At 46.8% G+C, this 115,343-nt stretch carries 95 protein-coding genes and 1 other RNA gene (1 of these 96 running past the window's edge); 29 read left to right on the forward strand and 67 right to left on the reverse strand.

Annotated elements, in window-relative coordinates; genetic code table 11:
* Positions 1-681 precede the first annotated feature (681 nt).
* Positions 682-1,230 (forward strand): hypothetical protein, encoded by a 549-nt coding sequence (locus ORJ00_RS09455; protein WP_306139666.1) that lies wholly within the window; start codon positions 682-684, stop codon positions 1,228-1,230.
* 107 nt (positions 1,231-1,337) lie between these two features.
* On the opposite strand, the gene ORJ00_RS09460 is transcribed toward ORJ00_RS09455, so the two are convergent.
* The gene (locus ORJ00_RS09460) at positions 1,338-1,769 is read right to left on the reverse strand and encodes a VOC family protein (RefSeq protein ID WP_306139667.1); all 432 of its coding nucleotides are present in this window, start codon (positions 1,767-1,769) and stop codon (positions 1,338-1,340) included.
* A 208-nt stretch (positions 1,770-1,977) separates the two neighbouring features.
* Between ORJ00_RS09460 and soxR the strand changes: the two genes are divergently transcribed.
* Positions 1,978-2,442 (forward strand): redox-sensitive transcriptional activator SoxR, encoded by a 465-nt coding sequence (gene soxR / locus ORJ00_RS09465; protein ID WP_305976551.1) that lies wholly within the window; start codon positions 1,978-1,980, stop codon positions 2,440-2,442.
* A gap of 12 nt (positions 2,443-2,454) precedes the next feature.
* Here soxR and ORJ00_RS09470 read toward each other — a convergent pair whose 3' ends face one another.
* The gene (locus ORJ00_RS09470) at positions 2,455-3,426 is read right to left on the reverse strand and encodes a GGDEF domain-containing protein (protein ID WP_306125851.1); all 972 of its coding nucleotides are present in this window, start codon (positions 3,424-3,426) and stop codon (positions 2,455-2,457) included.
* 306 nt (positions 3,427-3,732) lie between these two features.
* Between ORJ00_RS09470 and ORJ00_RS09475 the strand changes: the two genes are divergently transcribed.
* Both ORJ00_RS09475 and ORJ00_RS09480 read left to right on the forward strand, forming a co-directional pair.
* Positions 3,733-4,797, forward strand: a complete 1,065-nt coding sequence (locus ORJ00_RS09475; protein WP_305976553.1) for a flavin reductase family protein — start codon at positions 3,733-3,735, stop codon at positions 4,795-4,797.
* 11 nt (positions 4,798-4,808) lie between these two features.
* Positions 4,809-5,894, forward strand: a complete 1,086-nt coding sequence (locus ORJ00_RS09480) for a fatty acid desaturase family protein (protein WP_306125852.1) — start codon at positions 4,809-4,811, stop codon at positions 5,892-5,894.
* A gap of 144 nt (positions 5,895-6,038) precedes the next feature.
* Here ORJ00_RS09480 and ORJ00_RS09485 read toward each other — a convergent pair whose 3' ends face one another.
* Positions 6,039-6,464, reverse strand: a complete 426-nt coding sequence (locus ORJ00_RS09485; RefSeq protein ID WP_306139668.1) for a CBS domain-containing protein — start codon at positions 6,462-6,464, stop codon at positions 6,039-6,041.
* A 159-nt stretch (positions 6,465-6,623) separates the two neighbouring features.
* Between ORJ00_RS09485 and ORJ00_RS09490 the strand changes: the two genes are divergently transcribed.
* A complete protein-coding gene (locus tag ORJ00_RS09490) occupies positions 6,624-8,354 on the forward strand; it encodes a DUF885 domain-containing protein (RefSeq protein ID WP_306139669.1) in 1,731 nt (576 codons plus the stop codon).
* A gap of 72 nt (positions 8,355-8,426) precedes the next feature.
* Here the strand turns inward: ORJ00_RS09490 and ORJ00_RS09495 are convergent, their stop codons facing one another.
* The 5 genes from ORJ00_RS09495 to ORJ00_RS09515 all read right to left on the reverse strand — a co-directional run bounded on the left by ORJ00_RS09495 (position 8,427) and on the right by ORJ00_RS09515 (position 14,354).
* Positions 8,427-9,890 carry an FAD-binding oxidoreductase gene (locus tag ORJ00_RS09495; RefSeq protein WP_305976557.1) on the reverse strand — a complete coding sequence of 488 codons (1,464 nt, stop codon included), beginning with the start codon at positions 9,888-9,890 and terminating at the stop codon, positions 8,427-8,429.
* Between the two features lie 96 nt (positions 9,891-9,986).
* On the reverse strand, positions 9,987-11,237 hold the full coding sequence (locus tag ORJ00_RS09500) for a DUF2254 domain-containing protein (protein WP_306137324.1): 1,251 nt from the start codon (positions 11,235-11,237) through the stop codon (positions 9,987-9,989).
* Between the two features lie 64 nt (positions 11,238-11,301).
* The gene (mnmH, locus tag ORJ00_RS09505; RefSeq protein ID WP_305976559.1) at positions 11,302-12,408 is read right to left on the reverse strand and encodes a tRNA 2-selenouridine(34) synthase MnmH; all 1,107 of its coding nucleotides are present in this window, start codon (positions 12,406-12,408) and stop codon (positions 11,302-11,304) included.
* Between the two features lie 9 nt (positions 12,409-12,417).
* Positions 12,418-13,458, reverse strand: coding sequence for a selenide, water dikinase SelD (gene selD / locus ORJ00_RS09510; RefSeq protein WP_027671653.1), 1,041 nt, complete (start codon positions 13,456-13,458; stop codon positions 12,418-12,420).
* A 167-nt stretch (positions 13,459-13,625) separates the two neighbouring features.
* Positions 13,626-14,354 (reverse strand): SIMPL domain-containing protein, encoded by a 729-nt coding sequence (locus ORJ00_RS09515; RefSeq protein ID WP_306139670.1) that lies wholly within the window; start codon positions 14,352-14,354, stop codon positions 13,626-13,628.
* A gap of 150 nt (positions 14,355-14,504) precedes the next feature.
* On the opposite strand from ORJ00_RS09515, the gene ORJ00_RS09520 reads away from it, so the two are divergent.
* The 5 genes from ORJ00_RS09520 to ORJ00_RS09540 all read left to right on the forward strand — a co-directional run bounded on the left by ORJ00_RS09520 (position 14,505) and on the right by ORJ00_RS09540 (position 19,732).
* The gene (locus ORJ00_RS09520; RefSeq protein ID WP_306139672.1) at positions 14,505-16,340 is read left to right on the forward strand and encodes a M1 family metallopeptidase; all 1,836 of its coding nucleotides are present in this window, start codon (positions 14,505-14,507) and stop codon (positions 16,338-16,340) included.
* Between the two features lie 86 nt (positions 16,341-16,426).
* On the forward strand, positions 16,427-16,771 hold the full coding sequence (locus ORJ00_RS09525; protein WP_027671656.1) for a thiol-disulfide oxidoreductase DCC family protein: 345 nt from the start codon (positions 16,427-16,429) through the stop codon (positions 16,769-16,771).
* A gap of 2 nt (positions 16,772-16,773) precedes the next feature.
* Complete coding sequence (locus ORJ00_RS09530) at positions 16,774-17,103, forward strand: hypothetical protein (protein WP_027671657.1); 330 nt, start codon at positions 16,774-16,776, stop codon at positions 17,101-17,103.
* Positions 17,103-17,540, forward strand: coding sequence for a DUF3429 domain-containing protein (locus tag ORJ00_RS09535; protein WP_306139673.1), 438 nt, complete (start codon positions 17,103-17,105; stop codon positions 17,538-17,540). Before ORJ00_RS09530 ends, ORJ00_RS09535 begins: the two co-directional genes overlap by 1 nt.
* 89 nt (positions 17,541-17,629) lie before the next feature.
* Positions 17,630-19,732 (forward strand): TonB-dependent receptor plug domain-containing protein, encoded by a 2,103-nt coding sequence (locus tag ORJ00_RS09540; RefSeq protein ID WP_306139674.1) that lies wholly within the window; start codon positions 17,630-17,632, stop codon positions 19,730-19,732.
* A gap of 241 nt (positions 19,733-19,973) precedes the next feature.
* On the opposite strand, the gene ORJ00_RS09545 is transcribed toward ORJ00_RS09540, so the two are convergent.
* Complete coding sequence (locus ORJ00_RS09545; protein WP_306139675.1) at positions 19,974-21,026, reverse strand: aldo/keto reductase; 1,053 nt, start codon at positions 21,024-21,026, stop codon at positions 19,974-19,976.
* Positions 21,027-21,040: 14 nt separating this feature from the next.
* A complete protein-coding gene (locus ORJ00_RS09550) occupies positions 21,041-23,293 on the reverse strand; it encodes a PAS domain S-box protein (protein WP_306139676.1) in 2,253 nt (750 codons plus the stop codon).
* Positions 23,294-23,560: 267 nt separating this feature from the next.
* On the opposite strand from ORJ00_RS09550, the gene ORJ00_RS09555 reads away from it, so the two are divergent.
* Positions 23,561-23,968 (forward strand): hypothetical protein, encoded by a 408-nt coding sequence (locus tag ORJ00_RS09555; protein ID WP_306139677.1) that lies wholly within the window; start codon positions 23,561-23,563, stop codon positions 23,966-23,968.
* 210 nt (positions 23,969-24,178) lie between these two features.
* Here the strand turns inward: ORJ00_RS09555 and ORJ00_RS09560 are convergent, their stop codons facing one another.
* Complete coding sequence (locus ORJ00_RS09560; RefSeq protein WP_306125865.1) at positions 24,179-24,715, reverse strand: OmpA family protein; 537 nt, start codon at positions 24,713-24,715, stop codon at positions 24,179-24,181.
* Between the two features lie 183 nt (positions 24,716-24,898).
* On the opposite strand from ORJ00_RS09560, the gene rnk reads away from it, so the two are divergent.
* From rnk to ORJ00_RS09590, 6 genes are all read left to right on the forward strand, one after another.
* Positions 24,899-25,303, forward strand: coding sequence for a nucleoside diphosphate kinase regulator (gene rnk / locus ORJ00_RS09565; RefSeq protein WP_306139678.1), 405 nt, complete (start codon positions 24,899-24,901; stop codon positions 25,301-25,303).
* 154 nt (positions 25,304-25,457) lie between these two features.
* A complete protein-coding gene (locus tag ORJ00_RS09570; RefSeq protein WP_306125867.1) occupies positions 25,458-25,844 on the forward strand; it encodes a glutathione S-transferase N-terminal domain-containing protein in 387 nt (128 codons plus the stop codon).
* A 96-nt stretch (positions 25,845-25,940) separates the two neighbouring features.
* The gene (locus ORJ00_RS09575; RefSeq protein WP_037054800.1) at positions 25,941-26,693 is read left to right on the forward strand and encodes a class I SAM-dependent DNA methyltransferase; all 753 of its coding nucleotides are present in this window, start codon (positions 25,941-25,943) and stop codon (positions 26,691-26,693) included.
* A gap of 234 nt (positions 26,694-26,927) precedes the next feature.
* Positions 26,928-29,012 carry a collagen-like protein gene (locus ORJ00_RS09580; protein WP_306139680.1) on the forward strand — a complete coding sequence of 695 codons (2,085 nt, stop codon included), beginning with the start codon at positions 26,928-26,930 and terminating at the stop codon, positions 29,010-29,012.
* 176 nt (positions 29,013-29,188) lie between these two features.
* Positions 29,189-29,410: a helix-turn-helix domain-containing protein gene (locus ORJ00_RS09585; RefSeq protein ID WP_027671666.1), complete on the forward strand. Its 222-nt coding sequence runs from the start codon at positions 29,189-29,191 to the stop codon at positions 29,408-29,410.
* Positions 29,411-29,432: 22 nt separating this feature from the next.
* The gene (locus tag ORJ00_RS09590) at positions 29,433-30,047 is read left to right on the forward strand and encodes a hypothetical protein (protein WP_306139681.1); all 615 of its coding nucleotides are present in this window, start codon (positions 29,433-29,435) and stop codon (positions 30,045-30,047) included.
* Between the two features lie 99 nt (positions 30,048-30,146).
* Here the strand turns inward: ORJ00_RS09590 and ORJ00_RS09595 are convergent, their stop codons facing one another.
* A complete protein-coding gene (locus ORJ00_RS09595) occupies positions 30,147-30,704 on the reverse strand; it encodes a GNAT family N-acetyltransferase (RefSeq protein ID WP_306139682.1) in 558 nt (185 codons plus the stop codon).
* Between the two features lie 53 nt (positions 30,705-30,757).
* Here ORJ00_RS09595 and ORJ00_RS09600 point away from each other — a divergent pair, with 53 nt between their 5' ends.
* On the forward strand, positions 30,758-31,390 hold the full coding sequence (locus ORJ00_RS09600; protein WP_306125871.1) for a lysoplasmalogenase: 633 nt from the start codon (positions 30,758-30,760) through the stop codon (positions 31,388-31,390).
* 54 nt (positions 31,391-31,444) lie between these two features.
* Here ORJ00_RS09600 and ORJ00_RS09605 read toward each other — a convergent pair whose 3' ends face one another.
* The 4 genes from ORJ00_RS09605 to ORJ00_RS09620 all read right to left on the reverse strand — a co-directional run bounded on the left by ORJ00_RS09605 (position 31,445) and on the right by ORJ00_RS09620 (position 37,280).
* The gene (locus ORJ00_RS09605) at positions 31,445-32,182 is read right to left on the reverse strand and encodes a PEP-CTERM sorting domain-containing protein (protein WP_306139685.1); all 738 of its coding nucleotides are present in this window, start codon (positions 32,180-32,182) and stop codon (positions 31,445-31,447) included.
* A 172-nt stretch (positions 32,183-32,354) separates the two neighbouring features.
* The gene (locus ORJ00_RS09610; RefSeq protein ID WP_306139686.1) at positions 32,355-34,757 is read right to left on the reverse strand and encodes a zinc-dependent metalloprotease; all 2,403 of its coding nucleotides are present in this window, start codon (positions 34,755-34,757) and stop codon (positions 32,355-32,357) included.
* Between the two features lie 14 nt (positions 34,758-34,771).
* Positions 34,772-36,655 (reverse strand): cation:proton antiporter domain-containing protein, encoded by a 1,884-nt coding sequence (locus tag ORJ00_RS09615; protein ID WP_306139687.1) that lies wholly within the window; start codon positions 36,653-36,655, stop codon positions 34,772-34,774.
* A gap of 67 nt (positions 36,656-36,722) precedes the next feature.
* Complete coding sequence (locus tag ORJ00_RS09620; protein ID WP_306139688.1) at positions 36,723-37,280, reverse strand: cytochrome b; 558 nt, start codon at positions 37,278-37,280, stop codon at positions 36,723-36,725.
* A 421-nt stretch (positions 37,281-37,701) separates the two neighbouring features.
* Here ORJ00_RS09620 and katG point away from each other — a divergent pair, with 421 nt between their 5' ends.
* Positions 37,702-39,966: a catalase/peroxidase HPI gene (gene katG, locus ORJ00_RS09625; RefSeq protein ID WP_306139689.1), complete on the forward strand. Its 2,265-nt coding sequence runs from the start codon at positions 37,702-37,704 to the stop codon at positions 39,964-39,966.
* An 87-nt stretch (positions 39,967-40,053) separates the two neighbouring features.
* Here the strand turns inward: katG and ORJ00_RS09630 are convergent, their stop codons facing one another.
* The 3 genes from ORJ00_RS09630 to ORJ00_RS09640 all read right to left on the reverse strand — a co-directional run bounded on the left by ORJ00_RS09630 (position 40,054) and on the right by ORJ00_RS09640 (position 42,917).
* Positions 40,054-41,328, reverse strand: a complete 1,275-nt coding sequence (locus tag ORJ00_RS09630) for a DEAD/DEAH box helicase (RefSeq protein ID WP_027671674.1) — start codon at positions 41,326-41,328, stop codon at positions 40,054-40,056.
* Positions 41,329-41,524: 196 nt separating this feature from the next.
* Entirely contained in the window at positions 41,525-41,839 is a 315-nt protein-coding gene (locus ORJ00_RS09635) for a DUF6172 family protein (protein ID WP_027671675.1), read from the reverse strand.
* A 178-nt stretch (positions 41,840-42,017) separates the two neighbouring features.
* Entirely contained in the window at positions 42,018-42,917 is a 900-nt protein-coding gene (locus ORJ00_RS09640) for a MipA/OmpV family protein (protein WP_306137214.1), read from the reverse strand.
* A 232-nt stretch (positions 42,918-43,149) separates the two neighbouring features.
* Here ORJ00_RS09640 and ORJ00_RS09645 point away from each other — a divergent pair, with 232 nt between their 5' ends.
* Entirely contained in the window at positions 43,150-43,629 is a 480-nt protein-coding gene (locus ORJ00_RS09645) for a CreA family protein (RefSeq protein WP_305977292.1), read from the forward strand.
* 11 nt (positions 43,630-43,640) lie between these two features.
* On the opposite strand, the gene ORJ00_RS09650 is transcribed toward ORJ00_RS09645, so the two are convergent.
* Together ORJ00_RS09650 and ORJ00_RS09655 are read right to left on the reverse strand one after the other, a co-directional pair.
* Positions 43,641-44,219: a DUF6151 family protein gene (locus tag ORJ00_RS09650; protein ID WP_205623228.1), complete on the reverse strand. Its 579-nt coding sequence runs from the start codon at positions 44,217-44,219 to the stop codon at positions 43,641-43,643.
* Positions 44,220-44,525: 306 nt separating this feature from the next.
* Positions 44,526-45,047 carry a M23 family metallopeptidase gene (locus tag ORJ00_RS09655; protein WP_306139690.1) on the reverse strand — a complete coding sequence of 174 codons (522 nt, stop codon included), beginning with the start codon at positions 45,045-45,047 and terminating at the stop codon, positions 44,526-44,528.
* Between the two features lie 227 nt (positions 45,048-45,274).
* Here ORJ00_RS09655 and ORJ00_RS09660 point away from each other — a divergent pair, with 227 nt between their 5' ends.
* Positions 45,275-45,796 (forward strand): hypothetical protein, encoded by a 522-nt coding sequence (locus tag ORJ00_RS09660; protein WP_306139691.1) that lies wholly within the window; start codon positions 45,275-45,277, stop codon positions 45,794-45,796.
* The gene (locus ORJ00_RS09665) at positions 45,793-46,332 is read left to right on the forward strand and encodes a hypothetical protein (protein WP_306139692.1); all 540 of its coding nucleotides are present in this window, start codon (positions 45,793-45,795) and stop codon (positions 46,330-46,332) included. Before ORJ00_RS09660 ends, ORJ00_RS09665 begins: the two co-directional genes overlap by 4 nt.
* Positions 46,333-46,518: 186 nt before the next feature.
* On the opposite strand, the gene ORJ00_RS09670 is transcribed toward ORJ00_RS09665, so the two are convergent.
* The 8 genes from ORJ00_RS09670 to ORJ00_RS09705 all read right to left on the reverse strand — a co-directional run bounded on the left by ORJ00_RS09670 (position 46,519) and on the right by ORJ00_RS09705 (position 55,936).
* Positions 46,519-47,058, reverse strand: coding sequence for a GNAT family N-acetyltransferase (locus tag ORJ00_RS09670; protein ID WP_306139693.1), 540 nt, complete (start codon positions 47,056-47,058; stop codon positions 46,519-46,521).
* Between the two features lie 29 nt (positions 47,059-47,087).
* Positions 47,088-47,894, reverse strand: coding sequence for a PhzF family phenazine biosynthesis protein (locus ORJ00_RS09675; RefSeq protein WP_306139694.1), 807 nt, complete (start codon positions 47,892-47,894; stop codon positions 47,088-47,090).
* Positions 47,895-48,234: 340 nt separating this feature from the next.
* On the reverse strand, positions 48,235-51,126 hold the full coding sequence (gene gcvP, locus ORJ00_RS09680; protein WP_306139695.1) for an aminomethyl-transferring glycine dehydrogenase: 2,892 nt from the start codon (positions 51,124-51,126) through the stop codon (positions 48,235-48,237).
* 99 nt (positions 51,127-51,225) lie between these two features.
* Positions 51,226-51,612, reverse strand: a complete 387-nt coding sequence (gene gcvH / locus ORJ00_RS09685) for a glycine cleavage system protein GcvH (protein ID WP_027672370.1) — start codon at positions 51,610-51,612, stop codon at positions 51,226-51,228.
* Positions 51,613-51,653: 41 nt separating this feature from the next.
* Positions 51,654-52,733, reverse strand: coding sequence for a glycine cleavage system aminomethyltransferase GcvT (gene gcvT / locus ORJ00_RS09690; RefSeq protein ID WP_306139696.1), 1,080 nt, complete (start codon positions 52,731-52,733; stop codon positions 51,654-51,656).
* A 200-nt stretch (positions 52,734-52,933) separates the two neighbouring features.
* The gene (locus ORJ00_RS09695) at positions 52,934-54,157 is read right to left on the reverse strand and encodes an FAD-dependent monooxygenase (protein ID WP_306139697.1); all 1,224 of its coding nucleotides are present in this window, start codon (positions 54,155-54,157) and stop codon (positions 52,934-52,936) included.
* 1 nt (position 54,158) lies between these two features.
* On the reverse strand, positions 54,159-55,337 hold the full coding sequence (gene ubiH / locus ORJ00_RS09700; RefSeq protein WP_306139698.1) for a 2-octaprenyl-6-methoxyphenyl hydroxylase: 1,179 nt from the start codon (positions 55,335-55,337) through the stop codon (positions 54,159-54,161).
* Between the two features lie 17 nt (positions 55,338-55,354).
* On the reverse strand, positions 55,355-55,936 hold the full coding sequence (locus ORJ00_RS09705; protein ID WP_306139699.1) for a UPF0149 family protein: 582 nt from the start codon (positions 55,934-55,936) through the stop codon (positions 55,355-55,357).
* Between the two features lie 196 nt (positions 55,937-56,132).
* Between ORJ00_RS09705 and ssrS the strand changes: the two genes are divergently transcribed.
* The 4 genes from ssrS to serA all read left to right on the forward strand — a co-directional run bounded on the left by ssrS (position 56,133) and on the right by serA (position 59,069).
* A non-coding RNA gene (ssrS, locus tag ORJ00_RS09710) (6S RNA) lies at positions 56,133-56,317 on the forward strand.
* Positions 56,318-56,378: 61 nt separating this feature from the next.
* Positions 56,379-56,972 (forward strand): 5-formyltetrahydrofolate cyclo-ligase, encoded by a 594-nt coding sequence (locus tag ORJ00_RS09715; protein ID WP_306139700.1) that lies wholly within the window; start codon positions 56,379-56,381, stop codon positions 56,970-56,972.
* A 124-nt stretch (positions 56,973-57,096) separates the two neighbouring features.
* Positions 57,097-57,753: a ribose-5-phosphate isomerase RpiA gene (gene rpiA, locus ORJ00_RS09720; RefSeq protein WP_306139701.1), complete on the forward strand. Its 657-nt coding sequence runs from the start codon at positions 57,097-57,099 to the stop codon at positions 57,751-57,753.
* A gap of 89 nt (positions 57,754-57,842) precedes the next feature.
* Entirely contained in the window at positions 57,843-59,069 is a 1,227-nt protein-coding gene (gene serA, locus ORJ00_RS09725; protein WP_027672377.1) for a phosphoglycerate dehydrogenase, read from the forward strand.
* Positions 59,070-59,226: 157 nt separating this feature from the next.
* Here serA and ORJ00_RS09730 read toward each other — a convergent pair whose 3' ends face one another.
* The 3 genes from ORJ00_RS09730 to ORJ00_RS09740 all read right to left on the reverse strand — a co-directional run bounded on the left by ORJ00_RS09730 (position 59,227) and on the right by ORJ00_RS09740 (position 60,538).
* Positions 59,227-59,616 (reverse strand): DUF2750 domain-containing protein, encoded by a 390-nt coding sequence (locus ORJ00_RS09730; protein ID WP_027672810.1) that lies wholly within the window; start codon positions 59,614-59,616, stop codon positions 59,227-59,229.
* A 67-nt stretch (positions 59,617-59,683) separates the two neighbouring features.
* Positions 59,684-60,115 (reverse strand): YqaA family protein, encoded by a 432-nt coding sequence (locus ORJ00_RS09735; RefSeq protein WP_205623278.1) that lies wholly within the window; start codon positions 60,113-60,115, stop codon positions 59,684-59,686.
* 3 nt (positions 60,116-60,118) lie between these two features.
* Complete coding sequence (locus ORJ00_RS09740; protein WP_306137354.1) at positions 60,119-60,538, reverse strand: MAPEG family protein; 420 nt, start codon at positions 60,536-60,538, stop codon at positions 60,119-60,121.
* A gap of 140 nt (positions 60,539-60,678) precedes the next feature.
* Between ORJ00_RS09740 and ORJ00_RS09745 the strand changes: the two genes are divergently transcribed.
* The 3 genes from ORJ00_RS09745 to ORJ00_RS09755 all read left to right on the forward strand — a co-directional run bounded on the left by ORJ00_RS09745 (position 60,679) and on the right by ORJ00_RS09755 (position 63,887).
* On the forward strand, positions 60,679-61,272 hold the full coding sequence (locus ORJ00_RS09745) for a thymidine kinase (RefSeq protein ID WP_306139703.1): 594 nt from the start codon (positions 60,679-60,681) through the stop codon (positions 61,270-61,272).
* A 3-nt stretch (positions 61,273-61,275) separates the two neighbouring features.
* Positions 61,276-62,289, forward strand: a complete 1,014-nt coding sequence (locus ORJ00_RS09750; RefSeq protein WP_306139704.1) for an MJ1255/VC2487 family glycosyltransferase — start codon at positions 61,276-61,278, stop codon at positions 62,287-62,289.
* Positions 62,290-62,372: 83 nt separating this feature from the next.
* Positions 62,373-63,887 (forward strand): diguanylate cyclase domain-containing protein, encoded by a 1,515-nt coding sequence (locus tag ORJ00_RS09755; RefSeq protein WP_306139705.1) that lies wholly within the window; start codon positions 62,373-62,375, stop codon positions 63,885-63,887.
* 100 nt (positions 63,888-63,987) lie between these two features.
* Here ORJ00_RS09755 and ORJ00_RS09760 read toward each other — a convergent pair whose 3' ends face one another.
* The 35 genes from ORJ00_RS09760 to ORJ00_RS09925 form a co-directional block, all read right to left on the reverse strand.
* Positions 63,988-64,992, reverse strand: a complete 1,005-nt coding sequence (locus ORJ00_RS09760) for a hypothetical protein (protein ID WP_306137477.1) — start codon at positions 64,990-64,992, stop codon at positions 63,988-63,990.
* On the reverse strand, positions 64,989-67,070 hold the full coding sequence (locus ORJ00_RS09765) for a YjbH domain-containing protein (RefSeq protein ID WP_306139706.1): 2,082 nt from the start codon (positions 67,068-67,070) through the stop codon (positions 64,989-64,991). Before ORJ00_RS09765 ends, ORJ00_RS09760 begins: the two co-directional genes overlap by 4 nt.
* A gap of 18 nt (positions 67,071-67,088) precedes the next feature.
* Positions 67,089-67,826: a capsule biosynthesis GfcC family protein gene (locus ORJ00_RS09770; RefSeq protein ID WP_306139708.1), complete on the reverse strand. Its 738-nt coding sequence runs from the start codon at positions 67,824-67,826 to the stop codon at positions 67,089-67,091.
* Positions 67,823-68,488 (reverse strand): YjbF family lipoprotein, encoded by a 666-nt coding sequence (locus ORJ00_RS09775; RefSeq protein WP_306139709.1) that lies wholly within the window; start codon positions 68,486-68,488, stop codon positions 67,823-67,825. The genes ORJ00_RS09770 and ORJ00_RS09775 overlap by 4 nt, the downstream gene beginning before the upstream one ends.
* A 57-nt stretch (positions 68,489-68,545) precedes the next feature.
* Positions 68,546-68,947, reverse strand: coding sequence for a hypothetical protein (locus tag ORJ00_RS09780; RefSeq protein ID WP_306139710.1), 402 nt, complete (start codon positions 68,945-68,947; stop codon positions 68,546-68,548).
* A 107-nt stretch (positions 68,948-69,054) separates the two neighbouring features.
* Entirely contained in the window at positions 69,055-71,004 is a 1,950-nt protein-coding gene (locus ORJ00_RS09785; protein WP_037055674.1) for a polysaccharide biosynthesis protein, read from the reverse strand.
* Between the two features lie 94 nt (positions 71,005-71,098).
* The gene (gene galU / locus ORJ00_RS09790; protein ID WP_306139711.1) at positions 71,099-72,004 is read right to left on the reverse strand and encodes a UTP--glucose-1-phosphate uridylyltransferase GalU; all 906 of its coding nucleotides are present in this window, start codon (positions 72,002-72,004) and stop codon (positions 71,099-71,101) included.
* The gene (locus tag ORJ00_RS09795) at positions 71,991-73,340 is read right to left on the reverse strand and encodes a UDP-glucose dehydrogenase family protein (RefSeq protein ID WP_306139712.1); all 1,350 of its coding nucleotides are present in this window, start codon (positions 73,338-73,340) and stop codon (positions 71,991-71,993) included. The genes galU and ORJ00_RS09795 overlap by 14 nt, the downstream gene beginning before the upstream one ends.
* 299 nt (positions 73,341-73,639) lie before the next feature.
* A complete protein-coding gene (locus ORJ00_RS09800) occupies positions 73,640-74,191 on the reverse strand; it encodes a sugar transferase (RefSeq protein WP_306139853.1) in 552 nt (183 codons plus the stop codon).
* A 58-nt stretch (positions 74,192-74,249) separates the two neighbouring features.
* Positions 74,250-75,275 carry a capsular polysaccharide export protein, LipB/KpsS family gene (locus ORJ00_RS09805; protein WP_306139713.1) on the reverse strand — a complete coding sequence of 342 codons (1,026 nt, stop codon included), beginning with the start codon at positions 75,273-75,275 and terminating at the stop codon, positions 74,250-74,252.
* Positions 75,268-76,224 (reverse strand): glycosyltransferase family protein, encoded by a 957-nt coding sequence (locus ORJ00_RS09810; protein WP_306139714.1) that lies wholly within the window; start codon positions 76,222-76,224, stop codon positions 75,268-75,270. Before ORJ00_RS09810 ends, ORJ00_RS09805 begins: the two co-directional genes overlap by 8 nt.
* The gene (locus ORJ00_RS09815; protein ID WP_306139715.1) at positions 76,212-78,323 is read right to left on the reverse strand and encodes a glycosyltransferase family 2 protein; all 2,112 of its coding nucleotides are present in this window, start codon (positions 78,321-78,323) and stop codon (positions 76,212-76,214) included. Before ORJ00_RS09815 ends, ORJ00_RS09810 begins: the two co-directional genes overlap by 13 nt.
* Before the next feature lie 163 nt (positions 78,324-78,486).
* A complete protein-coding gene (locus ORJ00_RS09820) occupies positions 78,487-79,593 on the reverse strand; it encodes a DegT/DnrJ/EryC1/StrS family aminotransferase (protein ID WP_306139716.1) in 1,107 nt (368 codons plus the stop codon).
* A 2-nt stretch (positions 79,594-79,595) separates the two neighbouring features.
* Positions 79,596-80,891: an alginate O-acetyltransferase AlgX-related protein gene (locus tag ORJ00_RS09825; protein WP_306139717.1), complete on the reverse strand. Its 1,296-nt coding sequence runs from the start codon at positions 80,889-80,891 to the stop codon at positions 79,596-79,598.
* Positions 80,892-80,927: 36 nt separating this feature from the next.
* Positions 80,928-81,728 (reverse strand): SGNH/GDSL hydrolase family protein, encoded by an 801-nt coding sequence (locus ORJ00_RS09830; protein WP_306139718.1) that lies wholly within the window; start codon positions 81,726-81,728, stop codon positions 80,928-80,930.
* Positions 81,725-84,562: a glycosyltransferase gene (locus tag ORJ00_RS09835; RefSeq protein WP_306139719.1), complete on the reverse strand. Its 2,838-nt coding sequence runs from the start codon at positions 84,560-84,562 to the stop codon at positions 81,725-81,727. Before ORJ00_RS09835 ends, ORJ00_RS09830 begins: the two co-directional genes overlap by 4 nt.
* A gap of 34 nt (positions 84,563-84,596) precedes the next feature.
* The gene (locus ORJ00_RS09840; RefSeq protein ID WP_306139720.1) at positions 84,597-85,175 is read right to left on the reverse strand and encodes an LbetaH domain-containing protein; all 579 of its coding nucleotides are present in this window, start codon (positions 85,173-85,175) and stop codon (positions 84,597-84,599) included.
* Positions 85,168-86,802 (reverse strand): heparinase II/III domain-containing protein, encoded by a 1,635-nt coding sequence (locus ORJ00_RS09845; RefSeq protein ID WP_306139722.1) that lies wholly within the window; start codon positions 86,800-86,802, stop codon positions 85,168-85,170. Before ORJ00_RS09845 ends, ORJ00_RS09840 begins: the two co-directional genes overlap by 8 nt.
* 3 nt (positions 86,803-86,805) lie before the next feature.
* The gene (locus ORJ00_RS09850; protein ID WP_306139724.1) at positions 86,806-88,773 is read right to left on the reverse strand and encodes a glycosyltransferase; all 1,968 of its coding nucleotides are present in this window, start codon (positions 88,771-88,773) and stop codon (positions 86,806-86,808) included.
* Between the two features lie 9 nt (positions 88,774-88,782).
* Positions 88,783-91,050 carry a CgeB family protein gene (locus ORJ00_RS09855; RefSeq protein ID WP_306139725.1) on the reverse strand — a complete coding sequence of 756 codons (2,268 nt, stop codon included), beginning with the start codon at positions 91,048-91,050 and terminating at the stop codon, positions 88,783-88,785.
* Entirely contained in the window at positions 91,043-96,097 is a 5,055-nt protein-coding gene (locus ORJ00_RS09860; RefSeq protein ID WP_306139726.1) for a glycosyltransferase, read from the reverse strand. The genes ORJ00_RS09855 and ORJ00_RS09860 overlap by 8 nt, the downstream gene beginning before the upstream one ends.
* Positions 96,098-96,109: 12 nt before the next feature.
* Positions 96,110-97,372, reverse strand: coding sequence for a UDP-N-acetyl-D-mannosamine dehydrogenase (wecC, locus tag ORJ00_RS09865; protein WP_306139727.1), 1,263 nt, complete (start codon positions 97,370-97,372; stop codon positions 96,110-96,112).
* Positions 97,373-97,399: 27 nt separating this feature from the next.
* Entirely contained in the window at positions 97,400-100,654 is a 3,255-nt protein-coding gene (locus tag ORJ00_RS09870; protein ID WP_306139728.1) for a glycosyltransferase, read from the reverse strand.
* A gap of 134 nt (positions 100,655-100,788) precedes the next feature.
* Positions 100,789-102,324: a heparinase II/III domain-containing protein gene (locus ORJ00_RS09875; RefSeq protein ID WP_306139730.1), complete on the reverse strand. Its 1,536-nt coding sequence runs from the start codon at positions 102,322-102,324 to the stop codon at positions 100,789-100,791.
* Positions 102,325-102,349: 25 nt separating this feature from the next.
* Positions 102,350-102,706 (reverse strand): MBL fold metallo-hydrolase RNA specificity domain-containing protein, encoded by a 357-nt coding sequence (locus tag ORJ00_RS09880; protein WP_306139732.1) that lies wholly within the window; start codon positions 102,704-102,706, stop codon positions 102,350-102,352.
* Positions 102,610-102,906: a hypothetical protein gene (locus ORJ00_RS19005; protein ID WP_370304641.1), complete on the reverse strand. Its 297-nt coding sequence runs from the start codon at positions 102,904-102,906 to the stop codon at positions 102,610-102,612. Before ORJ00_RS19005 ends, ORJ00_RS09880 begins: the two co-directional genes overlap by 97 nt.
* A gap of 310 nt (positions 102,907-103,216) precedes the next feature.
* The gene (locus ORJ00_RS09885) at positions 103,217-106,906 is read right to left on the reverse strand and encodes an InlB B-repeat-containing protein (RefSeq protein WP_306139734.1); all 3,690 of its coding nucleotides are present in this window, start codon (positions 106,904-106,906) and stop codon (positions 103,217-103,219) included.
* A 157-nt stretch (positions 106,907-107,063) separates the two neighbouring features.
* Positions 107,064-108,338 carry an NDP-hexose 2,3-dehydratase family protein gene (locus ORJ00_RS09890; protein WP_306136572.1) on the reverse strand — a complete coding sequence of 425 codons (1,275 nt, stop codon included), beginning with the start codon at positions 108,336-108,338 and terminating at the stop codon, positions 107,064-107,066.
* 4 nt (positions 108,339-108,342) lie between these two features.
* Entirely contained in the window at positions 108,343-109,248 is a 906-nt protein-coding gene (locus ORJ00_RS09895) for a glycosyltransferase 61 family protein (RefSeq protein WP_306139736.1), read from the reverse strand.
* A 44-nt stretch (positions 109,249-109,292) separates the two neighbouring features.
* Positions 109,293-110,336 carry a hypothetical protein gene (locus ORJ00_RS09900; protein ID WP_306138102.1) on the reverse strand — a complete coding sequence of 348 codons (1,044 nt, stop codon included), beginning with the start codon at positions 110,334-110,336 and terminating at the stop codon, positions 109,293-109,295.
* Positions 110,333-110,812 (reverse strand): hypothetical protein, encoded by a 480-nt coding sequence (locus ORJ00_RS09905; RefSeq protein ID WP_306138103.1) that lies wholly within the window; start codon positions 110,810-110,812, stop codon positions 110,333-110,335. The genes ORJ00_RS09900 and ORJ00_RS09905 overlap by 4 nt, the downstream gene beginning before the upstream one ends.
* Positions 110,813-111,035: 223 nt before the next feature.
* Complete coding sequence (locus tag ORJ00_RS09910; RefSeq protein ID WP_306139854.1) at positions 111,036-112,202, reverse strand: nucleotide sugar dehydrogenase; 1,167 nt, start codon at positions 112,200-112,202, stop codon at positions 111,036-111,038.
* Between the two features lie 15 nt (positions 112,203-112,217).
* Positions 112,218-113,645 carry a phosphomannomutase gene (locus ORJ00_RS09915; RefSeq protein WP_306139738.1) on the reverse strand — a complete coding sequence of 476 codons (1,428 nt, stop codon included), beginning with the start codon at positions 113,643-113,645 and terminating at the stop codon, positions 112,218-112,220.
* Between the two features lies 1 nt (position 113,646).
* Positions 113,647-115,050: a mannose-1-phosphate guanylyltransferase/mannose-6-phosphate isomerase gene (locus ORJ00_RS09920; protein ID WP_306139740.1), complete on the reverse strand. Its 1,404-nt coding sequence runs from the start codon at positions 115,048-115,050 to the stop codon at positions 113,647-113,649.
* Positions 115,047-115,343: the 3' portion of a GDP-mannose mannosyl hydrolase gene (locus ORJ00_RS09925; RefSeq protein WP_306139742.1), read on the reverse strand. The gene runs 165 nt beyond the window's last position; only the last 297 of its 462 coding nucleotides appear in the window; its start codon lies beyond the right edge, outside the window — the gene reads right to left on this strand; the stop codon is at positions 115,047-115,049. The genes ORJ00_RS09920 and ORJ00_RS09925 overlap by 4 nt, the downstream gene beginning before the upstream one ends.

Genomic DNA, 115,343 nt, shown 5'->3' on the forward strand with positions numbered 1-115,343 from the left:
GAAAGACACAGCCATATTACTAGTAAAAAAAGTGCATAAATAGACTTCATTACGATTCCTTGTTAAATATGTCTAACAGCTTATTCAAAGGACCAAAACCCGCGAGTTGCGTGTTTCAGATCCTGCAAATTCCAAAATTTAATCCAGTCTATTCTGCTATCAAAATGTAAATCAAGCATTTTTAAATTGTAGCAATTTATGTTGCTGCAGAATACGGGTTTAAAACCCGCAAGTTGCAGATAAAAAACTCAACACCAACAACTGTATATTAATACATAGAAAATTTGGGTTATTTTTGCTTTGTTGCACCATGGTTAGAGTTGGGTTTATTTAGCGGTTAGTTGTAGAAATGCCCTATTAATAACGCTGGGTTCTTCTGTGGGTGGACGTTAAATTGCACGCCGTTTGCACGTATGCTGTGGTAGTAGTGCAAAAGTCATTTATGTGAAAACAAAAACACGCGGCATGCCGCCGACTAAGTTAGGCCTGTGATCTTTTGCTTTTACTGCCACAATTGCTGCCTTGCCGCTTTTTTTAACGCCTTTACTACTCGCTTATTATCAACAACCATAATTTGTAAAAATTTGTATTTTTTGTGAATTATTTTGTTTGCCAATAGCCTTACATTCAAATATGTATGTAAAATAGCGGCATTTACTTTACCAACACGAGGTCATTGATATGAGAAAACATACCGCCATATTTCTAGTTAGCATTATGGCAGCCAGTCTTACCGCCTGCATAACCTATAAAGCGCCGCGCTACCAAAGCTCTGCAGAGACATTATTGCACTTGCAGCAATTAGAAGCGGCACCTGTTGCCCTTAAAGGCATTAGCCGCCCCGCTGGCATTAAAGATCACGAACAATGCCAAACGCAAGGCCAGGTAAAAGCGTCTGGCGGTTATGCTAACTATGTTGATGCCGCTCTACGTTCTGAACTGGCAAACGCCAACTTATTGGCCGACAGCGCCCCCGTTGAAATAACCGGTTATTTACAAACAGTAAAGTTTAACTCCTGGAAAAACAGTTGGTATTTAACACTGGAGCTGATGTCATCGAATGGCCATAAGTTCACCACTCAAACTACCTATCGTGGCGAAGACAGAGGGTATGAAGAAGAAACCAGTTGTCTCCTTGTTGCACAGTCTATGCCCTCAGCTGTTAAGCAGTTGCTGCAAGATGCGCTAACCAGTAAGGATTTTGCTGCCTTGCTTCAGACCGCGCCCTAAACATTGACGGCAGCTCACTAAGCGTGAAGCTGCCCTCTACTTGCCTGCACTAACAAGACATAAACCGGTTCTGCTTAACAGAAAAGCAAGTATGTTAATTACACCGCCTACCGCTGCAATGCTTCACGGTTAAGGTTTCGCTCGGCCGGGATATCACTTAGGTATTCGACAAACTCCACTTCAAAACCGGCGGGGTCAACAAAGTAGATATTTTTGCGAAACGGCTCTTCTGCGCCGGGTTTGGCTATGGCGAAACCGGCATCTTCCAGGCGCTTGATAACCGCCTCAAGGTTATTGGTGACATAAGCAAAATGCGCGAAGCCTACGCTATGCCCTGCCAGCTCGCGGTTGTTACCCTCGCCGTGATCACTTAGTGCAATGTAATGATAATCGTCACCAAAATGCAGCCATTTACGCGGCTTGCCATGCCATTCGCCGTGGCCTTGATCGCGAATATGCCAGTGTGGAAATGCCGCGCGGTAAAATGTCAGCATGGCGTCGATGTCACTTACTACTAAATTAACGTGTTCTAAATACATAGTTCCCTCCCTAAGATTTTATTTGCTGCGTACAGTGTGGCTAACCAGCTGAAAATAGCGACGTAAAAAGCCGTTTTCATACTGCCGTGTTTCATCAGTTTGTGTTGTCATTGCCGCGCTCCTTGTTGTAAGTTAGGCGCAGGTTAAAACCTCAACCAAAGTTGAGGTAAAGTGCTTTTTGCAAACATTTTTAAAAAAGGAGTTCGGCATGACAGAGGCAACCTGGAGTGTTGGCCGCGTGGCAAAGCGCTGCGGCATAAATGTCAGTACGCTGCACTTTTATGAAAACAAAGGCCTGATTAAAAGCTGGCGTAACGACGGTAATCAGCGCCGCTATAAACCCGACGTGCTAAGGCGAATTTCGGTGATTAAAGCAGCGCAAAAAATGGGCATTAGCTTAGAAGAGGTAAAACAGGCGTTTGCATCGTTGCCGGATAACCGCACGCCCACAGTTGAAGACTGGCAGCTGATGTCACAAAACTGGCAACAGTTATTGGATAGCCGCATTGCTTACATGCTTAAACTGCGCGAGTACCTCACCGGCTGCATTGGTTGTGGTTGCCTTAGCATGACAAAATGCCCGCTGTATAACCCGGATGACACCCTCGCCAGCCAAGGCAGCGGGCCCGTGCTGTTAGACCAGGCAGAGCAAAAGGGGTTAGCAGGCCTATAAAGCAGGCTGCATTTAACTTAAAGCTTTATACACTGCAATACGAAGCGGTGTTGTTTTAGCAACATACATCGCGCTGTCGGCGTATTTTAGTAACAGGTCTGCACTCTCGGTATGCTGTGGCGATATGGCAATACCAATGCTAATGCGAATATTCAGCTTTAACTCGTTTAGGCTGAAGTCCTCTGCAATATGGTCAACTAACTTCGCCGCCAGCTGAATAACATCACTTTCGAGCTTTATTTCACGCAACAAACAGACAAACTCATCACCACCCCAGCGACTAACAATATCTTCATTACGCACAAAAGCCGTTAAACGCTTCGCAACCGTAATAAGCACTTTATCACCAGTATCGTGGCCATAAGTGTCGTTAATATGTTTAAATTTATCGACGTCAATAAATAGTACCGCAAGCGACCAGTTGTGGCGCTGCGCCTGTAACAATGCATGAGAAAGAGCCTGATCAAACGACATGCGATTAGGTAAGCCGGTAAGCGCATCGGTAAGTGCGCTGTGACGTGAGGCTTTTTCAGTTTGCTGAGACAAGCGTAAATTGTCGCGCACCGTTGCCAAGTCGCTTTTCATCTCACTAAGCTCTACTTCAACACCAATGCGTGCGGCTATTTCTTTTGACAGCTTAATATTAACCTGTTTCAAATCCTCAGCCGCTTTAGCAACGATATCTTCCGCTTCCTCGTTTTGCTGCATGGCCTTTTTAATTACCACAACAGTGGCTTTTTTTTGTTTTAGCGTGTCGTTAACTGAACCAAGATCTTTAGCCGCCGTGTTAATATTTTTCTTAATCGCTGCATTTTTTTTCAGTACCCCCTGTACACCTTTAAGAGACACAGTCTTGCTGGCGGATTTGGCGCCGGGTACTTTAGGTTCTGTCGTCATTGGTACCTCATACACAGCAAGACGACAAGCCTTTGCTGCCATCAAGGGACGAGCCGCAACTTTGTTTTCAGCTGCAACAGTAGACATTATTTCAATATAACGGTCATGGTGTTTCGCGTCGGTACGCTAGACAACACAGCAACCATGAAAATCACCTGCAGCCATAAACAAACACATAATATATACACGTGTTCACTTTAAATGCTAAACAACTACGAAAATTGAATAATAAAAAACCATATTTTTCATGAAGTTGAAATCACCTACTTTGAATATAAAAACAATAAACTGGTCATTCCAGACATTTTAGTGTACAACTGTGCGCTGAAATTAACGTAAGCGAGTGCGTATTCTTTGAAACCGTTGTTAAAGCGCCTGTGGCGTGCCTTTTGTATGATGCTGGGCAATCAGCCTGCGCTGAGTCGCTATCTGCTGCCGATAATTCAGCAGTTTTCGCCAGGATTTCTACCGGGGCATTTTCGCGCCCGTGTAAGCGGTAAATACTGGGCCACTGCAGACATGCTGCAGTTAACCTTTAGGGTATCAAAGCGCTGGCAGGGCTTTATGCCGGGTCAGCACATTTTACTTACGCTGCGCCACAATGGTCGTTATATCAGCCGGCCTTTTAGCATTTGCTCTACACTTGCCGACTGGCAAAGCACCCGCAGCATAGCGCTATGCTGTAAAGTAACCAGCGGCGCTGAATTTACACCGCTGTTAAACCAGCTACAAAACGAAACTGTGGTGAATATCAGCGCCGCGCAGGGCGATTTTCACTGGCAGCAACCTGCGCTACCGGCGTTGTTTATAGCTGCGGGCTCTGGCATTACACCTATCGCGTCAATGCTGCTTAGTCAGCGCCACTGGTTGGCGCCGGTAAGCCTGTATTACCGCTACCGTGGCAGTGAAAACGCTGCACTGCTTGTGCAGTTAAAACAACTGGCTTCGCGGCAACCCCTGTTTACCCTAACCCTGTCTGACAGCCGCGTTGAACCTGCTGCTGACATGACAAATGCACTACTGCCACAGGCAAAAGATAAACAGATTTATCTTTGCGGCCCAGCAGGCTTTATGCAGCAGATACAACAGCGTCTAACCGAGGCGGGCGTAGCCCTGTGTACTATTCACAAAGAGCAATTTGGCCCGGCGCTACCCGCTATCCCCTGCGAAACAATAACCGGTGATGCTGACGAGTCGGCGCGGCAAACCACGTTTATCCGCGCAGGTTCACCGCATCAGGTCGCTGCGAGCACACAGCACAGCCTACTGCACGCCGCCGAGCAACATGGCCTAACACCAAGCTTTGGTTGTCGTATGGGGGTGTGTTTTCAATGCGTATGCGACAAGGTTTCCGGCCAGGTGCGCGATATTCGTACCGGCGCATTAAGCGGAAATGGCGCAGAACAAATTCAGCTGTGCATAAGCCAGCCGGTAACCGAACTTGTGATTAAGCTGTAACAGGATTTGAGATGAAACTAACGATTGAGCAATTTAGCGCTCTTGAACACGAGCTGGACACAGTAAAACAGCAGGTTAAAGCGCAACTGGGCGAGCAAGATGCGCGCTACATTCGCCGCGTACTGCTGGTGCAACGGTTAAGCGCAATAAGCGGGCGTATTCTGCTGGTACTGGGCTTTATTACCCCCTGGCTTTGGTTGGTGGGCGTGCTGCTGTTGGCACTGGGAAAAATTCTCGACAATATGGAGATTGGCCATAACGTATTGCATGGCCAATATGACTGGATGAACGATCCGGTACTGCATTCTAAACGCTATGAGTGGGATATTGCCTGCGACGCGGGTTCCTGGCAGCGCACACATAATTTTGAGCACCACACCTACACCAACATTATTGGCAAAGACCGCGACTTTGGTTACGGCTTGCTAAGGTTAAGCAATGACTTTCGCTGGCGCGTGCGTAACCTGTGGCAAGGCGCTACGTATTTATTGCTGAGTATGTTGTTTCAATGGGGCGTGTCGTACCATGAACTGGCTGCACAAAGGGTATTTGCTGGAAAGAAAAAAGCCGACCGGCATTCTCAGGTAAGCGACAGTGCCTTGAAAAAAGCCTTTTTCAGCAAAGGTGCACGCCAGTTAATAAAAGACTATCTGTTCTTCCCGCTAATTGCCGGGCCTATGTGGCTTTGGGTGCTAAGCGGTAATTTGTTGGCTAACCTCATTCGCAACCTGTGGACGTCAACGGTGATTTTCTGCGGCCACTTTACTAAAGACGTGCATGTTTTTACTGCTGCCCAGTGCGAAAACGAAAGCCGCGGCCAATGGTATTATCGCCAAATGCTGGGCTCGTCTAACTTTACCGGCCCTACCTGGTTGCACATTTTAACCGGCCATTTAAGCTGTCAGATAGAACACCACTTGTTTCCCGATATTCCGGCACGGCACTACCCCGCTATGGCAAAACAGGTGCAGGCGATAGCAGCAAAATATGCTATTCCGTACAACACGGGTAGCTTTGTACGCCAGTACAGCACAGTATTTGGTCGCATTATGCGCTATTCGCTGCCAGGCGGCGGGAAAGCAGTAAAGGCATTGTAGTTCGGTGTAATGGAAACCCGTTTGCCCACGCTAACACGCCGTAAACTCATCCATGGGGGCTCGTGTACGCCCGTCAAGGGCTTCAACGGTTAGCTTAGAGCAAATTGGTTTCCTTACAAGAGTCTGGCTAACCCCAACTAGCAGCTACTGTGCGGTACGCTTATCGGTGCGGTCCAGCGCGCGGATAATATCGCGCCAGCTTAAAATACCCTGCGGCCGGTTCTGGTTATCAACCACCACAATACAAGATACCCCTTCGGTGTTAAACAAATGCACGGCGTCCTTCACGTTAGCCTGCCCTTGCAAGGTTACCGGTTTGCGCCGCATTACCTGATGCGCTTTTTTATTAAGTGAGGCCAGATCGCGCGTTGTTTCTGCCGCGGTGCCCAGATAAGGACTTAACGCTTTAAATAAATCCCGATCTGACAATACGCCCAACAACACGCTGTCTTCCACCACCAGTAAATGATGAAATTTCACATGATCAAAAATCTGTTTTACCACGGCAAGGCTGTCATCCGGTGACACACTGACGGGGTTAAGGCTCATTAATTGTGCGACATTAGTCATCGTGGTACACCGTTAAAATTACTGCAAGGCTGTGCTAAAACTATAACCTGTTTACACCAATTCACCAGCAGTATCAGCCACCTAGCAAAACCACAATAGCCTGATAATACCGGCTATGGTATAACACCAAGCTACTAATCGTGTTGTCGGGCCTTTAATATGCAACCACATTTGTTTATCTCCGCCGCAGTGCTGTTTACTGTCGCCACAGGCGTTAATGCCACCGATGCCAAGCAACAGTTGGAACAACTGCTTAGCCAACACTGGGCAGAAGCCAACAAAGAACAAATTTTCTTTCGTAAAGACCCCGACACGTTTCGGATGAATGGCACATTGCCTGATGTGTCTCAGGCAGGCCGCGAGCGCCGGGCCAAGGTTAACCAAGGTTTTCTGAAGCAATTGGCCAACATTGAACAACGTGAGCTCAGCGCAGTTGATCAAATAACGCTAAGGTTATTTAAATACGAACGTGAAACCGAAGCACAAAGCTATAAGCAATTTGACCACCTGTTTCCCATGCAAGCTTACGCCGGCTATCACAGTTATTTTGCCGGTGCGCCAGACAATATGTCGTTTTTAACCACATCCGACTATGACAATTACTTAGTCAGCCTGGCGGATTTCCCGCGCTACAACCAGCAGCACATTGATAACCTTAAGCAAGCCATCAACAAAGGCTACACGCATTACTGTGCCAGCTTTGCCAACTACGACAAAACCATTAGCAAACATATTGTCAGTGATGTAAGTGACAGTGTGTTTTACGCGCCGTTGGCAAACCAACCAGCACAGTTTAGCACTGGGCAGCAACGCCATTATCAGCAAGCGGGTAGCAAACTGATTATGGATACAGTGATCCCGGAATATAACAAGCTGTATCAGTTCTTTACCGAACAATATATGCCGGCGTGTCGCAAAGACGTGGGTATAACCGCACTGGAAGATGGCAAAGCCTACTATCAGTATTTAATTAACTTTTATACCACCACGAATATGACACCCGAGCAGATCCATCAGCTTGGGGTTAGTGAAGTTAAACGTATTCGCGTTGAGATGAATAACATTATTAAGCAGGTAGGCTTTAACGGCGACTTTAATGCCTTCGTCAAATTTTTGCGCACTGACGAGCGGTTTTATGCCGAGTCCCCGTTACAACTTATCGAAAAAGCCAGCTACATTACACGTAAAATGGCGGGCCAGTTACCTAAGTGGTTTAACACCCTACCGCGAGGAACCTTCGATATAAAAGCCAGCCCAAACGGGGGTGCCTATTATGTAGCCTCTGACGGCAGCGGTACTACCGCAGGCACATACTTTGTGGGCGCTAACGATGTGCGCAGCGAACCGCTGTATAACTTAGAAGCATTAACCTTTCACGAAGCAGAGCCTGGTCATCATTTTCAAAGTGCGCTGGCGCAAGAAATGGACATGCCGGAATTTCGTAAAACCCTGTATCACAGTGCCTATGGTGAAGGCTGGGGGTTATATGCCGAAAGCCTGGGTAAGGAAATGGGATTTTATCAGGATCCGTACAGCGATTTTGGCCGCTTAACCTATGAAACCTGGCGCGCTTGCCGCTTAGTGGTGGATACCGGCATGCACGCCATGGGTTGGAGCCGCCAACAAGCCATTGACTATTTAGCCGACAATACGGCGCTTAGCATGGCAGAGGTAGAAGCCCAGATTGACCGCTACATTACCTGGCCCGCACAAGCCCTGTCTTATAAAATTGGTGAGATTAAAATTCGCCAGTTGCGCCAGCAAGCCGAGCAGCAACTAGGCGATAAATTTGATATCCGCGCCTTTCACGATCACCTGTTAGCCTCTGGCAGCCTGCCGCTGGATTTACTGGAAGAGCTAACAGTAGAGTGGATTGCCACGCAACAATAAGCTATAGGGCATCCGCTTTAAAGCGGATGCCCTCTCTACTACTTACACTTTAATTTAACAGCGCACTGTGTGTTAAAGCGTACCTGCACTGTTGTTTTGGTTTGGCTGATATTTCTGCCAAAACTGGCTGCTGAACCTATTTAGCGGGTCGTATCGCTGCTTTAATCGGAAGAATTCAGGCGCGCGCGGATAGGCCTTAGCAAATTGCTCTGGTGTTGCACTTAACTGGTAAGGAAGATAATAGCTACCGCCATGCTGCAAAACAGCATCGATAAGCTGTTGACTCCACAGATCGGTATGTTGTTGCGCCAGCTTATCAGTACCTTGTCGGTAATACACGACAAAAGCAAACACTTCCTCGGGTGCCCAAGCCAAAATTGACCCGGCATCTGGTAACGCATGCCGAATTGAAACATTAAGGATATTGGCGTCACTGCGTTGCAGTATATTAGCCAGATCAGTAGCAAAATCTGTTACCGCAGTCACGGGTACAAAATACTCACGTAAACCATAAGTATGTTTTTCTCTGGAATAAGGCTCAAGCTCCATTACATCATAGCTGGCTTCGTAATTACGCCAATGCACTGCGTTACGACTATATAAAATAGGATCCAGCCAATGCTGGCGTATCCATTTAGCAAATGCAAAATCAGCAACAAAGTCGGTTAATGCGGGTTGCCACCAGTAAGCTGTACCGGGCTTATGTAAACGGCTCTCAACAGTTGGCATCATGGTCGTTGTTACCCAGGATACGGCGGTTAAGTCTTGATACGAAGGCGGATACAACACCGCATTATGAAATACAATCTGAGGGTTGTTACGTACTTGCTGGTTAAAATACTGACGATAATCAGTTAAGCGCATCTCTGTAGTAACCCGCTGCACCCGACTGTTGTCGGTTAGTTGCAGTGTCGCTTCCAGAATAATACCAACGCCACCATACCCGCCAATAGCGGCATAATACAGCTCACTATTTTGTTCAGGTGTTGCCGTTAAAACGTCACCATTGGCAAGCAGCACACGGATTGCTAAGACAGAGTTAATTATTGGTCCTTCGCCTACATAGCGGCCATGCGCATTAACACTAAGCGAGCCTCCCACGGTAAAATCAGCATAACTTTGCATAATTTTTACGGACAAATTGTAGCTATCTATGTAGGCCTGCAAATCACGCCAGCGTATGCCTGCTTGTACAGTAATTTGCTTACTCTGTTGGTCAAAAGACAACACTTTATTATAACTACGCATATCAATATGCAGACTATTAGCCGCAGCGGTTTGTCCACCCTGACTAAAACGCCCCCCACCAATAGACACGTTGCCTTGCGAAGAAACCAGCTGCTGAATAAGACCAGACTCTGTTTCAGCATTGAATACTCTGGCCACCACCACCGGATTTAACTGTGTAACATCGTTGACAACAAGTTGCGCAGGCTCGGTCTCGATACGCGAGAAATACGGTGCCAGATAACCTAACACCACCACGCCAAAAAGTATGACAGTGGTTAAAACAACATAGCCCAGCTTGCGTAGCATCAATTTGCATCCTGCGAGTTAAATTGGCGCCAAGATAATTAACTTTACATTAAATAACAAGATGCTAACGCCCAAATTGAAGCCAAATATTTAACGTTATAAATCCCGTAATTGCTGATGCAGGTGTTTAAGCTGCTTCACGTCCTCTGGATATTTCATGGCAAGTTCCGCTCTGGCAAGTGCTGCAGTAGAATGATGCAAGGCATGGCTGTGAAAGTCACCGCCCAATTTGGCTAACATAATGAAGCTTTTCTGCAAACGAATTTGCACTTCCATTATCGTGGCACCGTCACGGGCAATAGGGGCAAAAAAGTCATCAAATAAATCACCGCAATCCAAACCTATCTGCCAAACATAAGGGTATTCAATATCGGCTGCGGTGATGTCGGGTTTGCGCCAGTTACTCAGTACTCGCATACCACGACCAATAATTTCAATGGCGGTGCCAGGGTCATTAATGGCTGGCGATAACGCTTTTGACGCTATTTCTGATAGCACAATTAAACCAAAACGAGGGTCTTGGTCAAAAGTACGGTAATCTTTAATTGTTAGTGCCGTTAACAAGCAATCCGCACTGTTTTTGGCTTTGCCTTGCACCCACATAACCGGCCGGTTGGGTTCAGTAAATACGCCAGCGCGCACCACCACATAAACTTGACAATCATGTTGTTGCGCCCACTTATTAATGGCTTTGATATCAACATGTTGAATATAACCAATGGTCGTTGCCATGACAGGTTGCGCGGTCGGTGGCAGCCCGGATAAATCCGCTAACGGTTTAGCACCGTGCCAAGGTTTGGCGACATAACTCATTAAGGCCGCATAAGTTTTGTTTTCAACCTTATTTGCTGTTTCGCCTACCCGGCCAAGCCCGGATAAATGGCTTATCCATACCAGCATGGTAAAAACAATGAGCGCCACCACTAATACGGTGGTGAGGAACAACACCACGGCACCGCGTTGCGAATACAGCTGAGTATTAAGCAGAATAATGCTAACAATGCTAAATAAAAACGAGCCAACAAAAGTTGCCAATGCATTTTGCGTGGTGGCATCTTCCATCAGTAACCGGGTCGCGCGTGGCGACACGCTGTTGGTTGAGGCGCTAAAGGCGGCAATCATTACGCTTAACGAAAACGTCGTTACCGTAAGCATACTGGTAGCCAAAATGGTGAGAATTTTCTCTGCAGCCCCGGCGCCAATCATATCAGCCAGATCTGAGGGGATCTGATCCTGTATCGCAAAGGCCACTAATGCTGACAACAACGCCAAAACGGCAAAGGCTACAGTACGTACCCATAACTTGCGGCTAAGTTGCAACAGTTGCCAGCCCCATTTAGATACCATTACTTTATTCCCTGCCAGTGCCTTAACTATTTAGATAATTCAGTCTACGGCAGCGCACCTCACATTACAAACGGCTATCAAAGCCATGTTGACGCCACCAACTGAGCAATGTAGTAGCATCGCCGCGCAGTAAGATGGGTAAGTTACGTTTTTGTAGTTGGTAGTGATACATCGGATCGTAGTATTCACTTAGTAAGCGCTGTATCCATATTCGATGCAGGCTAATGTCTGCAGTCGTGCGTTGCAGCTCAAGTGCTTGGTTTAATAACTGTTGCAGTTCACTAAATAACACACCGCCTAAACGTTTGCTTATCCGCGCTAAACCCTGCTGAAGCATATCGGCAAACACTGTAAAGCCCTGCTCCGCATCGTGCTGTAGCGCTTCGGCAAACAAGTTTACAATGTAGTCTTGCAGAATAACCTCTACCCGCACCGCCAACGGCTCTTCTAACAATAATATTGGGCTACGTTGCATGCTTTGATAAAGCGGATGCGGAATATTGCGCTGCCCAATCAGCAGACTCTCATCTTCTAACAGTAAATAGGCTGGCCGGGGATGTTGTAACTGCAAGATAGCGCTGGCCAGGTCATGTTCAAAACAAATTTGCGTTGGCTGCGGTGACAACTTGCGACCAAATGCCGAACCGCGATGGTTAGCCAACCCTTCTAAATCAATGGCTTGCAGCTGATTTAGCAAGCGGGTTTTACCGCTACCCGTGGGGCCCGCCAGCAGCAAAATAGGCTGGGTGGAAGCATGTTCAATAACGTTAATAGCCGCGCGACGTAACGCTTTAAAGCCGCCTTTTACCTTGGGGTACATCACACCCACATCGGCGAGCCATTGCTGGGCAATTTGCGAACGTAAACCACCGCGGGCACAGTACAGCATTCCATTAGGGTGTGTATCAGAAAACACCTGCCAACTGGCAATTCTTGCCTGTTTAATGTCGCCGCATACCAGTTGATGCCCTAAAGCAATAGCCGCTTGCTGGCCTTGCTGCTTATAGCACGTCCCCACCGCTGTGCGCTCGGCATCATTCATTAACGGCAGGTTTTGACTGTGACTAAAGGCGCCTTTTGCAAACTCCACCGGGGCGCGAACATCAAGCAGCGGCAAACGTTGGCGCAGTATGGCGTCGTAGTTATCGGATAATGGCAAAGACACTGACATAGTGACTAGTTAACGCACACGGATTAAATGGCCTGGTAACGCGGGGAATAGCTCGCCAATTGGATTCAGCGTTAAATCGTGCTCGACGGCCAAATGAATAAATGCCGCTTCAGCTTCGGGACTGACCGCAACCAGCAAGCCGCCGCTGGTTTGCGGATCGCATAACAGGGCTTGTTGTTCTGGGGTTAATGCTGAAATTTTACCGCCATAACTGGCAAAGTTGCGCTTGCTGCCACCGGGAATGCAACCCAGTGCGATATAATCGCCAACACTAGGCAATACCGGCACCGTATGAGTGTCCAGTACGGCGCTTAGGCCACTGCCCTCGCACATTTCGACTAAATGGCCAAGTAAACCAAAACCGGTGACATCGGTCATCGCTGATATCCCCTCGAGCTTAGCGATGTCGGCACCAATCTGGTTTAACTGCACCATGCTATCGCGTGCCAGCATATTGTGTTCAGGTTTTAACTTTTTTTGCTTTAGAGCTGTAGTTAAAATGCCCACACCCAGGGGTTTGGTTAAATACAGTCTATCACCTGCTTTAGCGGTATCGTTGCGGGTTAAATGTTGCTTGGCAACCCGCCCGGTGACCGCCAGGCCAAAAATGGGTTCTGGCGCATCGATACTATGGCCACCCGCCAGCATAATGTTAGCGTCTTTACAGGTTTGACGCGCCCCTTCAAGCACTTGCTGTGCTAGCTCAGCCGGCAATTTATTCACCGGCCAACCCAGAATAGCAATCGCCATAATCGGCGTGCCACCCATGGCATAAATATCGCTAATCGCATTCGTCGCGGCAATGCGACCAAAATCGAACGCATCATCAACAATAGGCATAAAGAAGTCGGTTGTGCTTAATACGGCGGTACCGTCTCCCCAATCGTAGGCGGCTGCGTCATCTTTACTGCTATTACCAACCAGCAAATTAGCATCTGAGAAGCTAATATTGCTTTGTAGAATTTTATCTAATACTTGCGGTGAAATTTTACAGCCACAACCGGCGCCGTGGCTGTATTCTGTTAACTTAATGCTGGAGAAGTCAGGCATAATAAGGCTTTGCTAATGCACAATAGCGTTAACATAACCAAAGCCATACCTAAGCACAAGGGCCGGGGTTAAATACCAAGTGTGTAATTAACCCCCTTGCGCGCTAGCGACTAACACTCGGCGCTCAGAACCTTATAGCCGTTTTCACCGCTTTATTTACAATATGCCTAAGGCGTAATTTTATAAATAACATTAACGGTTTTGTGTAACGTAATATGCCGCGGTAGCACCAAACTTGGCCCAGCGTCTGCCATTTCAACGCTTTTACGCAACATGCCGTAACTTACGGCACCGCCGCCGAAACCAAAATCGCCAGCCAGCTGGCCAAAGCCGGTACCTTCTGTGATAGCAAATACGGTCGATAATTTTACCCCCTGCGCATCCGCCAAGTGATTTGCCCGTTGCCTTGCATCGGCTCCGGCCTGCTCACTCAGTTTACGTTCAACTTGCTCCCGTTGGCTGCTATCAAAGCTGCCCTGGATCGAGAACACTTGCGGCTGCTTAAACAGGTAATCCATGATAGCAACATAATGGGTTAACTGGTTTAACGTTACGCTGATGGGCTGGCTGGCCTCATAACCTGTAATCGTTCTATCCTGATAATCTTTATACATGGCCTCTTTGTTAATTTGTGCCGCATCAACATCGGTGTCTGTAACGCCGTGTTTGGCAAGAAATTGCATCAAATCATGCCCTTGTTTATACACCGCATCGGTGGCGGCATCTGCTTTTGCTGCCGTTTGACGAATCACAAACTGGATTTTTGCCTTATCCGGCGCAACCTCTAACCGGGCTTCACCGGTGACATTTATAAAAGGAAAATCAGGTAACGGGCTGGCACTAACATTGGCGGTAAAGCCTAACGTAGCAGCAGCGATGATCAATGCACGTTTCATAAATACCTCTTCAAACTAGCTGGGATGATGGAAACCTTAGTACCGTATTACAGCAAAAGTAACGCCATTAAGTTGTCATTATTTGTAGCCTTGTGTTTGCGACAACTTTGCCTTTACACTGCGGCATCTGTTCGTTTTAAGGAAAAACGCATGTCTTTAAAATTATTGTCTCTTGCCTTTGGCTTACTTAGCAGCTCTGTGATGGCAACCACCGATACCTATACTTATGCCAACTACGACGACGTAGTCGTAAAACACCTGCATCTGGATTTAGCCGTTAACTTTGAGCAAAAAGCCCTTAGTGGCTTTGCCGATCTGCAATTAACGTGGTTGAATAACAACACTAATACCATTGACTTAGACACACGCGATTTAGTCATTGACCGCATTTATGCTAAACGCGCCGATGGCAGCTGGCAAAAAGTACCGTTTAATTTGGCAAAACGCGATGAGGTTTTGGGCAGTAAACTCAGTGTTACGCCCTCGTTTCGTGCAGAAACCTTGCGTATTTACTACAGCTCTACCGATAAAGCCTCTGGCCTGCAATGGTTAACGCCAACGCAAACCGCCGGCAAACAGCTGCCATTTATGTTTAGCCAGAATCAGGCTATTCATGCCCGTAGCTGGATCCCTATTCAGGATACGCCCGCCGTGCGTATGACCTACGACGCCCGTATTACCACACCCGACAATATTTTAGCCGTAATGAGTGCTAACAATGAGCCGGAAACCGCGCGTGACGGCGATTACCACTTTTCGATGCCGCAAGCTATTCCACCCTACCTTATTGCGATTGCCGCCGGCGATCTGCATTTTAAAGCCATGAGTGATCAAACCGGCGTCTACTCTGAGCCTTATATTCTGGATGCGGCCACCAAAGAGTTCGCCAGCACCCAACAAATGATAGATGCCAATGAACCCATTTACGGCGATTACCGTTGGGGCCGCTATGACTTGCTCATTTTGCCACCTAGCTTCCCATTTGGTGGCATGGAAAACCCGCGCTTGTCGTTTATCACCCCAACGGTTGTCGCAGGTGACAGCAGCCTGGTTAATCTTATAGCGCACGAACTGGCACACTCATGGTCTGGTAATCTGGTCACTAATGCCAGTTGGCGCGATCTGTGGTTAAACGAAGGTTTTACCTCCTATGTTGAAAACCGCATTATGGAACAAGTGTTTGGCACAGACCGCGCCGTAATGGAGCAAGCGCTGTCGGTACAGGATTTAAAAGCTGAACTGGCAGAACTGCCTGCCGACGACAGCATATTGCATATCGATTTAAAAGGCCGCGATCCGGATGATGCTTTTAGCGGCGTACCTTACGTTAAAGGACAACTGTTCTTAATGTTTTTAGAGCAGAAATTTGGTCGTGAACGGTTTGACAGCTTTGTTAAAAACTACTTTGATCAGTTTGCTTTCCAAAGCATCACCACCGATACCTTTATCAAATACCTGCAACAACATTTATTGCAAAAATACCCTGGTATTGTAAGCGACGCCGAAGTACAGCAATGGATATTCGAGCCAGGCTTACCCGCCTCCACACCGGCGCCGGTATCTGGCGCCTTTGATAACGTCTCCGCGCACATCACTAGCTGGCTAAACAACAGTAGCAGTTTGGCACAACTGCCTACCAAAGCGTGGACATTGCATGAGTGGTTATATTTTATCAATAACCTGCCGTTAGATATGCCATTAGAGCGTATGTCACAACTGGATGCTGCCTTTGATTTAACCCATTCAACCAATGCCGAAATTGCGCATGCCTGGTATCTGTTAGCTCTGCGTACGGGGTATCAGGAAATCACCCCGGCATTGGAGCAATATTTAATCAATATCGGTCGTCGTAAGCTTATTGTGCCGTTATATAAGCAACTGGCAGAGACTGCCCAAGGTATGGCTTTTGCCCGTGCCGTGTACGCCAAAGCGCGGCCTGGGTATCACCCTCTGGCGCAGGGTACGGTAGATGAGCTGTTAAAGTAGTTTAATCAAGCCCTTATTTATAGCGCACTGATCTAAAGCCCACAGACCGCGTATTTGCTGGAAGTGGGCTTTTTTATGGGTAAACAATGCAAAAACTGTTTTATGACGGCAGCTGTGCGCTATGCCAGCGTGAAATAAACTGGTTGGGGCCAAAATTGACACCCCATCTTGAGCTGGTGGATATTAGCACTGAGAGCTTCAGCGGCTTTGCCGGCGTTAGCAAAGCCGCCATGATGCAGCAAATTCATTTGTGGCAGCATGATCATTTTTTAATTGGCATTGACGCGACACTGCACTATTGGCAGCTGGCTGGCCATAGCTGGATGGTAAAGCTGCTACGCTTACCACCTTGTTATTGGCTGGTAAAAAAAGCCTATGCTTACTGGGCAACAAAACGCAGTAATTGCGCAAACGGCGATTGCACACTGTAACCATGCGACGGCGAACCTTAACCAAACAAAGCGCTGCAACCGATGCGCAAATCTTACGCCTGCATAGTGCCATGGCCGATAAGTTACTGGCAGAGCCCCAGCGACTGGGGCAAATATTAAACACGCTTGAACAACGTTATCAGGCCGGTTTACTGCGACATAGTGGCTACATTCACTGGTTTAGTATTTTGGATTGTATTGATCAGCCGGAGTTGTTTAAAGCAGCACTGCTGGATAGCGGCGAACGGATGAATAAACTGCGCCGGCGCACAGTGCTGGTTGGCATTTTAACCGAAGATGAGCGTCAGGCTATTTTAATGGAGAACGTATAATGTCACGCCTATCCGTATTGGGTTATGCCGGTTTAATTCCTTTTATTACCCTGCCGCTATTGTACCTGTACCCTTTTTACTTGAGTGCAGACCAGACACTTGAGCTCTATAGCTTTTACAGCGCACTGATATTAGGTTTTATGGCCGGTGTATTGTGGCCGGTGCTACACAGCAACGCTGTAAAACCGTTAAAAAACCAACGCTTGGCACTGGTAGCAGTAACCTTTCCGGTACTTAGTATCTTTACACTGCTACTTGCCAGCGAATACTTTTTGCCGGCCCAGGCTTGCTTGTATGTGTTATTGCGTTTGGCAGAATACCGCAGTGGAATAAACCGGCAATACCAAACCCAATACCGCGCCCTGCGTAACCATCTGACAGTAGTGGTTTGTATCAGTCATCTGCTGCTGTATTACCTGCTAACAGCAGCAGGCTAACCCGACATGCTGCGACAATATGTCACACCCGCATAACAGCTTGAATTTATTACACTAGCAGCCGCACATTTTATGTTAAGGACTGCTATATGTTTTACGAGCCCCACGCCATACAAAGCCACCAATGCCCTGCATGGCGCTACTCTGCCATTAGTCTGTTACTGTTAATTTCTTGCAGTGCGCTGGCTCAAGCTAGCAATACTGAACTGGAAGTGATTGAAATTAAAGGTATAAACTGGCAAACCAACCAGAGCAATAGTGAGCAGTTATTGCGCACCAAAGGCGTTGATTTCTCTGCCGCAGGTGGAGTTTCAGCCTTGCCGCTGTTAAACGGCATGATGGGCAACCGCATTAAAGTATTAATTGACGGCAGCGATATCGGCGCGGCCTGCGCCAACGAGATGAACCCGCCGCTATCGTATATTTCTGCCAATCAGATAAATGCTGTCACAGTGGTAGCCGGTATTTCCCCGGTGAGTATGGCTGGCGATAATATCGCCGGAGTTATTAGCGTCAGCAGCATTAACCCTACTTTTACAGACAGTGCCAGCCTGTCTCACCAACAAAGTTACCTTGGCAGCCGTTATCAGAGTAATGGCGACGCAGTTAATATTACTGGCGGCACGGAGTTTTCCAGCAAACAATTCAGCCTGAAATATGACGGTGCCTATAGCGATGCCAACAGTTATCGCGACGGCAACGACGATAAGGTGCCAGACACCTTGTACCGCGCGCAAAACCATCAGTTGGTTGGCGCCTGGCAGGATGGCAAAGAGCAGCTGGCGGTAAAACTTAGCCATCAGTACATTCCGTTTCAAGGCTTTGCCAATCAGTATATGGACATGACAGAAAACCAGAGCTTTGGTGCTACGCTGCAATACAAGCGTCCTCTGGCTGATGGAGACTTACTGGCGCGGGTAAACTGGCAAGGCATTAAGCACGAAATGGGCTTTTTTACCGCAGAAAAGCCCGGCACCATGCCGATGCTGACCGACAGTGACGATTACAGTTATCAGTTGCACTGGCAAACTATGCTATCAAGCGCAAGTTCGCTAAAAGTCGGCCACGAGTTTTATCAGTTCCGTTTAAACGATATCTGGCCGGCAGTACCAGGCTCGATGATGATGGGCCCGAACGATTACATTAATATTAATGATGGTAAACGCCAACGACTGGCGGTTTTTGCCGAACTTAACCAGCAATTGACGGCAAAATTACTACTTAACTATGGCGCGCGACTGGAGCAGGTTAGCACCAATACAGGTACCGTGCAGGCCTACAGCAATATGATGATGGGCATGATGGCCGCCGATGCAGTAGCCGCGCAGGCCTTTAACCAGCAAGACCGCAAGCAGCGCGATACGCTGGCAGATCTGACTTTTTTGGCTGGTTATCAGTTGGATGATGTGCAGCAACTGCAGTTTGGGCTGGCACAAAAAAACCGTGCGCCTAACCTGTATGAACGTTACAGCTGGGGTCAGGGCCAAATGGCCATCAGCATGATTGGCTGGTTTGGTGACGGCAACGGCTATATCGGCGATATTAACCTGAAGCCCGAAACAGCCCGCACAATAAGTGTCGCTTATCTGTACAGCAGTGACAATGCGATACTGCAACTGCGGCCATTTTACACCAAGGTAGCGGATTTTATCGACGTGAACATCGCCGGTAGCTTTAATACCGGCGACAACCTGCGCCACCGGCTGCAGTTTGTTAATTTAGATGCCACCTTGTATGGTATTGAAGCCAGCGGCCAATGGGCTTTGGGCGGTAATACTTACTTTGGTCAATGGCAATTGCAGGCAGATGCCAGGCTAAACCGCGGTAAGCGCGACAGCTCCGATGAGCCACTTTATCAGCAGCGACCACTTAATAGCACGCTTAGCCTGCAGCATCAGCTGGGTAAGATGCAAACAAAGCTAACATGGCAATGGCAGGATGGCAAAAACCGGCTAGATAGCCGCCGGCTGGAAAACCCCACAGCCAGTTACGCCTTATTGGATTTTAACAGCCAGTGGCAACATAAGCAGCTAACCCTAAGTTTTGGTATCAGCAACCTGCTGGATAAAGACTATGAGCTACCTCTGGGCGGCGTAAATATCGCTGAATACCGCCAGGACAACAGCAACGGCTTCAGCCAGCTAAAAGGCGCGGGCCGTTCGGTAAGTGCTGGTATCCGTTATAGTTTTTAGGAAAATAAGAGCGCGTAACTATTACTACACCTAGGCGGCACCTTCAGCCGTGCGCGGTATTCTGTCGGGAAGTTGGGGCTATCCAGTAAGCGGCTACCATCAGGCAGTTGCAGCGAAGCGGCACCGCCTACTACCAGCAAGCGCCCCACTTTGCCCACAGTTGCCGCGTTAAATACTGAGTTAAAAAATGGACATAACAAACGCCAGCACAATACGCCTTCTCCGCTTGGCAAACGCGGTATTAAAACGGCGCCGGATACTGGCGTAAAAACAGTGCCATGTCAGCCATTTGCTCAGGTGTTAACGCTACAGAAAATGCGGCAATATTCTGCTGCAGCTGCGCCATGCTGGTGGCGCCAATAATGGTAGATGTCACACCATCAACCTGATTAACCCAACTTAGTGCTAACGCTGCCGGGCTAAGGTTATGGCTATTTGCTAACTCAACAAAAGCGGCTATCGCTTTATTCGATTCAGGAGTGTCACGAAATAAACCGTTACGTTGCAACATACTCCAGCGCGAGCCTTGCGGCCTGGCGCCACCTAAGTACTTACCACTGAGTGCGCCACCGGCTAAAGGCGACCATGGCAAATAGGCGATGTCTTCATGGACACATTGCTCAATAAGATAAGGCCAATCTTTAGTGTGTAACGGGCCAAACTCATTTTGAATCGACACCATTTTAGGCAAATTATACTGTTGGCTGAGTTTAAGATACTGGCTAATCCCCCAGGGTGTTTCATTAGACAAACCAAAGTAGCGAATTTTGCCCGCATCAACACAGTGTTGTAGTGTCTGCAATATGGCCAGCATATCATCAGTTTGCTGCTGGGCATTAATGTCTGAAAATCCAATCTGTCCGACGCCGTGTTTGCCAAAATGTGGCGACACCCGGTTTGGCCAATGCAGTTGATAAAGGTCGATGTAGTCGGTTTGTAATCGCGTTAAAGAATCGTCAATGGCACTGACAATACTTTGCGGACTAATACCTGTTCCCTCGCGGATATAGGGCAAGCCGCTACCGGCTATTTTTGTTGCTAATACCAAGTTTTGGCGCAGTGCCGGATGACGATGTAACCAGTTACCAATTATACGCTCGGTTGCGCCATAAGACTCGGCCGTTGGGGGGACCGAATATAACTCTGCGGTATCAAAAAAATTAACACCTTGCTCAAGTGCATAAGCAAGTTGAGCGTCGGCGTCAGCCTGCGTATTTTGAGTGCCCCAAGTCATAGTCCCTAAACACACGCGAGATACTTTTACACCGCTGTGACCCAAATTGGAGTATTGCATTAATGTTCCTTTTACTACGTATTGCTTTTCAAAAGCGAAAATGTGAGATAAAAACAGGCACCTTGGCCGGGCGTTGAGTCAAAATATATACGGCCATGCATTGCCTCTACCAACTGCTTACTTAATGCTAAACCTAACCCTGTCCCGCCTTCAATCCGCGAATCACTGGCATCGGCTTGAGAGAACTTTTGAAATATTCGATGCTTGAAATCCTCAGCAATACCGGGGCCGTTATCTTGTACGCTAATACGTATAGCGTCATCAACAACCTCAGCGTTGACAATAACCCTTCCATTCGCTGGTGAAAACTTAATGGCATTTGATAATAAATTTGCCATAACCTGTAAAAAGCGAAACCGGTCTAACTTAGCATCCAGCGCGGCGTCAATTGCTGCAGCAGCATTTTCAATAATAACCTGTTTTTCAAGCGCATAAGTTTGATTTTCAGCAATAGCTTGCGCTAACAATGCGGTTACAGAGTGCGGTTGCAACTTAATACGCATTTTACCGGCCGCCAGTTTTTCGATATCCAGTAAATCATTAATTAAAAACGTTAATCGCTGGCTATTGTCGCTAGCTAATTTTAATAAGTGTTGATGCGGCGCTGACAGCGGGCCCAAACGTTCAGACAACACTAAACCCAAGGCGCCTGAGATAGCGGTTAGTGGCGTGCGCAGTTCATGGCTTACGGTAGAGACAAACTCGGTTTTCATCAACTCAAGCCGATGACGCTCGGTAATGTCTTGGGCGGTGGCATACAGTTTACCCGTGTCCGGATCGGGTGTGGTAAACCATTCCAGCGTGACATAGTGGCCATCATGATGCTTTAACCGGTTAACAAAACCAAGTGACTTATCGCCATCATACAGCCGCTTAATTTCTTCGGCGGTCTCATCAATATCTTGCGGATGAATAAGCTCAGCATAAGGCGTTAACAGAAGATCTTTTTCAGAATATCCCAGTATTACCGTGAACGCATGATTTACCCGTTCAAAATAGCCTTGCAAACTGATAATACACATTAGGTTTTGGGATAAATCAAAAAACTGTTTTAACTCAAAACTAATATGTTCTTGCAAGGTAATATCACGCGCCATGCCAAGGTAACCCGTTAATTGCTTTTGGGCGTTATACATTGGGGTTACCACCAACTGCACCCATAATTCAGTGCCATGTTTGCAGCGGTATATCCAGCGCCGGCTCTCTTTGCCATCACGCCTTGGCAAATAAGCAAAAACATCAATGCCAGTAATAGGAACTTGAAATTCTTCTCTTAGCTCTTTTGCCCGCAGCGTTACTTCATCGCTATCATGAAATTGCATCGGTGTGTGTTTACCTACTAACTCGTCGGCTTTATACCCGAGCATTAATTCGGCGCCACGGTTAAATAACGTAATAACACCTTCGAGGTCAGTAGCAATAATGGCAATTTCCGAGGCGGCATCCATAACATTGTACAAAGTACTACTTAGGCTCTGCAGTGAATCATAGGCCGTTTTTACTTGAGTAATATCCTGAAATAACCCATAAACCCGAATACACTCACCATCATGAAACTCTGGAATACCTATCGTCCTAACCCAACGCAGCTCATCTCTAGCAGTAACAATTTCAAACTCCTCATCAAATGTTACAGCCTCGTTGACAGCAGCAGAAAACACCTTAGCGATCCGCTCCCGACTCTCGCCCTCCTGATAAAACTCAATAGCTCTTGCCATGTCGCAATTAAAATCATCCTCAACCTGATGTATACGCCGGGTTACGGTATCCCAACGTGGTGACGTTGGCGGCATGGTCACCTCCCAGGTGCCGATATTGGCAATATCACCAGTACGAATTAACAAATCGTAAGTGTGCTTGTGCTGCTGCTCAGCAAATTTAGCTTGCTTATCTGTCGTGATGTCGCAATGCGTACCAAACATCAGGATCGGCTTACCTTCAACATCCCGTTGCACTACTCGCCCACGCATGCGTACCCAAACCCAGTGGCCTTGTTTGTGCTGCATTCGGGCTTCAACATCGTAAAATGGCGTGACTGCGTTAAAATGCTCGTCTAATGCTTTTTCTGCTTTAGCCAAATCGGCAGGATGTAAAAGATTGCGCCAAATAGTTAAACTAAAGGGCATTAATTCTTGCAGTTGATAGCCAACCATTTCAGCCCAATGATTGTTAAACACCGTATCACCGCTGGGAATATGCCACTCCCAGGTAGCAATATTATTAGCGGCAATAAGTTCATTTAACTTTTCTTTATCTGACAACGACATAGCGTTAATTTGCCCTTTAAAGCTGGGAAAGCGGCAGCACGATACTGTTTTGTAGCACAATAGCGAGTTAAATACATCTGCATAAAACAATGATAAATCAGACTTAGTCAATTAGCCAAAGTTAGGCGAGGCTAGTCTCTTAGGAACATTTGCACGTTGCTGAAACCCACAACGCAACAACGCGCTGTAATAGGCCGCAATGTCGCTATTGTGTTGGCTGCTAAACCTCACGCATAATAGCCGTTTAATTGTAAAACAGAGCCTTGTATGATTCGACATTTACCCGCTGCCATAGTGTTAGCTATAAGCTTGACTGCCTGTTCAGACACGCCAAGTGAAAGTAAACTCGAGCAGTTACTGCAGCAGCAATTTGATTCACAGTATGATGCTTTAATTAACATTGAACACCTAAAAAAAATAAACGGCTGGCAAGAAAGTGAATATCAATATGTTGCTGAAGTGTCTTATACCATCAAATTTCAGACCTCGTTTAAAGCCTATATGGATGAACAAACCGCTAAACCAGGCAACCCACTTGAAAAAATGGCTAAAGGCATCTCTGCAGGTATGTTAAAGCTGCAATATGGTGATTTTAAAGCTGGCGATGAATATCAAGTTAAGCAACAGACATTATCATTGCGTAACGCTGAAAATGGTTGGCTACTGCAGCAATAACTATATTCCAGCTATTAGATCGCACTAATCAGGCAACGTGCTCTCAAAGGCCACTTTGCTCGCTGCAGCTAATAACGATCGTGAGCCGGATATTGTTGGGCCAGCGTTTCAGCTTGCGACAGTATCTGTGCGGCAAGATCAGTATTGTTAAACCGCTACAGCAGCACGGAGCGCAATAGCGGCGACTACACATACATTTATTAATCTTTACTACGATTCAAATACCACGGTAAGTTCAACCCGACGATTTGCGGCTCTGCCCTGAGCCGTTTTATTGTCAGCAATAGGCTCTGCCGGGCCGCGTCCTTCAGCACTGACGCGATCAGTTGCTATACCTTGCTGCACAAGAAAAGACCTAACCTGATCTGCACGTTGTTGTGACAACATATTGTTATGAGCTAATTTGCCAGAACTGTCGGTATACCCAAGCACAACCACACGACTGAAAGCCACATTGTTAAGTGCGTTAGCCACCTGAATAAGCTGTTGCTGTGCCTCTGTACTTAAACTTGCGCCGTCATGAGAAAACATGGTGTTTCCACCAAACGCCACTTTCACACTATTATTGGGTACATCAAATGTCTTTAAGCCCTCTACCGGGTATAGTCTGGCAGCAAACACGGTACTGGCTGGCGGACTGTCATTCGTTGCAGCTTGAGCGCTGTCTTGGGTTTGGTTTGCTGTGTTAACACAGCCTGTTGTAATTAGTGCCGCTATAACTGCAGCGGTAAGCAATGACGTACGCAAGGTTGCACTCCGGGTTAATCAATGAGAATAAATGTTAAAAATTAGACTCAATTTTAACTTAACCATGTACATTAATAAATATTAATATTTACATATGGCAGACAATATCTTCTTACAAACATAATCATCTTTTTATAGCAGACAAAAGACGAGTAAACGCTGATGCAGCGCGGGTTGATGTACATGAATACCCCTGAAATAGGGCCCACTACAACCGATATCGACAGATTAGAACAACTCCTTGATACACTTAGCTCCAGCGTTACCGGTGTAGATACATTGCGTCAGGAGCTGGCGCGTGCCAGCATCGTTTCGCCTCAACATTTGCCCGTTGATGTGGTCAGCATGAACTCTACAGTACGTTTTACCTTTGGTGATGGAAAAAGCAGTTGCTTGACGCTGGTTTACCCTAAAGATGCCGATCGAAGTGGCGAAAAAATTTCAGTGTTAGCGCCCGTTGGTAGTGCTTTGCTGGGACTTCGTACCGGTGATAGCATTAACTGGCCACTTCCAAGCAGCATCATGTCTACTATCAAGGTAAATGAAATTATTTATCAACCTGAACGCGAAGGAGCCTACCATCGATAATATATTGACACGGTGCAGTTGCCCGCGGTCATCTCAATACAGATGACCGCGGCTGTAGGCCAATAGTAAGCAAAATGATACAATAGCCGAGCTGTTGTATTGTTTTACATCAGATACTGTTTAACCATTCTTCCATTAACTTACAGAGTTGTATATGCGTTTATTTTTTCGTTTAGTTCGTCTTATCTTAACCCCTTTTATGCTGTTGGCGGAAAAATTGACCACCCCAAAAGCATTAGAGCGCAGCCCGGCAGAACAATACAAAGTAGACCTTGCCTGTCAACAACTGGCTCTGTATCAATTTAAGGCTTGCCCATTTTGCATTAAAGTTCGCAAAGAAATGGCGCGGCTTGGTCTTAATATTGTTAAATATGATGCGCAGCATAACCGGCATCACCGCAAAGAACTGGAAAGCGGCGGCGGAAAAACGAAAGTTCCCTGTCTTCGTATCGAAACCAGTAATAATGAGGTTCAGTGGCTGTATGAGTCTGCAGACATTATTGCTTATTTACAGCAGCGTTTTGCGGCTACAACCGACTAAACATAAGTACAAAACGGCTGTTATATTGGCACTTCGCAAACGCAGTAAACTACTATAAAATGCGCCACCGAAATTCAGCCCGAGCGGCACTACCTTATGTTGTCCTCTACTGCGTTATACACCGACTTGTCTGGCTACTATGATTTAATGTGCTGTGATATTAATTATCAAGCACAAAGCAATATGGTACAGCGGTTACATCAGTTGTTTGGCAATGGCGGTAATGCTCATCTGGATTTAGCCTGCGGTACCGGGCCACACATACGCCATTTTATCGACTATGGTTACCGCAGCAGTGGGCTGGATATTCATCAGCCTATGCTGGATATTGCCCAGCAACGCTGCCCTGAAGCCAGCTTTACACTGCAAAATATGTGTGGCTTTGAACTAACACAGCAGGTTGATTTAATTACCTGCTTTTTATATTCAATTCATTACAGCCAATCTATTGCCTTGCTAAAACAATGCATTGTAAGCGCCTACACAGCGTTAAATGCAGGTGGTGTATTTTGCTTTAATGCCGTAGATAAAGACAAAATTTGTAACCACAGCATTGTGCGCCACAATACAACCTTGGGTGACAACCATTTTGAATTTGCGTCGGCCTGGTATTACAGTGGCACAGGTGAGCAGCAGACACTAAAGTTAAACATTACCAAAACCACAGCGAATATTACGCAACACTGGCAAGACCAACATAGCATGGTTGCCCTGCACTTTTCCGCACTTACGGCATTGCTCGCTCCCTACTTTGATGTGCAGATACTGGCGCACGATTACGACAAAATACAACCATGGGACAACAGTGCAGGTAATGCGTTGTTTGTTTGTGTAAAACGCGACAATTAAGCAGCGCAGATCTGCGCTGACTGTTATTTTACGTTTTCTGCAACACGGCTACTGCAAGTTTTAGTTGTGGGGCTCTCCTGTCTGATAACTTTTTGCTGATTTTTTTCATTTACTGCATCCAATTACATAACTCAGTCGTTTCTGTGGCTGGGGTGAGCATTTTTTACGCGTGCCGGGGTTAGTGCTGTCGGCCTGTTGTTCACCAAACGCTATTGATAATGTAAGGAAAACAGAATGAATACAGTAAAACCGACACGCTATATTAGCGGCACACTCTCTTTGAGCGCATTAACATTAGCCATGGTAATGGCCCTTTCTGGTTGTAATGGTGATGATGGAATGGACGGAGCAGCTGGTCAGGCTGGCAGCAACGGTGAAGCCGGCCCCCCAGGCCAAAATGGCACTCCGGGTTTTAGCGCCGCTAATTTTTTAGTCTCTAACAATGGCTCAAGCAACAGCGGTACTGTCGATGTAGTCGATCAAAACGCTACTGCCTTAAAACGTCTACAGGGACTGAATAATGAAGGGATCGCTCTGGACCCCCTGGGTAATATGCTGCAAGCCGGTGACAGCACTAATGGCAGCCTGAAAACTTTTTGCCATATTGCCCAGCGCCCAGATGGCGCCGCATTTGATAGCAATGTCGATCGTGAAATAACCGGTACTGCCACGGGGATGGTGAATCCTAAAGGGATCGCCGTATCGAAAAAATTGGGTTTAGTGTTTATTGCTGACCAAAACGCCATGCAGGTAACTGTTTATGGGGCCGCAGCTGCCGGTAATACTGCGCCATTAGCCACCACTACCACCGAATCTATGCCGTGGGATCTGTTTTATGATGACATGAACGACCGCCTGTATGTTGCCCTGACCAATGGCATATTGTCAGTTTACGACAATTATGTCAGCAGTGATTATGCCGCTATGCCAACACGCAGCATTACCCCGGTTAATGCTGAAGGTATGCAGGTATCGGTTAATTTGCACGGCATTGCCTATGACAGGCTGTCAGACAAGCTGGTGCTATCAGACGTCGGCAGTGCTAGCGATGCCAGTGACGGCAGTTTATTTGTACTGAATAATATTTCTGTTGCCGATGGCGAAGTGATACCTTCCCGCGTCATTACTGGCCCAGCGACCCAGTTAGGTAATCCGGTCGATATCCTACTATCAGGCACTGAGCTGCGCGTGGCAGAAAAAGCCAATGATGCCATCTTGGTATTTGCCAATATTTTTTCCGGCCAAAGCGGCGATATTGCACCAGATTTAATCACCTCTGCGCTTAAACCAGAATCACTGGTACAACTGACAACACCCAAACAAGATGCCGATATCTCTGATAGCACTAGTCCTGTGGTATTACTGGGCGTCGCCGTATCCAGTAACCCCGCAGCTGCGGGCCCCACCACTGGTCAAATTAGCCGGGTAAATGCCGCACTCACCAGTGAATTGAGCCAGTATAATGCCATGCAGAATATCGAAAGTGTGACGTTTGATATCGCAGGCGACAGCTATACCAGCTTTGACACCGCAGATAGCGGCGGTATTGTGATATCAAACCGCGTTGCCACACGACGCAATGGCGAGCAATATACTGCGGCACAGGATCGTATTATCAGCGGCAGTAATACTGGTTTAATTTCGCCAAAAGGTTTGGATGTTGACTCTGCCACCGGCCTTATCTTTGTTGCAGAAAATAACGCTACCAGCCCTGGCGTACTAATTTACTCGGCTTGCGCCAGCGGCAACGCCGCGCCACTGCTGAGCTTGAATACCGCTCCCGCCAGGCCGTGGGATGTCGATTACGACCCAGCAACGGACAAAGCCTTTGTTGCACTGACAAACGGCACAGTCGCAGTATTTAATGAAGTCAGAAGCAAATGGTTAGCCGGTGTCACTAATATCAGTGCCGCCAACAGTATTATTACGCCGGCCATAAACGGCACCGCTGTGGCAGCACCCACTAACCTGCATGGTATTGATTATGACTTCGCCAGTGATGTATTAATGTTATCTGATGTTGGCAGCGCCGCAGATGCGAGCGACGGTAAAGTGTATGTGTTGAACAATGCCGGCTCTGCCAATGGTTTAACAGAAATAGCCGTGAATATCGTGGGCAATAACACCGCGCTGGGCAACCCTGTAGATATTATGTATAGCGGCCAGCACCTGTATGTTGCCGAGAAGTCTAATAACCTTGTACTACGCTTTGACAACATCCTAAGCAGCGGCGGCGGTAATATAGCGGCTGATGCCAGCTATGTATTTACAGCGCCAGAATCGGTCGCCATTGTACCGGTTTACTTGAACACACCTTAACCAACCATCCCGGTTATGCATGCCACTGGAACACCTGTTCCAGTGGCAATTTAAACTCAGCGACAACAATTACATCATTACCCCCTAACCACACCAAAATATAAAACATAAAATATTTTATGTTTATCATAAATATTTTATTGATGTACGCAAAAAAATCAGCTACAGTTTGCGCTATGAATATACAAATTAATCTCGATATAGAACTGGCTAAAAAGAAGATGTCACTTACTGAGTTGTCACAGCAAGTTGGTGTGTCCATGACCAATCTTTCGCTGTTAAAAACCGGCAAAGTAAAGGCAATCCGCTTTAGTACGCTAGCCGCCATTTGTCAGGCGCTGAACTGTCAGCCTGGTGATATTTTGCAATATGTAGACAATGACTCCGGCACCGACTAAAGCCGGCATATAGGAGGTTTTTATGTTTAAAAATGATTATGCTGCCCCGGGTATTGCGGCGCTGATACTGGCAGTAGCCTTTCCAATATATTGGCTTTATGCCTTTCATATTGGTTCAGAGAATTTTGTTGAGGTTTATCGCGCAGATATGCTTAGCTTAAGTTTGTCTGACTTAGCGTTTGTATTTGTTGGCGCCTTAGAGGTTTACATTTACGTCAGTTTACGGCGAAGCTTTGCTGAGCGCTTAAGCTCTGCCACCCCAGCTGTTTTATTACTATTAATGGCAGTGCTGGTAATTATTTTTCATGCGACAGTGTTGGTTGATGTTGCACTTGCAGTTACCGCAACAACGCTGTCAGAACAAACTATCAACACTATTGGTGAGTTTACCGTGGTGGTTGCCCTGGGGGTGTTATTTGCCTACGCATTAGTGGGCCTCGTACTAAGCGTAGTGCTACTACTTAACCGAACTGGCGCGCCAAGTATACTAAAGTACTTCGCAGTAATTCTGCTTGCAGGCTGTTTACTGCAACTAAGCATTATTTTCAGCCCGGCAAACATCTTTATTTTTCCTGTTGCTTTGCTACTACTGGCTTATTATTTTCTTGCAGCACCAAAAATGTTAGAGGTGGTATAAATAAAAGGCTAATAGTTCAACTGTTATAATCCGAGTAATGCACTACCACCGCAGTAAACTGCTATGCTCGTTGCGCTGATACAACTTATTAATTAAATGTCAGCATGACGAGCTAATTTCTTTTCTGTATAACACAGCATCAACTTCCCCCAGCGCATCCTTATGCCTATAACGCTTTATAAAGTGCATGCCTAGTTTACGCATTACACCAATGGAGCCGGCATTCTCAACCATTGCCGTAGCCGACAGATAACGCACCTTTGGATTTGCTTTTACTACCGCATTCGCCACCGCTGCCGCGGCTTCACTGGCATATCCCTGGCCCCAAAAGGGCTTTTTAAAACGCCAGCCAATTTCAACGTCATTGTTACTTGGCGTTTCGGTGTCAAACCCCATGGGCCGGATCAATACCCACCCCATATAGGCATTATCGTCAGTCCGGAGTACCTGCCAAATCCCATAACCCAGCTCCGGCTTACGGTACAGCGCCATGCGAGGTAACATAACGTCGATAATCTGCTGCATTGACGTACGCTTACCGCCATTGAGATAACGCATCACATCTTCATCTTGATCAACCTCAAACATAAGGTCAGCATCTTGATCACTTAGCAAGGAAAACGATAGCCTTGCACTAGGTTGTACCCGTATTACCATATTGTATATCCATCTTACTGTGTTAGGCTAAGCCTCTGTTTTACAGCTGAATTATGACTATGCCTTTTGCTATTTCTATATGTTACAGCCTGTTAGCGCTGGCGTACATATTGCTTTCTTATCAGGGCGAATTTGCTTTGAACTTTGCAGTAAAAATTTTGCCGTTGCTATTACTGTTGGCTTGGATAATACATTCGTCAGCCAAGTTACCTCGTGGGCTTATTCTTGCCCTGCTCTGTTGTATGACAGGAGATGTGCTACTGGCTTGGAACGCACAAACGCTGTTTGTTTATGGCTTAGCCGCGTTCTTGTTCGGGCATATAGGCTACTTATTGCTGCTACGCCCTTTTGTCCGCTTTAATGCTTTATTATTAATCCCCTATACACTGTTTGCCACAGTTGCGCTAAGCCTGATGTGGCCAGCCCTGGGGGAAATGGCAATACCGGTGTTAGTTTATATCGGAATTCTGGTAGCGATGTCGTTTGCTACCTGGTGCAGCCGAGACAGCAATAACTGGCTTATTATCGGCGGGCTGGTTTTTATCAGCTCAGATGCATTGCTAGGCCTGAACAAGTTCTATCAGCCAATACCCGAGGCAGATAGCCTGATAATGCTGACATACTATTTGGCGCAATACGCGCTTATACGAGGGTTTATGCGTAGACAGGAAAACAAAACTTACTAGCTGAATCCATAACATAAGCCCCAGTCAAGCTGGGGCTTATAAGCATGAATAATGTTATATTGCAGTAGTCTGACGACGTTTACGCGCAGCGCCTACAAACAGCAAGCCCGCACCTAAAATTGCAATAGTAGCAGGTTCAGGAACCGACGCTGGGGTATTGTAAGTTAGGTTGTCGTAACGCACATTGTAAGAAGTGCCTGCGTTCTTCGCATTAAGTATCACTTCACCAAAGTAGGAATGACCGCCGTTTGATGTAGTAAAAACATTATTACCGTTTACCAGATAGCTAATTACGCCACCACTGATACTAAACGCCAAATTGTTAAAACTATCTAGCGCTGCGCCACGAAAACCAATATCGACCCAACCGTTGTCACCGTCCCAGGCTTGTAAGCTACCCACACCGTTAGTAACAAAATACTCTAAAATTGGATAATAGCTAATGGCATCTGATGCGTCATACGCCACACCCCAAATGCCTCCGTAACGACCATCAGCAGTCCAATTGGTGCCATCTATAAACATATCGATGCCAAGATAGTCAGACATGCCCGTGTTCAGCTTCATGCCTTGGGTAGAAAAAAATGGGTCAGCATCACACTTGGTGACTTCAGCACCGTCAATGCCTAACACCAACTCATTGTTAGAGATAGCAAAATTTGCCGGCGCGCAGCGATCGGTTTGCCAGGCAGATAAATCATCACCGTTATTAAACTCGTGAGTAACTACCCCAGCACTAACATGCATTGATGCCGCACATGCAACCAGATAAAAAAATGTTTTCAGCTTCATAAACGTCCCTTTTCGGTTGTTATTCAACATAAATTTTGCAAAATACGCGCCATTTATTTATTTGTTAAATTACAGAGAGTTATCTCGTCCCTAAATTACATCCGTAAAAAATACTGACGCTGAAACATATTAAATTACCTATATATAACATACATTTAAAATATTTATTGCGCTATATAGGCGAACCTGGCGGTAAGGCCTTTGGCACAAATACCGGCTGCCATAAACCGCTTTCCAAGTAGCGTTGCCACTGGGCCAGCAACTGTTGATAGTTGGCGTCTTTGTGTTTCGCCAAGCCCTTCGCCAGTTCTGTTAACTTGTGTTGCAGTAGCGCTTTTGCTTCAGGCGCCAGCTCTACAGAAGTAAGGCTTTGCATCAACTGATAAAACGCTACATGAGCTACCCGTTGTTGAATTAACGCGGCTGAACCGTTTTGCCACTTTTGTTTTAGGGTTGCAGCCAACACCGCATCCAGCACAGTACCCAGCTGCTGTTGGCCACTTAGCCGATTGAGCCGCTGCGGATGCAATATCAGTTGCAACGTATGGTTAGCCGACGCTTCAGCTGCAGATAGTGGATCAAATGCCAGACCATAACGGCCCTGAAAACTCTCGCGGCCATTGCTGTCGCCAAAAGCTTTCGGTGGAATTAGCGCCAGGAGCGACGATGGCAATGTCAGATAATCAGGGCTTAATGTGTCAAGCAATGCCTGCAGCGCTTGTTGCTGCTTGGTGTTGTCTACCCAGCGAAAGCCCTTTGGTGAGGTGTAATCCCCTTTTAGCTCGTACTCATAATAGGCGCCACCGAGCAACTTACTGACCGCTTCAACCTGATAACGATGCAGTAAATAAATTGGCACTAATGCCTCTTGTAAGCTCGATAACGGCTGACCACTATCAATGTTGTTCAAACCAAAACGGTTTAATGCCGTCTGGCGCACCTCTGCAAGACGCTGCAACTCAGCTACGGCATCGCTGCCATTGTCCCATAAGTGACCAATGGCACTTACGCCTCCTTGCGGCCGCGCATCTTGATCGGCCATATATTGCAGGCCTTGCTGTCTCGCACTTTGCACCAATTCTTGCCGTTGCGCCGCTGAATTATCGCCATAACCATAGGCAATAGCGTAATTATCCCATTCGCCAAGTCCTTCACGATAAGCATTATCCAGTGCTGGTTTACCATCATGTAAATCAATTTGCGGGTGTGGGTAATCCATCACGGTAGAGCGGCCGTTGGCACTGCCGGCAAAATTATGAATAAGGCCCAGGGTATGACCGACTTCATGAGCGGATAATTGCCTGATACGTGCCAGTGCCATGGCTTTTTGCGACGTTGTATCAGTATTATCCTTGCTATAAGGTGCGGTTAAACCGGTGGCAATCAAAAAATCTTGCCGCACACGCAGCGAGCCCAGCGTAACGTGGCCTTTGATAATTTCACCGGTGCGCGGATCAGTTACACCAGCACCATAAGACCAGCCGCGGGTAGCGCGATGCACCCATTGGATCACGTTGTAACGCACATCCATCGGGTCGGCATCAGCAGGTAACAACTTCACCTGAAAGGCATCTTTATAGCCAAGCTGTTCAAATGCGGTATTCCACCACGTAGCGCCATCCAATAGCGCAGTACGAACCGGCTCTGGCACAGCAGGATCCAGATAATACACTATGGGTTTAACTGCCTCGCTAAGCGCGGCGGTTGGGTCTTTTTTCTCCAGTCTGTGTCGGGGCAACAAGCGCTTTACGATAGGCGCATCAAAGGCGCTGGCATAATCCATATATTCCACCGGCCAAAAACCGGAATACGGATGGAAGTCCCGGCTTTGGTAGCCCGGATCTGGTAAAGCAATAAGCGAATGATGCAAATGCACGCTAATAGCCTCCGCCGCTGGCGTAACCTGCTTAACGAAAGCCCCCGCTTTATCGCCGCTAAAAGTCACTAACGCTTCAAGTTCTGTATTTTTAACAAAGGCCTTACTACGCGGTAAATAAACACCACTGCGTTTACTGTCAACCTTATAGTTGCCTTGCTTTTGTGCCGCCAAACTGGCACTTATCTGATGTATATCACTTAGTAAAAATTCGGTGTAATCCACCAATACGGCAGAGTCATTACTGGCCACCACCGGCAAACCCGCTATAACAGAACTGGCAAAGGCTTCCTCTACACTTAAGCGCTCGGCAAGGCTGTCAGACTCAGCTCGATAATAGGTGTTTAGCTGCTTTAGCATCACCTTATTGCCAAAACGCTCAAACTGCACCAAGCGGGTATCGCCTAACTGACCGCGGTCCAGGCCAATATCATTTGATCCAATCCCTCGTGGCAAAGAGCTTTGAAAAATAAAAGGTTGTGCCAGTTTATCAACCAACAGATACACTTTATCGCTGGAGGCATCGTAGTAAAAATCAAAGTAACCGCGTTGATGCACCATATTTTGGCTAAATTCTGCGATGGTCACGGCCTGTTTTACCGCAGTGTCACCGCCTTGGGGTGTTGCTGATACCACACCCGTTGTAGCAATAAATATCGGGGCCAGTAATAGCGCACCGAGCAGACTAATAACCTTCATCTATTCTCCCGTTGTTATTGTTTGTTGCAAATATCCTGCATGGCTTTTGCAACCAAGGGTTCTTGTTGCTCTAACACCTGCATAATTTTGCGGGTGTAAGCGTCATTTTCCTCAAACGGTACCCCGACTTCGTAGGCATCTGCAACCGCAAGCATAAATTCGCGGTCATGCTGATTAAACACCTGAATCATTTTATCTGCGTTTTCCCGGCTAACGCCCAGCGCTTCAAAAGCAGAACGGCCAATGCGCAAGGTACTGTCATAGGTTTCACGTATAATGTCGCGACAACCGTATGAATAAAGATCGTACACATGGTGTCGGTCTATGGCTCTGGCAATTACATGCACATGCGGGTAATTTTGCAGCACATAGCGTACTAATTTGGTAATTTGTTCAGCATCATCCAGCGCGACAACCAGCAAATTCGCGTCTTTAATGCCGGCGGCGCTTAGTAAGTCTGGCCGGGTTGCATCACCAAAAAAATAGCGTAAACCTACCCGCTCCAATGCGGCCAGTCGCTTATAGCTGTAATCAACTACCGTTGCGTTGTAGCCTGCCATTTTTAATATGCGATCGACCAAGCCACCAACCCGGCCAGAGCCGGCAATAATAATCTTACTATGCGTTGGAAACGTCTCTTCACGACTTGGAGCTTCGATAACAAAACGCGGTGCAATCACGCGTTGATAACAAATAAACAGTAGCGGCGAAACCAGCATAGATAAGGTAACAACTAATAAGAGTTGATCGGCCAAGCTTTGCGGTAATACATTGTTAGCCACCGTAAACGAGAGCAGCACAAAACCAAATTCTCCGGCTTGAGCCAGGCCCATCGCCATTAGCCATTTTTCGGCGCCTTGAATCTTAAATAGTTTGCCAAGTAGCAGTAATACCAGCATCTTAATGACGATAAGTGCCAGAGTGAGCAGTATAATTGTGCCCAGTTCAGTGCCAAGCAGCGTAAAGTTCACACTGGCTCCCACTGTGATGAAAAACAACCCCAAAAGCAGTCCTTTAAACGGGTCGATATTACTCTCAAGTTCATGCTTATAGGGTGAGTTAGCCAGAACGACACCAGCCAAAAATGTACCCAACGCAGGAGACAACCCCACCAACGACATCATCAACGCAATACCGATAACAAATAGCAGCGCCGTTGCCGTAAATAACTCTCTTAACCGGGCTTGTGCAACAAACTTAAACAGCGGAGTCGTTAAATAATTACCACCAAAGATAACAGCAGCAATAGTGGCTATAGTGAGCAAAGCCGCTTGCCAGCCGGGTAAATTATCTACCAGACTAAGAGAGTGGGAAGCGCTTTGGGCATCAGTACTTTGGACATCAGCACTATGTGCCGCCATTACCGCTGCGGTATCAGCAAACTCTGGCATGGCCAGCAACGGGATCAATGCCAGCATAGGAATAACCGCAATATCCTGTGTTAACAACACCGAAAACGACGCCTGACCGCCGTCTGATTTTAATAATCCCCTTTCTGACAATGTTTGAAGCACAATAGCGGTAGAGGACATTGATAATATCAATCCCACTGCCAGTGCCATTTGCCATGACATGCCCAAAACCATCGCAACGCCCATAATGGCCAGTGTCGTTATAACAACTTGCCCACCGCCTAGCCCGATAAGTCGGCTGCGCATAGACCAGAGCTTTTTAGGCTCCAGCTCTAGGCCAACGATAAACAACATCATCACCACACCAAATTCAGCAAAATGCTGAATGGACACCACGTCTACCTGCAATGACGTGAGCAACGGACCAAGGGCAATGCCAGCAAGTAGATAGCCTAACACCGAACCTAACGACAGTTTTGTCGCCAGCGGAACAGCAATAACTCCTGCCAATAAAAAAATGAACGCAAGCAACAAAAAATCGGTCATCAACATATCTCCGTCGAACAGGCAGGACCAAACCAGAACAGATGCGGTTAGCGTTACAAACTCTAGTTTAATGGCGACGCTTACCGGGCAGCATTCGGCTTAGTGTGGTATCGCGTAAAATATAGTGATGAAACAACGCAGCAACGGCATGAACACCAATTAAAACATAACCTACTGTGCCTGCGGTTTCATGAATGTCTTTTATCACTTTAGCTAAGTCTTTATTCTCGCTTGCCAACGCAGGCAGCTCCAGGCCAAAAAACGGTATTGGCTTGCCACTTAGGCTTAAAATCAACCATCCTGCTAATGGCATCCCTACAATCAGGCCATATAACGCAATATGCGCTACCTTAGCCAACATCGCCTGCCACTTTACAAGTGGTGGCGTTATAGCCGGCGTCGCCCCACTGGTAAAACGCACGAACAAACGCAATAGCACCAGAAGCAGCACGGATAACCCCAGCATAAAATGCCACATTTTTAATGCCTCGCGCGGGTCGCTCCCCTTAGGATACAACTCTCTAAGCTCAATGCAGGCGTACACGGCGATAATTAGCACCAACATTAGCCAATGCAAACCTATGGAGACCGCGTTATAACGACCGGATGTATTTTGCCAGTTCATTTTACCCTCGATATTTTGTCAAAACAGAAAACCGCCCACGTATCTCGGATAGTAACACCAAACAAGCAAAATAATGCTGCGGTAAAGCCGTTTGTTCTTTTTGTTAAAAGAGTAAGGTAAACGCCAATGCCCGTGCATTTGAAACGACATATCTCACTATCCTACAGCCAGTAACGCTTATCCATCTATTTTAACGGTTAGGACAATCGCTTTAATTCGTATAAAACCATTAAGCAACTACTATACTATTTTCACTGATGTTTTCCTGAGCAGACAAGGTGTTACTGCCTCTGCCTGGATAAAAATCCTGTTGCTCAATTGTACTAACTAAAGGGTACTACTTAGGTGTTGAGCGACATATTTGATGACTATCAGGACGTTACTATGTAACGACATTACGTTAACTTATAGGACGCAAATAATGAAACAACGTATATTCAATAAAACGATGTTGGCAGCCATGATGAGCTTAGTGCTGGCCTCCGGCACAGCCTTAGCCGACACACCGTCAAAAGCTGAAATGACCAAGCCTGCTGGAGCCTCAGGGAACGGTATGGCCAAGCTGGGCGCAGTAAGAACCAATCAATTCTGGTGGCCGGATCAACTTAACTTAGCGCAGCTGCGCGATCATGACACCCGCTCAAACCCCTATGGCGCTGAATTCAACTATGCCAAAGCATTTAATAGCCTTGACCTGGCCAAAGTAAAACTGGACATCAATGCCCTGCTAACAGAGTCACAAGATTGGTGGCCAGCTGACTTTGGCAATTATGGCCCTTTCTTTATCCGCATGACGTGGCATAGCGCCGGCACGTATCGCACATTAGATGGCCGTGGCGGCGCAGGCGGCGGCCAGCAGCGTTTTGAGCCACTAAACAGCTGGCCAGATAACGGCAACCTGGACAAAGCCCGCCGTTTGTTGTGGCCGGTAAAACAAAAGTATGGTGAAGCGCTGTCCTGGTCAGACTTAATGGTGCTAGCCGGTAATGTCGCACTGGAGAATATGGGGTTTAAAACCTATGGTTTTGCCGGTGGTCGTGCCGATGACTGGGAACCTGATTTAGTCTATTGGGGGCCTGAAATTGAAATGCTTGCCAGTGACCGCGAAGAAAAAGACGGCAAGTTGCAACGCCCACTTGGTGCAACACACATGGGGCTGATCTACGTTAACCCCGAAGGGCCAAAAGGCGTGCCAGACCCTATTGGCTCAGCGAAAAATATCCGGGTAGCTTTTAGCCGCATGGCAATGAACGATGAAGAAACCCTGGCATTAATTGCCGGTGGCCACACCTTTGGTAAAATGCATGGCGCCCGAAAACCAGCAGACTGCATGGGGCCAGAGCCCGCCGCTGCAGGTATTGAAGAGCAAGGGTTAGGCTGGAAAAACAAGTGTGGTAAAGGCCATTCTGAAGACACCACCACCAGCGGTTTAGAAGGTGCCTGGACCCAAGCTCCAACACAATGGACGTCACTGTATTTAAGCAACCTACTTAATTTTGAATGGAAGCAAACCCGCAGCCCGGCGGGCGCTATTCAGTGGATCCCAACAGATGAATCGTTGCATAAAGTGGTCCCCGATGCCCATATAAAAGGTAAATTCAACCCACCGGTAATGACCACAGCCGACTTAGCGCTGAAATTTGACCCGGAATACCGCAAAATTGCCGAACGCTTCTTAGCCGACCCGGAAGAGTATCGTTTAGCCTTTGCCAAAGCCTGGTATAAATTAACTCACCGCGATATGGGACCACCACGTAATTTCCTGGGTAACGAAGTGCCAAAAGACATTCTGATTTGGCAAGATCCTATAGATCAGAAAACACAATCAACTATCAACGCTAACGATGTGAAATCGCTTAAAGCAAAAGTGTTGAAATCAGGGTTAACAGTATCTGAGTTAGTCCGCGTTGCCTGGGGTTCTGCTGCAAGCTATCGCGGCACCGACATGCGCGGAGGGGCAAACGGCGCACGCATTGCCTTAGCGCCACAGAAAGATTGGGCAGTAAATAATCCGGCAGAAACAGCAAAAGTATTACAGGCATTAACCGCCATTCAACGTGATTTCAATAAAGCCAAACGTACTGTTTCACTGGCTGATTTAATTGTACTCGGTGGCGCAGCCGCAATAGAACAAGCGGCTAAAGACGCCGGTTACAACATCACAGTGCCGTTTACGCCAGGGCGTGGTGATGCCACGCAGGATATGACAGATGAAAATGCTTTTAGCTTACTTGAGTTAACTGCAGATGGTTTTAGAAATTACTTTGACAGCAGCGCCAGCTATAAATCACCTACAGAAATGTTGGTTGATAAAGCCGATCAACTGAACTTAACCGTACCTGAGATGACCGTACTGGTGGGCGGCTTACGGGCACTGGATGCAAACTATCAGGGTGCTAAACACGGCGTATTCACGGCAAAGCCGGGAACGTTAAACAACGACTTTTTTGTTAACTTGCTGGATATGTCGACGGTATGGAAAAAATCTGCCACTGACGGTATTTACGATGGTTTTGACCGTAAAACCGGCGACAAAAAATGGACAGCAACCTCTGTTGATTTGATCTTCGGTTCAAACTCAGAGCTGCGTGCCGTTGCCGAGGTTTATGCCTTTGATACGTCGAAGAAAAAGTTTGTTGACGACTTTGTCGCCGCATGGACCAAGGTAATGAACCTGGACCGTTAAGCCTTTAAAAACTAAAAGCGCTGCACGTTAACGGGTGCAGCGCTCTATTTTTGGTTATCTTCAGCTCCGTTAACGGCGCGTTGCTAACTATTTACTGCTACGTGGTTTCGCTTTAACTTTGGGCTTAGTTTTAGCCGTATTTGACAGCTCGATCTGGGTTTCTGTTGATTTATTAGAACGCCCTGACAAAACTTTACGCGCATTATTTTTTAGCAATGACTCACGGTTACTCACTTCAAAACCCGGCTTAATAACGCGTTTCACGTCGCTTCCCATCAGCCTTTGAATGCGCTGTAAGGTTTGCTCTTCTTCACGACTAACAAATGAAATAGCATTACCTGACGCCCCTGCCCGCCCGGTACGACCGATACGGTGTACGTAGTCTTCCGGTAAATACGGCAGGTTAAAGTTAACAACATAATCCAGGCCTTGAATATCCAAACCCCGGGCTGCCACTTCGGTGGCTATCAAAACTTGTAATTTAGCCGATTTAAAATCAGCGATAGCACGACGTCTGGCGCCCTGGCTTTTATCACCATGGCATACTGCAGCATCAATTTTACGCTGTTGCAGGCCAGCTAACAGACGGTCTGCCTGCTCTTTAGTACTGGTAAATACCAACACCTGAAACCAGTTATTTTCCGCTAATAACTGCTCAAACAATTCGATTTTGCGTCCTTCTTCGACCGGATAAACCACATGGTTAACGGTATCGGCAGCACTATTAACTTTCGCTACGCGAATTTGCTGGTGGTTTTTCAGAATTTTATGCGACAACTCATTTACTGCCGGCGACGTGGTAGCAGAAAATAACAAGGTTTGCCGTGTCTGCCCAGTCTGTTGCAGTAAGTTCAGCACATCGGTGATAAAGCCCATATCTAACATACGGTCTGCTTCATCTAATACCACAAATTCTACGTCACTTAATATCACGTTACCCAGCGCCATGTGCTCTAACAAACGGCCCGGGGTGCTGATCACAATATCAACGCCTGCATTAAGTTTATTCGCCTGGCCACCCATTTTAACGCCACCATAAAGTGCCGTAACACTGATAGGCGAAAACTGAGCATAAGCGGCAATCGTGTTGGCAAGTTGCTCTGCTAATTCGCGGGTTGGCGTTAAGATCAACGCCCTTGGGCGTTGTGCAACAGTGGCTTTGGGCTTATCCAACATGCGCTGTAATATAGGAATAGCAAAAGCGGCCGTTTTACCAGTACCGGTTTGCGCGGTTACTTGTAAATCTTTGCCACGACGCGCTGGCACAATGGCCTGCGCTTGAACGGGTGTCATTGCACTGTAGCCACACGCAACCAAAGCACGTTGCAGGTCTGGCGCTAAATCTAAAGATGAAAATTGCATAAGAGATCCTCTGTAGAATTGCTACAGTCAAAAATGAGCGCAGAATATACAGTATTTTAGCGGTATAAGAGAGGATTGTTTGTTATTCAGTGCATTTATCGCCGTTTTAGCTGGCAACACTGTAGGATGCTAACAACATGGCAAGGAGTTACCCATGAAACGATGTCCTTGCCTGCTGCGAAAACGCTATTGACGCTTAGCCTTCGTCAACCTCGTCATCGGCTTCCTGACGCGGCGCATGGTTGCATGCTCTGGCAAGAATTTCGATATAAAACGCGGGCAGTTCTTGTGCTACCGCAGCATCAATATGTTTATTGATCTCAGAGGTAAATATTTGTTCTGCAACGTCTTCTGTGGCACCAAAGCGACAATCAAACGTCCAGTAATCCTTATCATCAGGTAGCTGCTTGCGACGCTCCCGGTTAAGGTACTTTTTAATATCATACTTAATGGCGTCTACCAAACGAGCCGGTTTAAGCTTGGGATCAGTTAACGCGATTGTCTTTTTCATCAAAATTCCTACCAATATACACTGAAGAGTAAAAGCTAAACGCGCTTTTAAAGGCGTATTCTACATGGATGACGCAAAGATAACTGCCACTATCTGCTATTTTCTTGCAAAAGCTAAACGCTGAACCATTCCCGACAGCTGAAATGCAGTTATTACGTTTAATCATGTGGCCAGCTGCCTACCAGGTCGCCTTGGCTTCGCTTTGATGCAAACGCCAGATAAAACCAACACCGATACTATAAGTTATGTCTTTCTCAAATAACGGGCTATTACGGTTAGCCGCGCCGTAATGTGACTTGATGCTGCCCCCGGCAAAACCTCTAATGTTTTTATGTAGCGAAAATGCAATTCCGGCTGCAAGCTCTGCCCCCAAAAAACCACCAGATGCATCAAACGCCGCTCTGGTGTTAGATACAAACTGATCATCTACCTGATAAAAATAATCTTGCAGCTTTTCTGTGGCAAATATCAAACTAAAAGAGGCACGAAACCCGGCATCTTCGAATAACGCGCCCCGCTGTTGGTAAGACAGTGCTGGCTGAAATACATAACCACGATGATCAATACGGCCAAAATCAGTCGAAAAAACCGACCTTGCCTGCAAGTGTGCAGTTAACCTGGCATTGCCACCGTTGTCGAAAGAAAAGTCTTTAATTCGATAAATCAGTTGCGGGCCAATTTCAAATAAGAAATCCAGCTCTGGCATGCCTTCTCTGGCGGTATTGTCGTCGCTGTCAGCAGAGAAAGCGCCGCCGACTGAAATATCAATTTCAATATCACTGCCTTCAACAACAACCGCGCGAGCATTACCATCGCCAATACGAAATACATCGCCGCGATACACAACATAAGGTGCTGCAAGGGCAATAACATTGTGCTCAGATGACGCAGGATAATTAGGCACCTGGCCCAAACCGCCACCCACACCAAATTCCCACAGAGGCTGCGCCTCGTTGCCCGCTTCAAACCCAGTAATATTTCTGTCAGGTGAAGCGGTGTTTTGGGCAATAGCGGATGCTGTCACACACAATAACATACTGCTTATTAACCACCGTGATGCCAGAACTGCATAATTCATCGCTTACCCTTTTAATCTTTGTTACAAAACTGCATTTTTACAGTTTATTCGCTGTCAGTATACACATCGGATTCTCACTATAGGGTTTATACACAACAGTGCCTAATATAAACTGCCCTGTTACCTCTTCGACAATGCTATGCTAATGAAATGCTGCCAAGGTGGCTGTGTTGGATAATAAACTTCTGTATCAAACAACGCAGTGAAATCACTAACTAAAGGAAACCCTGCAATGCGCCCTATATTCTGTGTATTACTACTGCTAATGATTACCGGATGCGACAAGAATGAAGTAGGCGACGTGTCATTGGGCGTGTTTACCACCAAAGATATCAAGCTGGATGCCTTTACCGATCCAGTGGTGACAGGCGTGACCTGTCATGTATCCAGCATCGAAGCCAACCTGAATTTTTCTGACCCGTCTGACAGCGCTATCGCCTGTCGCCAAACCGGCCCTATTACTGCCGACATGATTGCCAAAATTGATAAAAGCAAAAACGGTGAAGTACTGTTTACCAAATCAAAGAGTATTTTTTTTAAAAGCATGAAGATACGCCGTATTTTAGACGCTGAACACCAAACGCTAATGTATCTGTCTTACTCCACCAAAGAAACCTCCGGTAGCTTTAAGCACAGCCTGTCTACCGTGGCACTGTGGGGAACAGACGCTTATGGCACAAAGAGTCTTGGGGAAAATACAACACGCGAATAATTTCAATTTAATTAATTTTTCAACTTGTCTAATTCGTCAGCTCTTAGTGTTTCAGGGGTTACCCGAGGTAAGCCTGTAGCATTAAAAAGAGCAGATTTTTTGTACCCTCCGTTGATACGGTTCGTGGTCACGATCCAAAGAAAGCGAAATAAAAACCCGAACAGCCCGCTTTGCTTTGGTTTCACATGGCCTAAAGCGGTATCTGTGTTTAACACGGCAACTTTTGCTCCAAAGTCTTTATCCATTTGCTGACGATCAAGGCAGTTATGAATCAGGCCAATAAATGACATTTTTGGGCTGGCCAAGGTATTGCCAATAGGCGTTCCACAACATGATGCATACCAGCGGATCATGCCTTTTTCGCTAAGGCGCACTGCCGATAGAAATTCTTCCCCTTGGCTAAATAGCAGGTGTTGTTGAGCCACCTGGACAATCTCAGTTCCGCCTTGTGCATCTAGTATTGCAGGAGCTTTATCAAGAAAATGTGCGAACGCCCGGCAATCCGTGCAATAGCAAATAAGACGATTGCTGGTTCCAATGTTTTCGAGTTTGCCTTTAACGGCACCGCAGTTACATTGAATTGAATGCATAAATATCACCATTCCTTGTCCAGATTAGGTTAAGTGCTGTGCAGTTTAAATCTTATTCTGCAAGCCGCCCGCGTATTTAAACACGGCTTACCATGCATTTGTAAATTTAATGTATATAACATTACGCTGCGCGATACCACATTTTATTGCACTGAAGGTGTCGTCAAGTTATTCATGTTAAGTGTAAATTGTGACCAACTTTGGGTATCTGTGACATGTTTGACTACGAGAAAATCTGCGCAGCCGATTGACGGTCTAGAGCGATTTTTGCTGGCGATAAAATTATGGTTAAGTACCATTTACAACCTACAGCAGTTTTTTATGCGGACTTAAAAAAAACATTTTTTTCCAGCCCTGGCTTTCCATCGTTGCGAGCCACGGAATAGGAATAATAGATAATATGGAATAATGCAGATGTGGTTGTTTGCCAGCAGCGTTACCAGTATCACCCAGTGTGGCTATTTGTGTATTGATATTAACAAAGTCACCAAACGCTACGTTATTTTGATTTAAATGAGCATAGTAATGTATTCGCCATTTAGGGCCCAATATAGCAATAGCATTACCACCTTTACCTAATACACCAGAAAATATGACCATCCCACTTGTGGCGGCTACAACTGGGGTATTTTTTAAGCCGAATATATCTATTCCTTTGTGTACGCCTGACGTACCCCAGGGCTCATACCAAAACGTATTATGGTTCCAGTCATTTTTTGTGGCACCCAGAACAGGAATTACGATTTTTTCTGGTATCAACAATCCAATTAATAGAATCAAGCCCAGGCTAAAAGCTCCGTACTTTAACGTTTTTGCAAGTTTGGTCATGGCATAAATACTTATTCGGCAGGTCTGGCTGTATTTAAAACACGGCTTACCACGCACTTGTAAAGTTAATGTGGTGAACATTACACGGCATATTGATAACTTACAACGGCTTATGGGTACAGCTGCTATTGAGGCTGGTGTCAATAAGCTCATGCCGACGCTCAAAATGTTTACTAATAGTTCTTTTTATGTAAAATATAAGCATCAGTTTTGACAGAGAACTTAACATGGCGACTATTCAACTTTTAATCGGCGGCAGTGCATTAGTACCAAGCGCTAGCAATAAGCTGAAAAAAAAGAAGGAAATTGCAGAAAAATCGCTTCAAGACAATAGTGTTACTATCGATCGAATTCTCGCAGCTCGTATGCGTGATGCCTTAGTATCCGAAGCAAAAATACTTGAGCGAATGGGCATAGCTGAATTCAGAAACATGCTTAAACTGCAAGGATTTAACACAAATAAGTTTTCTGATGTTTTGATGGCAGCATATTTGCAATCTGAAGTATCTGCTATAAAAAGTATTGCACTTAGGCTATTACGAGATGACCTAATTAAGGCTGAAACACCGATTATTATTTCAGGTAATGTTTCAGGCGCAGTAGGCATGGTGGCAAAGATTTTAGGTCCAACTGCAGTTGCAGGTTTCAGCCCAATTAGTACAACAATCTGGTGGGACTGTAAAACTGATTGCCGTATTGAAAGCATTCATTTTTTTGATAAAACGCTGAAAAAGGTCATAAAACTATGAAGAAGCTACTTGGCTTAGTTCTATTGATTACCGCTTGTGGCACCACCGCGACAAGCCATAATTTTATCGGCTGCAACTGGCACATTCCCGAAGGCTTTAAAAAGCTGTCTGAAAACGAATATCGCAAATTCCCGGCAAATGAAGACTTAAACACATCGTTTAGTTCGGTAATAATGTCAGAAACCATAACCGATGATCTAACAACGCTCACAGAAATGAATAAAATGCCAGATACTGAAGTGCTGGTTATTTCATATCCTGAAGATAACAATTACAGCTACGAATCTATTTTTATTAAGCGTAAAACAAGATTTGGCGATAGTATTAGTAACGATACATTGCGGGTGTCCAAAAAAAATCAAGCGGTTGGATTGGTTTCGCTTTCGCAAACTGATAGCTTTCACCTAACTAGTGAATGTGTATCACCCGAAGTTATTGAACAACACTACGCAGTACTAGCACAGCTAGCGCAAGGGGTAGATGCATTTCTAAACACAAAACATGGTTTTAACATTTTAGTACCGCAAGCTAATTAAATCGTCTTTATCACCCACGCAGAGCAGTACTCTCGGCTCGTCTAACAAGGTTGGCGCAGCTAAATAGTTGGTATAGCCGATGGCGCACGGTGAAATGAGTTTATGATTTATTGGAGGCAGATTAAAATTAAGCTTGGCCATTGCACAATCATATAATTACAAAAGAGTGGCTAAAACTTAGGCTTATTAATTTCTAACTGTCCCAATAGTTTCCTTTGTGATCTGAGTTAATTGCATATAACACGCCTGCTCATCACGGTAACTGGCCAGCGCACTTATCGCGATATCCGACAGTTCGTTAACCACAGCAAAACCATTGCGCTGCCAATACGGCACCGAGCCCTGCACCGCTACCAGCGCCAGTTTTGTTAGCCCCAGGCTTAACGCATGCTGTTTTGCCGTTGCCAATAATTGCTTGGCCAGCCCTAAACCGCGAGCTGCCGGGTTTACCGCCATATCGTGCAAATACAACAGCTGCGGCGCAGCTGCCGGCGTAAAAGCCGACGCCAGCGGCGTAACATAGCCGTTTATGGACGGATAACTAAATAAATACGCCAGTAGCTCACCGGCGCTATCTTGTGCCAGCCAGCAACTGTTCGGCGCCGCTTGCAAGCGCTGGCTTAACAGGGCCGGGCTTTCATACAAGGCATCGCTGTAGCAGCAATCTTGCAATGCCACTACTGCGGGTAAATCAGCAGGCTGAATTAGCCGTATTGTTATTGTCATAAACGGAGCCTTCCTAGATCAGTGCATCATTATAGGTACGCCGTGCCTTTTAAATACAGTACCGCAAAGCCTGACACTAACACCCGGTCACCGGCAAGGTGGCAAAATAAAAAACCGCCTCGCTGTGATGCCTGGTACGCCACCAACTCAGATTTATCCAATTGCCTGGCCCAATAAGGCGCCAGCCCGGCATGAATTGACCCGGTGACCGGGTCCTCATCGCCGCCATTAGCGGGCCAAAAATAGCGTGAGATAAAGTCATACTCCTTTGTGATGGCACTGGCTTTGGCGGTAACCACCACATCATAAGGCGCTAGCTGCTTCAGCTGTTCTGAAGAATAGGTCAGGCTTTTTACATCCTGCTCGGTGGCCATCACGGCAAAATAGGCTTGACGGTTTCTTAAAACCTGTACTGGCGTTTCCAATAAGCCGGCTAATAACGCCGCCGGCACCTGTTCAACAACTTGCGGGCATTGGTTAGGAAAGCTCATTTCAATTCTGCCGTCGCTATGTTGATTAACCAGCAGTGCACCCACTTTAGCGGTTAAAAACTCAATTTCACCCTGAGCGCCCAAATGATTGAATATCACATAGGATGCCGCTAACGTGGCATGGCCGCAAAAGTCGATTTCGGTTAATGGCGAAAACCAGCGAATGTCATATTGATTGGCTGATAATGCGCGGATGAAAGCAGTTTCCGACAGATTATTTTCAGCGGCAATGCTTTGCATCACATCAGGCGCCAGCCAGTTTTTTAATGGCACCACCGCAGCTGAATTGCCTTTAAACTGTTGTTTGGTAAAAGCATCGACAATATAAATATTTAATTCCAACACAAGCTCCTTAGGGTTTATTGTCTAAGCGACAGGTATTCGCAATTAACAAAAGCGCGCAACCAATGTGGATGATTGTATACCAAGTCTGTACACAGGCAGGTTTTAACCGTTTATATCGTGAAACAGTACGTCCAGCGCTGCTTTTGATTCAATTGTGATACCTTCGCCACTTTTGTTTCTCGCATTTTTAACTAGCAAGAATCAAATATATCTATTAGTCAAAAAAAAGGTGAGCAAAATGCTCACCTTTTGAAAGTTGTGTTAACCCACTTAAATAAGTTAACCATCTTAATTAAAACGTTAACCCACTTAATTACATGATCACATTAACGCTAAACGCTTATCGATACGATTCCGGGCTTGGGCAGGCACAAATTAGGTTACGGTCGCCGTATACGTCGTCGATACGACTTACCGTGGGCCAGAATTTGTTTTCTGCAACGTAGCTTGCCGGGAAGGCGGCGTATTGACGGTCGTACGCGCGGTCCCATGCCGGGTCGAAAATGTCCTGCATGGTGTGTGGTGCGTAGGCTAATGGGTTGTTGTCCACGGTCCACTCACCGGCTTCTACCTTGGCAATTTCAGCGCGTATTGCGGTCATCGCTTCAATAAACTTGTCCAGCTCGGCTTTGCTTTCTGATTCGGTTGGTTCAATCATCAGCGTGCCAGCTACCGGGAAGCTCATTGTGGGTGAATGGTAACCAAAGTCCATCAAGCGCTTGGCAATGTCCATCTCGGTAATACCGCTGGCTTCTTTTAACGGACGAATATCAATAATACATTCGTGCGCTACACGGCCATTGGTACCGCGATACAGTATTGGGAATAACGGGTCTAACTTTTTCGCCATGTAGTTTGCATTAAGAATGGCAAACTCAGTGGCTTGCTTTAAGCCCTCACCGCCCATCATCGCAATGTACATCCAGCTGATAGGCAAAATACCGGCGCTACCAAATGGCGCGGCCGATACTGCACCGTTTCGCTCACCGGTACCGTCAATTTTTACCACAGCATGGTTTGGCAGGAACGGGCTTAAATGGCTCTTAACACCAATAGGACCCATGCCCGGGCCGCCGCCGCCGTGTGGAATACAGAAGGTTTTGTGCAGGTTTAAATGTGACACATCTGAACCGATAAAGCCTGGCGAGGTAACGCCAACCTGTGCGTTCATGTTGGCGCCGTCCATGTACACCTGGCCACCGTAAGAATGCACTACATCACATAGCTCACGTATGCTTTCTTCAAACACCCCGTGAGTGGACGGGTACGTTACCATGATGGCCGCTAAACGGTCGCCCACTTCGGCTGCCTTGGCTTTTAAATCTGCCATGTCGATGTTGCCAGACTTATCGCAGTCTACCAGCACCACTTCAAAGCTAGCCATTGCTGCCGTTGCCGGGTTAGTACCGTGGGCGGAAACCGGAATTAAACAGATATTACGGTGCGCGTCACCACGGCTTTCATGGTATTTGCGAATGGCAACCATACCGGCGTATTCGCCCTGTGCACCTGAGTTAGGCTGCATAGAAATATCGTCGTAACCGGTGATATCTACCAGCCAGTTGCCCAGCTCGCCTATCATCTGATAGTAACCTTCAGCCTGATTACGTGGCACAAACGGGTGCAATGACGCAAATTCTGGCCAGGTAACCGGGATCATCTCGGCAGTCGCGTTTAGCTTCATCGTGCATGAACCTAACGAAATCATCGAGTGGTTTAAGGCTAAATCTTTGTTTTCTAATTTTTTGATATAACGCAGCATCTCAGTTTCACTGTGATACTGGTTAAACACCGGGTGGCCTAATACGCTATCAACGCGGCGCAAATCCGCCGGAATAGACGTTGAGCCTTCAGCAACAATAGCACTGTCCAATGCTGCCACGTCGATACCGTGGCCATGACCTAACACTACATCAAATAGCTCGGCAATATCACCAGCCGTGGTAGCTTCGTTAAAGCTTACCGCTAACGATTGCGCAACGTCAGTACGCAGGTTAATACCTGCCGCCAAAGCACGTGCGATAACAGCGTCACGGTTTTCAACAGTAAAGGTTACGGTATCAAACCAATGCGCATTTACAATATTTACGCCTTTAGCTTTTAAACCAGCAGCAAAAATATCGGTGCTACGATGAATACGCTCGGCGATATTTTTCAGGCCTTGCGGGCCATGGTATACCGCATAAAATGACGCCATATTGGCCAATAACACTTGTGCAGTACAGATGTTTGAGTTGGCTTTTTCACGGCGGATGTGTTGCTCACGGGTTTGCATCGCCATACGCAGTGCTGCATTGCCACGACGGTCTTTCGACACACCGATAATACGGCCTGGCATAGAGCGTTTGTAAGCATCACGTGTAGCAAAAAACGCCGCATGTGGGCCACCAAATGCCATGGGCACACCAAAGCGCTGTGCCGAACCTAACACCACATCCGCACCTAGCTGTCCTGGCGCTTTTAATAGCATTAAAGCCATAGGATCAGTGGCTACGGCAACAATGGCTTTTTTCGCCTGTAGTGCGGCAATTAACGCGCTGTCGTTACGAATATCACCGTTGGTGCTGGGGTACTGAATTAAGGCACCAAATACATCTTGCTCTGCTGCCTCAGCTGCGCTGCCAACCATGATGTCAAAGCCAAACATTTCGGCACGGGTTCTTACCACGTCGATAGTTTGTGGGTGCACGTCATCGGCAATAAAATACAAGTTTGACTTGCTCTTAGTTACCCGTTTAGCCAATGCCATAGCTTCGGCCGCGGCCGTGGCTTCGTCCAGCAATGATGCACTGGCCAGTTCCATGCCGGTTAAATCCAGCGTTAGCTGCTGAAAATTTAACAGTGATTCAAGGCGACCCTGGGCAATTTCTGGCTGATATGGCGTGTACGCCGTGTACCAGCCCGGGTTTTCCAGCACGTTGCGCAAAATTACATTAGGCGTTAACGTTGGGTGGTAACCCATGCCAATGTAAGATTTAAACATTTTGTTTTTGCTGGCAGCTTGCTTTAAATACGCTAACGCTTCTGTCTCGTTTCGCGCGTCACCGGTAGCCAGTGGCGTTGTCAGACGAATATCGGCAGGAACCGTTTGCGCGATCAGCGCTTCCATAGTGTCTACACCCAGCTCGCTTAACATTGCAGCGGTTTCTGCGGCGTCCGGGCCAATATGGCGTTGAATAAATTCTTCGTGGTTCGCAAGTTGCGACAGGGTTTTCACAGCGGAGTTGGTCATGCCTTGAATGTCCTGGTAATGGTTCTGTGGCGACTAAAATTTAGCCCCGTATTCAAATTGTTAATGCAATACGGGGCTTAAGCGGGATGTGATCAGTGCTTACTCGTCAATCGAGTTTTTATAGCCTTCGTCATCTAACAGCGCTGATAACTCAGCAGTATCAGACACTTTAATTTTAAACATCCAACCGTCTTCGTAAGGGCTGCTGTTAACCAGTTCAGGTGAATCAGCTAAGGCTTCATTTACCTCAACAATTTCACCAGACAGCGGTGCATAAATATCAGATGCCGCTTTAACCGACTCGGCTACTGCGCAGTCATCAGCTTGCGTTACGCTGTCACCCACGTCAGGCAATTCAACAAATACCATATCACCTAACAAACCCTGGGCGTGTTCAGTAATACCTACAGTGTAAATGCCATTGCCTTCATCGCGCGCCCACTCGTGGCTACTGGCGTACTTTAAACCTTTAGGAATTGAGCTCATTGTTTAATCCTTAGCTGGTGTCTTTAATTAATTTAGTTAGTTTAGATGACTTTTTTACCCATGCGAACGAATGCCGGTTTTACCACTTTAACCGGAACCATCTTGCCGCGAATATCAACGTCTGCGGTATCACCTACTGAAGCAGGTACACGCGCCATGGCAATACTAAACCCTAACGTTGGCGAGAATGTACCAGAGGTAATTTCACCCTCTCCGCCATTAACAACCACACGTTGGCCGTGGCGCAGCACACCTTTTTGTTCCATTACCAGGCCGACCAGTTTAAAGGTGCCGTCGGCTTTATGCTGTGTAATAGCGCTGCGACCAATAAAATTACGATCTTCAGGTGCCCAGGCAATAGTCCAGCCCATGTTAGCCGCCAATGGTGATACCGTTTCGTCCATATCCTGGCCGTATAAATTCATCCCTGCTTCTAAGCGCAAGGTATCACGTGCACCCAAGCCAGCCGGTGCCACACCAGCTTCTAGCAGTTTTTGCCAAAAATCAGCCGCCTGCTCGTTTGGCAAGGCAATTTCATAGCCGTCTTCGCCGGTATAACCGGTGGTAGCAATAAACAACTCGCCAGCTTGTACACCAAAAAATGGCTTCATACCGTCAACCGCGGCTTTTTGCCCGGCAGTTAATAACGTAGCCACTTTCGCTTTGGCATTAGGGCCTTGAACAGCAATCATGGCAAATTCCGGACGCTCGGTAACAATCACGTCAAATGCTTTGGCTTGAGCGTTAATATGCGCCAGGTCTTTTTCACGTGTGGCTGAGTTAACCACCAGACGGAAAAAGTCTTCCTGCAGGAAATACACAATTAAATCGTCAATAACGCCACCGGTTTCATTAAGCATGCCGCTGTATAATGCTTTTCCCGGTACGGTTAACTTTGCCACGTCGTTGGCAAGTAAAAAACGCAAAAAGGCGCGGGTTTGCGCGCCTTTTAAGTCAACGATGGTCATGTGAGAAACGTCGAACATTCCGGCATCACGACGCACAGCGTGGTGTTCTTCAATTTGAGAGCCGTAATTGATGGGCATGTCCCAGCCAAAGAAGTCGACCATTTTGGCACCGGCTTCCAGGTGTTTGCCATGTAACGCAGTTTGATTAGCCATTGTTATTTCCTGCTTATTGTAAGGCCCGCTGGCGCTAAATACAGCGCAACTATATAAGTAATCAAAACAAGCAATTGAATACCCATGTAGTTTAAGCGGATAAAAAGGCATCCGGATTATAACGCAAGCTTGTGACGGCAAACAGCCCCTGTTTAATTAGTTTTTATAATGCGAAAGCGAGAATAACTAAAAAAACTAACTCAGGCGCTATGGGCTGTTTTTACCTGTGGCTGTGCCAATTTTGGCAGGTCGCCACTGTTGCCAAGGGCTGCAGCGATGATCTTACTTTTTAACCAGGGTAACTTATCTACCCCACTCATACTTACAGCTCTTACCAGCTTAAGTAGCGGTTGTGTGTTGCTAAAACCACGTTTAAACACCTCCATTGCTCCAATCAGCGTTTGCGCTTCAGCCTTGCGCCAGCGCTCGTAACGCCTTAATAGTCGGCTTTCACTAAAATCGTTGTTATCTGCCAGCGCTTCACTGATAAGTTCTGCTAATGCTGCAACGTCCATCAAACCTAAGTTCATGCCCTGCCCGGCCAGTGGGTGTATGCTGTGCGCGGCGTCAGCAACTAAAACCACTCTGCCACGCTGCCAGCTACTGCTATAACGCATTGTCAGGTTAAAAGACTGTCGCGGCGTTTGTATATTAATCGGCCCCAGTACGCTATTACTGGCCGCCGTCAGTGCCTGACTAAAACTAAGATCATCCATGGCCAGCAGCGCAGCAGCAAGCTCTGGCGCACAGCTCCAGACAATAGAGCATTTATTTGGCTGTGGCAGCGGTAACAACGCCAGCGGGCCATCGGGTAAAAATACTTGCCTCGCGATATTGTTGTGGGGTTCATCACAGATAATGGTGCCAACAATGGCCTGCTGTTGGTAATCCCAATGGGTTAACGGTAACTGCATGGTGCGCCGCACCATCGAATTAACGCCATCTGCGCCAACCAATAACCGGCTTAACAACAGGTGCTGTTGGTTAATGTTCACCAGCACATCCCGCTCGCTTTGCACCAGACTGTTTATTGTGCAGTTAAACTCGCAGCGCACATTATTAAACGGCTGCAACTGCTGATACAGCGCCAGGCGAATTTGTTCGTTGTCGCAAATCCAGCCTAATTGTTCCAGCCGCTCGGTTTGTGCATTAAATTCAATACGGGCAAAACTGTCGGCGTCCCATACCTGCATTGCGTTGTAACTGCGGGCATTCGCCGCAATGGCTTGCCAGGCTCCCACATGATTAAGCACACGCTGTGAGGCCAGGTTTAACGCACTCACCCGCTGCGGGTTAGTCAAGGTGCTATTGGGCGCATCGCCTTGTTCCAACACAACAATGCTCAAGCCTAAAGGCGCCAGCAACAACGCCAGCGTTAAGCCCGCACTGCCTGCACCAACAATGGTAATATCAATGTTTTCCATATTAACTTCGCAGCCCCATAGCCTGCTCTGCCAGCGGGCGTTTTAATTCATCACATAAGGTCATGGCTAACAAGCCACTGTTTCGTGCTAATGCTACTGTACGAGACCGATTAGAAAACAAACGTACCAAGGCGTCAGTTGCGGTGGTAACGACATTAATATCTTGCTGGCGCGCGGCTTGATATGCCCGCAGCATGGCATAGTCGCCAATCTGTTGTGCCGTTAACACTTGCTGTACCATTTGAGCAATGTCACGTAGCGCCAAATTAAAGCCCTGTCCGGCAATGGGATGCACATTGTGTAGGCTGTTGCCTAACAAGGCGACACGATGGCGCACTATTTCGCCACTGCGTTTTAAGCTAAGGGGATAACTAACACGGCGGCCAACGCTACTAAATACCCCTGCCCTGTAGCCAAATGCTTGCTGTATATGGTTTAAGAAATCGGTATCAGATAATTGCTTTAGCGCATTAACATTATCTGCAGCAGTGGTATATACCAAAGAATAACGCTGTTGATTTAACGGTAATAAAGCAATAGGTCCATGTTCGGTAAAACGTTCAAACGCGGTATTCCGATGAGGTTGCGCCAGCGCAAGATTGGCAATTATTGCATGTTGGCCGTAAGGCTGCTCTTGCAGGGTAAAGCCCGCCAAGGCGCGACTGGGCGCTGCTCCACCTTCGGCAATAACCAGCAGTTTAGCCTGCAGTTCAGTGTCATCGTGCAGGATCAAATGTTGCTGCTGTTGTTGCGGAATAATTTGCTTAATATGGTTTGGTGCAATACGGGTAATTGCCGCACAACCAGACAATTTATCGGCCAACACGGCACCTAAATAGTCTACTTCCAGTACATAACCCAGCGCCATCTGCTGATATTCATTTGCACTAAGATGCGTTTTACCAAAGTGTCCCCGGTCGGATACAGCAATATGTTTAATGGCACAGGCATGTTGCTCCAGTGCTGACCACAGGCCCCATTGCCGTAATAACCCTGCACTCGCTGCAGCCAATGCGACACTGCGGCTGTCAAAGCTGGCTGAACTGACCGTGCCAGACTGTTGCTCAATAATGGCAATGTTAAGCGACGGCATGGCTTTAAGTAAGGCCCAAGCTAACGTTGCGCCTGCCATACCGCCACCACTGATCACCACATCATACTGCTTAATTGTTTTGGCCACGTTGCTCGTACCTGTATTTAGTGCAGGGTTTTATTTGCTGCCGCTTGGTGGCCGAATTTTTGCCCCACTTCAGTAAAACACGCCAGCGCCATTATGCGAATATGCTCCAACACCAAAAAATAGGCTTCGTCGTTTTCTTCAACACTACCATCATCAGTGGTATGAATATCAATGCGGGTTACTTCTGATAACTGGTCCAGCGCTTCACGCACATCATCAGATACCAGCGATAAATCGGTTTGTTGTACGGCAAAGCCTACTAAAAAAGCCTGCGTCCACTCAACCATGGCGTCTAAGCGTTCTGGCAGGCTGTCATCGTCGCTGGGCAGCAACATGCTGAAACTAAAATCATTTTGTGCCAGCTCTTTGGCGGTAGTTTCCACCAAATTGGCCACATGTTGTTTTACGTCTTGCGACAGGGCTTGCCCATCATTTAAGAAGTCTTGCAACACAGGCAGTAATTGCTGTGGATTGGCTTCAACCCCGGCACTGAGTAAACCAGTAATTAAGCCATGTACTTCTGCGGCTGACGCCATTACATAAGCCTGGTCAAGTTTGTACATCCACTCATCGTATGTCAGTAAAAATGGGCTGCTCATATCACTGTTCGTGCTGTTATTAACTGTACTTTATGCTACCACCACAACGCAGCAGCGCCAACTTTCCCTGCATAGTTTTACCTGTGGTATAAAGTGTAAACAAAAGTTGCTGTAAAACCATGCAACTAGCGTTGTTTGCGATAAAACACCATGCAATAACCTTATACAGCAGAAACAGTGGTGTTATACTCAGGTCTGTTCTCTGGATTGTTGGTGATCAGGTGGATGTCCCTGAGCCGATAATTGTTTTTACCTAGGGATTCTTCTGCACTACCAGTGTGCAAGCCCGGCTCGTACCGGGAAGCCTGAGGTAGTCATCTGACTCCCGCCTTGAACCTATGGTTCAAGGGCTAACACCAGACACGGCAATTTGGAGAACCTCTTTTTTTCTGCTGCAAATCAGGCATACTCGTCTTATCTTTGTCCATAGTAATGTATTATCGTGCCTGCTACTCCCTCGTTACGCCAACAACTTAGACACCTGGTTCGCCAGCGGCGCCAATTGTTAAGCCCGGCGTTACAACAACAAGCAGCAAATGCATTAGCAAAACAGCTTAGTGGCAACGCACTGTTGGCTAACCGACAACATATTGCCGTGTATTTGGCCAATGACGGTGAGTTAGATACTTTTCCGCTGATACAGGCGCTGTGGCAATTAAATAAAACAGTGTACCTGCCCGTGCTTCACCCGGTGGTTGCTGGCTATTTACTGTTTGTGCGGTATAACAGTGAAACCCTACTTTACCCGAATAAATTTGGCATTCCCGAGCCTTTGCCGCAGTGTCACCAGCTGATCCCGGTTAATCAGTTAGATATTATATTTACGCCATTAGTCGCCTTTGACGAGCACGGCAACCGGTTGGGAATGGGCGGTGGTTTTTATGATCGCACTCTGTCGCAATTGCCAACAGATAGTCATTGTCAGTTGATAGGGTTGGCACACGCTTGCCAGCAGGTTGATGCCGTGCCGGTTGAGGCCTGGGATATTCCGTTAAAGCAGATTATTACGCCGGCAAAACATTGGGTGTTTGCATGAATCCGGCCACAATACAAAGCAGCATCTGCAAAACAGTTTTCGCCTTTTTCCATTTTTGTCCTTTTGTCGGCACCCCCTTTAGATATAATATCCATCTGTATGGCTAAACGAATTTGGATCACTGATGACACAAGATGAAATGAAAAAAAACGCCGCCTGGGCAGCATTAGAGTACATTCCGCGTAACACAGTAGTGGGCGTAGGCACCGGCTCAACGGTGAATCATTTTATTGATGCGCTGGCCAGTATTAAGCATGAAATCAGTGGTGCCGTATCAAGCTCTGTACAATCGACAGAAAAACTCATCGCCTTAGGGATCCCGGTACTGGATTTAAATAGCATTGACAGCTTTAGTGTTTACGTTGATGGCGCAGATGAAATTAACGCCCAAAAGCATATGATTAAAGGCGGTGGTGCAGCGCTAACCCGCGAAAAAATTGTCGCCGCCGTAGCTGAAACCTTTATTTGTATTGTCGATGCAAGCAAACAAGTAGACGTTCTGGGTAAGTTTCCGCTGCCGGTAGAAGTTATCCCTATGGCAAGTCGCTCGGTCTCGGGTGAGCTTGCTAAACTAGGTGGCAGGCCGGTATTGCGCGCGGGTGTAACCACAGACAACGGCAATGTGATTATTGATGTACACGACTTACAGATTATTGACCCATTGATGTTAGAGCAGCAGATTAACAATATCGTAGGTGTGGTCACCAACGGTATTTTTGCTCACCGCCCCGCCAATATGGTTTTGGTTGGCAGTGCCGAAGGCACCAAAGTAATAAAATAAGTACCACAGCAGGGCCCGCTAAGTAACACCATAATAATAAGAATAATAACTAACTGATTTTATTTTTTAATTTAATGAAGAGATGTGACATGGAAAAATTTTCGCTGGCCAAAGACAAAATTAAAATATTGCTGCTGGAAGGCTTACACCAAAGTGCGGTGCAAAGCTTCAAGAACCAGGGGTACAGTAATATTGAGTACTTAAAAACCTCATTACCTGAAGACGAGCTTATAGAACGCATTAAAGATGCCCACTTTGTTGGTATTCGCTCACGCACACAGTTAACCGAAAAAGTGCTGGATGCAGCAACAAAGTTGGTTGCCATTGGTTGTTTTTGTATTGGCACTAATCAGGTCAACTTAACCGCGGCGTTAAAAAGGGCTATTCCGGTTTTTAATGCCCCATTCTCGAATACCCGCTCGGTAGCGGAACTGGTATTGGGCCAAATTATTATGTTGCTGCGCGGCATTCCACAACGTAACGCTGCAGCACACCGTGGCGAGTGGCAAAAAACCGCCAACAACTCATTTGAAGCTCGTGGCAAAACTCTGGGTATTATTGGTTATGGTCATATCGGCACCCAGCTGTCTATCATGGCAGAGAACATTGGCATGCGCGTGCAGTTCTATGACATTGAAGACAAATTGGTATTAGGTAATGCAACTCAGGTGAATTTTGGCACCCTGCTCAAAACGTCAGATATCATTACCTTACATGTGCCAGAAACTGCACAAACTAAAAACATGATTGGTGAAGCCGAACTGGCCCTGATGAAACAAGGCAGCATTTTAATTAACGCGTCGCGCGGCACGGTGGTCGACATCGATGCGTTAACAGAAGCATTGCGTTGCAATAAACTGGCCGGGGCTGCTATTGACGTGTTTCCGGTAGAGCCCAAAGGAAACGAAGAAGAGTTTATTTCACCACTGCGTGAATTCGACAATGTTATTTTAACGCCACACATTGGCGGTTCTACACAAGAAGCACAAGAAAACATTGGTTTTGAAGTCGCCGGTAAAATGGTGAAGTATAGCGACAATGGCTCTACGCTCTCTGCGGTTAATTTCCCTGAAGTGTCACTGCCAGAGCACAAAGGCCGCTCACGCTTATTGCACGTGCACAAAAACCAGCCTGGTGTGATGACCAAAATTAACGAGGCCTTTGCTAAGCACAATATCAATATCGCCGGTCAGTATCTGCAAACTAATGCTGACATTGGTTATGTGGTGATTGATATCGACTCTGACGATGTTGACCAGGCATTGAATGAGTTAAAAGCCATTCCGGGAACATTGCGGGCCCGTGTCCTGCACTAAACATTAGCCTGATAAGAAAAGCCCGCTAAGCGGGCTTTTTATTAAGAACTTCAGCGCCGAAATATTCACGCTGACACGCCGTAAACCCATCCATGGGGTCTCGTTTACGCCCGTCCAGGGCTTCAACGGTCAGCTTAGAACATCTCGGCGCTTCGTATTAATCCTCTTGCATTTCGCTTAACAGTGTCTCCGCCAGTTCGTCTGGCAATACCACTACACCCGGGCCATCGGTATCAGGCAGAACAGCAATAGCCAGCTCGTCGCCGTTTAAGCCTGAAGTCCATTTTTCCAGCCAGGTATCTACATCTACTGCCTGAGCACTACAATGCGACCATTCACCTTCAATCCACTGCTCAGCCAATTCAGCATGTGGCCATACCGGAATACAACGCTCGTCTTCAGCACTTACCAGAACAAAACCCTCTTCGTCGGTTAAGATCCAGATTTTCTCCAAATCAGCCACGGCCTGCACAAAATAGGCATAACGCTGCTCTGCATCCAGCGCAAGAATTCGGCTAAGCTCTTCGGCGGTTAATTGGTATTCCATAAATAGTCCTGTACGTTAATCGATCATTGCGCTAATGATGACGGATCTAACGTCTTTTTACCAATAATTATTCGGTAAAGACCGCATTGCCAAGCCAGATTAACAGCGCATAGCGCGCCGCTTTTCCCAGTAAGACTAAAACAACAAATAGCTTAAAACGTACCTTCAACACACCGGCAATCAGGGTAAGTGGATCGCCCACCACGGGTAACCAGGCTAACAATAAACTCCAGACACCAAAACGGGCAAAGTGCCGCTGGGCATTATTAAGAGCATCTTGGGACACCGGAAACCAGCGCTTGTGTTGAAACTGCTGCAGTTTAAGCCCCAAGTACCAGTTAATACACGACCCCAAGGTATTACCAGCAGTTGCCGCAACAAATAACCAAAATGGCTGATAGCCCTGTTGCAGCAGGGCCAACAACAGCACCTCACTGGAAGCCGGAAAAAGTGTCGCCGCCAGTAAACCACTTAAAAACAGTGAGCCATATACCAGCACCGTTTATGCCGCTAATACCTGCCACACTAAACGCAGCCATATTGCCCACAGCACCACGCAACCCAGCAAAAACACGTTAAAACGCATTCGCACATTATTACTGCCAATATGGACAAAAGTGTGCACTAAACGCAGTAGTACAAAAGCAGCCCCCATCACCACATACCCCATATCTGCCAGGCCCAACTGCAGGGTAAACAACACGCTAAACAAATACAGCATGGGCATTTGAAACTGGTTTTCGAAATTACGACTGGTAGCAATAACCTGCTCGTTGGCACCGCTTAGGTTCATTGTTTTAAAGGCTGCAACACTGATTTCTTTATTTTTTGCCGCTCGGATACGACGTCTACCCATCAGCACCAGCACTACGCTGGTCAAAAGTATCTGTAAAAATACCGGCATTAAGATTAATTTTTCCATTGGAGGCTCCTAATTTAAAGTGGTCAGAGCTTAATCCAGTCAGCTAAAAGATACCAGCGTCTTAATTCTGTCATCTATGGCCTTTATATTTTACTCAAAGTTGTTGTTATACTGCGTCGTCTTTTTTGTAAGGTGACGCTATGGCGCAATTATATTTTTATTACTCGGCAATGAATGCCGGTAAGTCGACCTCTTTACTGCAAAGTGCTTATAACTATCAGGAAAGAGGCATGACGGTGGCGATTTTCACCGCTGCACTGGATAACCGGTTCGGTGTTGGTAAAGTCAGCTCACGTATTGGCCTGGCAATGGATGCGCAAATATTTGATTGCAACTTTAACTTTATGGCGCATATCCAGCAGTTAAAAACACAAGGCAGGCTGGATTGCGTGTTAATTGATGAAGCGCAGTTTTTGTCCAAGGCTCAGGTGCGTCAACTAACTGACGTAGTGGATGAACTGAATGTACCGGTGCTGGCTTTTGGCCTTCGAACCGACTTTCTTGGCGAAACGTTTGCCGGTAGCGAAGCGTTGCTAGCGTGGGCTGACAAGCTTATTGAGCTAAAAACCATTTGTCATTGTGGCCGAAAAGCGAATTTTGTGGTTCGTCTGGACGAGCATGGCCAGGCCGCTACCCAGGGTTCACAAGTGCAGATTGGCGGCAATGAAAGTTATGTATCCATGTGTCGAACGCATTTTAAAGCCCTGGTGTGGCAAGAACCCAAAATGGAGTAACAAATGAAAATTCTTTATGGCGTGCAAGCAACCGGAAATGGTCATATCAGCAGAGCGCGCGCCATGGGAAAGTATCTGGCTAAAGCCGGCGTTGAAGTAGACTATTTATTTTCTGGCCGGCCAGCAGATCAGCTATTCGACATGCAGCAATTTGGTGATTACGAGGTTAAGCGAGGTCTGACTTTCGTAACCCAGGCTGGCAAGGTGAATTACTGGCAGAGTTTTTGGCAAGCCTCGGTTAAAACCCTAAAGCAAGATATTCAGGCGCTGGACTGCAGTCAGTATGATTTGGTATTAACTGATTTTGAACCCATAACCGCACAGGCAGCAAAACAACAAAATAAACGCAGTATTGCCATTGGGCATCAATACGCGTTTTTACACGACATTCCCATGCAGAACGCCAATATGATGACTCGGATGGTGTTTAAACATTTTGCACCTGCTCAATATCAGTTAGGTTTGCACTGGCATCATTTTAATCAACCCATTTTACCTCCTATCATCGATGAAGAACCGCAAAACGTAGCAGCGCAATCTAATCAGGTTTTAGTTTATTTGCCATTTGAAGATCAAGCCCAGGTTATAGCCATGCTAAAACCGCTTACCGACTATCAGTTTAGCGTTTATGGCCCGGGGTTAAGTAAGGCAACACTTGGCCATATTAACACCCACCCATTGGCAGTTAAGCCATTTAAAATCGATTTAGCCAGTTGTCGCTTTGTGTTAAGTAATGCAGGGTTTGAACTGATAAGTGAAGCATTACAACTGCAAAAACGCATTTTAGTGAAGCCTTTAAATGGGCAAATGGAGCAGCAATCGAATGCACTCGCCTTACAACAGCTTAACCTGGCAACGCGCGCTGAGCGTTTAAGTAGCAGCATTATCGCGAACTGGCTTAACGATAACAGTGAGAAGCCAAAGGTAACCTACCCTAATGTTGCCAGCGCCATTAGTGACTGGCTATTAGCTGACACTCCTGACAGTATTAATACACTAAGCCAGCAGTTGTGGTAGTAAACCTTTGTTATAATTGTTGCAATTTTTGCCAACGGCGCTAAATCAGTTATAGTAAAGTCAGATCACAGAGTGAGCGCTGAATGACGATACAAACTGGTACTCTTCCACATTTTTGGCCCCTGCTGGACGCCCTTCCCGTTGCGTTGTTGTATACAGAGCATGCCAATCCGGCGGTGTTTGCAAATATGGCAGCATTATCGTTGTTTCACTTACCGACAAACAAAACCGTACTGACAAGATCTGATGTACAACAGATCCAGCTGCGTTGCCCGGAAAAACTTCAATCATTTAAATTAGAAGAAAACCCTATTTTACAAGCGCTTAGTGGCTGTTCGCTACAAGTTCCTGTTGTTTTGGAACATCATAGTGCTACCTTGTTTTTACATAGCACTAGTGTAGCGGCCGAAGTTTCTGATATTAGTGGCATTGTGATAACACTGCAGCCACTGTATTGCGCGCCGAATGTACCCACATTACCACAGACATCATCAGATAACGCTGAACTGGAAGAAGCACTCGAATTTGACAAGCTTATGTCGGTTATCTCAACCAAGTTGATAAATGTGCAAGAGAATATGCTGGACCAGCATATCGAAGACGCACTTGCCGCAGTCGGAGAGTTTTGTCATGCCGATCGCAGTTATCTTTTTCAGTTTTCTGACAACATGTCTGAAATGAGCAACACCCATGAATGGGTTCGCAGCGGCGTAACATCACATAAAGACCAACTGCAGCAAATTCCAGAGATCGCGCTACCGTATTTTTTTCAGCAAGTAAAGCGCTATCATGTGTTCGCAATAAATGATGTGAGCACATTACCGGCAGAGGCCACAGCAGAAAAGCAGGAGTTCGAAGCGGAAGATATTCAATCTGTTTTATGCTGCGCTATGTTGGCTGATGACAAATTGTTAGGTTTCGTTGGTTGTGACATGGTGTCACGTCAGCGTAACTGGACTAACAATGACTGGCGGCGGTTGAAACTGGTAGGTGAAATTATTGCCAACACACTGCAAAATGTTCGCTATCGCCGATCGCTACAAGATATGCAGCAACAACTGCTGCTGGTTAATCTTGAATTGCAAAAACAAGCGACACAAGATGGCCTCACTGCTATTGCTAACCGACGTCAGTTTGATATCAGTCTGCAGAATGAACTGCAGCGCTGTGCACGCAATCAATATCCATTAGGCCTTATCATGATCGATATAGACCGCTTTAAACGCTATAACGACTATTATGGGCACCAGGCGGGAGATGATACGTTAAAACAGGTGGCGCAGCAGTTTCAGCGTTTAGCAAAGCGCCAGGGAGAACTTGCCGCACGTTATGGTGGCGAAGAGTTTGCGATGATCTTACCCGGTAGCACTATCGAAGACTGCGAACGCATAGCCAAACAAATTCAGCAAGCGCTCGTAACATTAAATATCGCTCACGCTAAATCAGATATTGCTAGCAACATAACGGCAAGCATCGGCATTACTTGCCAGTATCCAGATAAAACCAGCACAGTCGACAACATAATTAAAGCCGCCGACCAAGCTTTATATCAGGCAAAAGCAGCAGGCCGCAACTGCATTCGTAACAGCAGTAATTAGCGCAAATAATCATCGTCCTGCTAGCATCACCTTTTAAATCTGCTCATTGCTTACACATTAGCAAATTCAATAAACCATGAATTAGCAGCTATCGTCGACGTTATAAAATACCAGCAGCTTGATACGCAACAAAGCGGGTAAATACTGATAACGAATGCTGAGTATAATCAATACGGGCTTTATTATGATCTAAAAACGCACCGGCCAACACGCCATCTGTTACCTGATAGCTGCGCAATTCTTGCATAAGTTGCTGTAAAAATAACCGCACACCAATATAGCGCTGTACATCACCGACAGCATGCAGCACCGCCAAATAAGACAAAATTCCTTCAGCGCGGCATGCAACCGGGGTATTACGCCCAAGGTAAACCCGGTTGGTGAATATCTGCTGATACAAATCATGTAAGTATTGTAAGCAGAACTGCACTATTTGCGTGGCTTCCGGCGTTTTCATTGGCAGATAATGCAAAATTATCACTTCCAGTGCCTGCATTAGCCAATGATCTTGGGTCATTTTCACCTTATCGCGAGTGTCTCGCAACGTGGTAATCATGCGATAAGCGGTATCAAAATCGCCTGCTGTACATAACGCTAATGCTGCTTCACCGGGGTAGTATTCCGATACAAAATCCGCGGCAATGCCAGTATAGGGATCGAATTTAGAAAATTTAATCAGTCCCTCAGGTGTCAGAAAAAAGCGTAATCCGTGCAATAAGCCTTGCTTAAATAATGGATCTTGATCGGCGAAACTGTCAAAGGCAAGATAAATCAGTGCATTACCACCTAATTTGGCAATAGATTTTCTGTCTAACACAAACAACAGGTCAGTTTCAGCTTCAGGAGAACTGCATTTCACCGTTTCTCTGCGGGCAAAGCCCAGAGCAGCTAAACACTTTTGCTCAGTTGTCGCATCAGGCTCAAGACGCAGAAAAGCGGCCATGGCCCAGATGGAACCGCAGTGACGCAGCATATTGTAGGGTTTGTGCGTTAAGTGCTTACCCTTAGCAGACCTTAAATAGACAAACTGGCCATCATCTTGTACTTGCTGTGACAGATATTGACAAGCCGCTTTGGCTACAGCGAAATTATCTTCAAGCATCATTTGTAATACTGCCTTGGTTTTTCGCGTTCTGAGGTAACGCCATGTAAATAAACAGGCCGTTTCAGCATCTGGCCACCATCACGAGCCAATGGGATCCATGGGATCTGTCCCATGCCTTTGGCAGATTTAAACGACATTAAATCAAATGGAATTTTTACATAGAACCCTTTGGTAAAACTGCCCTCACCATATTCATCCGCACTAGCATTACTCAGTGCTGCATAGGCCCCCACAATGATACCACTGTCGAACCGACGGCCAACATCAATATTAACACCCACATCTTTGGCCAAATAGCGTCCGGCACTAATGGTTATAAGAGAGTCATCAAAAAACTCGGGTTCCCAATATAGCGATACAAAACCGGTAACAACAGAATAATCAAATAGCTTGTATTCGCTGTTATAGTCGCGCTGCCTAACGTAATTTATATCAGCACCAATGGCAAAACGACTATCCAATGGCCGGTAAAGCACTTCCCCACCTACACCGGCAAACATAGTTTCCAGATAACCACCGTAGGCCTGTGCGTACACATCTTTTTGTAAACGTTCGCGATAGTTTAAAAACAACTTATCCAACGTAACGTAACTGCGTGTAACATACTCACGCGAAAAAGTACGAACACGCGGTAGCGTCGAATTTTGGGTATCCACTTTGAAATTAAATTTATCAAAATTTTCCAGTAGCGTGGTTTTGATCACACCTGTCGCAGACCAGGGTTCAGAAAATTGATAGGACAACGACGACAAAATACCGCCCTGATACATAAAGAACGCTTCAGGATTACCCAACATTTGCATCCAGAACGGTTCAAATGAATAGCCGAAACCATGATTCAGTGTGGTAAATTGCCAGTCGATGTCATCCATATCGGGTGTCTGGCGCACATAGACTGAACTTACCGGTTGGTCCAATGACTCATAACGGGCATAGGTTCTAAACTCATCTGCCTGCAATACGACTTCCGTAATCGGCATTTCAAGCTCTTCCAGAATGATACGATAACGACTAACTTTATCTGGCGCAAAATTCGCCAGTACCCGTCCTACACGCTCTATTGAAACGTCAAATTCACGAAATGCCTGTTGCTGGCCACGAATAATCAGCTCATCACCATCAAGCTTAATACCTGTGGTAACAAAACCTGCCCGATAATATAACTGATTACGCAACGTGGTGCGTTTGAACCGTTTAGCAGATAACCCTGCGGCATTCACTTCTGGTGGTGGTCTGTCAAATTTAGGCGTCTTTATGGTATTAAAGTTTGAGCCCACAGACACACCAAACGCTAGCGTGTTACCGCGCTGATAGCTTAAATGAAAATCCAGACTGTCATAGCTGTATACCAATCCATAGTTAATATTACTATCCTGAACTATGCCGCGAGCACGATCCTTGGTGTAATTATTGCCTTCATATTCAACTTTAAGCCGCAATGGCTCCCAAGGGGTTTGATATTCCAAACCGGCAAATACCGACGCCGGACCTTTATAGAAACGCTGGTAATCAATCATACCGCCGCGACCAGAAAAACCACCTGGCCGCTGACAATAGCCATCACTGAGTTCACAAAAGGGGTTGCTAATGTTGCCACCTGAACCTAAATAGCCCCAGCCCATGCCTAAATGAAGGTCAAAAGGTCCTACCCGTTTACTGGCGGCAATGTACTCGCTTTCAAAAAAGCCAGTACCACCAAAATCACGCCAACCGACACTAACCTGAGGTAGATAATAACTCTCTTGCCACAACCTTAACTTTACATCTATACCCTTGTCTTTTAACGTCTGATCGCCACTAAACTCAGGATAAGGGCTATAAAGGCGGGTACGAACGTCGGTATAACGCACGGTCGTTTCCAACCATGGAAACAACTGAATACTGGCGCTCCAAAATCGATACTCGTCTAAATCATTGTAGTTAAGACTAAAATTACCAGATGGAGCCATCCGTGCTGTCGGCGTCTGAAATATACCCACACCGCCGTGGCTGGCCTGACTGTAGTCGCTATCCTGTGCCAACGTACTAGCGGCAAACAAGGCGCAAAACATAACCCCAAGTTGAGTTGCTCTATTCATTAAATATTTACTCTTGTCCTATCGGACCCAGTTACGCAGCAGCATTAAAATTTGCTGGTTAATCTCTTCACTATCGCCACCCAATACAGATGACGAGAAAGGGACGTAAAGCATGGCGCCAGCAGCGAGTTCTACTTGCTGTTTATTCCAGTACGCTATACCAACCTTATGCCATTCTGCGCCGCTTACAGACCAGTAAGCCCAGCTATTATCTGCAGCGTCAGCTGCAAAATTATGGTGCAGCTCATGCGCCTGCGCGATACTATCAGCACTGATGTCAGCCTGGTACTTTGTTACTGCACCAAGCAATAAAACCTGCTGTTGAACATATGAAGCACGAAGATAGAACAAGCCTTCTTGCAGTAATGGATTCGATTTTCTAACATGCCGTGCTCGCTCAAATTCAACAGGCAAGTCGATTCGTCTCGCTACTCGAATACCTGACAACCAGGCAATAAAATCTGCAAGCTGTGCCTTCTCTGAAGATTGCGCGGGTAAACCGGCTAGTTGATTGATCAGGCGTGTCATTAGCGCATGCTTTTGTTGCACAGTTTGTTCTGACGCTAAAAATAAGCCGGCATCAGGCCAGTAAACTAATTCAGGATGTTCAATATGCGAGAGTGCATCAGCAAGCTTGATTGGCTCATTAAAGACATGCAGCTTGCCATTAATTTCAACATTGATGTCAACGGCAGCAGAATTGAAAGCAGATAAACTAATGATAAAAAAAGAGGAAACAGCTTTAAGAAGTCTCATTTGCTCTCTCCCGGTATCACTGACAAAATGCGATTTACGCGACTAAGAAAAGTTACGGTAACCGCATCCGTCATATTGGCAGGATGTTGCTTGGTCTTAATCAGTTCACCGGATGTCTCGTCAAACCAGTAAAGGTTAACAAAACTATCTTCATTCTCAGGATGTACCGTCTCAGAAAGCAATACCGTTGTCAGTTCACTGTTTAAAAGGGTTAGAACGCGCTGCCCTTCAATATTAAACTGCGCACTATTTACCTTTGCTGTTAATGTATTCGTTTGTTCTACGTATTGCCAACGACGGCCACCTAAGACCGAGAACGACTGCTTAAGTGGGTCAGCAGCTAAATTGTGAACATGCAGCAGATTATCAATAAAACCTGCAGTACGAACTATGCGACCATTGGCAAAAATAACAAAACCGTTATCTGCGGAAATAAATTTATCCTGCCCCTGCTCCACAAAAGCTAATGCCATAATGGCCTGCTTATCGGCAATGTTAACTTGAATAATATCGTATTGACTGGCTGCTACATAAGCGCGATCAGGAGAAACAACTGCAGCTGATTTAAATAATAACTTTACGTTTTCTTTATAAACATACAAGGTGCCACTGCAGCCAATTAGACTACTGAGCACCATAGACAACAAAATAAGCCTGAACATTACTGCACCCTAAAGAAAAAAAAACCGCCATTTAGGCGGCTTTTCGAAAACTATGAGTTAGAACGTGCCAGTAACTGTTACAGGAACCGTTGTGGTCGTTGTAGTTGTCGTGCTTGTCGTAGTAGTAGTTGTCGTGGTGGTAGGAACACACACACCATTAACTAATTCTTCGCCTTCATCACAATCGTCGTCGTCATCATCGTCATCATCGTCGTCATCGTCGTCGTCATCGTCGTCATCGTCGTCATCGTCGTCATCGTCGTCACCAACGATTGTACCGCCACTGCCATCACACAGCACTGTACATGCGACAACACTGCCAACAACACCGGCAGTAATGGTTTCTTCAGTTATATCAAACTTAGCGTCTGAAGATGTTGCACCAGGCGCTTGCAGTGCCTCAGCCTGTGGCACACCTAATGCAGCCGCAACTGCAACGGCGATTAAAAGTTTATTCATACTTTAATCCTTTCACCCAAATAGTAAACTGCGAGAATATTATCTCAATTTTAGAACCAGTTCAAGCATTCATCAGTTGCCAAACCACTATAACTTAGTGCTATTTGTCAACCCGTCAACCCGTTTATATCAACCACTTTAGCACTTGGCACTTTATCTTCACTACGCGGTATACCGAACCGCGAGGCATATATCAAATCACAACTGGTGTTAACATAATTAAACCCGGTTGGTGAACGTCGAACAATGTCAACGATTCGCTCCACATCATAGTCATCACAAGCCAAACTGAGCTCTTCCAATAACGTATGCATATCGCGCCATTCCAGCATAACTTCATCAGCAGCCATTATACGGGCATGCTCGGTACTGCGAACATTTTCGCCAATTAACAGCTCTTCATACAACTTTTCACCCGGTCTAAGGCCAGTATAATGTATTTCAATATCACCATTAGGATGCACTTCATCCTTAACCTCAAGCCCCATTAGATGAATCATGCGCTTGGCCAAATCTGCTATTTTTACCGGCTCGCCCATATCCAGTACAAAAACGTCGCCGCCCTTGCCCATTGCACCAGCTTGAATAACCAACTGAGCCGCTTCCGGGATAGTCATAAAATACCGGATGATATCTTTGTGGGTTACAGTTACCGGCCCACCTTTACGTATTTGCTCTCGGAACAGCGGCACCACAGACCCGCTTGAACCAAGCACATTACCAAAACGCACCATAGAAAAACGTGTACGGCTTTGTCGTCTGGCCAAGGCTTGTAAAACTAGCTCTGATAAACGTTTAGAAGCACCCATCATATTTGTAGGGCGTACGGCTTTGTCGGTAGAAATTAATACAAAGGTTTCAACACCAGAAGAGATTGCGGCTTCGGCAGCGTACCAGGTGCCAAACACATTATTGCGCACACCCTCAACAATATTATATTCAACCAGCGGCACATGTTTATAGGCAGCAGCGTGATAGACCGTTTGCACGTTGAACGCTGTCATTACGGTTTCCAGCCGCTTACGCCGTTGTGATGTGCCCATAACAGGAATAAGTTTAACATCAAGCTCAAACTGTACAATCAGGTTTCTCAGCTCTTGTTCAATGTTATATAAGCTAAACTCTGAAAGCTCAAATAACACCAATGTTTTCGGTTGATAATTTATAATTTGTCGGCACAGCTCAGAGCCAATTGACCCACCTGCACCGGTTACCATTACCACTTTATGCTGAATATTAGCCTGCATTAATTTGGTTTTAGGCGCTACAGCGTCACGGCCCAGTAAATCTTCAATTTTAACATCTTGTAATTCATCTATACGCATGGCGCCATCGACCAAGTCGCTCATGCCCGGAATAGATTGCACCGGAATAGGCAACTCCTCCAACGCGTCTAATACTTCTCTGCGCCTTGACCGGCTAACTGACGGCAACGCCAATAGAATACGGCTAATGTTATGCGTTTTAATTAAACTGGTAATTTGTGCTGGCGAACCAACGGGAATACCCAAAATAGTAGAACGCTGCAGCGTTGTGTCATCATCGACAAACACCACCGGATGATACTGCTCGCCGTTCATTAACGCTTGCGCTAACTGCCTGCCTGAGGAGCCGGCGCCGTAAATGAGTACGCGTGCCTTATGGCCATTGTTACGCTGCACTAAAAACATTCTGGCTAACAGCCTTAAGCCACCTGAAGTGATTAATGCCAGTAAGGAGTAAACAAAAATCAAATTGCCTTTATCCGGTATATCAAAGGCCGCAAATAACAAAGAAAGCACCATGGCACTGCTTACTATACCCGCCAATACTGCACCCAGCGCGTGCTGACCGATATAGCGAATTACCGCCCTGTATAAGCCCAGTTTGGTAAAAATAAGCAACGTGACCGGTAAACTAAGACAAAATATGATTAGCACTACCTGGAGATCTGTTGATTTGTTTGCTTGCGTCAGGATAAAAGCCGTCACCAGTGACACACATAGAAACACAATGTCGACCAGAACGGAGATGATGCGTTTTATCGACCGTGGTAAAGTGAGCAACCAGCCCAGCATGCCAAACTCCAAAAAGTAATTAACGCTTATTTAGCAGAACAAGCAAAACCCATATTATAGCGGGTTAAGCCACTTTCCCCTAATACATAAGTCACTACGGACTTAGTGTTGCCAGCAACCATTGCCTAAACTCTGCACCCAGGTGCTTATCCCGCAGACCATATTCAACAAAAGCACGTAAATAGCCTTGTTTGTTACCACAATCATGGCTGCGTCCGACAATATGGTAAGCATTAACCGGTTGTTGTTTCATTAAAATGGCAATCGCATCAGTCAGTTGCACTTCGTCACCCGCGCCCATCGGCGTATACTCAAGTGCTTCCCAAATTAATGGCGTAAATACATAACGGCCAACCACGGCAAGGTTTGACGGTGCATCTTCAACGTCTGGTTTTTCAACAATAGCCGTCATGTTAACAGAGTTTGATGGCAGTAAGCTGTGGCCTTCTACATCCGCCACGCCATAACTACTGACACTCTCCATCGCAACCGGCTCAACCATCACCTGGCTAGTGCCAGTATCAGAAAACATTGCACACATTTGCGCCAGGTTGTCTAGTTTTAAGTTACTGTCGTAGCCGTCAATTAATACATCTGGCAATACTACGGCAAAGGGTACATCACCAACTAACGGTCTTGCACACAGCACCGCATGTCCAAGCCCTTTCGCTTCGCCCTGGCGCACATGCATAATAGTGACGTCTTTAGGGCAAATATTCTGTACTTCTTCCAACAACTGGCGCTTTACGCGCTTTTCCAGCATCGACTCTAATTCAAAGCTCTTATCAAAATGGTTTTCAATGCTATTTTTTGACGAATGCGTTACCAGTATGATCTCTTTAATTCCGGCAGCAATACACTCTTGTACAACATATTGAATTAAGGGTTTATCTACCACTGGTAGCATTTCTTTTGGAATAGCCTTGGTTGCTGGCAGCATCCTGGTGCCAAGCCCTGCAACCGGAATTACCGCTTTTCTCACTTTATTAAGGTTTATCATGCTTTTTTACACTCTCACCGCGTCCAATACCGTAGTATGTAAAACCTTTACGCTGCATGCGTTCTGGCTCAAATAAATTTCTACCATCAAAAATCACCGGCACCGCCAACTGCGCTTTGATAAAATCAAAGTCTGGTGCCTTAAATTGCTGCCACTCCGTGCAAATAATAAGGGCAGCTGCACCTTTTAGTGCCGCTTCTTTCGTGCCAACTAACGTAAGGTCGTCCCGCACGCCATAAATGCGCTGTATCTCTTCCATCGCTTCAGGGTCATAGGCCTGCACCGTTGCGCCCGCTTGCCATAAATGTTCTAGCAATACCCGGCTGCTTGCTTCGCGCACATCATCAGTTTTAGGTTTAAAGCTCAAACCCCAAACTGCAAATGTGTAGCCTTGCAAATCGTTACCAAAATGGCGCTGCACTAATTGGATTAATTTCAATTTTTGCCGCTGGTTTACCGCTTCTACCGCGTACAACATTTCAGGTTTATACCCTTGCTGCTCCGCTGTACGAATTAACGCTTGTACATCTTTAGGGAAACACGACCCACCATAGCCACAGCCCGGGTAGATAAAGTGATATCCAATTCGAGGATCTGAGCCAATCCCTTTTCGCACGGCTTCAATATCAGCGCCAAGAAGCTCAGCCAAATTAGCCATGTCGTTCATAAAGGATATTTTTGTCGCCAGCATACAATTGGCGGCATACTTGGTTAGCTCAGCGGAGCGAACATCCATAAAAATTAATTTTTCATGATTGCGGTTAAACGGTTCATAAAGCTCACGAATAGCGTCTTTAGGCCGTTCATCATAGGTACCAACAATAATACGATCTGGCCGCATGCAATCAGAAACTGCGGCGCCTTCTTTTAAAAATTCAGGGTTTGACACTACGTCAAACTCTACGTGCTGTCCGCGCTGCGCCAGCACGTCTATAATGACTTGCCTTACTTTATCGGCAGTGCCTACCGGCACAGTCGACTTATCAATGATCACCTTAGGTGTTGTAATAAACTGCGCGATAGTATTAGCAACAGCCAGCACATATTTTAGATCAGCCGAACCATCTTCATCAGGCGGAGTGCCCACTGCAATAAACTGCACATCACCATGTGCAACGCCCGCAGCGGCGTCCGTAGTAAATTCTAACCGGCCAGCCTTTACATTGGCTTCTACTAAAGAGGCCAAACCAGGCTCATATATAGGTACAACACCTTGTTGCAATTGCGTAACTTTGTCAGCGTCCACATCAACACATACAATGTGATGGCCCACTTCAGCTAATACTGCAGCCTGCACTAACCCGACATATCCTATGCCAAAAACGGTAACCTTCATCTGATGTCCTTAAGCGGAAACTGCTACATGGTTAACTAACACAACTGTCTCAGGGTAGAGTGGCATTGCTGATAATGCAGCAATGATAACATTAATGCCCTGTTGTAAAAAACCGCTTAACGCTGTTTGCTTTAGTTTTAAGCACACAAATCAGAAACAAATTAACACGTTCGTCCGGTTGCTGTGTCAGCGACATAGCACTGTTTTATCACCAATAGCTGAATTACGGCTTAATAGCTCAGTTTAGTATTTACAATAACGTATATTATGCTGCAGACCAGCAGAAAAGCAGTTCGAACTTAACGTTTAACCCTGTCGCCGCTGCCTTTTCCAGCCACAGTCATCAAAATATACTTGAAGTAATGTTTTAACGTTAAGTTAACCAGCATTTCAGCATCTGTTTGCGCCAACAAGACCGGTGTAGACATATCAATTTCGCTAACCTGTGCCAAACCGGTTATGCCAGGACGCGCCGCCAGCACGCCGCGCTGCTCACGCTCAGCAATTAGCTCCTGCTGGTTAAACAAACACGGGCGCGGGCCAACTAAACTCATTTGTCCCCACAAAACATTCCATAACTGCGGCAACTCGTCTAATTTGGTTTTACGCAAAAAACCACCAAAAGGCGTTATCGCATTCGCATCAGCTAAATGACTGGCTACATGTGACGTATCTTTTTTCATAGTGCGAAACTTTACTAACGTAAAAGGGCGTTTATTCCGCCCTACACGCTGTTGGCAAAATATTGGTGCCCCCGTATCAAACAAGCCAATAAGGGTCAACACAACCAACAGCGGCGACGCCACTATTAAACCAGTTAACGACAACACAATATCAAACAACCTAATAATCATAGAACTTCAGTATCCTAACGAAAAAGTAACGCAATTAGCGGCAATTGTACGCGGTTTAACGTAATGTCGACAGTCTGCGTGTTGGACGTTCAGCATCCGCTCTGCCCTTGCCTAGCAGCTGAAGTAGCTGATAAAAACTACAGGCTTGCTCAGTCTCTACTAAGATATAGCGACCATAGCGAATAAGCGCTGCATAAGCCAAACGCGCAATATCAACTTCTGTGGTTTGCTCGCGCAACAACTGGCGCCGTTGTGGTGATTGCTGCATGTCATGGGTTAACCCCCATCCGGCATAAAATGGCATACCAAACACATAGACCGGCTTTTGCCACATTAACGCCTCAAAGCCAACCTGAGACGTTACCGTTAACACCGCACTAGCATGCTCTATTAACGCGACCACATGCAGCTTTTCCGACACCAGCTGCACGCCTTCCAGCGCGGCTGGCGCTAACTCGGTTAAATAGCCGCGCTTTTTGCCAGCCACCACATCAGGGTGTGTTTTAACAATTAGTTTATGGCCGGCAAAAGTCTCTTTAGCAAATTGCAGCATGTTGGCAAAGCTTTCAGCACTGGCTAAACCACATTGCACAGAAGCATCATTTAGCGTTTGATCAATTAACAGCACATAGGGCTGCTCAACCAACAACTGATAATCCTGGCCGTTATTATACTTTGATACCCGATGCTGTTGCCACAATGTTGGCAGCGCCTCAGCTTCAGTGCGCTCTTTTGATGTAAGTTCGGCAACAATCAGTTGCTCCAGCTTTGACGGCAATCTGGCATCGTAATAAATACCCACATCGTCCATGACCAAACCACAGGGCGCAGAATCAAAGCCTTGCCCTACCGAGCGTAAAAAAGCGTCTTCTAAATAACACATGGTTATATTGCAACGCTGCGCCACTTTTTCTGCTTTTTCAGCAGAAGCTTTGCGGCCCCATGCCAGCATGGTGTGTTGTTTGGTGTTGGCAGGCCAACAACACCAAGCAGGCAAATAGTGTACCGGCGCCCCCAAAAATGTAGCTAAACCGGGCGTATCAGCCAATGCCCGGCTCACCGTAAGGTAGCGATTAGTCATCCTGCGTAACCCCATCGGGCCATTGTCGCACCTGCTGCCTGGCCGTATCAAGCAATTGCAGCCTACGCTGATTATCATTGGCCAGAGACACTATCGTATCGCGCCACAACTGTGGCTGCATAGGCAAACGGATGCCACTTTTATCTTGCTGCACAGCTTGATAAATAGGGCTTTCGGCATAAATACCTACCGCACCGGCTTGCGTAATATCAAAAAACTTAGTTACCGATCTCGCCTGATTAAACGGCAAAGGCAATAACGGTGCTAAGCCAATATCATAGCGTTGTCGCTGCAACAGCGCCTGATAACTGGGCCATGACATAGGCTGTAATACATGCGTTTTTTGCAGCCCCCGGTATAAGCGGGCAATTTTTTTATCTGCAATAATTTCAAAATTAAGTGCCGGTACCGCCTTTAACGCATCAGCCACAATGGGAAATAACCAACGCGCTTCAGCCTGATGTGATGAAGAGCCATGATAAAACAGTGTCACAGGCACCTGTGGTGCTAACGCCAAAGGCATCGCTTGCAAAGTATGTGGCTGCCAGTGATGATACTTTTGCGCTAAATACGAATTAGCCACCCATAATTGTGCAGCATGGTGTTTTAACCACGGCACGGCTCTATAACTTAAACGCCATAACTTAAGCCTATATCGCCACGGCATGCCGACACTGGCTGCCGGGTCTAGTACATCATCGTCGATAAACAGCACAATCTGGCCGATTTTATCTGCAACCGTGTCTATAAGCTGACGCCATGGCGCGGGGATATAACGCACAAATATCAGTGTTTTACCAACCAACGCTTCAGGCTCTGCCAATTGCGCAAAGGTGTAGCGCTGCACATTGGCGCTGTGCAGGGTTAAATACGGCAGCACAAAAAAATCTGAACTTGGGTTCGGCCGCTCCTCAATCACAATCACATCTTGTGTGCTTAACGCTGCCATGGTGCTTTTACTCTTTGTTCGCGCCCTAGGGTAAAATCGGGCCTGGCATAATTCAGATTGGGATTATAAAAAGGGTCATGCTGCATTATATGCGCCCAACGTTGGCGCATATAATCGGCTTCAGCGCGGGTACGGCGGACTTTCTCATCGGTATCATCTTTACCGCGCGACACTGACTCATGGTGATACAACTGTGCATGTGGGGTATATACCACGCGTTTGCCAGCTTCTCTTACACGCAAGCAATAATCAACATCGTTGAATGCCACAGCAAGCTGCCGGGCGTTAAGTCCATTAAGTTGCTGAAACAGTGCTTTTGGTGTCAATAAACATGCCGCCGTTACCGCAGACAACTCTTGGGTTGCTACCGCCCGGCGCATATAGCCTGCATCGTGCTCATCAATACCACTATGCATATGGTCAGCACAGCCACCCGGGCCTACTGCATCACCGGCATGTTGCACCGTTCTGTTTGAGTAAAGTAATCGTGCCCCAACGGCACCAACGTTCGATTGCAACTGTACGCCTACCATCTGCCCCAGCCACTGTGGCGTAATCACCTCAGTATCATTATTTAATAAACAAATCAGTTCACCCGCGGCCTGCTCAACGGCATAGTTGTTAATTGCCGCATAGTTAAAGGGCTGATCGTAACGTAAAATAGTCACTCTGGGGTCGGTACTAAGTTGTTGCATATAGGCTAACGTATCGGGGCAAGTACTCTGGTTATCGACAATAACAATTTCAAATGCCGGATACTGGGTTTGCGCAAGCACACTGTTCACACAAGGGGCCAATAAGTGCAGCATATCGCGGGTTGGAATGATAATACTTACCAACGGCGTTGCGCTAAGCGCATAGTCTACCCATACTGTGTTGTCTCTTGCTGTTCGGGCTTCAGCACGAATATTTAATCGGTTTAAATGCTGTTGCACCGGCTCTGGCGATGGGCCACCCGGCGCTAGCAAATCATGCCACAGCACTGCCGAAATGTGCTCAGGCTGCTGTGCTGGCAATAGCTGCTCAGCTAAACGCAGTACCAGGTGCTGCCCTGCAGTGCACTGTTGCCAGTCTGCCTCCAACCAGCCAGACTTAGCCAATAGGCCAGCACTAACGCCAACCACATCGCCGATGTAATGGGTACTACGCAGTAGCTCTAATGACCAGTCCGGTTTAAATTGCGGCAAACAACGTTCAGTAGTGAAATAATCATGATCGCTATAACTAAAGGTTTCACTATTGGCCATAATACGCCACCAAGCCAACGCACGAGGTGACAATATCGCACCAGCACGAAGTAATAATAACGCGGTGTTCGATGGCAGATTTTTAAGCCTGTCGGCAGTGGTTATTTGCACCGTTTCAGGCAAAGAGTCCAGCGCATCTATGCCTACTGGCAACAGAACCTGAACCGATGCCGACGTCCATTGTTGTACAAACACGCTGTTTACACTGCTTTGCCAATAGGACTGTGCAATACTGTTGTCGCCGTAAACCACAACAACAATATTCTGCTGCTTTTGTAGTAAGCGCCGGGCACGTCGATGCTGCGCTGGCGTGTCGTGTTCATTCAGCTCTTGCCAGCGGGAGTAAGGAATTTCAGCACTCCACTGGCGCAACTGCGACACTTTGCGATAACAAGGCTCCAGCCCCGCACACAATGAATACCAATGTAATGTAGCGATACGTCTCTGTGCCGATGGCTGCCTGACATACGTCAATGCCACACGCCGCGCCATACGCCATAAACGCTTGACCGCACCAATTGCTGACACTGTTATTGTGCAATGCGCCACGCTTAGTTTTTGGCCTTCAAGTTGTAACCAGACACGTTGCACGTTGGCAGGCAAATAAAACACATCAACCAACAAACCTTTTCTGGTCAGTGGCAGCATAATGCACACGCCATTGTCTGTCATCAGCATTAAGCTATGCTGTTTGCTTTGTACCTGCAGTTGCCCTTCCAGGCTGTACCAGCCAGCCTGGTTTATTGGTAGCTTAATAGCAATATGGCTGTTGTTAGGAAACCAACGCTGCTGAGTCTGTTCGAAATACACATCTTCCAACGACGTCTCACTGAGGTAGTGAACAGCAGTCATGAAATTTCGCTCTGCGTTAACGTTGTGTGTAACAAACCAATATGCATTTGATTAAACATTGTTACCCAACTGCCGTGAAACTGCACTCGCTGGGAATGAATATTCAAAATAGCACTAAGGGCCATTATGCCGTATTGCCTAATACAAGATAAAAAAATATGCATTAATCCTTTCCACAAACCTCAATAATGGCGTTAATGACTAAATCTTGTTCTGCTTGCGTTAAACTCCCTGACATGGGTAAACACAACACGCGCTCTGCAGCGTCGGCAGCAACCGGATAACAACTTTCATCAATATCCATATCTAACAATACCGGCGTTAACGGGTAAAAATATCGTCTGGCAAAAATACTCTTTGCTTTTAACGCTTCATATAACGCCTTGCAACTCATGCCAAATTCATCAGTTACTAAAATTGGAAAGTAAGCATAGTTTGGTGCCCCATCGGCCAACAGTGGCACACACTGCAAGCCAGGTATTCGTGCTAATGCATCACAGTAATATTGATGTACCTTAGCGCGCCGCTGTAACGCACCGGCTAAACCCGGCAGCTGAGCCAAGCCAAACGCGGCCTGAAGTTCATTCATTTTGCCGTTAATACCGGCCGCTTCAGCTTTAAATTCGTTAACGATACCAAAGTTTTTCAGCCGATCAATTTTCTGCTTCATCTGCGCACTGTGGCAAATTACAGCGCCACCCTCAATGGTATTAAATACCTTAGTGGCATGAAAGCTCAACACGGCTAAATCGCCCTGTTGCAGTACACTCTGGCCCTGGTGTTTTACGCCAAAGGCATGCGCTGCATCATAAATAACTTTTAAGCCATGCTGCTGTGCTACCGCTCGAATGGCTGAGGTATCGCACGGATTACCATAACAATGCACCGGCATAATGGCGCAGGTCTTATCGGTAATGGCTGCCACTATAGCGTTGGGGTCTAAATTAAGGCTAACAGGGTCTATGTCGACAAATACCGGCGTTAAACCCTGCCAAATAAGCGAGCTGGTGGTCGCCAAAAACGTAAACGGTGTGGTAATGACCTCGCCTTTTAACTCCAGTGCCTGTAACGCCACCAATAACGCATTGGTGCCATTGTTAAACACACTGATATAGTCAACACCCAGATAGTCTTGCAGTGCCTGTTCCAGCTGCTGATGAAAGGGACCATTATTAGTTAACACACCACTTTGCCAAATTTGTTGTAAATAAGGCAAAAACGTTTCCAGCTCAGGTAGATCTGGCCGGGTAACATATAAGGGTTTGGTCATGTTTATCCCTTTGATAATAATGCGTGGAAATAGCTATGGTGCGTCGCACCGCTTTTGGACGCAGAAGCCAGTTTCAACTCGGATGCACTAGCCGCCGTCATATCCGCTAACTTTTCTTGTATGGTATTAGCTAGCGAATAATGCGCCACGGGTGCCCGCACAATAAAACGTTCATTGGTCTGACAAATAATGCTATCAGGTACTATGGCTGCGATTACATCAGGGTCAACATTACCCGCAGTATGCACAATGCTAATTTTGGCATATAGCCTAACAAGATAATTTAACATACTGTATGAGGACGACGCACCAAAGATTAAGCAATGCTGCGGGGATAATGCATTGTCATTTTCATATAACATCACCCGGCCAAAATTAGGCAAGCCATTATCATAACGCAAATATTGTTTGTAATTAAAGCTGCATAACAACTGCTCCGGTGCCTCGCGTGGCGGGAACAGTTTATTGCCTAAATCACCACAGACACTGCGTTCAACGTATTGATCGTTAGCAAAGCAGGCATTAACCGCAGTCACATCTAAGCCTAATTGTACTGCCAATAATACACTCACCTGCATCGCAGCATGATGGGTCCAGTGCGTATCGGTGTAACGAAAACTGCGCTGGTCTGCGCAAGCGAGCTCTGCTGCAGGATACAACAAAATGGCGCTGGCCCCCACATGCTCTCGCAATTGCTGCACCGGCGTATTTTGCGCCGGCGTATGCGGATAATACTGCGGGTAAACCATTTCTTTGGTCGGCGCAATCAAGGCAGCCAACTTGCGCCCCTGTTGCTGTAACGTTGCTAGCGCATCCAAATACTGCTTCCAATCATTCAGCGTTTGGCCGCACAGGGTGAGCTTACCGGTAAATTGTGCCACGCTTTGGTTAGTATCATTATCAAGAAACAACCACGGAAAAGTGCCTTGTAGCACCTTCATCGTACTTTCAATACGAATATCAACAAAGTCAAATTGCTGTCCATCAATGATAAAACCTACTACAGCGTGATCAGCGCACAACGCCAAACGTTGGCTAAAACCACATTGCAGCTGCATATGCCCAACCGCGGGCTGTTGCAAAACCTTTTCAATAACATCCGGGCGGCACACACTAAGCTCTGCAGTGGCTAAATGCTCGCCATGACGCACATACATTTGTGCCTTTTTAACGCCATCTTGCAATAACAACCAGCCCTGAAATAACAGCCCATCGGTTAGCTGTTGCAGGCTTATTGCAGCTTCAGGCTTGGGAAAATCAAGACACCAGCGTAAAATACCGGGTGCACTGGCTCTCAAGTGCTTTGTTTGAAGATTATAACTGGTCAAATTCTATTACTCTGGTAGCACTACACAGCGTCCCTGTGTCAGCATGTCACGCAAGGCATTAAAAATCAGTACATGGCCTTCGTCATTAACATGCACACCGTCGCCTGAATCAAGGGCCGGGTTTAAACGCTGGTCTAATTGTAAAATATCAAATAACGGTACCACGCAGTCTTTCACTTCCTTGCTTAGCAACATATCAAACTGCTGCAAGCGTGTAATCGCCGCCGCAGACATATTACGCGGCTTGGCCGACAGCACCACACTGGCAACACCCGCCTCTGCAAGTAAAGTGCGCAGTAACATAATATTGCTAACACTTTCTGTGGCAGCCCAGCCCAAGGCCGCATCGTTACTGGGATACGCAATTAAAACTAAATCTGGTTGCTCTGCCAATACCCGGCTAATATTGTGCGCTATATCTGGTTGCGCGCGCGACTCTGCCGGCTGGCAATACTCAGGGAGCGCATGATAAGTGGTGTGTCCCCCTTTAGCAAGGTTCACGGTAGTTCTGTTGCTTTGTTGCTGCCAGGCGGCATATTGCCCGGCCCAACTTAATGACGGCGAACTTGCACCCGCGCCCGCTGCAGAGGACGAGCCCATAATCACGGTACGAAAATTATCGGGTAATACAGCGGCTGGCTCTGGAGATAAATATTGTATCTCACCACAACCTGCCAGCGTATTCTGTGATACCAAGCCCATGACAGTTTTACCCTCGCCAGTATCATCCTCGCCAGCACCACAGCCGGTTAAAAAAGCTAACATGGCTAACATGGCAAAAATGGAAATAGTGGGCAGCTTAGTCATTTATCATGCTCTCGTGTTACTGCTGACAGCAATTGCCGCCAGATAGGGATTGTTTTGGTATGTGCATAGTGTAGCCAGGCAAAATCGGCGCCTTCTTCTAACATGTTTTGCAGTCGCACAGGCTCAGTTAACAACACGTTGAGTTGCGCCAGCAGCGCTTGCCAATCTCCTACCTCAGCCAAAACGCAGCAGGTAGTCGGCAACCAATGCGCTAACGCGCCATGTCGATACGCCAGCACCAAACGTTTGCAGGCTAAGGCTTCTAATACCGTTCGGCCAAACGACTCCGCCACCTGCGATAAATTGACTACTGCATCCAATTGAGCCAGCGCTTGCTCAGGGTGTTCAACATAACCACGGTACTGCACTATATTAGCTGTACTTTGCAATAGCTGTTGCAACAGCGGTGTATCCGGGCCGTATAGCACAAAATCAATTGCCAGCTCTTCATCGGCTGCACGTTGTGCCAAAGCAAAAAAATCGACAATGCCTTTTTTAGCACTGTTACTGCTAATCATACCCAGTTGCAACCTTGAACCATTTGGCCTTGGCGGGCAATTCGCCAGTGTCGGCGACAGCGCATTAGGCAGCAATACGGTGCGTTCCGGGCAGGCCACAAAGCGTGCTACCGCGTCTGAGTTGGCAATTATCACATCAGCGTAATCACGCACGTGCTGTGCAAGCTCGCTGGAAGTGGCGCCTAATATACGGCACAGTTCAGCATCGGTATCCGCCACTTCACGCACATGAATAAAAGTGCGAAGCGCAAGCTGCTTTGCGGCCACAACCGGTTCATGCAATACACTGGTATTTTGGTAGAGCACATCCGGCTTTAACTGTAACAATAAAGCGCGAAAGGCGGCAATGGTTGGCTCGCATGGTGCTTTATCCGCGCGCCACCAGGCATAAGGTAATACAATAAGTTGCTGACACAACGGCAGAAGTTGCTGAATATAAGCGGCATTTATCGCGCTTGGCAGCACAACGGTAAGCGTCAGGTTAAGGTGGTTTAACTGATGCAACACATCAATAAAACTGCGCTCAGCCCCATAAAGTTCGTGGCCCGCAGCATGGGCTACCAGCACCATATGCGGCCTATCAAAAGCGGCTGCCTGCTGTTTAAGCCATATTGGCCCGCTAACCGGTTGGGTTGACATTAACCAGTGCGACAACACCTCGCTTAGCGGCACTTGGTGCGCCAGTGCATAGGCCGACAGGCTAAAGCCCGGTATAGGGTCACGCCCTTCACTCGCGCCATGGCTGACAAAATGCTGCAGCGCATCCACGCCTGCCGCGGCAACATCCGGGTATTGCGCCAGATACCAGGTGGCATCAAACACCTTTTTAGCTTGCAGTAACAACATCAGGTTATGCCGCTGCACGCTATCACTACCACGACACATTAGTGGCGGCACCGCAAACGGCCGCTGCGTTAACCGGGCAGGCATATACAAAGTGTTTGCGCTGCTGCCAGTCGAACTTTCTGCTGAGCGGCCTTGAGAGCAGTCTAAAGAAGAATGCCAGTTCTCTGCCGCTTCACGATAATCGCGGCGTAAGCCCCTATACTGGGTGCGTAAGTGAGTGGCTTTAGTTTGGGTTAAGCTTTTTACATCAGCCAAACCAAAAGATAACGGCAAGCCCGGTTTTACATCTACCACGGCCTGCTGACCAAACTGCTTTAACGTACGCAGCATGTATTCCGTATCTGCGCCAACGCTTACACTGTCCCAAAAACCCAGCTGTTTAACAACCTGGCGCCGATATAACAAGGATGAGGTATTACGGTAGGTCCAGCTGTCCTCTACACGCCAGTGGCCAAACTGCAGTGTCTCGGTACATCTTACCCAATGCGAAATAGACGCCATGGCATTACGGTTAGCCTGTAACGCCGCTACCTGCAGGGCAATTTTCTGCGGATGCGACCAATCGTCACTGTCATGCACAGTAATAAAACGGCCTTTCGCTGCCGCCATACCAACATTACGCACAGCATAGGCGCCTTGATTCAGGCTCTGGCGTAGCAACGTAATCCGCTTATCTAAAGCAGCATACTGCTGCACAATGTCAGCTGAGTTATCGCTTGAAGCATCATCAACCACAATTATTTGCAGTTTGCGCCAGCTTTGCCGAAGCAGACTCTCAAGGGCATAGCCAATGGTTGCCGCCGCGTTATAACACGGCACAATGACGCTGACTAAGGGTTGCCATAAATCGCTTATTTTAGCCGGCAACGTGGTGGCTTTTAAGGTGCCAGCTTTTAACGTGCTGAGCAAAGCCCCACTGTTATCGGCCAGGCCCAATAATCCCTGTTGTTCAAACACCTGACTTAAGGTGCGCAGTTTATCAGCGCCTTGCTGCAACATAGACGCTGCAAGGGCTTTATCAGCGGTTTTCGGCCAGTCTTCACGCTTAAGTAAAGCCAATGCCCGCTCGGGTTGCTTGCAGTTGATAGCCGCAGAAAACGCCAATAAAAACGGACCTTGGTTTGCAAGTATTGTCAGTGCTGCCGCGTCATCCAACATGGTGTCGATTAACGGATAAACCTCTTGCCAGCGCTCTAAACTGCCATACCATCGTGCCAACACCCAGGCTGCAAGCGCGCTATGCAGTGGTTGCTGCGACGCAAGCAAAGCCTTAAGTGCTTCCAGGCTAGCAGTAGCATCTTCGGCTTGCCATAACGCGACATCCAACTGCAGTGCCGGCAAATCACATGGCCAACGGTTTTCAAACCGGCCATGTTTCAGGTAGTGCTGCAATGGGTCAATGCCGGCATCCGCCACGTCGGGGTAAGCTTTCAGGTACCAGTCTGGTTGAAATAACTCATCAAAATTCACGTTGTTACTATATTCCTGTGCAAAGATGCATGTCTTACCGGGGCATTTCAGCTCTTTTCTGGGTGAAGTACCAGTCGATAAACAAGGCAACTTTTTCCGGCTGATTTTTACACCAATAAAAACCCGCATATTTGTCAAAATTTTCAGGTGTAATATCCGATATCGGCTTTGCTGGTAAACCCGCTACAACGGTAAACGGCTTAACATCATTCAATACCACAGCATTGGCACCAATAATGGCACCATCACCAATCTTTAAGCCCCCAAGTATCTTGCATCCCGTAGAAAGATAAACATCATGCCCTATAATTGGCACCCCAGAAGCACTGCCACCAATAGTAACTCCCGAGCCGATATTACAGCGTTCGCCAATTCGGGTTTGAGCGTGCAAAATAATACCAATCCCGCCATAAGCTAGAATGGAGTTTTTACCTATTTGCGCTGTATATGGGACTTCTGAATTATGTAATAAATAATTAAGTCGTTTAAGCTTCTCAGCTTTTTCAATATCCCCAGCAACGTAAGCAGCTCTGGCGTGCTGATAAATAGAAAAACCACCGGGTACATCGTGTGTCAATAATTTATCCAAATTACCCAACCATTGTTCAATCATGCTTGGGCCCTTGGTGTATTGTTATCAGGGTATTTATTTCCAGCTTTGGATCCAGCCCGGTAAGTACAAGTACCTTACAAGGTTGTACTTGCTGATAACGTTCGGAATAGTGTCCTGGCTCAATATTTAACGCCACCGCGCTTGTGGAGTTAAAAGAAAGCAACAGGTAAACATGCTGACGTTGTAGCTTAACTTGTTCACCAACCTGCGTTACGACGACATCAGGATGCAATAAAAACTGAAGTCGCCACTGCGCTGCCTGATCTGCTTTTAACCTATCGCACAACAGCACTTTGTTAAATTGATTTTCCTGCTCACCTAATAACGTAATTTGGCGTTTCAAACCAACATTGGGATCCAAAAAGCTATCCCCACTCATGTGAATAATCTTTCCGTGATTATCCATAGTATTCATTCGTGCTAGCTCATCCGCAGCAGCGTAATTTGAATATCTTACATTCGCGCAGTTTTCGGTAAAAAAACCGCTATGCGCTTTATAAGAAGTTAAGAAACGTCTGATGTCATTACTATTGTCATAACTATACATGCCACCATCACAGATAAAATCGAGCCCATCTACACGCAGTGTAATGCTGGTATCATCATTATGACGATGAGAAAAGGAGGAGCCACCACATTTAAAGGTAAAATGAAAACCTGGCTGTTTAACAATACAGAAACCTGCTTCGGGGAAGTAACCAACACCAAACTTATTTTTATGATAAGTGTCCGAGACAAAAACCGAGGCGTTGGTTTCAGAGTCGCCAATTAAGGGCAAGCTGCCGTCTTCATATACCTGATATGCTGCCGCGGCTATCGCTTTTTTCAACACCGCTGTAATAGCATTATCTTTAGCTACCAATTCATGCTTATTGATAAATGAATTTATTGCACCGAACAAAGAAAGGTTAAGCATGTGATAAGACGGGCTATTTTCAGTGCAACACCCACCATTATCAAAGGTTCTATCTAACATGATCTTAATGCGACTCAGCGCTTTTACTAGCCATTGCTCGCTTTGATAGCGAGAATATTCAACGGCATGCTGCCTAAACTGAACAACAAGGTTTAGCAACGCTCTGTCCATCATAATGCCATGGTTATTAAAGACATAATGCTTGTCTTGCTCTAGCCAATTAGCATGTTCACTTAAATCTTGCAGTAATTGTTGCTGCAACAACTGCAGTGGCTCGCCTTGTTCAACCCGGTGGGTTACAACATGCAACAACTGAGACAACACACAAGCGCGATTAGTCACAGCATGCTCATCTTTAAACAAAAATGCAGTAGCGGTTTGATCGTCTTCGCGCCACTGCTGATAGGACTTATGTAACTGCAACGCTTTTTGCCAACAGTGTTCATTGTTTTCTACTACTGCGGCCTTCACCAGATAATCTATAAACACCAAAGAGTAAAACCACAACGCTTTGCTTGCCTGATTATTACCAAAATCTGGTTTCCATTGCAGCGTGCCATTTGCCCATACCGGTAATTCACCAACATAAGGAAACACATATTTATTTTCCAACACCTGCTTAGCCGCAGTAAGAGGTTCAACATTTGAATAAGGTGTTACCCCATCTCTTAATGCACCACTTTTTATTGCTTGATGTAAAGGCGAGCTCATCAATTAAATCTCATCAAATAATTGCCTAACCTTTGTCACAAACTGGTTGGCAGAGTAATGTTTTGTAATAAAGCTCACGCCTTGCTGGTGCAGTTCACGGTATGCGGCTTCATCATGGCTTAGCTGCCAAATTCGCTGTGTTAATGCCTGTTGATCCTTGCTAATTAGCACCTCTGGATAGACATATTCACTGCCAGTCCAATGCTTTACCAAGCCAACGGCGCCGGCTGCATAGGCATCGGCTACTGCCAGGTGGAAACTTTCAAAACCAGGCAGCTCACGCATCGACTCGCTAACCGACAGCACAAAACCCACCTGATGTTGCGCCAACGCTTTTTTTATATCGGCAAAGCCAACATGTTCAACGGCGTCAGTTAAGCCTAAGTCGCGAATATGTTGTTCACAATCGGCAAAATACGTCAGTTCGTCAGGGTGATTTTTTAGCCAGGGTAAATCTGCCGGTGCCTTGCCAAAAAGCTTCAACCGGTAACGGCTATCTTTTTGCCGCAGCTCAGCCAAAATCTGCAAGGCGTGCAACAGGCCTTTTTTGGCAGGCACATAACCTATCATCGCCAGGGTAAAACGGCTGTCGGCAAAACTCACTTGTTCATAGCCTGCCACATCCACAAAATTGGGTAACAACCTCACCTTTTGCCGAGGTATGGCAGGGAAGCGCTCCATTAAACGCTCGAAAAACAACACTGAAACCGCGGTTATCGCATCCACGCCTGACAGGGTAAGCTGCTCACCAAACTCCCGGCTTAATTCAAAGCGGTGCATTCGGCAAACTAATTTTTGCTGTGGTGTTTTATGCTGGCTATACCACACCACATTACCCAGCAGCCATTCGCACCAAATATAATCGGCCTGGCTCAGCTTTTGTCGGCTTAGGGTTTCATCATGGCTGTTATGTCCCGGCCATTCATCCACATCCAGCGTAAAATATTTAGCCAATGCCGGCAGCACCGGCCGGATAAACTTTAAATCGTAGCCTGCAATTAACAAACGCGGCTTACACAGTGCAGAAAAACCGGTAAAGTCCCGCTCTAACAGCGTTTGCAGTAACTCTCTGTTACGCGGAATATAATTAAAGGTGGCAATACGCGGCCAGTTTTGCGCAATAAAATCGGCAAACTGTAAAAACAAAGCTTCATCAATGTCGTAACGATTACGAAATATCAAACTGGCCAGCACTGCCTGCAAGCCTTTTTGCAATCGTAATGCAAAGTAATCTACCCCTGCCCCAGCCAGTGCCTGCTGTACGCCCTGCCAAACAATTAAATGGTTGCTCAACTCACGGGCACCGTAAGACTGTGTACTGGAAGCGACAAAAGAGCGGCGCTGGTTATAAATATAAGTGGGGTGAGAAAGGTATTCTACCTGCTCTGCCACGCTTAACACCTGCGCCAGAAAATAACTGTCTTCGCCCATGCGCAGGGCTTCAGGCCAGGTAATAGTATGCTGTTGCAACAGGCTACGCTTGATCAGGCTACAGGGTATGGTGCTTTGGTGGGCAATAATGGCGGCAATTCGTTGCTGTCTGGTTAAGTTGGCTTGCCAGTTATGAACTTTGTTCATCTCCAGCTGCTCGCGGCCGGTATCAGCTATCAAATACCCCCGGACAATACAGGCATTGGTTTGCAGCGCATGCTGATAATGTGTGTTTAACGTATCGGGGAAAATTTCATCATCACTGTCGAGAAAAAACACATAGTCACCGCGTGCCTCAAGCAGGCCTTTATTGCGCGGTGCAGAGGGTGAGCCTGAGTTGTTAGCCAGTTGAAACACCCGCCAGTTGGGCTGCGTTTTAGCCTGCTGGTTTAGCAATGTCAGGGTGCCATCACTGGAACAGTCATCAACAAAAATCACTTCAAATTGTTCAGCGGCAAAATCGATTGCCTGCAGCGAGCTTAAACAGCGCTCAATTTTACCCACTGCGTTATAGCAAGGCACGATAACAGAAATGTGCATAAAAAGTCCTTACAGCCTAAAAACAGCCATAGGCTGTGCGGTTAACCAGGCATCCAGCCAGTTTTGCCATTGCGCAGACTGCATTAGCAGTACAGCATCAGCAGCCAAGGTGTCATGTTGCAGCGCCATATCGTTATTGGCCGGTGTTGCTAAGTGCGCATTCAAATACACCAAATGATGCCGCGCCATGTTTAACCAGTCCAACGTTGGTATTTGTTTAGGTCTTGCTATTAACACGCTACTTGCCTGCGCGGGCTGATAACGCCCTTCCAGCGCATAGTGCCGGGCAAAATGTACCGAGCTAACACTAATGCCAAAACGGTTAAAACGCTGATACATTGAAGCCAGTTCTGTCACCGCAAAGGCTTCAGTACAGAGCAACAACAAGCGCGCTTGTGGTTCGCGGCCAAACTGTTGTTCAAATACACTAATGGCCTGCTCAGCCTCAGATGGGCTATCAACTGGCGCGCACCACAATAAACTGGTGTTATCCGCTGCGGTAGCATAACCAATACAGTTAAGCATATAGCGCCAGCGCACACTGTAGGTATGGTTGGCCAATACGTTGTCCAGCGCCTTTCGGCGTAGCGACGTAATGGTCTCTGCGGTTAAGCTGCCCAGTCGCTTCGGTTCACGATCGGCAAATACCACAAGCTCACCAAACATGTCGGCAACGCCTTTAGCATAGTTAGACACCACCAAGGTATTAGACGACATCAACTCAAACACCCGGCGGGCAAACATGGTACTGGACTCAGTAACCGTATTAAAATTTAAGCCCAGTGCAGACGATTTATACACCAACGGCATCTGATCATGCGGCTGCCCCGGTTTAACATAAGGCAAATATTGTTCAGGCCACTTATGCAGCGGATCCGGGTCGCCGTAATAACGGTCATAAATTTCCGGCTCAAAGCCCTCTGCAATCAATCCGTCCAGTACCTTCGCCATCACTTCGCTGCGCGCTACGTGATTGGCATACCAGCTACCGGCAAACACCACTTTATTGCTGCGCGCGCTTTCAGTTAACGGGTTAAATAACCGTGGGTTGGTAGCAAAGGGCAAGGCAAAGGCATGCTTTACACCATAATCGGTTTTATAGTGCTCAACGCATTCGGCTGCAGAGGTAAATACATAATCAAATAACACGGCCGTTTTAACAAAATCATGCTTGCGATCGGTGTAATGTGTTGGGTCTTCTTTATTCCAAAACAGCGTGGGGATATTATGCTGCTTGCAGTAAGCCAATATCTCTAACAGTACCTGACGGTTTTCATGCTTAAAGTTCTCACTGGCATACACCTTGCCCTTCCATGGCCGTACACGCGGATCAGTTCCTGACCAGGCCGATTCACAGAAAAAGAGCTCTGGTTTTTGTGCAGCAAACACCTGCTGCCAGTTATCCGGCGTAAAGGTAATTGCATTAAACTCATCGCGAAAACTGTTGTAGGTAAACTCATCCGCCAACAATGCCACCCTTAACTGGTCTGGCGTTTTAAGCTGCGACACTACTTCAGCCGCTGCGCTTAGCGAAGGTCGCACGGGGTTTGGTAACCAGCTGGGTACAATCGCGTTGCGCACCCGTACTTGCTTACCTTGCCACGGGCGCAGTGTTAAACGCAGCAACGCGGCAGCAGGCGGTACCGGGATAACAAAAACATCATCTTGTTGCCTGGCCGACATCACGTAGCGATACCACTTACCAAAAACAGTTGAAAACCGCAGCGGACCGCAGTGTGTAAGCGTCATCACCTTGCCTTTGGCATCTACCAGCTCGGCCAGCAGCAAACCACAGGTTTTGTCATCATCGCTGTGCAAACGCAGGGCTAACTGTAACTGCGATGTTTTATTAAATAACGGCAGCGTTAAGCTAACCTGCTGTTTATCGTTTAGCGCGAGCATATCATCAGCGCCAGACAACTGATTTATTAATAGAAAATTATTCGGTTTGCGCCCTTCAGCCCTGCCATGCTGTAAAAAATGCACAAACGGATTAGCACCGCTTTTGGCGACATCGGTATTGGATTGCAAATAATACTGGCTATCAAACCACGCAACCGGCTGGCGACCTTCTTTAGCGCCAAATTGCAAATAATGCATCGCCGGTTGCTGCCGCCAGCGTTTATCGGCGGCAACATCAGGGTTGTGCGCTAAATACCAATTCGCATCAAACTGCCCTTGTTGTTCCATTAAACGTGCCACAGGGTGCGGTGGCGGCAGGCGTAAGTCCGGTTTACCCGTTAACTTACGCACCAACTTTCGAGATCTGTTAAACATGCTTTGGCGCTACCACTTTAGGTGTCTCTTCTATTTGTAAATACGCGATTAAACGCGAACTAATACTCTCCAGCGCATAATGCTGGTGGATCCAATCATGCAGCTGTTGCGTTGTATCAAGTGGCTCAGCTTTACCAGGCTGTAATGACAACTGCTTGATGCGGGCACAGGCCGAAGCTACATCATCAACACACCATGCTGCCGGATACAACGTTGTTGCCCCTTCCCAGTTAAAGACCACAGGCTGACAACCACAAGCTGCGCCTTCAGCCACACTATAGTGGAAGCTCTCAAAATCACTGGTCGAGAGAATAACATCCAACTGCTGATACCACTGCGGCATATCATCGCCATGGCCATCAAAGTGCACAGCCCCCTGTAAAAAGGGGTATTGCTCAATGCGGGCAAACTGCTTATCAAACCAGGCCATTTCGTCCTTGCGATGTGCTTGCATCCAGGCAAAATCGGCCGGCAATTTACCTTTAACCCGCAGCACATAATCGGCATCTGTTTTTCTTAATTCAGCCAAAATATCCAGCGCCCGATCAAATCGCTTTGATTTTGGCACCACGCCAGCAAAGCCTAAAACCTTATTAACACCCGCTTTACGTGCTAATGGCGCAAACCGCGACGTATCAACAGCGTTATGTAGCACGGTAGTCCGTTTAGCACTATCTGGTGTTAACTGTATTGCCTGCTGGCGAATATGTTCTGCCACAACAAACACCTGTTCAAAAGCATTAAACCTGAGCTTTGCAAATAACTCTGAGCGCAATTCTTGCGAATGCAGCCGGCCAAATAAACGCTGCGACGGTACCTTGTGCCTGGCATACCACAGTGCATTACCCAGCATCCATTCGCAAAATATAATGTCGGCCTGTTTTAATAACTGCAGACTTTGCTCAGCATCATGTTGTTGATGGCCTTGCCATTGATCAATTAACACGTTAAAGCCGGCCTGCGCTAAGGCAGGGTAAAATGGCGCAATAAATTTCAAATCATGCCCGGCAATTAACAGGTTTTTCTTGCGCCCTGGCAAGGATAACGCTGTGCTACCAACCGGTTTTCTAATCAATAAACAGGTGCCCTGCTTACTGCTTTTAGCAATCTGCGTTAGTAGCGTTTGTTCGTCGGCTTGCTGCAACATTTGTGCGCTTGCACTAAACGCAGTCAAACTAAAATCGGGCTTGCCCACCAAGGTGGTTAACCCCGGCCAACTGCCTGCCATAGGCTCGGTGTCACGGCAAAAGGCGGCTGTACTGTATAGCGAATACAGCGTGCTAAGTTGCAAATCCAACAAGTCATTTTGTTCAGCTTGACACAAAACATCTGGGTTTCTGGCCACAATTAACAGCGTAGCAGTCTCTATTGGTTTGGCTAAAGCCGTTTGAATACCCTGTTGTTGCAGCAATTGTTTGGCGGCCTCCTGCCACTGAACGGCAAGCACACATTGTGGCTGCTCACTTTGCATCAGCAGAGCTTGTGCTGCCTGCAGCGTCATGTTAGGTACCAGTACCCATACCGGCAGTGGCGTTGGAGCGGCCAGTTTTATTCCGGCAGTGCGCAACATCAGGCATAGCCGATGTGCCGCAGTATGCGCCGTATACACCTGGCGCACACCGTCAAGCCCGGCATGCCAACGAGCACTTGGGTTTTGTAGAATTTGCAGCGCCGCCTTGGCCTGCGAATTGTCATCCGCAAAAAACACGCCCTTACCGGCATAGGCCTGCATAGCCTGTCCGCTTGCACTTAATACCGGTGTACCCGATGCAGCTATTTCCATCACCCGTCGGGAAAACATAGTTGGCGAGTCGGCTACAGAATTCACATTAATGTGCACCGGGTGTGCTTTATAGGCTTGCACCATTTGCGGGTAACTTAAGCCGCCTTGTACATGAGACGCCAAATTATCAGGAAAACGATAAGGCGAAGCGGGATTATCATGTTGGCGATCATACAAGGTAAGCCCGCACTCAGACGCCGCTTGCAGCAAAGGTAATAACGCTGCGGTGCGCTTCGCGTATCGCTCGCCATAATAACTGCCACCATAAGCAACAGTATCTTGCCAGGCTACGCTTGCAGGCAGTGGGTTATGTAAGGCTGGCGAAGCAAAAAACGCCATGCTACTTACGGTACTAATGTCCCTGGCAGCTAAATTTAAGTAACGATGCAAGCAGTCTGCATCGGAGCTAAACACATGATCAAAAAAAGCCGCATTTGCCGCAAAACGGTCAAAATGTACCGGATCTTCTTTATTCCAAAACAACGATGGGATCTGGTGCGCACGACAAAACGTTAGCATGTCACGCAATGCGGCACTGCTAGTGTCATCATAATGGCCTATCATCCGATGCCACTGCCCGCTGTTACCATTCCAGGCCGATTCAACCAATAAGGCATCAACTTTGGTGTTGCTAAGTTGCTGTTGCCAGTTTTGCGGCGTAACACATATAAGCTCAGCCGCATCAGATAACGCCGTTAAACTAAACTCATCCGCTATTATCGCAATAACCGGTTTGCGATTGGCGGGCTTATTTGGCGTTGCGTTATGTTGTTGTAGCAGTGGCTGAATCCTAGCACTGTATTGCTGTGTTACCGCCTGCCACGTGCGGTGCTGGCGTATCCAGTTAACAGCCGCTTCGCCAAGCGCTTCACGACGGCTACTATCGGCAAGGCAATACTTTAGCGCACTGGCAAGCGATCTGGCGTCATCATGACGGCATAACACCGCACGCTGATGTAACCTAACCCCGGTATCCTCATCTAAAATCTGCTTAACCGCCCCGGCAAACTCGTAATGCGGAGAAACATCAGATAACACCAGGGTTTTCGCCATCGCCATGGCTTCTAGCGGTTTAAGTGCCGACACCACTTCCGTTACCGCACTTTTGCGCCGTGGAATCGGCATAACATCCATATTGCTAATATAGTTGGCGACCTCAGCAAAGGCTACCCGCCCGGCAAACCTGCAGTAATCAGTGATATTAAGCTGCTGCGCCTGCTGTTTAACCAGCTCCAACACGGCACCATCGCCTAACAATACAAAGACAAAGTTTTCGCCCTGACGAGCCAAAATGGCCAGTGCTTCCATTAGCACATCTAAGCCTTCATAGCCTACTGCACTGCCAGCATAACCAATAACTAATGCATCATCTGCTATGTCCAGTTGCTTACGCACGTTGATGTCCGCTTCACGCGGATAAAACACGCTGCAATCTACTGCGTTAGGCGCTAAGTTCACCGGTGTAGTCACACCCGCTTGTGTTAGCACTTTACTCAGCTCATCGGTCAGCGTAAAAACATGATCCGCTTCAGCCGCTACCAAAAGTTCAAGTTGCTGCTCTAACTGAAACCGCTCTGAACTGGCCCAATCCGGGCGTAACGAGCCTTTCGTCAGATGCCATAAGCCGCGCAGTTCATAAACAAATGGAATACCCAAGCGTCTGGCCGCAATAAGGGCCGGTATAGCAGTAACATGATTTGATGCCGCGATAATAAGCCCGGCACGGCTGTGCTGCGCTTCTCGGCAAAAATGATCAGCGGTAATAGCAATATAACTTGCCAGGCCAACGTCTTCTAAATGGCTGCCATTATAGGCGGTGTAGCAAATTCCATCTATGTGTTGTTTGTGATAGCTTGCCGCCGCCATAATGTCTTGCGTATCCCAGGGGAAGCCGGGGCGTGTCGCGACATTAACCTGCCACCCTGCGCCAGCTAACCCCGTCGCAATACCATGTGAGCGCGTGGCATAACCGTTTGTGACATAGGGCAAAGACTGATGTAAACAATACAACACCGTATTGGCACGCGGTGTATACAAGGCATCCGGTTGGCGTTTAGGAATAGTTATACCCTGCTTAACCTGGTACAAGCCGCGCACCTGTTGCCCCAAGCGCAGTTGCTCAGGGGTGCAGGCTTGTTGTAATAAGCGTTCCAGCCTGGAGCGAACAAAGGTCACTTCACCTTTATTGTAAAAATAATGGTTAATGTAATTCCACTGCTCAAGCAACAATGCTTGTTTATTATCCTGGTATAACCGCATCTGCTGCAGATACACCTTAGCGGGCGCCTTTAAGTAGAAACCACGAACACACAGCGCTACCGACACACAGCTATCCGGCAACACCCAGGACACAATTTGTTTATCTTTGCTTTGGCTATCGGGTAAATAAACAAAATGGCTGTCAAACACTTCAGACCAACTTAGCCCCGCACAAGGCGTCTTTAAACGCTCACCCTGGCTGTTGCACAGTTTTATCAACAGTACCGCTTTACGGCCCATTTCATTACCCGTTGCTTCGTAACGCACAGCGCCATGAATAGCAACGGTGCTTAACGCCGCCAGCGTAAACGTCTGCCAATCAGTACTGTCGTCAACCGGTATCCAGCTATCCGGATTATCGCCAACCGGCAATATAGGCTCCGCCTGTTGTTGTTGCTGTTGCAACACCCGGCTTAGTTTTAGCTGCTGTGGGTTTATCCGGCTTTGTATAGTCCCCACACCGATTAACGGCGCTAGTTCCGCCGCCAACTCAGGCTGGGTTAATGGCCAATCAATAACCTGAGGTAAACCTGATATAACGTTGTTGCTTAACACGAGGGTGTAATCAGACAATAATTCAGCGGGAAGCGCTGGCAGTGTAGCCTCGTTATAACAGCGTAAATCAGCCACTAAGGGTAACCCAAGTGTGGCGGCAACCTGGCTAGCGGCGTTCAAAAGGTATTCTGGCAAGCAAGTCACTAACAGGGTCGGTTTATACAAACTAAGCGTTTGCGCCAGCGTATCCGCCAGAGCGTTACCTGCTTGCGGGGTTAAACCCAGTTGTAAGTAATAAATGCCATCTTGTATTGGCTCTTTATCTGTTGAAACAGGGCCAAAGCAGTCAAATACGACAACATCTACGCCAACGGCATGCCATTGCTTAGCGGCGGTATGCACAAATGTGGCATAGCCATCCGCCACTGATGAACTCGTCACCGAGTGATTAGCCAACAAGATCACCCGGCGAGAAATGGAAGCCAATGGTTGCACAACCGCTGTTGTCATAACACTATATCCTTAACGCAACAAGCCCACTGCATCCACTACCGCACTGTGGCTGGCAAGTTCAGCAGTTATCGCAGTAAACGCACTGTGGCGAACCAGCACACAAATAATATCAGCATCTAATACACTGCGAACATCGGTTAGTGCAACGTCAGGTTGTGATAGTGCAGCAGGTAAAGTATCAATATTGGGCTCGGCAACCAGCAGCTGACAGCCTAATTCCGCCAGCGCTATGGCAATATCCAGCGCCGGACTTTCACGTAAGTCATCAATATCCGGTTTAAACGCCAAACCTAATACCGCTACTTTTGCCTGCTTGCGGCCCGCATCCGGGTTCGCTTTGTGCCAGGCATCCAGCTGCTGTTTAACTTTATCCAACACCCAATCTGGCTTACTGTCATTCACTTCACGTGCCATACGAATAATACGGGCGTAGTCCGGGCAAGAATCAACAATAAACCATGGATCTACTGCGATACAATGGCCGCCAACACCGGCACCGGGTTGCAAAATATTCACCCGTGGATGACGGTTAGCCAGGGCAATAAGCTCCCATACATTGATATCAAGCTTGTCGCAAATCATTGACAGCTCATTGGCAAAGGCAATATTAACATCGCGAAAGCTATTTTCTGTCAGTTTGGCCATTTCTGCCGTGCGGGCATTGGTAATAACACACTCACCTTTAACAAACACTTTGTATAGCGCAACGGCCGCTGCCGAGCATGCGGCTGTCATTCCCCCAATAACGCGATCGTTTTGCACCAGCTCTCGTAGCACATGGCCTGGCAATACACGCTCAGGGCAATGCGCAACGCGAATATCTGACGCTTCACCTTCGCTTTGCGGGAAAGATAAATCAGGCCGTGCATCCGCTAACCACTGCGCCATTTGTTCAGTGGCGCCCACCGGCGAGGTTGACTCCAAAATAACCAGGTTACCTTTGGCCAACACCGGCGCAATAGCCTTACACGCCGCCTCTATATAACGTAAATCGGCCGCATGGTCGTCTTTAAATGGCGTAGGTACTGCCACAATAAAAGCATCAGCAGGCTCTGGTATTAAGGTCGCCTTTAAATAACCATCGCTGACAACAGAGCGCACCACGATATCTAAATCGGGTTCAACAATATGAATTTCACCACGGTTAATGGTATCAACCGCCTTTTGATTAACATCAACACCAATGACTTTTATCTTACGCGAAGCAAACACGGCTGCGGTGGGCAGACCTATGTAGCCCAAACCAATAACCGACAGCGTTGAAATTGTCATGCAATTCTCCATGCAAAAATAAGCAAATTATTGTTTAGTCACAGCAGTAAACAGTGACAATTCCTGATGAATGATCAGTGCAGTGCTGCGTTCAGCAACACGGTTGGCAGCCTGTTCTGACAAACGTAAAAATAGCGCAGGGTCGTTGTACAACTGCATTAACGCCGCTGCCAATGCCTCAGCCGATTCGGGCTGACATAACATGGCGTTTTTATCGTCGCAAAACTCCGGCACCGCCGCTATCCGGTTTGTTACCGCTACCAGCCCCGACGACATCGCTTCGTCACGTGACACGCCCTGGCTGTCCCAACGGGTTGGGCATAAAAATACACCGTATTGTTTATGCTCGGCCGCAATTTGCTGCTGGGTTAAAAAACCACGTTGCAATTTCACGTTTTTCAGCTCCACTAAGGGTGCTGTAATCGCCTCAAATTGCGGGCCGTCACCCATTACGGCAATATCAAACTGATCAAACCCGGGTTGTTGGCTTAACATCACCAGCGCCGCAACCGCAAGGTCATTAGCATACTGCGCCGAGCTGAACGGACGCAGAACAAGGATTTTCTTCCTATCACCTAACTGCTTAGGCTGATACTGAAATAAGTGGGTATCAATTGGGTTTGGCAGTATCTGATACTGTGTGCTGGGCAATGGCGTGGGCAACGCCAAATCAGCCATCACCTCATCGGCAAAATGCTGCGAAACAAAAATAAGCTTCAGTAAAGGAGGGCAAGGTTGCAACACACTGCGCCAAAATTGCAGTCGCTGTTCACTTTGCGCTTGCGCCTTGGCAAAACTGGCCTCATCGGGGTAATTATACTTGCGCCGCTCTGCGCTGTGTATTTCAGCACCGTGCAGCCACACGGTTACAGGTACCTTTGCCACAACCTGTTGTAAGGTGCGCCACATGGCATTATCTAAAAAGTGTACCAGCACATGTTTATATTGCCCGTCGCGCAGCGCTGGCAACAATAAACTGGGGCAGCCGGTTGTTACATTAACGCCGTCAAACTGATGCACGCTTAGCGGTGCATTTGGCCGGCTACGAAACACGTCAACCTTTACGCCCCGGGCCGCATAGCCCTTTACCCGGCTATGAACAAAGGCATTGCGATACAACGAATCATCCGACGGGTAATGGTTAGTGATCAGCAAGTAGTCGCTGGCCGGCTTGGGCATTATGGCATCTACCGCCTGATGCGAAAAACGCAGTGCATTGAGCGTGATCGCTACCTTACCACTGCAACGCCAGCCTAATTTAATCGTGCTACATTTTGCCGGTAAGTGCAGGGTTAAATTGGTTGCCGGCGCAAAGAACTCATGCCCCAGCCGGTTACCCTCTGCATCAAGATAAAGCAGCACCAGCAACACATTATCGCTAAAATCGGCATCAACAAACACCGGTAATGCAGCATCGCTATGCTCATCAGTTTGCTGCGGCCGTAAATTCGACGCTAATAGCATCTGTGTGGCATATAAGTATTGATGTTTACCCGCAGCAAGCTCTGCATTTAGTTGAAATGCAGTATCAGCTAAGGTAAACATTATTCCAGCAGCACTGGCTTGGTTAAACAGCAACGCTAATGCCGCAGCCGACAACGACGCAGGGCGCTTAAAAACAGGCGGAACAAAACCCGATAATAACAGCTGGTAATCGGTATCAGGGGCCTGATCAGCCTGATAATGCTGCGCTACAGTCGCTGCGTTTAGCAACGCATGCTTTTGTTGATATAACTGCTTATGCCAACTACGCACACCGTGGTTAGCCTGTAACTGATTGCCATTCTGTTGGTAAATATCGGCGGTTAAATTATTGCCATCATAACGCTGATACAACACCGGGTAACGATACCAGGGCGCCGCACTTCTGCCATACACTGACTTTAAGCGGTCAATAAACTCACTATCGGCGTTTTTGCACAGGTTTTCATAGTATCCCAGCTTCTGATGCAGCGTGATGGGAGCACATAACGTTGCCGAACCATAACGCTCAGACAAGCCCTCTAAACTAAATAGCTGTCCGGCGCTGTCAATACGCACCATATCTGCAATACACACATCAAAAGCCGGGTGTTGCTGAAGCTGCGCCACCTGAAATAATGCCCGACAGCTGCTACTAATATCATCGGCATCCTGCACCAAATAATAGCTGGCATGGTCCTGCCAATGCTTAATAATACGGTTACGAATAACATAAGTGCCTACACCACCACCGCTGTTTTCAACGCGTATAGGCAAACTAGTGGGAGCAAGTGCTTGAAATTGCTGTAACCGCAGCACAGAGCCATCAACACTAGCATCATCAATAATATGCAGTGCAACCTGGCTATAGGTTTGCATTGCCACGCTGTACACCGCCTGGTGTAAATACGCGGCCTTATTGTAAAGCGACATGGCAAACACCGCGACACCGGTTTGCTGCGGCAGCTGCCAGGCACCCGCTGGCAAAAGACGCAGGCTTAGCAACATTCGCGGCACGGCTAATTGGTGCCAATGCTGGCTATCAGCCTGCTGCGCGGGCAATAAATCAAACAACACCGTGCTGCCATCATCGCAACGTAAACTAACCGGCAGTATGCCGGCGTCAATATCAATGTCAGCCCCTGCAGTTAACTGCCAACAGCGCGCAATACTGCCCTGCAACATATCGCCCTGATAAAACGGCAAGGTTAAAAAGGTGTCTAAGCCGCCAAAACGCTGCACACCGGCGGCACTGACAAACAATGCCTGCTGCGTTAGCGTCGGCGCTATTTGTGCGTTGGCACTTACTGCCACATTGTCGGCGCGGGCTTGTCCAGCTATCAAAGCCGGTAACATAGCGCCGGGCAAACAAAAGGCGGGTAAGGTGCGGCTGCGGAAACTGGCGGTCGCGGCTACGGCCATCTTCGAATTGGCACAAGAGGTTATATCACCGGATGACAGCACGCTGTCTGGTGCCTGGGCTTGCTGCCAACAAGCTTGCAATGCGGCAATATCGCTTCCGGGCTGTAATAACGTTAACCAGACAATGCCATTAGGTAAACACTTCACCGCATCCAGCGCATCTGTCACCAATAAGTGCTCTGCCGTGCTAATTAGCACGCGCTCAAACACCCCGGCTTTAAGTGCAGCCAGCATGTCGGTATCCGCAAAAACTTGCGTTACGCTGCACCCTGTCAACAACACACTTAGCCCATCTGCTTTAGCCTGGGCTGCTAAAGCAACAGCAGCAGTGCTGCTGGCTTGAGGGCTTAGCACAAGGGCCAACCATTGCACTGGCGCCTTGTCAGATGGTTTTGACATTACAGCCTTAGGAGTGACAAAAAAATAGTTTGGGCATCATAATAGAAAACCCACTAACAGTTCAACGCGACGACCATTTTTAACGCTCAGCAGTTGCTTTTATCAGCAGAATTGTCAGAACTCGCTGCAATCTGTTAGTTTAACAATTCAACGGTTGTCTGTATTAGCGTTTCGTTAGCAGGATAATGCACGACTAAAGTTATCGCCGCACATTTTTGATGATAGCTCCGGCTTATCCAGCCTTGGATCTCAGGTGTTACCTGGCCACAAACTATACTTGCTGAAATACAGGCTTGTAAACGCAATCTCGCGAGCGCTTTTTGCTCATGAATAAGCTCAAAACAGAATTCACCAGTTTGTTCCAAACTAACACCTTCAGCAAGATGCCAGCGAAGCTCGATCAAATTATCACTCAGATTCTCGACATCATCACTAATGTGAAGTTGTCGTTCTCTCAATGTAACCGAACGTTGATGCCATAAAGGCCCTCTTTTCACCAAGCCTCTTAACATTATTTTGTCTGCATTTATTCTAATGGGAAACAATTCGGCTTGCCCCAGTTTAATATCCAAAGGCATAAAACGCCGGCCAAGCAAGCCAACGGTATTATGTGCAGCGTCACTAATAAAATAGTCTCGCCAAGCATCCTTTTCGTAGCTAAATTTGCCAGAATCACTAAATAGCTCTATTCCTTTGAAATAAAGGATAAAACTCAGATGATCAGAATGTGAATGATTATAACTTTGATTAGCTGCATAAAATATTAAAGCAAACCCCTCCTTCAAGGTCACATCACGAACAATTTGATAGCCCGATGATGCCAAATCTTTCACAACAAAATGTTTAGTTAATTTCTCTGATGTAAAAGCGTTTGGCCTCAATAAAGAACCGCGTCCTTCAGTATCACCTATCTGATAATAGCTGCCCACTGGCGAAGTAAACCACGCGCTATTCGTTTTTGCCTTATCCAGGGTATGTTTAAGTTTATCTGCAAGTGAGGCAAACAAAGATGGCTGTATATGACTAAATATACTTATATGGTAATGATGATAAAATGGTGAGTTTTCCGTACATACCGCGTTTTCGTCAAAAGCTTCATCTATAAGTTTTGTTAGTTGTTGAGTGCAAAAATCTATACATTCGTAATCACTCGAAGTAGAGAGTAATCGTAGACCTATAATCTGATAAATAGCATGATTGCCTTTGGTTATAAAGGTTGCATCATGCAATTTATGGTAGTGCCTATCAGCAAGACTTCGTAGCAAAACAGCTTCTGCGTTTGAAATTTCTAATCTATGCTCGTTTACATACTCAATGGCTAGAGCTAAATGCATTGCACGTATTCCAGTAGACATATCGTACCAGCAAAAATGACTATGTTCGCGTTGCTGCTCATGCTCGTACCAATCTTGCATAAACTTTAGCGCCAATGAAAAATATTCGCTGTCTGCCGTATCAAAAAGAGCTTGCCAAACTGGATTCAAAAATCGCCACGCATGTAAATTAAAAGCAATATTACGATCATGATGCTGCCACGCCATTGGTAGCTGTATAGCAACAGGCTCAGCACCGGTTCTCGCAATAAAGCCTTCTTTCATCAGTTTCTCAACATTCCCAGAGATAACAATAGAATACTTCTGCTGAAAATAGCCATCTTGGCGACCTGACATCACAATTCCTATAAATTTAAAAAAATCATTCAGACAAAGCAATCACGGCGCCCACACCATGCTGTTTAAAAGCCTGTTGCAATGCCTGTTTAGCCTCGTTGTCACCGTGTACTATGCGTACTTGTTGTGGCCGTGTTCGCATGCCCAGCACAAAACGCAACAACCCATGCTGATCGGCATGGGCAGAATAGCCAGACAGCGTAATAATTTCAGCCCCAATGTGTATCCGAGTACCGTCAATATCAACGTAACCGCCATTGGGGCCGTAGTGTTGAATTTTTGCACCTAAGGTGCCTCGCGCCCGATAACCCACAAACACCACCTGATGCGCTGCGTCCGGCAACAGTGCCGAAAAAAATTCACTACCCGGCCCCCTTCGCACATACCACTGGCAGCAATAACAAATGCCGGTTGACGCGTACTGGCTAAATAGTGCACTAGCGCCGTATGCTGGGCATGGCTATCTACCGTGTGCAGTTGCGCAAAACTTAAGGGATGCCGGCCTTGCTGCACGCGCTGTTTAGCTTCTTTATCCCAGCGGGATTTAAGTGCGTCATAGGCTTGGATCAATTTTACTGCCAAACGCGAGTCGACAATAATTTGTAACTAGTTACGCCAATTTTAAGCGCATCTTCTAATACCAGCGGCAATAGTGTCGCTGACGCTATTGTACAAAAAACGGGCCCGTTACACCGTTTACCGCGCCATGTTGAATAAACTGCGGTGTCGCAAAAAGGGTTTCCATACCGGCTCTCCACACTAAAGCAAAGCCAAATAGTAACAAATAAAACCCAAATTGCTAACACTCAGTAAAGCAGTCGTACGTTGCAAGCAGCGCTTAGCTAGCGCCTTTAGCATGAGGCCCTTAGCTATCGCTGTTAACATCAGGCGCTTAACGGGCCTGTTCTATCAGCTCTACGTTAATACCGCGGCGCAGTTGCAATTGCCAGGCGCCACCTGCTGGCACAGCTACACTGCGACAAAATGCCGGTTCAGTGACATTTAATGCTACTACCACTTGCTGCTGTGCATCGCGCCACAGTAAGTTCATGGCATCAAAGGTGTTGCTGGTAACATCAACACAAATATCACCATTGATCTCTTGCAGTGTTACACCATTGGCTGCTGATGCCGCAACCGCACGCGACTGTGCCGCCGGCATACGTTGGTTCGCTGGCACCCTGTAATCATGCACTAGCTTATCACCACGATACAGGCTCCAACGAGTTAATGCCTGATTTTGCCAGTGTACCGGCACAATAAACGACAGCTCAACCGGGCCGTCACCATGCCCGGGCACCAATTGCTCTACGGCCAGCTGTTGTGGTGTTGACGCAACATACCAGGCCGATACCTGATACGGCGAATTAGCCCGCACCACCCGCTGCTGCTGCAGTAAAATAAGCTGCTGTAATTGCACCTGATCAGCGCCGGTTAACGCCATACGGTGATACCATGCCTCGCCCGTGGCTGTAGCACTTAAGCTAGTGCCTGCTGCCTGCATAGTGGCAGACAACTGTAGTTCAATCGCCGGGTGGTCGAGGTTTTGTTGCAAATAATCCTGTACGTTTTCAAAGTTGTAATCTGACACATGCTGATTACCGCAATAGCCCATCAAATCTTTGTAATCATCTGGCGATAACAGCGTTTGCATGTCCAACGGCACGCCGTAACTACCGGTACTGCCACCCGCGTAAGGGTAGGCTGAGTCAGGGTTACCTGCAGTACCACAAGGGGCATGTGGCCTGCCAAAGTTGTGGCCTAACTCGTGGTTTAGCACCATATCCAGGTTACTACTGTTTACCACGCCTACAGCACTAAAGCCGGGCACATAGCCACGCCCCCCCCATTGATCCGTGTTCATCGCCTGCTCAAAGTAGCCATAGTAATAGCCCTCACCGCCTTCAATTACCCGCAGGTCAAACAGCTCTTGCAACATAGTAGAGGTGTTATTTTCTTCTGCACTGGCCGACACCTGATAGGGTGCGCGTGTAGTAATATTCACACTCGCCAGTGGCCAGGTGGTTAACAACGAACGCGAAATTAAACTGTTATCCGGCAAGGTTGTAACCGCATCGCCCACCTGAAAGGGCACCACGGTAAGGTTAATGCTATTGGCTAAGGCAAAAGTGGGGCTAAGTACCACATTGTCTAAACCAGCAACCGACACCTCAAAGGTGGTGCCTGGTTGCATTTGCGCAGCAGGCACACTGACCAAGTAGCTACTGCTAAGCTCGCCATGTTGCTTCGCCGGCGGCAATGTGGCAGGTGCCTGCACAGCCAATGCCACAGCTTGCCCTGCCCGGTTGGCTACCGCACTAAGTGCAGGTGGCGTTGCACCATCAGCGGATACCAGATGCACACGCAGCACCGCGTCGCGATTAGGCACCAAATACGGGTTAGTTTTCACCACCCCTTGCAGCCAGTCGGTGCCCGCTATCGACACCCCGGTTGGCGGCATATCGGTATTAATAACTTCATCAATCGTTATTTGTCTGGGGATTATAGCCAGGCCGGTATCTAACACAAAAAACGGCCTTATCCTGGCCTGGGTTATATCAGGCAGTAGCCATTGCTGCTGTAAATGACAATTATCTAACACCGCAACCGGCGCACGCGGCAGCTGATAATCCAGATCTACATGCAGCTCACAGCGCCAGGGCCCAGCATCATCAGACGCTACCTGCCAGTCAAGCTGCAAGCCGTTGTTACTTAGCTGTGCACTAACGTCTAAGGTGTCAATGCCGTCTTGGTTCGGGCAGGCTATATCACGCGGTTTAGCCCAGTTGTATACCTGCACTACCACACCTTTAGCACTAAGCCCATCAATCACACTTTGCGCCCGCGAAAACCCATTTAGTTTTAAGCAGCCGCCCACACTCACGTAGCCACTTTCGCCCAGGTTAGTGTCAAGCAAAGGGGATAAGTCTGTTACAGCAGTACCGTAACTGGTTAACTGGCGCAGTTCAGGAAAATACGACAGTACCGATAAGTCACTCACTCGGGTGTATTCTATGCCAAGCAGGCGCAACTGTGTTTGAGACGACAAGGGCTCCAGAGAGTCAATCTTCGTCTCACCCATAAAGAGAAACTGCAACGACATACCTTGCAAAGCCCACAGCGCGTCTGTGCTAAGTGGATTATTGTAAATAGTTAAGCGCAATATTGGTAACGCACTTAATGGCGATAAATCGCTAATGTTGTTACCCGATACATCCAGTTGCTCCAGATTAGTTAACCCTGCCAGCGGTGATAAATCGGCTATTTTGGTAAAAGGCATGGATAAATTAACCAGCCGACTAAAACCAGATAAGTCGGGTAAATGCGTCAGGCTGTTGTAACCCAAGTATAAAGTGCTTAGCCGAGGATTTTCGGCTTGGTTATCGGCCAAAGCAGCTAACAGACCAACATCGGTTAAACTATTGTTTTGTAATACTAACTGGCGTAAACCAGTCGCATACTGAATACCATCCAACCGGCTAATTTGCTGGTTGTCCGCATTAAGCGCCGTTAACCCCGCCAGTGTATCTGCCAAAATAGGGGCCGTATCGCTAAGCGCTAAATGCTCACGTACCACACGGTCTAAATTGGCATCGGCAAACACCACAAACTCAGCATCATTAAACTGCACCTGAAGCTGACAATCTTCAGTTACAGATGGAATAATAAACTGTGCGCCATCAAACTGGCCATTACAGCCATCTACTTGCTGCACATTAAAGCCGCTATCCGCCGTAATGGTAAACACAACCTTGTCACCAAAGTTTGCTTCAACGCTAGTGGGTGAAACAGAACCACCCGCGCCTGCCACGGCGGTAATACTCAACGTTTCCACAACAAAACTAACGTCAACTTCACAGGCGGCCATCACCGGCGTGGTGGTAAAACTATTACCCTCAAGCGTACCTGCACAACCAGTTACGCCCTGAATAACAAAGCCATCATCGGGCAAAATTGAAAACGTCGCTTGTTGGCCGTATTGCACCTGCTGGCTAGCCGGAGAAACAACCCCCCCGGCGCCTGCCCGGCTGGTAACCTCAAACATCACCGGCTCAAACCGTGCCGTTACCGTACAATTAGCGTTTAGCGGGCCAATAAGGTATTGATCATCAGTTAAAGCCCCATTACAACCGGTTACCGCAGCGGTAGCAAAGCCCTCAGCAGGGGTAACTTTTAGCGTAGCTTGTTGGTCTGATAACAACGTAAGGCTTTGTGGGGTAATAGAACCGCTGCCTTCAATAGCGGTACTAACGTTAATTTGTGCGCGTTCAAAACTGGCTGTAACCGTACAATTTTCGCTAATAGCACCGGTGGTAAAGCTATTACCATTAAGCTGGCCATTACATCCCGTCGCACTGGCAACCACAAAACCGGCATCGGCTTGCAGCGTTAACGTGGCAGTTTGGCCACTGCGTACACTAACACTAGCCGGTGTAATACTGCCGCCAGCGCCAGCCGTTGCCGACACCGTGTAGCTCACCACTTCTGGTGGCTTAGTGCCAGCGTCATCCCCAGAGCCCCCGCCACAGCCCAATAACCACAGCGGTAACGCCAAACAAATAATACGCGGATTCAACAACATAGCAGCCCCAATGCAAATGTAATTAAGGCCAGTATAACCATAAATTTACACCAGCCTCCAGAGCAAAATGGGAATATGCCGTGCACTTTCGTCATTAGAATATCTAACCTTTGGACTACTCGCACAAAATCGTCAACAGGCATGTCGTCGATATGACTTAGACAGCAAAAGGATATAGATCAGCTAACAATACAGAAAAAATACATCTTAATTGAAAACTAACTTGATTTGACGAAAGCATTAATTGACGTAACGTTGTAATACTTAGCCAAAATTGATTATCAGCCTTGCTAGTACTATTTACATACACCAATTGATAACGACTATCATGATGAATGAATCGTCCACCTTCATCGGATTGTTCAAACGTAATATGTGAGATAGATTCAGGGGGCAATTCGGGTAACGTTGCACTTTCGCCTGGGTAAATTACAGTGGTCGGTAATATCGTTCGCCCACCGCTGATACCAAATTCTTCTGCAATTGTTACCAGGCATAATAAGTCGTCCTTGTCTTGGCGCAAAAGCAAACGTACCTGTCCTTTGCTTTTAGCTCGCACTAACGGCTGTACCCAGCTGAACACTTCGCGCGTTGAACTTAGCGTACGATACATTTGCACATCAATACTGCTGTTATCATTGGTAAAAATACCATTGTCGTTAAGCTCAATACCCTCTACCGTTTCTAATGGTGCCAATCGCCAATGCCACCAATCTGTATACTGGCAACTTATAAATTGCTCATTAAACAACACACGTTCATCACCTTTAGGAATGAGCGTTTGCTGTGCATAAAACACTGACCAATCAAACACGGCCAGTAAAGAACGTAAATCAGCATTCAAAAAATGACTGAGCGTTAAGGCGGAAAATACTGCTGGTACCGATGCCCAAATCATAGTGTCATCAGCAAATACGGGCTCATCCAGCAACACATAATTATGAAACTTACTCTTTTGAAAATATCGGCAGCCTAAGTCAAGTTGCATCGATGTGCCAAGCGGTGTTATTCCGGCTTTAAAATGAGTAAACCAATCGACACATGCAGAACTTTTACCACCATGCAGCCGCAGATAGTTAGCCGGTGTAGATTGCACCGTGGGGCCAAATTGAGCTACGTTTGGATTTCCGGGTTCTACTCTTGCCTGCAGCAAAACATACACCTGTCCGTCTCTTACCATAAACGCCAAGCCAGTTAATGCACTTTGCGGCTGATACAGCACAAAATTTGTCTTTTTGGTGACTTGATGCTGTATTCCGCAAACGTGGAAAAAACCATTAGTTCGATGCGAAAGCGCACCATTTTCCAGGCGCCAATCGTCTTGCTCAGATAATTTAACCGGAAAAAGTGAAAAATTAGCGGTATCAACTACAGATTGAAGAAATGATTGAAGATCTGCCAAAGAACGAGCGATTAAATTTAAATTCGACATTTATTTACTGTACACCACTCAATATTTGCTCTCTATTAAGCTCAGGGTATGAAGAACTCACGTCAACCTGCCGATACTCAAGCTCTAAGAGCTCAGCTAAGAAACGCTGAAAAGGAGGGTTTTTTAATGATTCAGGTTGAATCAACGTAACTTTAGTGCCTGGTTTTAGCCAAATCATATTGGCAAATTCAGCGCCTCGCATAGCAAAAATACCACTGCATTGGCTAAAAGCAACTATCTGCTGTTTTAAAGATACGATGCCGGGTTCAAACATTGCTGCTGCAATACCTAAACTGTGTAGTACTTCAGCAATAAACTCTGGATTTTTGATCCCTCGACGACTCATACCATAGCCTTTAATTACCGCACTACCGGAATCTTTATTATAAAATTCTGGTTCGGCGGAGCGTTTTAAAATCAATATCTTATTTCCAACGTAAACATTAATGTCATGCTCTAATTTAATTTTAAATAGTAGAATAAATCTGACTCGCCAAATTGCAGACTTCAAATTAAAACTGCTTAATTCCTTTGCTATATCCGAATGTATTTCAAGCTGCTTTAATAGTTTTTTTATGACCTGGTTATCGCTATATTCTGGCTCAAGCATAGGTTTCAGCATGAACATATCCCAACGTGATACCCAAATCACGTTGTAGTTATTTCCAGAGGGAAGTTGAGTTAGAATCGCAAAATTAACCCCTAAGCTGCTTAACGCCTCTTGAAGAATCGGGTCCATCAAAGGACCACATGTCACAAAAATATACTGGTTACCGGGGCTGGTCCTAGAGGAAACAATATAAACAGAAGGTAGTAAATAACCCCACATAAAATGGAAAAAATGCTCACAAGAGCCGAGATCAAACCTATCATCAAATCGAAGAACAATACTTTTATTGCTTTTTAGCACGGATTAAATCCAGAGAAAATACACATCTTTATTGAGGTTTATTACTAAAGCGACAGCAACCGTTCAAAAGCAACAAAACTGCTAAAAGCCACTCTCTCACGCTCTTGAAATAACACAGAGAAACTACCAAGTTTATTGATTAAGTGTTGCTGGGCACTCATGTAACTTTCTGCAATGGATATATCTGGCAAGAAGTCTTGAATAAACTCCGCAGCTTCAGGCGCTGATTTGCCATAAATATTCAGCACCGCCTTGCTATTTCCACCAATAAGCTCAAATAATCTGCTATTTTCGGCGGCATAGACAATAGGTACAGCATTGCAGGCATAGGCATCAAACGGTTTCTCGGTGAGATAATGTGGCAGAATGGTATTTTCAATCGACGACAATAACTTGGTGTTATTGTGCAGCGTTGTCAGTTTATCCAGGTGCCAGTCAGGTAGAGACTGCCGCGGTGTATCATTGTGCCAGCCCCGCCCCTGAATCAGGCTCTCTGACTTTTGCCAAAACAAGCTTGCGATGTCCGAACGGTAAACGCTGAGCCCTACCAGCTTATTTTGTTGGTCTTGCTTGTTGTATTTCAAATCAGTGCGTTTTTCCGCGAAGAATGCCTGTTGCCACTGCGCTGTTTGCCAGTGCTTTAGCCTGGCTGACGGTGACACAACAGCATTTTGCTGTAACAGCGTTAAGTACCGCTGTATGTAATGATTTTCAGTGGTAATAAAATACGGGATACGTTCAAAATTAAACACATCACTCGTTTTATGGTTAATACAATGGTACACGAATCCTTGCCGTTTACCGCTCACAACAGCCGAAAACTCACCATCAGGCTGAGTCATCAAATCCCATAACGGCTCTTCAGAAAACACCACTAACTGCAATTGCGGTTTGGCACTAAGCCAGCGGCTGATATGTTCAGCTTGCGCACGAAGGTCAACAAAATAGCTGGCAACAATAAAGTCTGCTGCCAGTGGTTCAGAGACAAATTCAAAATAAGGGGTAAAAAACGGCCGGTAATCGCTATAGGCAAACGGTGTGCGTTTTGCATGCTGGCCAGGAATAAGATAAATGCGCAATTTCGTCATGATACCTGCATCTTCGTCTGCAGCGATACAAAAGCTTGCTGCTCGCGAGCACTTAACGACAACAAATCTGCCGTGATCTGGTGTTTTGCCGCCTGAAATACCGGTAATGCCCCATCAAGTAACAAGTAACTTTGCCAACTCAGTAGAAAAGTCTTTGCCGAACATCCCACTGCTGATTGCCTGGCAGCCAACATTTGCTTTAGGGCGGTGTAACGTTGCTGCTGTCGCTGCGCTATCAGCCTAGACACGATTAACTCTAACTCGGACAGCCAGGCAGGCCCCAGCAGAGACGAGTCAGTGTTGGCGACAATAACCGCTGTATTGTCGCTTATTTTAGGTATTGCCTGTACTGGCAATGTCGTTATCACAACATCAAAGGCCAGTTTTTGTAATACATCAAGCACTGAGGGGCAAATCTCGACATCAACAATCAGCAGCCGGCACAATAACTTATTGTCGTAAGCAGATGATTGCATGCCGCTAACCGCCGATAATTTATCGGCACCATTTTGTTTATTAAGCACGGCACAATAAACTGAAGGTAAAGCTGATATTAAGCTGGCCTTTATCTGGCAATAGATATAGGCAACCAAAATGTCAGTGTTCAAAACCGTATTCTTACTACTGTTATACACATTCAAGCCTTATCGCACCGGTTACCCATTTACAAAGTCATTTGTAAAAAGACTTTTTCGGCTATCAGTCACTGCCAAACAAATCACGGGTGTACACTTTGTCGCTAACATCATCCAGTACAGCGCTTAACCGGTTGGCCACGATAACATCACTGATTCGTTTAAACTCGGCTAAATCGGTAATCACACGGCTATTGTATAAATCACTCTGATCAAGTTCAGGCTCAAACACTACAACTTCAACACCTTTGGCTTTAATGCGTTTCATGATGCCTTGTATTGCCGAGGCGCGGAAATTGTCAGAGCCACTTTTCATAATTAAGCGGTATATACCAACGACTTTCGGCTTCCTTGATAAGATTGCCTCCGCAATAAAATCTTTACGGGTACGGTTAGCATCTACAATCGCCTGAATCATGTTATTAGGCACATCTTTATAGTTAGCCAACAGCTGCTTGGTATCTTTCGGCAAACAGTAACCACCGTAGCCAAAACTGGGGTTATTGTAGTGGTTACCAATACGAGGGTCCAAACCTACGCCCTCAATAATTTGCCGCGAATTGAGACCGTGACTTTCTGCATAACTGTCTAACTCATTAAAATAGGCTACTCGCATCGCCAAGTAGGTGTTACTAAACAGCTTTATCGCCTCAGCTTCAGTACTGTCAGTAAACAATATCGGTATATCTTGCTTTATAGCCCCCTGTTGCAATAACACGGCAAATTGTTTGGCGCGGGCACTTTGCCCACCAACAATAATACGACTGGGATAAAGATTATCGTACAATGCCTTTCCTTCGCGCAGAAACTCCGGTGAAAAAATAAGGTTATCTGTACCAAATTTATCACGCGCGCTTTGTGTATAACCCACCGGCACGGTAGATTTAATTACCATTACTGCATTTGGGTTAATAGCCATAACGTCGCTAATGACTGCTTCAACACTTTTAGTATTAAAGTAATTGGTTTGCGGGTCGTAATCCGTCGGAGTGGCTATAACTACAAAATCAGCATCGGCATAAGCCTCTTGTTTATCCAGCGTCGCGGTAAAGTTAAGCACCTTAGACTGTAAAAATTCGCTGATTTCTTTATCTTCAATCGGCGATTTTTTGGTATTAAGCAACGAAACCTTTTCCGGAATAATATCTATCGCGACAACCCGGTTATGCTGAGCTAACAGCATGGCATTTGAAAGACCAACATAGCCGGTACCGGCAATTGCAATTTTAATCATCAGTATTCTCAACTAACTTAATTTAATGTGCTCAGCTATAGCCTGCAGTGCCAACGCTACAAGATGTATCGCTTTTTGCTCTGTGTCACACTCTGCATAGCATCTTACCTCGGGCGCGTTGCCTGACGGACGTAAATGCACAATATCACCGTCGACAAAGGTCATTCGAAGGCCATCAGTGTTATCGATACCCAACAACGTCTTAGTATCCAGCGACAGCATGTTTAAGCTTTGCTCTGGATTAGCATTCAGGCTGTCTAATAATTGCTGGCTGCGCGTCGCAGGCACATCTTGAATACGGTCACTGGCGGTAAAGCGTTGCGGCAGCATAGCCAACAATGCCGACACCGGACGTTCCGCAGCCAATACAAGAACAGCCAGCGCAGGTAACAAGGCGTCGCGCGTGGGTAATGCTTTAAGCGTTTTGTCGGCAATAATAATATCGCTACCCAGCAAAAAACCACCATTCGCTTCAAAACCAGCATAGCTTCGCTCTGTTTTTAATGTTTCAAAGGCAGCAATAACATAAGGCGAACCAATGCGGGTACGAAGTACTTGATTAAACACACCACTTTTTTCAATGGCGGTATTGCAGCTAACAGGAACAGCCAGTGCATCTATACCTAAGGCTTGAGCACATAGCAGCCCAACAATATCACCACGCAGCCAATGGCCATTCTCGTCAGACAACAAGGGCCTATCGCCATCGCCATCGGTTGAAAAAATCGCATCAAATTGATACTGCTTAGCCCACTGCATGCCTTTTTGCTTATCGGCGTTACTTACCGCTTCTGTGTCAATGGGCACAAAATGATCACTACGTTCAAGCCGGGTGACTTTGGCACCTAATGCTTCAAACACTTGATAATAAAATTCTCTGCCTGCACTTGAATGTTCATATATGCCGATATGTTTACCCGACAAAATACCTGCAGGGTAAATACTCAGATAACGCTGCAGGTAGTTTTGTGCAGCAGTAGCTAATACTGATTGCGTTACAGGCGTAAACAGGGGTAAAGGGTTATTTACCGATATAATTGCCTGCTCATCCGCTTTACTAATTTCGCCATCCGGTCGGTAAAATTTAATACCATTACGATCAAACGGAATATGGCTGCCGGTAATCATTATTGCCGGTACCATATCCTGCATAGCCTGATACGCCAGTGCAGGTGTAGGTAATACCCCATAAAAATCAACTTGAATGCCAATAGCCTTGAGTACACCCGCCACTGCGGCCGCCATTTGTGGGCTACTCGGGCGGTTATCTATCGCCACAGCAACCCGGTCAACAGTGAAGTTTTGCTGCATAACCTTGATAAAATTAACAGCAAAGGCCGCACAAACGTCATCGGTGAGATCAGTAACCAAGCCCCTAACCCCACTGGTGCCAAAGGCGACATGGCTACGTTGAATAACTTGCGTCGTACTCAATGCCATTTTAAGCCCTACCGTAGCGGTCAGAAAAACGCACTATATCGTCTTCACCTAAATAGGAACCCGATTGCACTTCTATCAACTCAAGTGGAATTTTACCCGGATTTTCTAAGGCATGTACTGCCCCAAGTGGGATATAAATCGACTGATTTTCACTTAAAAGTGTATCTTTGCCAGCAACCGTTACATTTGCCGTACCCGACACCACTATCCAATGTTCGGCACGATGATGATGCATTTGAATCGACAACTTTTCGCCAGGTTTAACCGTAATACGCTTAACCTGATAACGCTCGCCGTTATCAATAGCATCGTATTTACCCCAAGGGCGGTAAACTTCGCGGTGAACCTTGTGTTCGCTTCGTCCGGCCGCTTTTAGTTGCTGCACTATGGCTTTAACGTCCTGCACTTTATCTTTCGCGGCAACCAGTACAGCATCTTTGGTTTGCACCACCACAACATTGTCCAAGCCCACAGTAGCCACCAGGCTGGTTTCAGCAAACACGTAATTGTTACTGCTATTTACCGTTAACACATCGCCTTGATGCACATTGCCGTTAGCGTCTTTATCGCTAATGTCCCACAAAGAAGACCAGGCACCTACGTCACTCCAACCGGCGTCCAGCGGCACCACTACCGCATCAGCCGTTTTTTCCATTACCGCATAATCTATTGAGTCGTCCGGACAGGCGATAAAAGCCTCTTTATTTACCCGAATAAAGTCTAAATCCGGGTCTACTTCCGCCATGGCTAGCTCACAGGCGGTATAGATGTCAGGCCGATGCTGTTTTAATTCAGCCAAAAACACACTGGCTTTAAACATAAACATGCCACTGTTCCAGTAATATTCCCCACTGGCTAAATAAGACTGCGCCGTTACCAAATTGGGTTTTTCTACAAACTGCGACACAGCATAAGCACTACCCGTTGCGGTACCCCGCTTGATATAGCCATAGCCCGTTTCAGCCGCTGTAGGCACAATGCCAAAAGTGACTAATTTATTATCTGCTGCAAATATTGCTGCCTGCTGTACAGCAACGGTAAAGGCGGTGGTATCGGCTATAACATGGTCTGCCGCCAACACTAATAACAGCGGATCCGTGCCCTTTTTCACTGCCGTTAATGCGGCCAGTGCAATGGCCGGAGCGGTGTTACGCCCGGCAGGCTCTAAAATAATATTGTGGTCCAGCTGCTGTATCTGTCTAAGTTGCTCAGCCGCAATAAAGCGATGCTCTTCATTGCAAATCACTAATGGTGGCAGTGCATCAACATCTCGTAGTCTTTGCACGGTTGCCTGCAACATGGTTTGCTTACCGTCCAGTTTTAAAAACTGCTTAGGCATTAAATCACGCGATAATGGCCACAGCCGGCTGCCGGTGCCGCCGGCCATAATAACAGGAAGTATCATGTCTCATCCTTTGAAAAAAAATAGGCTTTAGTGTTTGAATGCACATCAGGGTGTAATAACAGCTCTGCAACACTAAACCATTGATAATCAGCATGCTGCTCTTGCGGTAAGTCTACCAAGTGCAAAACCCTAAGGCGATATGCGATGGCCACATAATGCGTTGAGGGCGCATCACCAAAAACACTGTCCGTGTAGAAGTGGTCATATGGCCCCTGCAATGTCGCATCCTCGATTGAGAATTTTAACCCCAATTCATTTAACGTTAATCGCTCAAAAGCAGACGCTAAGGTTTC

This window comes from Rheinheimera baltica, from assembly GCF_030731985.1.
Classification (GTDB): domain Bacteria; phylum Pseudomonadota; class Gammaproteobacteria; order Enterobacterales; family Alteromonadaceae; genus Alishewanella; species Alishewanella baltica.

Coding starts and splice junctions, on each gene's coding strand:
- ORJ00_RS09455 (WP_306139666.1), top strand. CDS start 682: ATGAGAAAACATACCGCCATATTTCTAGTTAGCATTATGGCAGCCAGT.
- ORJ00_RS09460 (WP_306139667.1), bottom strand. CDS start 1,769: ATGTATTTAGAACACGTTAATTTAGTAGTAAGTGACATCGACGCCATG.
- soxR (WP_305976551.1), top strand. CDS start 1,978: ATGACAGAGGCAACCTGGAGTGTTGGCCGCGTGGCAAAGCGCTGCGGC.
- ORJ00_RS09470 (WP_306125851.1), bottom strand. CDS start 3,426: ATGTCTACTGTTGCAGCTGAAAACAAAGTTGCGGCTCGTCCCTTGATG.
- ORJ00_RS09475 (WP_305976553.1), top strand. CDS start 3,733: ATGATGCTGGGCAATCAGCCTGCGCTGAGTCGCTATCTGCTGCCGATA.
- ORJ00_RS09480 (WP_306125852.1), top strand. CDS start 4,809: ATGAAACTAACGATTGAGCAATTTAGCGCTCTTGAACACGAGCTGGAC.
- ORJ00_RS09485 (WP_306139668.1), bottom strand. CDS start 6,464: ATGACTAATGTCGCACAATTAATGAGCCTTAACCCCGTCAGTGTGTCA.
- ORJ00_RS09490 (WP_306139669.1), top strand. CDS start 6,624: ATGCAACCACATTTGTTTATCTCCGCCGCAGTGCTGTTTACTGTCGCC.
- ORJ00_RS09495 (WP_305976557.1), bottom strand. CDS start 9,890: ATGCTACGCAAGCTGGGCTATGTTGTTTTAACCACTGTCATACTTTTT.
- ORJ00_RS09500 (WP_306137324.1), bottom strand. CDS start 11,237: ATGGTATCTAAATGGGGCTGGCAACTGTTGCAACTTAGCCGCAAGTTA.
- mnmH (WP_305976559.1), bottom strand. CDS start 12,408: ATGTCAGTGTCTTTGCCATTATCCGATAACTACGACGCCATACTGCGC.
- selD (WP_027671653.1), bottom strand. CDS start 13,458: ATGCCTGACTTCTCCAGCATTAAGTTAACAGAATACAGCCACGGCGCC.
- ORJ00_RS09515 (WP_306139670.1), bottom strand. CDS start 14,354: ATGAAACGTGCATTGATCATCGCTGCTGCTACGTTAGGCTTTACCGCC.
- ORJ00_RS09520 (WP_306139672.1), top strand. CDS start 14,505: ATGTCTTTAAAATTATTGTCTCTTGCCTTTGGCTTACTTAGCAGCTCT.
- ORJ00_RS09525 (WP_027671656.1), top strand. CDS start 16,427: ATGCAAAAACTGTTTTATGACGGCAGCTGTGCGCTATGCCAGCGTGAA.
- ORJ00_RS09530 (WP_027671657.1), top strand. CDS start 16,774: ATGCGACGGCGAACCTTAACCAAACAAAGCGCTGCAACCGATGCGCAA.
- ORJ00_RS09535 (WP_306139673.1), top strand. CDS start 17,103: ATGTCACGCCTATCCGTATTGGGTTATGCCGGTTTAATTCCTTTTATT.
- ORJ00_RS09540 (WP_306139674.1), top strand. CDS start 17,630: ATGTTTTACGAGCCCCACGCCATACAAAGCCACCAATGCCCTGCATGG.
- ORJ00_RS09545 (WP_306139675.1), bottom strand. CDS start 21,026: ATGCAATACTCCAATTTGGGTCACAGCGGTGTAAAAGTATCTCGCGTG.
- ORJ00_RS09550 (WP_306139676.1), bottom strand. CDS start 23,293: ATGTCGTTGTCAGATAAAGAAAAGTTAAATGAACTTATTGCCGCTAAT.
- ORJ00_RS09555 (WP_306139677.1), top strand. CDS start 23,561: ATGATTCGACATTTACCCGCTGCCATAGTGTTAGCTATAAGCTTGACT.
- rnk (WP_306139678.1), top strand. CDS start 24,899: ATGAATACCCCTGAAATAGGGCCCACTACAACCGATATCGACAGATTA.
- ORJ00_RS09570 (WP_306125867.1), top strand. CDS start 25,458: ATGCGTTTATTTTTTCGTTTAGTTCGTCTTATCTTAACCCCTTTTATG.
- ORJ00_RS09575 (WP_037054800.1), top strand. CDS start 25,941: ATGTTGTCCTCTACTGCGTTATACACCGACTTGTCTGGCTACTATGAT.
- ORJ00_RS09580 (WP_306139680.1), top strand. CDS start 26,928: ATGAATACAGTAAAACCGACACGCTATATTAGCGGCACACTCTCTTTG.
- ORJ00_RS09585 (WP_027671666.1), top strand. CDS start 29,189: ATGAATATACAAATTAATCTCGATATAGAACTGGCTAAAAAGAAGATG.
- ORJ00_RS09590 (WP_306139681.1), top strand. CDS start 29,433: ATGTTTAAAAATGATTATGCTGCCCCGGGTATTGCGGCGCTGATACTG.
- ORJ00_RS09595 (WP_306139682.1), bottom strand. CDS start 30,704: ATGGTAATACGGGTACAACCTAGTGCAAGGCTATCGTTTTCCTTGCTA.
- ORJ00_RS09600 (WP_306125871.1), top strand. CDS start 30,758: ATGACTATGCCTTTTGCTATTTCTATATGTTACAGCCTGTTAGCGCTG.
- ORJ00_RS09605 (WP_306139685.1), bottom strand. CDS start 32,182: ATGAAGCTGAAAACATTTTTTTATCTGGTTGCATGTGCGGCATCAATG.
- ORJ00_RS09610 (WP_306139686.1), bottom strand. CDS start 34,757: ATGAAGGTTATTAGTCTGCTCGGTGCGCTATTACTGGCCCCGATATTT.
- ORJ00_RS09615 (WP_306139687.1), bottom strand. CDS start 36,655: ATGACCGATTTTTTGTTGCTTGCGTTCATTTTTTTATTGGCAGGAGTT.
- ORJ00_RS09620 (WP_306139688.1), bottom strand. CDS start 37,280: ATGAACTGGCAAAATACATCCGGTCGTTATAACGCGGTCTCCATAGGT.
- katG (WP_306139689.1), top strand. CDS start 37,702: ATGAAACAACGTATATTCAATAAAACGATGTTGGCAGCCATGATGAGC.
- ORJ00_RS09630 (WP_027671674.1), bottom strand. CDS start 41,328: ATGCAATTTTCATCTTTAGATTTAGCGCCAGACCTGCAACGTGCTTTG.
- ORJ00_RS09635 (WP_027671675.1), bottom strand. CDS start 41,839: ATGAAAAAGACAATCGCGTTAACTGATCCCAAGCTTAAACCGGCTCGT.
- ORJ00_RS09640 (WP_306137214.1), bottom strand. CDS start 42,917: ATGAATTATGCAGTTCTGGCATCACGGTGGTTAATAAGCAGTATGTTA.
- ORJ00_RS09645 (WP_305977292.1), top strand. CDS start 43,150: ATGCGCCCTATATTCTGTGTATTACTACTGCTAATGATTACCGGATGC.
- ORJ00_RS09650 (WP_205623228.1), bottom strand. CDS start 44,219: ATGCATTCAATTCAATGTAACTGCGGTGCCGTTAAAGGCAAACTCGAA.
- ORJ00_RS09655 (WP_306139690.1), bottom strand. CDS start 45,047: ATGACCAAACTTGCAAAAACGTTAAAGTACGGAGCTTTTAGCCTGGGC.
- ORJ00_RS09660 (WP_306139691.1), top strand. CDS start 45,275: ATGGCGACTATTCAACTTTTAATCGGCGGCAGTGCATTAGTACCAAGC.
- ORJ00_RS09665 (WP_306139692.1), top strand. CDS start 45,793: ATGAAGAAGCTACTTGGCTTAGTTCTATTGATTACCGCTTGTGGCACC.
- ORJ00_RS09670 (WP_306139693.1), bottom strand. CDS start 47,058: ATGACAATAACAATACGGCTAATTCAGCCTGCTGATTTACCCGCAGTA.
- gcvP (WP_306139695.1), bottom strand. CDS start 51,126: ATGACCAACTCCGCTGTGAAAACCCTGTCGCAACTTGCGAACCACGAA.
- gcvH (WP_027672370.1), bottom strand. CDS start 51,612: ATGAGCTCAATTCCTAAAGGTTTAAAGTACGCCAGTAGCCACGAGTGG.
- gcvT (WP_306139696.1), bottom strand. CDS start 52,733: ATGGCTAATCAAACTGCGTTACATGGCAAACACCTGGAAGCCGGTGCC.
- ORJ00_RS09695 (WP_306139697.1), bottom strand. CDS start 54,157: ATGGAAAACATTGATATTACCATTGTTGGTGCAGGCAGTGCGGGCTTA.
- ORJ00_RS09705 (WP_306139699.1), bottom strand. CDS start 55,936: ATGAGCAGCCCATTTTTACTGACATACGATGAGTGGATGTACAAACTT.
- rpiA (WP_306139701.1), top strand. CDS start 57,097: ATGACACAAGATGAAATGAAAAAAAACGCCGCCTGGGCAGCATTAGAG.
- serA (WP_027672377.1), top strand. CDS start 57,843: ATGGAAAAATTTTCGCTGGCCAAAGACAAAATTAAAATATTGCTGCTG.
- ORJ00_RS09730 (WP_027672810.1), bottom strand. CDS start 59,616: ATGGAATACCAATTAACCGCCGAAGAGCTTAGCCGAATTCTTGCGCTG.
- ORJ00_RS09740 (WP_306137354.1), bottom strand. CDS start 60,538: ATGGAAAAATTAATCTTAATGCCGGTATTTTTACAGATACTTTTGACC.
- ORJ00_RS09745 (WP_306139703.1), top strand. CDS start 60,679: ATGGCGCAATTATATTTTTATTACTCGGCAATGAATGCCGGTAAGTCG.
- ORJ00_RS09750 (WP_306139704.1), top strand. CDS start 61,276: ATGAAAATTCTTTATGGCGTGCAAGCAACCGGAAATGGTCATATCAGC.
- ORJ00_RS09755 (WP_306139705.1), top strand. CDS start 62,373: ATGACGATACAAACTGGTACTCTTCCACATTTTTGGCCCCTGCTGGAC.
- ORJ00_RS09760 (WP_306137477.1), bottom strand. CDS start 64,992: ATGATGCTTGAAGATAATTTCGCTGTAGCCAAAGCGGCTTGTCAATAT.
- ORJ00_RS09765 (WP_306139706.1), bottom strand. CDS start 67,070: ATGAATAGAGCAACTCAACTTGGGGTTATGTTTTGCGCCTTGTTTGCC.
- ORJ00_RS09770 (WP_306139708.1), bottom strand. CDS start 67,826: ATGAGACTTCTTAAAGCTGTTTCCTCTTTTTTTATCATTAGTTTATCT.
- ORJ00_RS09775 (WP_306139709.1), bottom strand. CDS start 68,488: ATGTTCAGGCTTATTTTGTTGTCTATGGTGCTCAGTAGTCTAATTGGC.
- ORJ00_RS09780 (WP_306139710.1), bottom strand. CDS start 68,947: ATGAATAAACTTTTAATCGCCGTTGCAGTTGCGGCTGCATTAGGTGTG.
- ORJ00_RS09785 (WP_037055674.1), bottom strand. CDS start 71,004: ATGCTGGGCTGGTTGCTCACTTTACCACGGTCGATAAAACGCATCATC.
- galU (WP_306139711.1), bottom strand. CDS start 72,004: ATGATAAACCTTAATAAAGTGAGAAAAGCGGTAATTCCGGTTGCAGGG.
- ORJ00_RS09795 (WP_306139712.1), bottom strand. CDS start 73,340: ATGAAGGTTACCGTTTTTGGCATAGGATATGTCGGGTTAGTGCAGGCT.
- ORJ00_RS09805 (WP_306139713.1), bottom strand. CDS start 75,275: ATGACTAATCGCTACCTTACGGTGAGCCGGGCATTGGCTGATACGCCC.
- ORJ00_RS09810 (WP_306139714.1), bottom strand. CDS start 76,224: ATGGCAGCGTTAAGCACACAAGATGTGATTGTGATTGAGGAGCGGCCG.
- ORJ00_RS09815 (WP_306139715.1), bottom strand. CDS start 78,323: ATGACTGCTGTTCACTACCTCAGTGAGACGTCGTTGGAAGATGTGTAT.
- ORJ00_RS09820 (WP_306139716.1), bottom strand. CDS start 79,593: ATGACCAAACCCTTATATGTTACCCGGCCAGATCTACCTGAGCTGGAA.
- ORJ00_RS09830 (WP_306139718.1), bottom strand. CDS start 81,728: ATGACTAAGCTGCCCACTATTTCCATTTTTGCCATGTTAGCCATGTTA.
- ORJ00_RS09840 (WP_306139720.1), bottom strand. CDS start 85,175: ATGATTGAACAATGGTTGGGTAATTTGGATAAATTATTGACACACGAT.
- ORJ00_RS09845 (WP_306139722.1), bottom strand. CDS start 86,802: ATGAGCTCGCCTTTACATCAAGCAATAAAAAGTGGTGCATTAAGAGAT.
- ORJ00_RS09850 (WP_306139724.1), bottom strand. CDS start 88,773: ATGCACATTTCTGTTATCGTGCCTTGCTATAACGCAGTGGGTAAAATT.
- ORJ00_RS09855 (WP_306139725.1), bottom strand. CDS start 91,050: ATGTTTAACAGATCTCGAAAGTTGGTGCGTAAGTTAACGGGTAAACCG.
- ORJ00_RS09860 (WP_306139726.1), bottom strand. CDS start 96,097: ATGACAACAGCGGTTGTGCAACCATTGGCTTCCATTTCTCGCCGGGTG.
- wecC (WP_306139727.1), bottom strand. CDS start 97,372: ATGACAATTTCAACGCTGTCGGTTATTGGTTTGGGCTACATAGGTCTG.
- ORJ00_RS09870 (WP_306139728.1), bottom strand. CDS start 100,654: ATGTCAAAACCATCTGACAAGGCGCCAGTGCAATGGTTGGCCCTTGTG.
- ORJ00_RS09875 (WP_306139730.1), bottom strand. CDS start 102,324: ATGTCAGGTCGCCAAGATGGCTATTTTCAGCAGAAGTATTCTATTGTT.
- ORJ00_RS09885 (WP_306139734.1), bottom strand. CDS start 106,906: ATGTTGTTGAATCCGCGTATTATTTGTTTGGCGTTACCGCTGTGGTTA.
- ORJ00_RS09890 (WP_306136572.1), bottom strand. CDS start 108,338: ATGTCGAATTTAAATTTAATCGCTCGTTCTTTGGCAGATCTTCAATCA.
- ORJ00_RS09900 (WP_306138102.1), bottom strand. CDS start 110,336: ATGACGAAATTGCGCATTTATCTTATTCCTGGCCAGCATGCAAAACGC.
- ORJ00_RS09905 (WP_306138103.1), bottom strand. CDS start 110,812: ATGCAATCATCTGCTTACGACAATAAGTTATTGTGCCGGCTGCTGATT.
- ORJ00_RS09915 (WP_306139738.1), bottom strand. CDS start 113,645: ATGGCATTGAGTACGACGCAAGTTATTCAACGTAGCCATGTCGCCTTT.
- ORJ00_RS09920 (WP_306139740.1), bottom strand. CDS start 115,050: ATGATACTTCCTGTTATTATGGCCGGCGGCACCGGCAGCCGGCTGTGG.